Origin of the sequence: Delftia sp. SD018, assembly GCF_017355445.1 — a bacterium.
Lineage (GTDB): Bacteria > Pseudomonadota > Gammaproteobacteria > Burkholderiales > Burkholderiaceae_C > Comamonas > Comamonas acidovorans.
Genome location: NZ_JADDRN010000007.1, coordinates 108130 through 201629, shown reverse-complemented (window position 1 = coordinate 201629; position 93500 = coordinate 108130). Strand labels below are relative to the sequence as shown.

89 protein-coding genes (1 of these 89 running past the window's edge) are annotated in these 93500 nt (G+C 68.0%); 48 read left to right on the top strand and 41 right to left on the bottom strand.

What is annotated here, in order from left to right:
- The coding region (locus INR38_RS10105) for a helix-turn-helix domain-containing protein (protein WP_207475936.1) at positions 1-678 on the top strand (678 nt) is incomplete at its 5' end.
- Positions 679-762: 84 nt separating this feature from the next.
- Positions 763-1125: a VOC family protein gene (locus INR38_RS10100; RefSeq protein ID WP_043825497.1), complete on the top strand. Its 363-nt coding sequence runs from the start codon at positions 763-765 to the stop codon at positions 1123-1125.
- A 52-nt stretch (positions 1126-1177) separates the two neighbouring features.
- Here the strand turns inward: INR38_RS10100 and INR38_RS10095 are convergent, their stop codons facing one another.
- Together INR38_RS10095 and INR38_RS10090 are read right to left on the bottom strand one after the other, a co-directional pair.
- Positions 1178-2659, bottom strand: coding sequence for an amino acid permease (locus INR38_RS10095; protein ID WP_013801947.1), 1482 nt, complete (start codon positions 2657-2659; stop codon positions 1178-1180).
- A gap of 255 nt (positions 2660-2914) precedes the next feature.
- On the bottom strand, positions 2915-3805 hold the full coding sequence (locus tag INR38_RS10090) for a LysR family transcriptional regulator (RefSeq protein ID WP_012206120.1): 891 nt from the start codon (positions 3803-3805) through the stop codon (positions 2915-2917).
- A gap of 93 nt (positions 3806-3898) precedes the next feature.
- On the opposite strand from INR38_RS10090, the gene INR38_RS10085 reads away from it, so the two are divergent.
- The 3 genes from INR38_RS10085 (at position 3899) to INR38_RS10075 (ending at position 6695) form a co-directional block, all read left to right on the top strand.
- Positions 3899-5359, top strand: a complete 1461-nt coding sequence (locus tag INR38_RS10085) for an MFS transporter (protein WP_207444272.1) — start codon at positions 3899-3901, stop codon at positions 5357-5359.
- Between the two features lie 60 nt (positions 5360-5419).
- On the top strand, positions 5420-6232 hold the full coding sequence (locus tag INR38_RS10080) for an AraC family transcriptional regulator (protein ID WP_207444271.1): 813 nt from the start codon (positions 5420-5422) through the stop codon (positions 6230-6232).
- A gap of 76 nt (positions 6233-6308) precedes the next feature.
- Positions 6309-6695, top strand: a complete 387-nt coding sequence (locus INR38_RS10075; protein ID WP_013801950.1) for a cupin domain-containing protein — start codon at positions 6309-6311, stop codon at positions 6693-6695.
- A gap of 67 nt (positions 6696-6762) precedes the next feature.
- Here the strand turns inward: INR38_RS10075 and INR38_RS10070 are convergent, their stop codons facing one another.
- From INR38_RS10070 to INR38_RS10055, 4 genes are all read right to left on the bottom strand, one after another.
- Positions 6763-7557 carry an ABC transporter ATP-binding protein gene (locus INR38_RS10070; RefSeq protein ID WP_016446316.1) on the bottom strand — a complete coding sequence of 265 codons (795 nt, stop codon included), beginning with the start codon at positions 7555-7557 and terminating at the stop codon, positions 6763-6765.
- A gap of 16 nt (positions 7558-7573) precedes the next feature.
- A complete protein-coding gene (locus INR38_RS10065) occupies positions 7574-8461 on the bottom strand; it encodes an ABC transporter permease (protein ID WP_043825488.1) in 888 nt (295 codons plus the stop codon).
- 123 nt (positions 8462-8584) lie between these two features.
- The gene (locus tag INR38_RS10060; protein ID WP_012206114.1) at positions 8585-9556 is read right to left on the bottom strand and encodes an ABC transporter substrate-binding protein; all 972 of its coding nucleotides are present in this window, start codon (positions 9554-9556) and stop codon (positions 8585-8587) included.
- A 404-nt stretch (positions 9557-9960) separates the two neighbouring features.
- Positions 9961-11661, bottom strand: a complete 1701-nt coding sequence (locus INR38_RS10055) for an electron transfer flavoprotein-ubiquinone oxidoreductase (protein ID WP_207444270.1) — start codon at positions 11659-11661, stop codon at positions 9961-9963.
- 218 nt (positions 11662-11879) lie between these two features.
- Here INR38_RS10055 and INR38_RS10050 point away from each other — a divergent pair, with 218 nt between their 5' ends.
- Positions 11880-12299, top strand: coding sequence for a thioesterase family protein (locus INR38_RS10050; RefSeq protein WP_207444269.1), 420 nt, complete (start codon positions 11880-11882; stop codon positions 12297-12299).
- A 148-nt stretch (positions 12300-12447) separates the two neighbouring features.
- Positions 12448-13029: a GDSL-type esterase/lipase family protein gene (locus INR38_RS10045; RefSeq protein ID WP_013801954.1), complete on the top strand. Its 582-nt coding sequence runs from the start codon at positions 12448-12450 to the stop codon at positions 13027-13029.
- Between the two features lie 125 nt (positions 13030-13154).
- Here the strand turns inward: INR38_RS10045 and argC are convergent, their stop codons facing one another.
- A complete protein-coding gene (gene argC / locus INR38_RS10040; protein ID WP_207444268.1) occupies positions 13155-14141 on the bottom strand; it encodes an N-acetyl-gamma-glutamyl-phosphate reductase in 987 nt (328 codons plus the stop codon).
- Between the two features lie 119 nt (positions 14142-14260).
- On the opposite strand from argC, the gene INR38_RS10035 reads away from it, so the two are divergent.
- Positions 14261-15145 carry a LysR family transcriptional regulator gene (locus INR38_RS10035; protein ID WP_017407463.1) on the top strand — a complete coding sequence of 295 codons (885 nt, stop codon included), beginning with the start codon at positions 14261-14263 and terminating at the stop codon, positions 15143-15145.
- A 53-nt stretch (positions 15146-15198) separates the two neighbouring features.
- On the opposite strand, the gene INR38_RS10030 is transcribed toward INR38_RS10035, so the two are convergent.
- A complete protein-coding gene (locus tag INR38_RS10030) occupies positions 15199-16158 on the bottom strand; it encodes a LysR family transcriptional regulator (protein WP_099751607.1) in 960 nt (319 codons plus the stop codon).
- Between the two features lie 125 nt (positions 16159-16283).
- Here INR38_RS10030 and INR38_RS10025 point away from each other — a divergent pair, with 125 nt between their 5' ends.
- From INR38_RS10025 to INR38_RS09995, 7 genes are all read left to right on the top strand, one after another.
- Positions 16284-17135 carry an aldo/keto reductase gene (locus INR38_RS10025; protein ID WP_207442867.1) on the top strand — a complete coding sequence of 284 codons (852 nt, stop codon included), beginning with the start codon at positions 16284-16286 and terminating at the stop codon, positions 17133-17135.
- Positions 17136-17144: 9 nt separating this feature from the next.
- Positions 17145-18575, top strand: a complete 1431-nt coding sequence (locus tag INR38_RS10020) for an MFS transporter (protein WP_207442866.1) — start codon at positions 17145-17147, stop codon at positions 18573-18575.
- Positions 18572-19780, top strand: a complete 1209-nt coding sequence (locus INR38_RS10015; RefSeq protein WP_207442865.1) for a carboxymuconolactone decarboxylase family protein — start codon at positions 18572-18574, stop codon at positions 19778-19780. Before INR38_RS10020 ends, INR38_RS10015 begins: the two co-directional genes overlap by 4 nt.
- Positions 19781-19782: 2 nt before the next feature.
- Positions 19783-20859 carry an alpha/beta fold hydrolase gene (locus INR38_RS10010; RefSeq protein ID WP_207442864.1) on the top strand — a complete coding sequence of 359 codons (1077 nt, stop codon included), beginning with the start codon at positions 19783-19785 and terminating at the stop codon, positions 20857-20859.
- A gap of 55 nt (positions 20860-20914) precedes the next feature.
- Positions 20915-22015, top strand: coding sequence for an alpha/beta hydrolase (locus tag INR38_RS10005; RefSeq protein WP_207442863.1), 1101 nt, complete (start codon positions 20915-20917; stop codon positions 22013-22015).
- Positions 22016-22367: 352 nt separating this feature from the next.
- Positions 22368-23294, top strand: coding sequence for an NAD-dependent epimerase/dehydratase family protein (locus INR38_RS10000; protein ID WP_207442862.1), 927 nt, complete (start codon positions 22368-22370; stop codon positions 23292-23294).
- Complete coding sequence (locus INR38_RS09995; protein ID WP_063325579.1) at positions 23291-23986, top strand: type 1 glutamine amidotransferase domain-containing protein; 696 nt, start codon at positions 23291-23293, stop codon at positions 23984-23986. The genes INR38_RS10000 and INR38_RS09995 overlap by 4 nt, the downstream gene beginning before the upstream one ends.
- Before the next feature lie 25 nt (positions 23987-24011).
- On the opposite strand, the gene INR38_RS09990 is transcribed toward INR38_RS09995, so the two are convergent.
- From INR38_RS09990 to INR38_RS09975, 4 genes are all read right to left on the bottom strand, one after another.
- Positions 24012-24506 (bottom strand): MerR family transcriptional regulator, encoded by a 495-nt coding sequence (locus INR38_RS09990; RefSeq protein ID WP_207442861.1) that lies wholly within the window; start codon positions 24504-24506, stop codon positions 24012-24014.
- Positions 24507-24655: 149 nt separating this feature from the next.
- The gene (locus tag INR38_RS09985; RefSeq protein WP_088164439.1) at positions 24656-24886 is read right to left on the bottom strand and encodes a hypothetical protein; all 231 of its coding nucleotides are present in this window, start codon (positions 24884-24886) and stop codon (positions 24656-24658) included.
- A gap of 11 nt (positions 24887-24897) precedes the next feature.
- Positions 24898-25305: a VOC family protein gene (locus tag INR38_RS09980; RefSeq protein ID WP_013801980.1), complete on the bottom strand. Its 408-nt coding sequence runs from the start codon at positions 25303-25305 to the stop codon at positions 24898-24900.
- The gene (locus INR38_RS09975; RefSeq protein ID WP_088165458.1) at positions 25302-25793 is read right to left on the bottom strand and encodes an AraC family transcriptional regulator; all 492 of its coding nucleotides are present in this window, start codon (positions 25791-25793) and stop codon (positions 25302-25304) included. Before INR38_RS09975 ends, INR38_RS09980 begins: the two co-directional genes overlap by 4 nt.
- A gap of 136 nt (positions 25794-25929) precedes the next feature.
- Here INR38_RS09975 and INR38_RS09970 point away from each other — a divergent pair, with 136 nt between their 5' ends.
- The gene (locus INR38_RS09970; RefSeq protein WP_012206106.1) at positions 25930-26421 is read left to right on the top strand and encodes a hypothetical protein; all 492 of its coding nucleotides are present in this window, start codon (positions 25930-25932) and stop codon (positions 26419-26421) included.
- An 86-nt stretch (positions 26422-26507) separates the two neighbouring features.
- Here INR38_RS09970 and INR38_RS09965 read toward each other — a convergent pair whose 3' ends face one another.
- The 5 genes from INR38_RS09965 to INR38_RS09945 all read right to left on the bottom strand — a co-directional run bounded on the left by INR38_RS09965 (position 26508) and on the right by INR38_RS09945 (position 30060).
- The gene (locus INR38_RS09965) at positions 26508-27116 is read right to left on the bottom strand and encodes a DUF4337 domain-containing protein (RefSeq protein WP_012206105.1); all 609 of its coding nucleotides are present in this window, start codon (positions 27114-27116) and stop codon (positions 26508-26510) included.
- A gap of 100 nt (positions 27117-27216) precedes the next feature.
- Positions 27217-27396 (bottom strand): DUF2256 domain-containing protein, encoded by a 180-nt coding sequence (locus tag INR38_RS09960; RefSeq protein WP_013801983.1) that lies wholly within the window; start codon positions 27394-27396, stop codon positions 27217-27219.
- Between the two features lie 20 nt (positions 27397-27416).
- Positions 27417-28487 carry an FAD-dependent oxidoreductase gene (locus tag INR38_RS09955; RefSeq protein WP_207442860.1) on the bottom strand — a complete coding sequence of 357 codons (1071 nt, stop codon included), beginning with the start codon at positions 28485-28487 and terminating at the stop codon, positions 27417-27419.
- On the bottom strand, positions 28484-29116 hold the full coding sequence (locus tag INR38_RS09950) for a lipocalin family protein (protein ID WP_207442859.1): 633 nt from the start codon (positions 29114-29116) through the stop codon (positions 28484-28486). Before INR38_RS09950 ends, INR38_RS09955 begins: the two co-directional genes overlap by 4 nt.
- Positions 29077-30060, bottom strand: a complete 984-nt coding sequence (locus INR38_RS09945; RefSeq protein WP_242699023.1) for a MerR family transcriptional regulator — start codon at positions 30058-30060, stop codon at positions 29077-29079. The genes INR38_RS09950 and INR38_RS09945 overlap by 40 nt, the downstream gene beginning before the upstream one ends.
- A 259-nt stretch (positions 30061-30319) precedes the next feature.
- Between INR38_RS09945 and INR38_RS09940 the strand changes: the two genes are divergently transcribed.
- Positions 30320-31894 carry a methyl-accepting chemotaxis protein gene (locus tag INR38_RS09940; protein WP_207442857.1) on the top strand — a complete coding sequence of 525 codons (1575 nt, stop codon included), beginning with the start codon at positions 30320-30322 and terminating at the stop codon, positions 31892-31894.
- Positions 31895-31979: 85 nt separating this feature from the next.
- Here INR38_RS09940 and INR38_RS09935 read toward each other — a convergent pair whose 3' ends face one another.
- Entirely contained in the window at positions 31980-32357 is a 378-nt protein-coding gene (locus INR38_RS09935) for a hypothetical protein (protein WP_207442856.1), read from the bottom strand.
- 549 nt (positions 32358-32906) lie between these two features.
- On the opposite strand from INR38_RS09935, the gene INR38_RS09930 reads away from it, so the two are divergent.
- The 3 genes from INR38_RS09930 to INR38_RS09920 are packed head-to-tail and all read left to right on the top strand — an operon-like array spanning position 32907 to position 37484.
- Positions 32907-34214, top strand: a complete 1308-nt coding sequence (locus INR38_RS09930) for a dicarboxylate/amino acid:cation symporter (RefSeq protein ID WP_043821572.1) — start codon at positions 32907-32909, stop codon at positions 34212-34214.
- A gap of 46 nt (positions 34215-34260) precedes the next feature.
- Positions 34261-36141 carry an ATP-binding protein gene (locus tag INR38_RS09925; protein ID WP_207442855.1) on the top strand — a complete coding sequence of 627 codons (1881 nt, stop codon included), beginning with the start codon at positions 34261-34263 and terminating at the stop codon, positions 36139-36141.
- Positions 36138-37484 carry a sigma-54 dependent transcriptional regulator gene (locus tag INR38_RS09920; protein WP_013801992.1) on the top strand — a complete coding sequence of 449 codons (1347 nt, stop codon included), beginning with the start codon at positions 36138-36140 and terminating at the stop codon, positions 37482-37484. Before INR38_RS09925 ends, INR38_RS09920 begins: the two co-directional genes overlap by 4 nt.
- A gap of 6 nt (positions 37485-37490) precedes the next feature.
- On the opposite strand, the gene INR38_RS09915 is transcribed toward INR38_RS09920, so the two are convergent.
- Entirely contained in the window at positions 37491-38648 is a 1158-nt protein-coding gene (locus INR38_RS09915; RefSeq protein ID WP_207442854.1) for a mandelate racemase/muconate lactonizing enzyme family protein, read from the bottom strand.
- A 42-nt stretch (positions 38649-38690) separates the two neighbouring features.
- Positions 38691-39659 carry a tripartite tricarboxylate transporter substrate binding protein gene (locus INR38_RS09910; RefSeq protein ID WP_047216940.1) on the bottom strand — a complete coding sequence of 323 codons (969 nt, stop codon included), beginning with the start codon at positions 39657-39659 and terminating at the stop codon, positions 38691-38693.
- A gap of 229 nt (positions 39660-39888) precedes the next feature.
- On the opposite strand from INR38_RS09910, the gene INR38_RS09905 reads away from it, so the two are divergent.
- Positions 39889-40893, top strand: coding sequence for a LacI family DNA-binding transcriptional regulator (locus tag INR38_RS09905; protein ID WP_012206091.1), 1005 nt, complete (start codon positions 39889-39891; stop codon positions 40891-40893).
- Positions 40894-40897: 4 nt separating this feature from the next.
- On the opposite strand, the gene INR38_RS09900 is transcribed toward INR38_RS09905, so the two are convergent.
- On the bottom strand, positions 40898-41692 hold the full coding sequence (locus tag INR38_RS09900) for an arylamine N-acetyltransferase (protein WP_207442853.1): 795 nt from the start codon (positions 41690-41692) through the stop codon (positions 40898-40900).
- A gap of 96 nt (positions 41693-41788) precedes the next feature.
- Between INR38_RS09900 and INR38_RS09895 the strand changes: the two genes are divergently transcribed.
- The gene (locus tag INR38_RS09895; protein ID WP_207442852.1) at positions 41789-43282 is read left to right on the top strand and encodes a PLP-dependent aminotransferase family protein; all 1494 of its coding nucleotides are present in this window, start codon (positions 41789-41791) and stop codon (positions 43280-43282) included.
- Here INR38_RS09895 and INR38_RS09890 read toward each other — a convergent pair.
- Positions 43251-43832 carry a peroxidase-related enzyme gene (locus INR38_RS09890; RefSeq protein WP_063325939.1) on the bottom strand — a complete coding sequence of 194 codons (582 nt, stop codon included), beginning with the start codon at positions 43830-43832 and terminating at the stop codon, positions 43251-43253. The two genes, INR38_RS09895 and INR38_RS09890, sit on opposite strands and share 32 nt — an antisense overlap.
- Positions 43833-43952: 120 nt before the next feature.
- Positions 43953-44879, bottom strand: coding sequence for a LysR family transcriptional regulator (locus tag INR38_RS09885; protein ID WP_123693728.1), 927 nt, complete (start codon positions 44877-44879; stop codon positions 43953-43955).
- A 133-nt stretch (positions 44880-45012) separates the two neighbouring features.
- On the opposite strand from INR38_RS09885, the gene INR38_RS09880 reads away from it, so the two are divergent.
- Complete coding sequence (locus INR38_RS09880) at positions 45013-45915, top strand: alpha/beta hydrolase (RefSeq protein ID WP_207442851.1); 903 nt, start codon at positions 45013-45015, stop codon at positions 45913-45915.
- Positions 45916-46307: 392 nt separating this feature from the next.
- A complete protein-coding gene (locus INR38_RS09875) occupies positions 46308-47861 on the top strand; it encodes a YdgA family protein (RefSeq protein ID WP_207442850.1) in 1554 nt (517 codons plus the stop codon).
- Positions 47862-47901: 40 nt separating this feature from the next.
- Here INR38_RS09875 and INR38_RS09870 read toward each other — a convergent pair whose 3' ends face one another.
- Positions 47902-48690 carry an IclR family transcriptional regulator gene (locus INR38_RS09870; RefSeq protein ID WP_207442849.1) on the bottom strand — a complete coding sequence of 263 codons (789 nt, stop codon included), beginning with the start codon at positions 48688-48690 and terminating at the stop codon, positions 47902-47904.
- A gap of 127 nt (positions 48691-48817) precedes the next feature.
- On the opposite strand from INR38_RS09870, the gene INR38_RS09865 reads away from it, so the two are divergent.
- From INR38_RS09865 to INR38_RS09830, 7 genes are all read left to right on the top strand, one after another.
- On the top strand, positions 48818-49819 hold the full coding sequence (locus INR38_RS09865) for a tripartite tricarboxylate transporter substrate binding protein (protein WP_034394746.1): 1002 nt from the start codon (positions 48818-48820) through the stop codon (positions 49817-49819).
- An 83-nt stretch (positions 49820-49902) separates the two neighbouring features.
- Positions 49903-50472, top strand: a complete 570-nt coding sequence (locus tag INR38_RS28695) for a tripartite tricarboxylate transporter substrate-binding protein (protein WP_242699022.1) — start codon at positions 49903-49905, stop codon at positions 50470-50472.
- Between the two features lie 57 nt (positions 50473-50529).
- Entirely contained in the window at positions 50530-51216 is a 687-nt protein-coding gene (locus INR38_RS09850; protein WP_207442848.1) for an RraA family protein, read from the top strand.
- On the top strand, positions 51213-52145 hold the full coding sequence (locus INR38_RS09845; RefSeq protein ID WP_207442847.1) for an NAD(P)-dependent oxidoreductase: 933 nt from the start codon (positions 51213-51215) through the stop codon (positions 52143-52145). The genes INR38_RS09850 and INR38_RS09845 overlap by 4 nt, the downstream gene beginning before the upstream one ends.
- Positions 52146-52244: 99 nt before the next feature.
- Entirely contained in the window at positions 52245-53201 is a 957-nt protein-coding gene (locus INR38_RS09840; protein WP_207442846.1) for a tripartite tricarboxylate transporter substrate binding protein, read from the top strand.
- Between the two features lie 4 nt (positions 53202-53205).
- Complete coding sequence (locus tag INR38_RS09835) at positions 53206-54114, top strand: amidohydrolase family protein (RefSeq protein WP_207442845.1); 909 nt, start codon at positions 53206-53208, stop codon at positions 54112-54114.
- Between the two features lie 22 nt (positions 54115-54136).
- Positions 54137-55060, top strand: coding sequence for an SMP-30/gluconolactonase/LRE family protein (locus INR38_RS09830; RefSeq protein ID WP_207442844.1), 924 nt, complete (start codon positions 54137-54139; stop codon positions 55058-55060).
- A 47-nt stretch (positions 55061-55107) separates the two neighbouring features.
- Here INR38_RS09830 and INR38_RS09825 read toward each other — a convergent pair whose 3' ends face one another.
- Positions 55108-55647, bottom strand: coding sequence for a PadR family transcriptional regulator (locus INR38_RS09825; protein ID WP_016446262.1), 540 nt, complete (start codon positions 55645-55647; stop codon positions 55108-55110).
- Between the two features lie 160 nt (positions 55648-55807).
- On the opposite strand from INR38_RS09825, the gene INR38_RS09820 reads away from it, so the two are divergent.
- Both INR38_RS09820 and INR38_RS09815 read left to right on the top strand, forming a co-directional pair.
- A complete protein-coding gene (locus INR38_RS09820; RefSeq protein ID WP_123693714.1) occupies positions 55808-57829 on the top strand; it encodes an NADPH-dependent 2,4-dienoyl-CoA reductase in 2022 nt (673 codons plus the stop codon).
- 47 nt (positions 57830-57876) lie between these two features.
- Entirely contained in the window at positions 57877-58317 is a 441-nt protein-coding gene (locus INR38_RS09815; protein ID WP_063325552.1) for a nuclear transport factor 2 family protein, read from the top strand.
- A gap of 66 nt (positions 58318-58383) precedes the next feature.
- On the opposite strand, the gene INR38_RS09810 is transcribed toward INR38_RS09815, so the two are convergent.
- A complete protein-coding gene (locus tag INR38_RS09810; protein ID WP_013802010.1) occupies positions 58384-59835 on the bottom strand; it encodes a catalase in 1452 nt (483 codons plus the stop codon).
- Between the two features lie 264 nt (positions 59836-60099).
- On the bottom strand, positions 60100-60642 hold the full coding sequence (locus tag INR38_RS09805; RefSeq protein ID WP_012206070.1) for a PAS and helix-turn-helix domain-containing protein: 543 nt from the start codon (positions 60640-60642) through the stop codon (positions 60100-60102).
- A gap of 73 nt (positions 60643-60715) precedes the next feature.
- Between INR38_RS09805 and INR38_RS09800 the strand changes: the two genes are divergently transcribed.
- The 6 genes from INR38_RS09800 to INR38_RS09775 all read left to right on the top strand — a co-directional run bounded on the left by INR38_RS09800 (position 60716) and on the right by INR38_RS09775 (position 69391).
- Positions 60716-61423, top strand: a complete 708-nt coding sequence (locus INR38_RS09800; RefSeq protein ID WP_013802011.1) for a CoA transferase subunit A — start codon at positions 60716-60718, stop codon at positions 61421-61423.
- 2 nt (positions 61424-61425) lie between these two features.
- Positions 61426-62064, top strand: a complete 639-nt coding sequence (locus INR38_RS09795) for a 3-oxoacid CoA-transferase subunit B (protein WP_012206068.1) — start codon at positions 61426-61428, stop codon at positions 62062-62064.
- 102 nt (positions 62065-62166) lie between these two features.
- Entirely contained in the window at positions 62167-63531 is a 1365-nt protein-coding gene (locus INR38_RS09790; RefSeq protein WP_207442843.1) for an HD domain-containing phosphohydrolase, read from the top strand.
- Between the two features lie 90 nt (positions 63532-63621).
- Entirely contained in the window at positions 63622-64506 is an 885-nt protein-coding gene (gene imuA / locus INR38_RS09785) for a translesion DNA synthesis-associated protein ImuA (protein WP_065346671.1), read from the top strand.
- Positions 64507-64512: 6 nt separating this feature from the next.
- Entirely contained in the window at positions 64513-66012 is a 1500-nt protein-coding gene (locus INR38_RS09780) for a DNA polymerase Y family protein (protein ID WP_207442842.1), read from the top strand.
- Positions 66005-69391: an error-prone DNA polymerase gene (locus INR38_RS09775; RefSeq protein WP_207442841.1), complete on the top strand. Its 3387-nt coding sequence runs from the start codon at positions 66005-66007 to the stop codon at positions 69389-69391. Before INR38_RS09780 ends, INR38_RS09775 begins: the two co-directional genes overlap by 8 nt.
- A 29-nt stretch (positions 69392-69420) precedes the next feature.
- Here INR38_RS09775 and tsaA read toward each other — a convergent pair whose 3' ends face one another.
- The 8 genes from tsaA to INR38_RS09735 form a co-directional block, all read right to left on the bottom strand.
- Complete coding sequence (tsaA, locus tag INR38_RS09770; RefSeq protein ID WP_043821536.1) at positions 69421-69921, bottom strand: tRNA (N6-threonylcarbamoyladenosine(37)-N6)-methyltransferase TrmO; 501 nt, start codon at positions 69919-69921, stop codon at positions 69421-69423.
- Positions 69918-70280, bottom strand: a complete 363-nt coding sequence (locus INR38_RS09765; protein ID WP_013802017.1) for a LysR family transcriptional regulator — start codon at positions 70278-70280, stop codon at positions 69918-69920. The genes tsaA and INR38_RS09765 overlap by 4 nt, the downstream gene beginning before the upstream one ends.
- Before the next feature lie 352 nt (positions 70281-70632).
- Complete coding sequence (locus INR38_RS09760; RefSeq protein ID WP_207442840.1) at positions 70633-72906, bottom strand: AsmA family protein; 2274 nt, start codon at positions 72904-72906, stop codon at positions 70633-70635.
- 147 nt (positions 72907-73053) lie between these two features.
- Positions 73054-74400, bottom strand: coding sequence for an MFS transporter (locus INR38_RS09755; protein ID WP_013802019.1), 1347 nt, complete (start codon positions 74398-74400; stop codon positions 73054-73056).
- A gap of 37 nt (positions 74401-74437) precedes the next feature.
- Positions 74438-75757 (bottom strand): MFS transporter, encoded by a 1320-nt coding sequence (locus tag INR38_RS09750; RefSeq protein WP_207442839.1) that lies wholly within the window; start codon positions 75755-75757, stop codon positions 74438-74440.
- Positions 75758-75878: 121 nt separating this feature from the next.
- Entirely contained in the window at positions 75879-76757 is an 879-nt protein-coding gene (locus tag INR38_RS09745) for an SMP-30/gluconolactonase/LRE family protein (protein ID WP_013802021.1), read from the bottom strand.
- Positions 76758-76803: 46 nt separating this feature from the next.
- A complete protein-coding gene (locus tag INR38_RS09740) occupies positions 76804-77736 on the bottom strand; it encodes a 3-keto-5-aminohexanoate cleavage protein (protein ID WP_207442838.1) in 933 nt (310 codons plus the stop codon).
- A gap of 60 nt (positions 77737-77796) precedes the next feature.
- A complete protein-coding gene (locus INR38_RS09735; protein WP_207442837.1) occupies positions 77797-78591 on the bottom strand; it encodes an SDR family oxidoreductase in 795 nt (264 codons plus the stop codon).
- 138 nt (positions 78592-78729) lie between these two features.
- Here INR38_RS09735 and INR38_RS09730 point away from each other — a divergent pair, with 138 nt between their 5' ends.
- The 8 genes from INR38_RS09730 (at position 78730) to INR38_RS09695 (ending at position 86249) form a co-directional block, all read left to right on the top strand.
- Positions 78730-79485, top strand: coding sequence for a GntR family transcriptional regulator (locus INR38_RS09730; RefSeq protein WP_034394686.1), 756 nt, complete (start codon positions 78730-78732; stop codon positions 79483-79485).
- A gap of 64 nt (positions 79486-79549) precedes the next feature.
- Positions 79550-79777 carry an AbrB/MazE/SpoVT family DNA-binding domain-containing protein gene (locus tag INR38_RS09725; RefSeq protein ID WP_012206056.1) on the top strand — a complete coding sequence of 76 codons (228 nt, stop codon included), beginning with the start codon at positions 79550-79552 and terminating at the stop codon, positions 79775-79777.
- Positions 79774-80190 (top strand): putative toxin-antitoxin system toxin component, PIN family, encoded by a 417-nt coding sequence (locus INR38_RS09720; RefSeq protein ID WP_034394683.1) that lies wholly within the window; start codon positions 79774-79776, stop codon positions 80188-80190. The genes INR38_RS09725 and INR38_RS09720 overlap by 4 nt, the downstream gene beginning before the upstream one ends.
- Positions 80191-80202: 12 nt before the next feature.
- Positions 80203-81120 carry a pseudouridine synthase gene (locus INR38_RS09715; RefSeq protein WP_207442836.1) on the top strand — a complete coding sequence of 306 codons (918 nt, stop codon included), beginning with the start codon at positions 80203-80205 and terminating at the stop codon, positions 81118-81120.
- 105 nt (positions 81121-81225) lie between these two features.
- Entirely contained in the window at positions 81226-81774 is a 549-nt protein-coding gene (locus INR38_RS09710) for a TetR/AcrR family transcriptional regulator (protein WP_013802028.1), read from the top strand.
- Between the two features lies 1 nt (position 81775).
- Entirely contained in the window at positions 81776-83551 is a 1776-nt protein-coding gene (locus tag INR38_RS09705; RefSeq protein WP_012206052.1) for an MFS transporter, read from the top strand.
- A 29-nt stretch (positions 83552-83580) separates the two neighbouring features.
- Positions 83581-84810, top strand: coding sequence for an HlyD family secretion protein (locus INR38_RS09700; protein ID WP_207442835.1), 1230 nt, complete (start codon positions 83581-83583; stop codon positions 84808-84810).
- Positions 84807-86249 (top strand): efflux transporter outer membrane subunit, encoded by a 1443-nt coding sequence (locus tag INR38_RS09695; RefSeq protein ID WP_207442834.1) that lies wholly within the window; start codon positions 84807-84809, stop codon positions 86247-86249. Before INR38_RS09700 ends, INR38_RS09695 begins: the two co-directional genes overlap by 4 nt.
- Here INR38_RS09695 and INR38_RS09690 read toward each other — a convergent pair whose 3' ends face one another.
- The 3 genes from INR38_RS09690 to dsrO all read right to left on the bottom strand — a co-directional run bounded on the left by INR38_RS09690 (position 86250) and on the right by dsrO (position 91437).
- Positions 86250-89450, bottom strand: a complete 3201-nt coding sequence (locus tag INR38_RS09690; protein WP_207442833.1) for a tetrathionate reductase subunit A — start codon at positions 89448-89450, stop codon at positions 86250-86252.
- A gap of 78 nt (positions 89451-89528) precedes the next feature.
- On the bottom strand, positions 89529-90572 hold the full coding sequence (gene nrfD / locus INR38_RS09685) for an NrfD/PsrC family molybdoenzyme membrane anchor subunit (RefSeq protein ID WP_207442832.1): 1044 nt from the start codon (positions 90570-90572) through the stop codon (positions 89529-89531).
- Positions 90573-90588: 16 nt separating this feature from the next.
- Positions 90589-91437: a sulfate reduction electron transfer complex DsrMKJOP subunit DsrO gene (dsrO, locus tag INR38_RS09680; protein ID WP_207442831.1), complete on the bottom strand. Its 849-nt coding sequence runs from the start codon at positions 91435-91437 to the stop codon at positions 90589-90591.
- Between the two features lie 377 nt (positions 91438-91814).
- Between dsrO and INR38_RS09675 the strand changes: the two genes are divergently transcribed.
- Positions 91815-92279, top strand: coding sequence for a hypothetical protein (locus INR38_RS09675; protein ID WP_012206046.1), 465 nt, complete (start codon positions 91815-91817; stop codon positions 92277-92279).
- Here INR38_RS09675 and INR38_RS09670 read toward each other — a convergent pair.
- The 3 genes in view from INR38_RS09670 to INR38_RS09660 are tightly spaced (at most 11 nt apart) and all read right to left on the bottom strand, a layout consistent with a single transcriptional unit that may run on beyond the window.
- Positions 92264-92665 (bottom strand): hypothetical protein, encoded by a 402-nt coding sequence (locus INR38_RS09670; protein ID WP_207442830.1) that lies wholly within the window; start codon positions 92663-92665, stop codon positions 92264-92266. The genes INR38_RS09675 and INR38_RS09670 overlap by 16 nt on opposite strands.
- 11 nt (positions 92666-92676) lie before the next feature.
- Complete coding sequence (dsbG, locus tag INR38_RS09665) at positions 92677-93483, bottom strand: thiol:disulfide interchange protein DsbG (RefSeq protein ID WP_207442829.1); 807 nt, start codon at positions 93481-93483, stop codon at positions 92677-92679.
- Positions 93480-93500, bottom strand: partial view of a TlpA disulfide reductase family protein gene (locus tag INR38_RS09660; protein ID WP_207442828.1) — the 3' portion only. Its footprint extends 978 nt past the window's final position; the window shows 21 of its 999 coding nt (coding positions 979-999); the start codon falls outside the window, past its right edge — the gene reads right to left on this strand; it ends in the stop codon at positions 93480-93482. Before INR38_RS09660 ends, dsbG begins: the two co-directional genes overlap by 4 nt.

Here is a 93500-nt window from a genome sequence, read left to right as displayed (position 1 = left end):
AGCACCGTGGCCCCGGACTATGCCGGCGGTTTTCTCGTGGTGCCCGATGGCTGCGTGGACATCGTCTGCAAAGGCGGGCGGCTGCTGGCCGTGGGGCCTGACAGGGTGGCTGCGCGGCCCGCGCTGGTGCCGGGGTCCGAGGTATGGGGGGCGCGCTTCGGCCCCGGTGCGGCCAGCGCCTGGCTGGGCCTGCCCATGGACGAGATCGTGGGGCAGGCGGTGGAACTGGGCGATCTGCTGGGGCCGCGCGCGCGGGAGTGGGTGCATCGCATCAACGATGCGCAGCCGGGCGCAGGGCAGGCCGTGTTCATCCATGGACTGGTGCAAATGGGCCGCGACGCCCCAGCGCCGGACCGGCAGGCCATGGAGCTGTTCAATGTGGCGGCTGCAGCCGGGCGGGATGAATCCGGTGTGCTGGCTGCCATGCGCGCGCAGCTGGACATGTCCGAGCGCAGCCTGCGCCGCCTGTGCCACGCGCAGTTTGGCTACGGCCCCAAGACCCTGGAGCGCGTGCTGCGCTTTCAGCGCCTGCTGGCCCTGGCACGGTCTGACCGGCAGGCAGGTCTTGCGGCGCTGGCGGCGGACGCCGGCTATGCGGACCAGGCGCATCTGTCGCGCGAAGTGAGGGCGCTGTGCGGCATCACGCCCAGCGCCGCCATGGCGCAGCTGCTGGATTGAGCAGTCCGGCTGGCCGTTTTGTTCAAGACCGCTGCCACGGCGTGGCCGATGATGGCGGCCTACCAGCATTCAACGGAGCATCACATGGGCATCAGGGGCAAGAACCACCAGATCGACAACATCGAGTTCAACGTGGCCGATATTGCGCGCAGCAAGGCGTTCTACGGCGAGGCCTTCGGCTGGACCTTCACCGACTACGGCCCGAGCTACACCGAGTTCAGCGACGGCCGGCTGACGGGCGGCTTCACCACCGGCGAGGAGGTGCGGCCCGGCGGCCCGTTGGTCATCCTCTACGCCGACGATCTGGCCGAGGCACAGCGCCGCGTGGAAGCGGCCGGGGCCGGGGCCGTGATCAGCCGCGCGGTGTTCGCGTTCCCGGGTGGCCGCAGGTTCCACTTCACCGATCCGGACGGCTACGAACTGGCCGTGTGGTCGGCAGAGGCCTGAAAGCCAACAGCCCGCATCTGCGGGCTGTTTTTCATGGGGACTGGGCCGGGCGTCAGTCGACGTTGGAGCCCAGCTGCATGTCCTTGTACTTCACGATGTGCGTGCCCTTGACCAGGCGGTAGCCGCCCCAGATCAGCAGGAACAGCGGCAGGCCGATGTAGGTGGCGACCACGCCAGTCCAGTCGATGCGGTCGGCCATGAAGGCCTCGTAGTTCTGGCCCAGGGTGATCACCATGCACAGCACGAAGGCGAAGATGGGGCCGAACGGGAACCAGGATGCGCGGTAGGGCAGCTGGTTCAGGTCCAGGCCCTGGGCCTCGAAGCCCTTGCGAAAGCGGTAGTGGCTGATGGCAATGCCCAGCCAGGCGATGAAGCCCGTCATGCCCGACAGATTCAGCAGCCAGATATAGACCAGCTGCGGGCTGAAGATGTTGGTCAGGAAGCACAGCGCCGCCACCACGGTGGTGGCCAGCAGGGCCAGCGTGGGCACGCCGCGCTTGTTGACATACGAGAACATGCGCGGCGCCATGCGCTGGCAGGCCAGCGTGTAGAGCATGCGCGTGGAAGCGTACATGCCCGAATTGCCGGCCGACAGCACCGAGGTCAGCACCACGGCGTTCATCACGGCGGCGGCCGACAGCAGGCCAGCGCGCTCGAAGACCAGGGTGAAGGGGCTCACGCTGATGTCGCCCAGATCATTCTTGAGCAGGTGCGGATCGGTGTAGGGGATCAGCAGGCTGATGACCAGAATGGCGAAGACGTAGAACAGCAAAATGCGCCAGAACACCTGGCGCACGGCGCGGGGCACGTTCTTGGCGGGGTTCTCGGATTCGCCGGCAGCAATGCCGATCAGTTCCGTGCCCTGGAAGGAAAATCCCACGATCATGGCCACGCCGATCAGCGCCGAGAAACCGCCCGCAAAGGGCGCGTCGCCCTGGCTCCACAGGGCAAAGTTGCCCCAGACGCCTTCAGGCGCGCCGCCCCGCACGATGCCCAGGATCATGAGCACGCCCACGCCGATGAAGAGGATGACGGTGGTCACCTTGATGGCGGCGAACCAGTACTCGGCCTCGCCGAAGCCTTTGACCGAGATGGCGTTGAGGCCGAACATGATGGCCAGGAACAGGGCGCTCCACAGCATGCCGTTGCCGTCGGGGAACCAGTAGGCCATGACCAGCTGGGCGGCCACCAGGTCCACGGCAATGGTGACGGCCCAGTTGTACCAGTAGTTCCAGCCCAGCGCGAAGCCGAAGCCTTCGTCCACATAGCGCGCGCCGTAGGTGGCGAACGAGCCCGAGACGGGAAGGTTGGCGGCCATTTCGCCGAGGCTGGTCATGAGGAAGTAGACCATCAGGCCCACGATCATGTAGGCCAGCAGGGCGCCGCCGGGGCCGGCCTGCGAGATGGTGGCGCCCGAGGCAACGAAGAGGCCGGTGCCGATGGAGCCGCCGATGGCGATCATGGACAGATGCCGCGCCTTGAGTTCGCGCCTGAGCGCGGTGGGTGCGGCATTCTTGGAGTTGTCTGCTGCCATGGATGTGTCGATTGGTGGATCAGATCCCGCGCGGCCGCTGGCCGGCGCGGGGGCAGGAATGCAAAACAGGAAAAACAAAAGAGCCGCTGTGTCGCGGCCCCATCAAGGTGCATGCACCACGAAAAGGCGTGATTGTCCGAGAACGCTGCCATCGTGGAAAGGCAGGAGTTTAATCCCCCTTCACCCACATAAGCGGAACTGAATCCGAACCCACTGTGTGCATGGCGCCACGCCGTCTGCGGCCCGCCTGCCTGCCTACCACTGTGTCTGCGCCAGCAGCAGCTGGGCCAGTGCCTTGATGCGCGGCGAGGCCTGGCGCGTGCGCGGGTAGACCAGGGACAGTTCGCGGGCGCGGCCCTCGTGCTGGGGCAGCAGCCGCACCAGCCGGCCCGCCTGCAGGTGCTCGCGCACCGCGAACTCCATGACCTGGGCCACGCCCAGACCGCCCAGCGAGCCTTCCACCAGCGGGTCGCCGCTGTCGAAGGTCACGGTCTGCGGCGCAGGCCAGTCCAGCATCTCGCCATTGCCCGCCAGGAACTGCCAGGGCACGCGCCGGCCCAGGTAGTGGTTGTAGACGGCCATGCAGCTGTGCTGCGCCAGCTCCTGCAGCGTCTGCGGCGTGCCGCGCGCCGCGAGGTAGGCGGGCGAGGCCACGGTCACCCAGCGCAGCGGCGGCAGGGCGCGGGCAATCATGCGGCTGTCGGCCAGCGGGCCGATGCGCACGGCCGCGTCAAAGCCTTCCTCCACCATGTCCACCATGCGGTCGGTGAAGCTGGTGTCGATCTGCAGCTGCGGATGCTCGCGCAGCAACTGCCCCAGCAGCGGCACCAGCACGATGCGGCCCAGCATGGACGGCGCCGTCATGCGCAGCACGCCGCTGGGGGCGCAGCGCCGGTCGCTGACCAGCTGGCGCGCCTCTTCCAGCCCGGCGATCAGCGGGGCGCAGCGGTCCACCAGCGCGCAGCCATCAGGCGTGAGCGAGACGCTGCGCGTATTGCGGTGCAGCAGCCGCGTGCCCAGGTCTTTCTCCAGCTGCGCCACGGCGCGCGAGATGCGGGGCTGGCTGGTGCCCAGCAGCGTGGCGGCCTGAGTGAAGCTGCGGCTTTCGGCCACCTTGATGAGCAGGTGCACGGCGTTGAGATCCATGGCATGTCTCCAGATTCGATTAATGCAGTTTTGCATAAGAAAAATGAAAATCTGCTGTTTATCTTCACAGGTGCATTAATTAGGATCGGCGCCATGCCAATGACCGATTCCCCCGGCGCCCTGCGCCACCCGCGCGCCGCGCTGGCGCTGCTGTCCCTGTCCCAGCTGCTGATTGCGCTGGATGCCACCATCGTCTTCGTCGCGCTCGACGCCATGGGCCAGCAGTTGCAGATGGATGCGCACCACCTGCAATGGGTGGTCAGTGCCTACAGCGTGGCCTTTGGCGGCTGCCTGCTGCTGGGCGGGCGCTGCGCGGACCTGCTGGGCAAGCGGCGCATGTATGTGGCGGGCATGGCGCTGTTCGGCCTGGCCTCCCTGGTCGGCGGCTTTGCCTCGCAGCCCTGGCAACTGGTGCTGGGCCGCGCAGGGCAGGGCGTGGCCGGGGCGCTACTGTTTCCGGCCACGCTGTCGCTGATCAACACCTTGTATGCGGCCGGGCCCGAGCGCAACCGCGCCCTGGCCGTGTGGAGCATGGCGTCGGCCGGCGGGCTGGCGGCCGGCGCGCTGCTGGGCGGCGTGCTCACGCAGACGCTGGGCTGGAACTGGGTGCTGTGGGTGCTGGTGCCCGTGGCCTGGCCGTGTGCCATGGCGGCGCTGCGCTTTCTGCCGCCCTCGGCCCAGACCGGGCGCGCCGCGCCGGGCCAGGGCTTTGATCTGGCCGGCTGCCTGAGCGTGACCGTGGGCAGCAGCCTGCTGGTGACGGCTCTGGTGCAAGGCCCTGAATGGGGCTTTGCCAGCGCCGCCACGCTGGGGACGCTGGCCGTGGCCATGGCGGCGCTGGCCCTGTTCTGGCGCATCGAGGCGCGCATCGCCTCGCCACTGATGCCGCTGTCCCTGCTGCGCGTGCCCAGCCTGCGCGCGGCCATGCTGCTGACCATGATCTTCATGAGCAGCTTTGGCGTGCAGTACTACTTTCTGGCGCTGTATTTCCAGCAGATCTTCGGCTGGAGCCCGCTGCAGGCCGGCATGGCCTTTTTGCTGCCCACGGCGGTCTGCACGCTGGGCATCCGCTGGGCCGAACACTGGCTGCACCGCTCCACGCCGCGCGCCGTGCTGATGGGCGGCTGGGCCGCAGGCACCATCGGCCTGGCCTACATGGCCTGGGCGCTGCCGCTGGGTGGCAGCTATGTCTGGCTGGTGCCCGGCTTCGTGGTGCTCAGCCTGGGCCAGGGCGCGTGCTGGACCGCCATGTGGGTGGTGGCCGGCCAGGGCGTGGCGGCTGCGCAGCAGGGCGTGGCCTCGGGCATTGCGGCCACGGCCCAGCAAGTGGGCGCGGCGCTGGGGTTGGCCCTGCTGGTCATGGTGGCCACCGCGTCGCTGGCCGGTATCACAGCGCCCGATGCGCTGCGCGAGGCCACGGCCCGAGGGCTGCAGCAGGCCGAATGGGGTGCTGCACTGATCGCGCTGCTGGGGTGGGTGGTGTCGGCGGGCATGCGCCGCGCACCGGCAATCCAGGCCGTGCCGGGCACGGAGCAGCCAGCCTGCTCGCCTTGAGGTCACTGGCCCGCAGTTACCATCTGCGGCTGCTTTGCACACCCCTCACCCCCAACCCACATGGCAGAAACGAGCATCTCCAGCGACTGGGTCCGGCATTCGCAGCTGGGCGCAGGCCTGGAGCGCATCGAGGCCTATTTCGGCGGGCACGGCTATGCGCCCCACAGGCACGACACCTACGCACTGGGCCTGACGCTGTCCGGCGTGCAAAGCTTTGCCTACCGCCGCAGCCAGCGGCACAGCCTGCCGGGCGGTGCCATGGTGCTGCATCCCGATGAATTGCATGACGGCCACGCGGGCACTGACGCAGGCTTTCGCTACCGCATGGTCTATGTGGAGCCGGCCCTGATCCAGCAGGTGCTGGGCGGCAGGCCCTTGCCCTTTGTCGAGGGCGGGCTGTCTGCCGATCTGCGGCTCAAGGCCGCGCTGCTGCCGCTGCTGCAGGGCCTGGATGAAGACCTGGAGCCGCTGGCGCGCGACGACGCCATCTACGACCTGGCATGGGCGCTGGACGCCGTGGCGGGCCGGCGCAACGTCCGGCGCCTGCCGGACCTGGGGGCCGTGGAGCGCGCCCGTGCCTGCATCCACGACGCGCTTGTGCAGGGCGTGACCCTGGATGCCCTCGCCCAGGCCAGCGGCCTGGACCGCTGGCGGCTGTGCCGTGACTTCCGCGCGCTCTACGGCACCAGCCCCTACCGCTACCTGACCATGCGCCGACTGGACACCGTGCGGCGCCTGCTGCTGGCGGGGCAGGGCGTGGCCGATGCTGCACTGCAGGCCGGCTTCTTCGACCAGAGCCACATGGCGCGCCAGTTCGCCATGGCCTATGGCGTGCCGCCCGCACGCTGGCTCAGGCGCCTGGGCGCGGCCTGAGCTGCACGATCGTGCAAGACCGCAGGGAAGGCGCTTCCTAGCATGGAGGCTTCACACGCTTTCATAAGGTCTGCCCATGACGTTCCCCGTTGAAAACCGCCCCTACGAGGCCATCAACTTCCCCGAGAAATTCAGCCGGTTCACCGGCCAGTGGAGTCCCCGCGTCGTCGCCGAGATGAACGACTACCAGTTCAAGATCGTGCGCGTGCAGGGCGAGTTCATCTGGCATTCGCATGCCGAAACGGATGAAGCCTTCCTGGTGCTGGATGGCGAGCTGCGCATCGACTTCCGTGATGGCCATGTGCTGCTGCGCCAGGGCGAGCTGTACGTGGTCCCCAAAGGCACGGAGCACAAGCCCAGCGCCGAGCGGGAAGCCCGCCTCATGCTGATCGAGCCGCGCGGGGTGCTGAACACCGGGGAGGAAGGCGGCGAGAGGACAGCGATGAACGATGTGTGGGTATAGCCAGCCCGTAGCCATCCCATGAACAAGGGGCGCCGCAGCGCCCCTTGTTCCCGGAAGTGCGGGGCGCTCAGCCCAGCAGCAGCGCGTCGTCGGCCAGCTTTTCGCCGCGCACCTTCTCGAACATTTGCAGCAGGTCGGGCACGTCCATGCGGGCGCGTTCCTCGCCGCTGACGTCGAGCACGACCTGGCCTTGGTGCAGCATCACCGTGCGCTCGCCCACGTCCAGCGCCTGGCGCATGCTGTGGGTGACCATCATGGTGGTGAGCTTGGCCTCGGAGACGATGCGCGCCGTCAGCTGCAGCACGAAGTCGGCCGTGCGCGGGTCGAGCGCGGCGGTGTGCTCGTCCAGCAGCAGGATGCGCGAAGGCTGCAGCGCCGCCATCAGCAGGCTCACGGCCTGGCGCTGGCCGCCAGAGAGCAGGCCGATGCGGTCGGTCAGGCGGTTTTCCAGGCCCAGGCCCAGGATGGACAGGCGCTCGCGGAAGTTGTCGCGCATCTCGGCCTTGACGGCGCGGCTCAGGCGGCGGAAGGTGCCGCGGCGCTGGGCCAGGGCCATGTTTTCCTCGATGGTCAGGTCCTCGCAGGTGCCCGCCATGGGGTCCTGGAAGACGCGGGCCACGCGTTCGGAGCGGGCCCACACGGGCAGGCGCGTCATGTCCTGGCCGGCGATCTCGATGCGGCCCTTGTCCACGGACAGGTCGCCCGAGACGGCGTTCAGGAAGGTGGACTTGCCGGCGCCGTTGGAGCCGATGACGGTGACGAACTGGCCGTCGGGAATGTCCAGCGACATGCCGCGCAGCGCCCGCGTTTCGATGGGCGTGCCGGGGTTGAAGGTGATTTCGAGTTGTTGTGCGCTCAGCATGAGGGTTCTCCGGCGATCAGGACTTGCGCTGTGCAAACTTGCGCTTCAGTTGGGGGATCACCAGGGCGACGGTCACCAGCAGGGCGGTGACAAGGTTCAGATCCTGGGCCTTGAGGCCGATGAAATCGCTGTTGAGGGCCGCTGCGATGAAGAAGCGGTAGACGATGGCGCCCACCACCACGGCCAGCGTGGCCCAGACGATGCGGCGCGAAGGCAGGATGGATTCGCCCACGATCACGGCAGCCAGGCCGATGACGATGGTGCCGATGCCCATGGAAATGTCCGAGCCACCCTGGGTCTGCACGAACAGCGCGCCGGCCAGGCCGACCAGGCCGTTGGAGATCGCCATGCCCAGCAGGATCATGGCGCCGGTGTTCACGCCCTGCGAGCGTGCCATGCGGGCGTTGGAGCCCGTGGCGCGGATGGCCAGGCCCCGCTCGGTGGCGAAGAACCAGTCCAGGCCCAACTTGGCGATCACGACGATCACGAACAGGATCACCGGGCGCATCACATAGTCAGCCACGCTGTCGGGCTGCAGCAGGGTGAACAGCGTGGTCTCGTTGATCAGCGGCACGTTGGGGCCGCCCATGATGCGAAGGTTGACCGAATACAGGCCGATCATCATCAGGATGGAGGCCAGCAGGTCCATGATCTTCAGGCGCACATTGAGCCAGCCCGTGATCAGGCCTGCCACCGCGCCTGCGGCCGTGCCGGCCAGCGTGGCCAGCCAGGGATTGGTGCCCGTGGAAATCAGGATGGCGCAGACGGCGCCGCCCAGCGGGAAGCTGCCGTCCACCGTGAGGTCGGGAAAGCGCAGCAATCTGAACGAGATGAAGACGCCCAGCGCCACCAGGCTGAAGATCAGGCCGATCTCGACGGCACCGAGCAATGAGAAAAGAGACATAGGAGGAGCGACAGGCGCGTGGGACAGAAAACGACTTAAAAAAAGGGCAGGGCCATGTTGCCATGGCGCCTGCCACCGTGGGCGCACTGCCCGGGTTGGTCCCGGGCAGGCAAACCCCGGGTATTACTTGATCACCTGGGCGGCCGACTTGACCAGCGCGTCGGACAGCTTGACGCCTTGCTTCTCGGCGGCGCCGGGATTCACGAACAGCTCCATCTTGGTGCTGACTTCGGTCTTCATGTCGCCGGGCTTTTCGCCCTTGAGGATGCGCACGACCATGCGGCCGGTCTGCTCGCCCAGATCGCGGTAGTTGATGCCCAGGGCAGCCACGGCGCCGCGCTTGACGGAGTCGGTGTCCGAGGCCACCAGCGGGATCTTGGCGTCCTGGCCGACCTTGACCAGCGACTCGTAGGCCGAGACCACGTTGTTGTCGGTGTTGGTATAGATCACATCGACCTTGCCGACCAGGCTGCGCGCGGCGCTGCTGACGTCCACGGAACGGGGTGCGGCGGCTTCCACCAGGGTCATGCCCAGCTTGGGCAGCAGGGCCTTGAGTTCCTTGACCACCACGGCGGAGTTGGCCTCGCCGGGGTTGTAGACCATGCCCACGCGCTTGGCGTTGGGCACGACCTGCTTGACCAGATCCATCTGCTTGTCCAGGGCCAGCAGGTCGGACACGCCGGTCACGTTGTTCTTGGACGGCTCCCAGCTGGGCACCAGCTTGGCGGCCACGGGGTCGGTCACGGCGGAGAACACCACGGGCACGGTCTTGGTCGATGCGACCACGGCCTGGGCCGAGGGCGTGGCGATGGCCACGATGGCGTCAGGCTTGTCGCCCACGAACTTACGTGCGATCTGCGCGGCCGTGCCGGTGTTGCCCTGGGCACTTTGGTACTGCCACTTGAGGTTCTTGCCGGCTTCGTAGCCAGCTTCCTTGAGCGCGGCCTGCACGCCGTCGCGCACGGCGTCGAGTGCAGGGTGCTCGACGATGGCGGTCACTGCGACCGACTTCTCGTCAGCGGCGTGGGCGCCGCCCGCGATGGCGGAAATTGCCAGGGCCAGCGCGCCCAGGGGCGCCCAAGACAAGTGCTTCATACGTGTATCTCCAACGTGCTTGTGTTTGTTCCTGTTTGCTCAGCAGAAGGCCGCACAGGACGGTCGCGGCGCTTCGCGGCAAAGTCTACTGCAGCCGCCCTGTACGCCTTGGCGTTTGGACGACCCGGTTTTCACCTATAGGTTTGTATCTAAAAATTGGCATGAAATCTGCGGGGAATGCCCTAGGTGCAACTTTTTCATGCGTGTTGGACAGGTTTGGCGGTGCAGGTTTGCGTCTTCAGGGGCTTGTTTTTGGCTTTGTCGTGCATTTTTATTGCGTGCAAGCGCCTTTCGGATGGCCTTCTATGCTTTCTGGGCCTGCATGGCTTTGACGGCGCTCAAAGAAAAAGCCTGCACAAGCAGGCTTGGGCAGGCTTCAGAGGAGGGCCGGTGTGGCGTGCGGATCACATGCCCGCGTAGTTCGGCCCGCCGCCGCCTTCGGGTGTGACCCAGACGATGTTCTGCGTGGGGTCCTTGATGTCGCAGGTCTTGCAGTGCACGCAGTTCTGGGCGTTGATCTGCAGGCGCTTGCCGCCCTGGGCCGTGTCGTCCACGAACTCGTAGACGCCGGCCGGGCAGTAGCGCTGCTCGGGGCCTGCGTACTTGGCCAGGTTGATGGCCACGGGCACCGAGGCGTCCTTGAGCGTCAGGTGGGCGGGCTGATCTTCGGCGTGGTTGGTGTTGCTGATGAAGACGCTGGACAGGCGGTCGAAGGTCAGCTTGCCATCGGGCTTGGGGTAGTCGATGGGCTTGCACTCGGCCGCAGGCTTCAGGTAGGCGTGGTCGGGCTTGTCGCGGTGCAGCGTCCAGGGGATGTTGCCCTTGAGCACGAACTGCTCGATGCCGTTCATCAGCGTGGCCGTGGTCAGGCCCTTCTTGAACCAGGCCTTGAAGTTGCGCGACTTGTTCAGCTCTTCGTACAGCCAGCTGTTCTCGAAGGCCTCTACATAGGCGCCCAGCTCGTCGCCCTGGCGGCCTGCGACGATGGCGTCATAGGCGGCCTCGGCGGCCAGCATGCCGGTCTTGATGGCGGCATGGCTGCCCTTGATGCGGCTGACGTTCAGGAAACCTGCGTCGCAGCCCACGAGCGCGCCGCCCGGGAACACGAACTTGGGCAGGGACAGCAGGCCGCCGGCCGTGATGGCGCGCGCGCCGTAGCCCAGGCGCTTGGCCGGCTTGATGCCCTTGGACTCGTCGCCTTCCAGGTAGTAGCGGATGTTGGGATGGGTCTTCCAGCGCTGGAATTCCTCGAAGGGGCTCAGGTAGGGGTTGGCATAGTCCAGGCCCGTGATGAAGCCCAGCGTGACCTTGTTGTCGTCCAGGTGGTAGAGGAAGGCGCCGCCGTAGGTCTTGTTGTCCATGGGCCAGCCGGCCGTGTGCATCACGAAGCCGGGCTTGTGGCGTGCAGGGTCGATTTCCCACAGCTCCTTGATGCCCAGGCCGTAGCTTTGCGGGTCCTTGCCGGCGTCCAGCTGGTACTTGGCAATGATCTGCTTGCCCAGGTGGCCGCGGGAGCCTTCGGCAAAGATCGTGTACTTTGCGTGCAGCTCCATGCCCAGCTGGAACTCGCCCGTGGGCTCGCCGTCCTTGCCGATGCCCATGTTGCCGGTGGCCACGCCCTTGACCGAGCCGTCCTCGTTGTAGAGCACCTCGGCGGCAGCAAAGCCCGGGAAGATTTCAACGCCCAGTGCCTCGGCCTGCTCGCCCAGCCACTTGACCACGTAGCCCAGGCGAACGATGTAGTTGCCATGGTTCTGGAAGCAGGCCGGCAGCAGGAAGTTGGGCGTGCGCAGGGCGGATTTCTCGCCCAGGAAGACCATGGCGTCATCGGTGACGGGCTGGGTCAGGGGCGCGCCCTTTTCCTTCCAGTCAGGGATCAGCTCGGTCAGCGCACGCGGGTCCATGATCGCGCCCGAGAGGATGTGGGCACCGGGCTCCGAGCCCTTTTCCAGCACGACGACGGAGACATCCTGGCCTTTTTCGGCCGCCAGCTGCTTGAGGCGGATGGCCGTGGCCAGGCCGCCGGGGCCGCCGCCAACCACCACCACGTCGTATTCCATGGCTTCGCGCGGCCCGTACTGGGCCAGGATTTCTTCGTTCGTCATCGGGGTGTCTCGCTTGGATATTGAAAAAACAGGATGTTCGGCAGACCGAACGTTCGTTCGGCTGCAGCGCAAATGCCGCAATGCGGTGGATTCTATGACGTGCGTGGACCCCGTCGTTGCTGATAGGTGACAGCGCGGGAATCCGCCCTGCTGCACAGTGACCGGGGGCTGCGGGGCATGGTGCCTTGCGGTGGCGCTACAACAAGGAGACTGCAGGCATGCGCATAGAGATTCCAGAATATAAAAAATGCGTTCACGAGATGCGATTCAAAGTGCGCTGGGGCGACATGGACGCCATGGGCCATGTCAACAACGCCATGTACTTCCGCTATCTGGAGACTGCCCGCATCGACTGGATGGTTGAAGCGGGCATGGCGCCTACGCCGGGCGGGCAGGGGCCGGTCATCGTCAATGCGTTCTGCAACTTCCACCAGCAGCTGGCCTATCCCGACGAAGTGCTGCTCAAGATGTACGTCAGCGACCCCGGCCGCACCACCTTCGAGACCTGGGGAACCATGGAACGCATCTCCGAGCCCGGCGTCATCTGCGCCGCCGGCGGCGGCACCGTGATCTGGGTGGACTTTCCCAGGCAGAAGGCCATCGAGTTGCCGGGCTGGGTGCGGGAGATGATGGGATAGCGGCCCTGGCGCCCTTCAGATGATGTGCCTGGGCACGGCACGCCAGGCCGTGGCGCCCGGAGTGCCTGCGGGCGAGGGAGCCTCGCGGATCATCGGATGAACGACACATGCCGTGTCGTCCATGCCCGCATTCCCCAGGAGGTTCGATATGGATTGGTTGCAAAAGCTGCTGTGCCGGCTGTTTGGCTATCGCTGCCCGTTGAGCATCGAGCTCAACGGCGACAGCATTCTCAACGGCTACGGCGTGGACATCACGCCGGTGCAGCGCATCCAGGCGGCACGCCCCTGGTGGACGCTGGATGACAGGTGCATCAACGGCCTGCGGCTGCAAAAACTCATGCTGACGTTTGCCGACGTGCCGCACAACAGCCGCGTCACGGTCATCGCCCTGGGCGCCAATGACGGCTTCGGCCTGGTCCCGCCAGACGAGTACCGGGCCGACCTGCTGGAGGCCGTGCGCATCAGCCGTGAATGCGGCTCCACTCCCGTGTTCACGGGCCTGCCCGGCATGCCGCTGGGGCGCTTTCCCGTGGAATGGACGGACAACCTGGACGCCCTGAACGCGGTGATGCACGACATCGCCACGCAACAGGGCATACCGCACGCCGGCTGGGATGCGGACTTTCGGGGTGACGAAGACCTGAACCCGGATGGCGTGCACCGCACGCAGGCGGCCAGCGACCGATTGGCGCAACTGCTGATCCAGACGATTGACGGGCTACCGCGCTGAGCCTGCAGAGCCGGGCCGCCGAGCAGCACAGTTCAGGCCGACTGGCGCAGGACCCGCTTCGGTCTGGCTGGCAGCAAGGCGGCGGCCAGCTCGCCGCGCTCGGCAGGGTGCGCATGCCCCTTTGCTCAGAGGGGGAGGGGAATTCGCGACGGATTCGTTGAGCCGTGGAGCAGTGGCTGCAGCATCGGCTGCAGCCCGAGCATCAGATCAAGGTTCTGCACCGCCGCGCCGGCGGCGCCCTTGCCCAGGTTGTCGAACACGGCGGTCAGCAGCACCTGCTGCTCCTGCGGCTGTCCGAACACCGCGAGCCGCATCCGGTTGCTGCCATTGAGCGCACGCGGATCGAGCCGCTGCGCATCGGCGTCCGCCACCAGGGGTTGCAGCTCGATGCAGGGCTGGCCCTGGTACCGCGCCTGCAGCGCAGCGTGCAGGCTGCGGGCGGTCACACCGGCGGGCAGCAGCCGCAGATGCAGGGCGATGGTCAGCACGATGCCTTGCCGGTAGTGGCCATAGGCCGGCACGAACACCGGCGCATGGGCCAGGCCGGCATGCTGCTGGATCTCGGGCACGTGCTTGTGGTGCAGTCCCAGGCCATAGACCTGCAGGGGCACGGCAGTCGCGGCGGCAGCGCCCTCATGGTCCAGCAGTCCTGCGCGGCCCCGTCCCGAGTAGCCCGATACCGCGTGAATGGCCAGCGGGTAGTCGGGGGGCAGCAGGCCCGCGTCGATCAAGGGCCTGAGCAGTGCCAGCGCACCTGTCGGATAGCAGCCGGGATTGCTGACGCGCCGGGCATGGGCGATGCGTTCAGCCTGGCCTGCCTCCAGTTCCGGCAGGCCATAGACCCAGCCCGGCGCGGTGCGATGCGCAGAACTCGCATCGATCACGCGCACGCCGGGCCGGCGCACCAGCGCCACGGCCTCGCGCGCAGCCTCGTCCGGCAGGCACAGCAAGGCGATGTCGCAGTCGTTGAGCGCCTCGGCCCGGTGCGCCGTGCTTTTGCGCAGGTCGGCCGGCAGTTGCAGCAGGCGCAGGTCGGTCCGATCCGCCAGCCATTCGCGCACCTGCAGGCCGGTGGTGCCTTGGTCGCCATCGATGAAAACAAGAGAGGTCATGGGTTGCTCCGATTGGGTGTGGAGCGCATGTTGCAGCGCCTGCCGCATGCAGGCCAGTTGAATCTGACAAACTACGGATTCATGATTCCTGAATTGCTGGCAACCTGGGACACCGCACCATGCGCGAAATCAATCTGGACCGTCTGCGCACCCTGCTGACGGTGGCCGACCTGGGCTCGTTCGCCGCCGCCGCCAAGGTGCTGCACCTGGCGCCGCCCACGGTGACGCTGCATGTGGCGCAGCTCGAAGAGCGTCTGGGAACACGTCTATTGCACCGCGCACCGGCCGGCGTCACCGCCACATCGGCCGGCAGCCTGCTGATAGACAAGGCGCGCCAGCTCCTGGCCGAGGCCGATGATCTCCTGCAGACCGTGCAGCGCCAGATCGCCACGCGCGGGGGCCGCGTGCGCCTGGGCGCCTCCACCGGCGCACTCGCGCACCTGTTGCCCCAGGCGCTGGAAACCCTGGCCGCCCGGCATCCCGAGATCGATGTGCAAGTGGCGGTGATGACCAGCGAGGAAGCCCTGGCGCGCCTGGCTGCCGGCAGCCTGGACATCGGCATCGTCGCGCTGCCACAGCCCGTGCTGCGCGGGCTGCAGGTGCAGGCCTGGCGCCAGGACCCGGTGCTGGCCTTCATCCCGGCCGCCTGGAAGCCTCCGCGGCACATCACGCCCGCCTGGCTTGCGGCCCGCCCCCTGATCGCCAACGACCGTGGCACCCGGCTGTCGCGCCAGACTGCCGAATGGTTTGCCGCAGGCGGCGCCCGGCCGCAGGCACGGATCGAGCTGAACTACAACGACGCAATGAAGAGCCTGGTGGCAGCAGGCTACGGCGCCGCGCTGCTGCCCCATGAGGCCGGCGCACCGCAGCCTGACCCACGCATCACCACGCGGCCCCTGCGGCCAGCACTGTCAAGGGCGTTGGGCATCGCGCATCGCAAAAGGCCGGATGACGACGCGACGACGGTGACGATTGAGGTTTTGATGGGGATGCGGGGGCGTTGAAGGGGGAGGGGCGCCGTGAGTTCGGGGCCATGGCTGATGTTGCTTGCGCCGCATCAAGCGCGGCCTGGTCGCCCGACTTTGCCCCGGAGCTCGCTCGGGTTGAGTACGTACTCCGGGCTGTCCACCAGACGTTGAACGGCCAAATCGATGAATGCACGGGCTCGTACTGGCTGGGACGACCTGCTTCCGAAGTAGACGAAGTAGCTGGCGTAGTCCGGCATGTGGTCCACGAGGATCGGGATCAGCTTGCCGGAGCGGATAAACGGTGCCGCGGTGACGCCCGCGAGCTGGGCCAGCACCTTGCCGGCCAGGACGGCTTGCAGCTCAAACAGCTCGTCGTTGCTGCAGATCGTCGGGGCGACTGGCTGGTCGGCGGCCTGGCCGTCGATCTTCACCCGCCACGGCAGCACTTTCCCCGTGCTCGGATGCCGATAGGCGCTGCAGCGGTGTGTGGCCAGGTCAGCCAACGACTCGGGCACACCGTGCTTCGCGAAGTAAGAAGGTGCACCGCAGATGGGCAACTGAACCGGGAACAGCCGTCGTGCAATCACGCCCTCATGGGGCGACGGGCCGAGGCGAAAGCCCACGTCCACGCGATCCTCCACCCAGTTGCCGATACGGTCGTCCAGCAGGACGTCGGGCTGGATCCCTGGATGCAAATCGCAAAACTCGTCGACCAGGCGCCAGAGAATCGGCTGGAACGTGGTGCGAGGTCCCGTGATGCGCAGCGGGCCCGCAAATTCATCCCGTGCCGACTTGGCGGACTGCAGCGCTCTGTGCATTCCCGTCACGGCCGGCCGCACGTCTTCGAACAGCCGCTGTCCTGCATCGGTCAGCGACATCACACGCGTTGTCCGATGGAACAGGCGCACGTCCAGATGGGCTTCCAGCTGGGCCAATGCCTTGCTTGCCGCCTGGGGGCTGATGCCAAGGTCTGCTGCAGCTTTGCGCAGGCTGCCAAGTTCCGCTGCCTTGATAAAGGTCGTGATGGATCGAAGCTCGTTGATCGCCATGAGTGGCCTCCTCGCGGCTTTCATTGTCATTGAATTGATGCTAATTCAACAACTCAAATGCATATATTCAGATGCCAGTCCCTTGCCTAAAGTTCGTGCCATCGAACCTCTACAAGGCAAAGCTCATGCAACACGTCGTTCTGAACAACGGTCTCCACATGCCCATGGTCGGGTATGGCGTCTTCCAGATCGCCGATGCCAATGAGTGCCAGCGCAGCGTCGTCGATGCCATCGAAGCCGGCTACCGGCTGATCGACACCGCCGCCTCCTACATGAACGAAGAAGCGGTCGGCAAGGGATTGCGCTCCAGTGGCGTGCCGCGTGACCAGCTCTTCGTCACCAGCAAGCTCTGGGTGCAGGAGACCGGCTACGAGCGCACGCAGCAAGCCATCGACAAGTCCCTGCGTCGGCTGCAGCTCAGCTACCTCGACCTGTACCTGATTCACCAGCCCTTCGGCGACGTCCACGGTTCTTGGCGCGCGATGGAGGACGCCTACCGCGCGGGCAAGCTGCGCGCCATCGGCGTCAGCAACTTCCAACCGGACCGCCTGATGGACATCAAGGCGTTCAACGAGATTGCACCGGCGGTCAACCAAGTCGAAGTGAATCCCTTCCAGCAGCAACTGGAAGCCGTGCCCTTCATGAGAGAGACGGGTGTGCAGGCCGAGGCCTGGGCTCCATTTGCCGAAGGCCGCAACGGCCTATTCCAGAACGAAGTGCTGCTCGGCATCGCCCGGCACTACGGCAAGTCGGTCGGCCAGGTAGTGCTGCGCTGGCTGGTACAGCGCGGGATCGTCGCGCTCGCCAAGTCCGTCCGCAAGGAGCGTATGGCAGAGAACATCGCCATCTTCGACTTCGCACTCAGCGACGCCCACATGGCAAGCATCGCCACGCTCGACACCAACACGAGCAGCTTCTTCTCTCACCGCGACCCAGCCATCGTCAAGTGGATGTCCGAGCGCAGGCTGGACATCTGAGTGACCGCGATGAACGCCGCGCAATCCTGCCCCATCCGCAACGAGAACAAGGTCCTGGCCATCATCGTTGCCAGCTACCTGATGATCGTCGTGGACATCTCCATCGTCATCACGGGTCTGCCCCGCATCCAGGCAAGCCTGGGCTTCACTTCGGCGCAACTGTCCTGGGTGACCAATGCCTACACGCTGGCTTTCGGTGGCTTGCTGCTCCTGGGTGCCCGCGCTGGCGACATCCTGGGCCGCCGGCGGATGTTCATCCTGGGGCTGGCGCTGTTCACACTCGCCTCCGTCTCCATCGGCCTGGCGCCTGGCGCAAGCTGGTTGCTGGTCTCCCGCGCAATTCAAGGTGTAGGCGCCGCCGTCCTTGCACCGTCCACGCTCGCACTGCTGTCCACGCATTTCGCGGAGGGGCCAGGCCGCACCCGTGCGCTCTCGCTGTACGCGGCGGCGGCCGGTGTCGGCGCAACCCTGGGCCTGGTCCTGGGCGGTCTGTTCGCTGATTTGGTGTCCTGGCGCGCAGGCTTTTTCATCAACCTGCCGATAGGGTTGCTGTTGATCGTCGCTGCGCGTGGCCACATTGCCGAGACCCAGAAGCAGGAAGGCCAGTTCGACGTGGGCGGCGCCCTCAGCTCGACGATAGGGATGACGGCGCTGGTCTACGGCCTGGTTCGAGCAGCCGAAGCTGGCTGGCACGATGGCCTCGCACAGGGGGCCCTGGTCGGGGGCATGCTGATGATCCTGCTCTTCATCGGCATTGAGCGCCGGGTCCGGCAACCCATCCTGCCGATGTGCCTGCTCACCAGCCCGCAGCGAGCCGGTGCGTACATCACGCGCATGCTCTTCCTGGGCGGCGCCGTTGGCTTCTGGTTCTTCTGTACGCAGTTCCTGCAGGGCGTGCTGCATCTGCGGCCCATGCAAGCGGGCATTGCCTTCCTGCCCGTGACGCTGCCCAACTTTGCCTCGGCCATGGCCGTGCCCGGGCTGGCCCGCCGCTTCGGCAACGAGACGCTGCTTCTCGCCGGCCTGCTGCTCGGAATGGTGGGCCTCGCCTGGTTGGGCCAAGCGCATGCGCTATCGAGCTATTGGACGGGCATCGCCCCGCCCATGGTCCTGATCGGACTGGGCCAGGGCTTGTTGCTGGCGCCGCTGACCGCGGCCGGTGTGGCGGGAGTGGCGCGTGAGGACGCCGGTGCTGCCTCCGGCCTGGTCAACGTGGCTCACCAGTTGGGGGGAGCACTGGGGCTTGGGCTGCTGGTTCTTGTCTTCGCCAGCGCTGGTTCGTCCATCGAGCAACAAGACAGTGCTGCCCTCGCGCATCGCATTGCTGCCGTCATGGACGTGGCCGCTCTGCTGCTCGGCCTGGCGCTGATCGTCTCGTGGTTCTTTATCGTCAAGCCGCACCGCCGCCATCAGGCGACACAACAGGAGGCGCTCTCGTGAAATCACTGCTTTCAATGGCCCTGAGCGGTGCGGTGACAGCCGCTGCGGCGCAGTCTTCCGGTCCTGGCGTAATGCCGCCCGTCGTCGAAGTTCGCCCCGCGTCTGCGCAGCAGGTCAGCGTTGGATCGGCCCAGACGTTCACCGGCGACGTCCGCATCAGCTCACCCTTTCAGGCGCTGCTCCCCGGAACGGCCGGTGGAGCGACCGTCACGTTCACGGCACGTGCGCGGACGGCCTGGCATACCCATCCGCTCGGGCAGACGCTGATCGTCACCGAGGGACAGGGCCTTGTGCAACAACAAGGCCAGCCGGCGCTCATCATTCGCCCGGGCGATGTCGTGACCATCCCGCCCAACGTGCGCCACTGGCATGGCGCCGGGCCTCAAGGCTCCATGACCCACATCGCCATTGCCGAGAAAGAAAACGGCAGCGCCGTGGCCTGGCAGGACAAACTCTGCGAGCAGGACTACCAGGCCGCCGTGGTGAGCGCAGGCCTTTCCGCGATGACCGGCCAGAGGGCACAGCAGCCACAGGAGCCACAGAGGGTCGTGCAGCCTGCGTCCGATTCGCTGAGCCCCAGGCAACGCATCATTCCGCTCATCGCCGCCTTCACGGCAATCAGTGACATGCCCCGGCTGGGCATGGCACTGAACCAGGGGCTGGACGCGGGCATGACAGTCAGCGAGGCCAAGGAAGTCCTGGTGCAGCTCTATGCCTACGCGGGCTTCCCCAGAAGTCTCAATGCGCTCGGCGAACTGCTCAAGGTCGTCGAGCTGCGCAAGCAGCGCGGCCTGCAGGACGCTCCGGGTCACGACCCCAGCCGAGCCGTGTCCACCGGCCGTGAGTTGGTGCTGGCCGGCCAGGCCAATCAGACCGAGATTTCAGGTGGACCGGTCCAGGGCCCGGTGTTCGAGTTCGCGCCGATCATCAATCAGTTTCTGCAGGCTCACCTGTTTGGCGACATTTTCGAGCGCGACAACCTCGATTGGCGCAGCCGCGAGCTGGCCACGGTCGGAGCGCTGGCTGCGACACCGGGCGCAGAGAACCAGCTGCGGTCCCACATGCGAGCCAGCCTGCGCGTGGGTCTGACCGCATCGCAACTGCGGCAGCTGAGCCAAGCGCTGGCGCAAGAGGTCGGCCCCGAGGTGGCAGCCCGCGCCAATGACGCACTCGTGCAGGTCCTCGACGCTGCATCCAAAGGCTGATGATGAGCATCACCCGCATCTTCCGCGCAGGAGCACTTGTCTTGGCTGTATCGCTGGCAGGTTGCGCCTCTCGTTCGGACAGTTCGCCGAGGCCCCTGGTCATTCAGCGCCAGGGCAGCTTCGCGGTCGGTGGCGTTGTGAAGACGGTGCCCGGCGTCTACGACAACGACAAGCCGACAAGCGCAGGGCAAAGCTTCCACGGCGATCACCTCTACGCCTTCTATCAGGTCCCGCAGAATCCGAGGCCTTTGCCCATCGTGATGCTGCACGGCGCCTTCCAGTCGGCTCGGAGCTGGGAAACGACGTCGGATGGCCGCGAGGGCTTCCAGAACCTGTTCCTGCGCCGCGGCTTCCCGGTCTACCTTGTCGATCAGCCGCGCCGAGGCAGGGCCGGCAACAGCACCGTCGCCACGACGACCGAGCCGACGCCCTACGACCAGCTGTTCTTCGACCAGTTCCGTTTTGGCAAGTGGCCGAGCTATTTCGACAACGTGCAGTTCGACCGCCAGCCGGAGACACTGAACCAGTTCCTGCGCTCGGTGACGCCGAACACCGGCGCCTATGACGCCAACGTGATCGCTGAGGCGATGGCTGCGCTCTTCACCAAGACAGGCCCGGCCATCCTCTTCACGCACTCACAGGGCGGCGGACCTGGCTGGCTGACAGCCATCAAGAGCGCCAACGTCAAGGGCGTCGTGGCGTTCGAGCCGGGCAGCGGCTTCATCTTTCCGCCGGGGGAATTGCCGGCCGCCATGCCCAGCGCTGCGGGAACCCTGGCGCCGGAGGCTGTCTCGGCACAAGACTTCCAAAAGCTCACCCGCATCCCCATCGTCATTTACTACGGCGACAACTTCCCCACTGAGCCCACCACCGAGCGCGGCCAGGACAACTGGCGCGTCCGGCTCGCCATGGCTCGCCTTTGGGTGGACGCCGTCAACAGGCACGGCGGAGATGCACAGCTCGTGCATCTGCCTGAGATGGGCATACGCGGGAACACCCACTTCATCATGTCCGACCTGAACAACGTCCAGATCGCGGACCTGGTGTCCTCCTTCCTCACCAGGAAGAGGCTCGATTGACCCTTTCGCCTGGTTCGCAAGAACCGCACAGATGTCTCAGTAGATCGGACGACCCATGACCCACGTATCCATTGACACGAAGCGCCGCGAGTTCCTGGGCACTTCGGCCATCGCAATTTCTGCAGCAGCCCTCGGAGCTACAGCCATGGCCTTTCCCTCGCCGTCATCAGCGGCCGATTACAAGAAGAACCCCTTCACGCTCGTCTATGGCGACGCCATCACGCAGAACCTGCCTGGCAAGGTGAACATCCACCCGGTGAAGTACAAACTCGGCGGCTTGGACATCGTGGCCAATGTCTATACGCCGGCGAACTTCGACCCGGCAAGGAAGTACCCCGCTGTCGTCGTTGCACACCCCAACGGTGGTGTGAAAGAACAGGCCGCCGGTCTGTATGCCCAACGCTTGGCCGAGCACGGCTACGTGGCGATCACGGCCGATGCAGCCTATCAAGGCGGCAGCGGTGGCCTGCCGCGTTCAGTGGACACGCCGATGAACCGCATCGAGGACATTCATGGCATGGCGGACTTCATCACCACTTACGCGGGCGTCGATGCGGATCGTCTCGGCCTCCTCGGCATCTGCGGTGGCGGCGGCTATTCGCTGGCAGCGGCGAAGACGGACAAGCGCTTCAAGTCCGTCGCAACGCTGAGCATGTTCAATTCCGGCAGGGTCCGCCGCAACGGTTTCGCAGACTCGCAGCTATCCACGATCCAGCAGCGCCTGAAGCAGGCCTCGGATGCCCGTGCTCAGCAGGTGGCCGGTGGCAAGATCCTCTACTCGGGCGACGCGGACATGACGGACGAGCAGATCGCAGCGCTGCCCTTCGAGATGTACCGACAGGGCTATGAGTACTACTGGCGCACGCATGCCCATCCCGGCTCGACCTTCAAGTACACGACGAGCAGCCTGCTGGACCTGATGCGCTGGGACGCCACTGACCAGATCGAACTGATCGAGCAACCCTTGTTGATGATTGCCGGCAGCAAGGCGGACAGCCTCTACATGACCGAGGAGGCGTTCGCCAAGGCTAGCGGTGCCAAGGACAAGGAGCTGTTCAAGATCCAGGGAGCAACCCACATTGAAACCTATTGGGTCCCTGAATACGTTGAGGCCGTGGTGGCCAAGCTGGTCCCGTTCTACGGGAAGAACATTTGACAGGGCGGGGGGAAACACTCCGATGCAATACGGGCGTGTGAAGGCGGCTGAGTCCAATGACAGTGAACGCCAACGCAGCCTGGCGACTGCTGGAGGTCCGCTATCGCGGCTCATGCACAGGCGCCCGAACCGGACCTTCACCAGGTGCACCAAAGCAGGTCGCAGTGTCCAGGCCCCAGGCCCCAGGCTCCCCGGCATGATGGAGACGCCGGGGTTTTGCAGACAGCCAGCGAGCCGTCGGGTTTGTCTTTGACCTGGTATCAGGGATCTGTAGTTTGCCGCTTGACCTTCAACTCAAGTTGAAGCTTAAGCTCCTTGTCCTCTCATCACACAAGATGCTGCAAGGATCGATATGCAAACCATTTTGGGCGCCAATGGCCAGATCGCGGTGGAGCTGGCGCGCGAGCTCCATCGCAACTACACGCAGAACCTGCGCCTGGTCAGCCGCAAGCCGCGCAAGGTGAACGATACGGACGAGCCGGTGTCCGCCGACCTGATGAATTCCGCGCAAACCCTGGAGGCCGTGCGTGGCAGCGAGGTCGTGTACTTCACCGCTGGCCTGCCACCAGACACCGAGTTATGGGAGGGGCAGTTTCCTGCCATGCTGCGCAATGCGCTCGATGCCACGCGGGCAGCGGGGGCCAAATTTGTCTATTTCGACAACACCTACATGTACCCGCAAACCGCGCAGCGGCAGACCGAGGAAACCGCCTTTGCCCCGGTGGGCCGAAAGGGGCGCGTGCGCGCCTTGATGGCCGAGATGGTGCTGGCCGAGATGCAGCGCGGCGATATCCCCGTCGCCATTGCCCGCGCGCCAGAGTTCTACGGCCCCGGCAAAACCCAAAGCATCACCAATACCCTGGCGATCGGCCCGCTCAAGGCGGGCCAGAAGGCCAAAGTGCCGGTCCGTGACGACAAGCTGCGCACCCTGATCTGGACGCCCGATGCAAGCCGCGCCATGGCAGCCATTGGCAATGCGCAAGATGCGTATGGCCAGACCTGGCATCTGCCTTGCTGGGACGAGCGGCTGACCTATCAGGCCTTTGTGAACCTGGCGGCTGCAACCTTTGGGGTTGAGCCGCGCTACAAGGTACTGAGCCACCTGGCCATGGTGGTTGCTGGTTGGGTCTCCAAGCCCGTGCGCGAACTGCGTGAACTGCTGCCACGCTACGCACACGACAATGTGTTTGATTCGTCCAAGTTCAAGCGCCGCTTTCCCGACTTTGCTGTCACCAGCTACGCACAGGGCCTCAAGCAAATCGCGCAGGAGTCTTCATGAGTACGCCACGTATCTTGCATGCCGTCACCAATGTCGCTCATTACGACGACCCTGCGCACGCCACAGGGCTGTGGCTGTCGGAGCTGACCCATGCATGGGATATGTTTGCTGCGCAAGGGTACCTGCAGCAACTGGTGAGCCCGCTGGGTGGCGCCGTACCGCTGGAGCCGCGCGCACTCCAATGGCCGCACTTCGATGCTTCGGCCAAAGCCTGGCTCGATGATCCCGCGCGCATGGCCCTGCTGGCGAACACTGCGGCACCTGCCGATATCGTCGCGAACGATTTCGATGCCATCTACTTCACTGGAGGGCATGCGGTGATGTGGGATTTTCCCGATAGTGCGGGGCTGCAGCGCATCACACGCAGCATCTGGGAGCAAGGTGGCATCGTTGCATCGGTTTGCCACGGCTACTGCGGCCTGCTCAATACGCAGCTCAGCGACGGCTCTTTGCTGGTCGCGGGCAAACGGGTCACGGGTTTTTCATGGACGGAAGAAATCCTGGCCGGAGTGGCCCGGTCCATGCCCTACAACGCGGAGCAGGAAATGAAGATGCGCGGTGCGCGCTATCAAAAAGCCTTGCTGCCTTTTACCTCGTATGTGGTGGCCGATGGCCGCCTCATCACCGGGCAAAACCCGGGGTCGGCCAAAGCGACTGCAAAGCAGGTGGTGCAGGCTTTGGCAAGGCGCTAGGGCCGCGTTCCAAACTGCCGCAGGCCTATGCCGCGCTTGCCCGCTTCTTGTGTCCGGTGCGCATGAGCTTGCCCATTTTTTCTTCGGCCGCTGCTTCAGAGGCCAGGGATTCGGATTGCTGGGCCAGTACATGTGAGAGCACGCGGCGTGCGTTGTCGTGGCAATCCATGTTGTCTGGCCGCGCTTCAATATCGGACAACAAAGCCTGCAACTGCTTTTTGCTGGTCTGCAGCTTTTTCTCCATGGCCTTGATATCGGCAATTTTTTGGCGCAGCGCGCCCACGACGGCTTCATGGTCCCAGCCTTGCAGGCCGGGCGGCAAGAGTGCACGAATTTCATCGAGGCTGAAGCCCACGCCCTGCGCCATCGCAATCAGCTCCAGCATCTGCACCATCTCAGGCGGATAGCTGCGGTAGCCATTCAAGCCACGCTCAGCCGCTTGCAGCAGACCGCTTTGCTCATAAAAACGAATGCGTGATGTGGACAGGCCTGTGCGTTTGCTCAGTTCACCAATGTTCATGCGCAACCTTCGGCAAGGGGTCCTTGACCTTCAACAAGACTTGAAGCTTATCGCATTCGCAAGCCCTTCGTTGCGGCGGCAATTTGCGGCGAGCGCGACGTGCCCTTGTCGAAGAATGCGTGCTGGCGGCCATTCAAGGGCCAAGACACCTACCTCGCATCGCCTGGCTTCCTTGTTCCACTGCGTCGCATGCAGACGTACGGCAGCACGAAGAGGTACAGACCGCTCAACAGCAAGAGAAAGAGCGGGGGCAGCGGCGAGTAGCTGACCCAGGAGGGAGGTTCCCCCTGCGCCCGGACAATGAAGTTGGCGAGGACGGTGACCGTGAAGGCGACGGACAGCCAGCGGTGGATTTGCCGGATCCGATGGTTCCAGTTCAAGGCGGCCTCCCTTAGCGGCGCGCCTGGATCATCTTCCACCCGTTCCCCGACGGATCGCGGAAGCCTGCGTCCACGGTGCCGTACCGTGCCACGGGTTCCTGCGTGAATTCCACCCCGCTTGCGAGCATTCGGTCGTAGGCTGCGCGGCAGTCGTCCACGGTCAGTACGAGGGGCGGCATGGCGCCTTTGGCCACAATCGCGCGCACTGCCTGCGCCGTTGCTGCGTCGAGCACGGGCGGGCCGGGTGTGAACAGGCCGAGCTGGAACGACGGCTGTTCCGGGTGCTGCACCGTGAGCCAGCGATAGTCGCCGTTTGCCACGTCCGTGTGGACGCGGAACCCGAGCTTGTCGACATAGAACGCGAGTGCTTCGTCTTGATCGCGCACATACAAACCAACCACTTCAACGCCTTGAATCATGGGATCTCCTGTTGTTCGGGTTCGTTTGTATCGCTTGTTGCCCGGCGTCGCTTCTCCGAAACTGCGGTCGTGAGGTCGGGGCGGTGCGCGGCGCTGACGATGCAGGCGGGCACGCGGCCCAGCTCGCGCATCGTCGCCCGGGCGCGCACCCGGACTGCGCTGGGACTGTCGCCTGTGATATCGCGGAAGGTGCGTCCGAAGGTGCCCAGGCTCGCCCAGCCTGTATCAAAGGCGATGTCGGTAATGGCCAGATCGGTTTCGCGCAGCAGCGTCATTGCCCGCTCGATGCGCCGCGTGAGCAAGTACCGGTGCGGCGGACTGCCGAAGGCCTGCTTGAACGACCGGGCGAAGTGCGCTTCGGACACGCCACTGACCTGCGCCAGTCGGCCGACAGGCCAGGCCTCGTGCGATGCGGCGTCAATGCTGTCCTTCGCGCGCAGCAGCCGGCGCAACAGTTCAGGATCCTGGTGTGCAAGGTCGTTGTTCATGCCGTCTCCGGTGCCATCGGGAAGCATTTTCGTCTCTTGGGAGTCCACGGTTTGGGAATAGACCCCTGCGCACGAACTGTATGGATGGACAGTAGAATTTCGGGCTCGATAGTTTCCACAAGGGAAGGGTCTGGACATGTCCGCAGAACTCGAACAAGAAGTCGTCTCAATCTTCGAAGACCGCCTTTGGCATCACAACGGCTGGGAGGCCCGCGTCATCAAGAATGAAGACGACGATGGCTGGGCCGTTGCCATGACCCAGGACGGCCAGGTGGAGCCAAGCCTGGTCGGCCCGTGGACCATGGGCCGCGACAAGAAAAATCCCAAGCCGCTGGACGTTTCCGCCTTCAACACGCTCGTGAAGACGGCGCACGAGGTGATGCGCCGGCATGAACAGCATCTGGCAGCACAGTTGCACAAGGATGTGCAGATCGTGGTGGGCGGGTCACGCGTGACCGTCTCTCTGGATATCGAGCCCGATGAAGACAATCCCAGCGCCACGCTCACCGCCACTGCCGCCGACGGCAGCGAGCTGGCCAAGGTAGGAGTCAGGCCGGACCATCAGCTCACCCGGACGTCTGCGCAAGCCTGGGCAGAGGCAGGCTACCCCCGTCCCAGCGAGGACTGAGCCGCGGGCAAGGCCGGGGAATCAGGGGGCTGTTTCACAGCTGCCTTCCAAGGCGGATATGCGGCTTTGCGGCTTTGCCACACGCTCTAGATGTGCAGCATGGCCAGCCCGCCCACGCCAAGGCCTAGCGCTGCCACGCCGAGCATGGCGTATTCCAGCCATTTCTTCTTGGTCAGCAGCGCGATGGCTGCAAGGGCAATGGCGACCTGCAGCGCGGTGGTGGCCTGCGCCCAGCGGTGATGCAGATGCATCTGCATCTCGGACTTCTCGTCCCATTGCCGGGCCTCGGCTTCCAGGCGGTCGGCATCGCGCTTGATGTCGTCCTTTTCCTTTTCGTAGCGCTCCACCTTGGCCTGGTAGGCGGCCCGCCTGTCCTCCGTGGTCGCCAGATCACGTGCGAACTCGGACAGCGATTGCTTGGTGCTCTTGGCCTGGAAGAAGGCCCATTGGTTGGCCGCTTCGGTCTTCTTGATGGCTGCGTCGTTCTTGTACAGCCCGGCATTGGCCTGGGTGGCGCCGCCCATGTACGCGAAGATGGCGCCCACCGTGGCGATGACTGCCGTGCACATGGCGATCTGGTTGGTCAGGCTGCCGCCGCCGATGCCGTGGTGGGCGGTTTGGCCATGCTCGCCCTGGGCAGCATGTTCGAGTTCGTGATCGTGTGGGCCGTGGACGTGAAAGCCGCCGGAAGACATAGGTGCCAATTCCTTGATGCAATGGGGTGGCGCATTATGGGGCCGGCCTGGCGGCAATCCAGGGCTCCAGGATGTGCGGGGCGCATGGCCCGCTTGGAGGTCAGCGCCTTGGCTGACGGCCTGCAGATGGGGGAGTGGGATCAGGCGGCAGTCGCGCGGTGCGGCAGCGCTGCGAGCAGTATTTGACCTCGTCCCAATCACGTGCCCATTTTTTGCGCCATGTGAACGCAAGACCGCAGCACGCGCACAGCTTGGAGGGCAGGTGGGGCTTCTTGTGCATGGCGCGGGCGTTCCTGTGGTTCAGCGCGTCAGCGTGGCCAGAGCACGTCGAGCCAGCGCCCGTCCGCTGAGCCAGGCGCCTTCGACGCCTGCGCCGCACATCCAGTCGCCGCACAGGCCCAGGCCCGCAGGCGCGTCCCACCAGCAGCGGTTGACCAGGTGCGGCGCCGGCAGCGCATAGCGCCAGCGGTGGACTGTGACGCGCAGGCCGCCTGGCAGAGAGTCGGACAGAGGGCCGGTCAGAGGGCCGGTCAGGGCCTCGAATGCCTGCAGCAGTTGCCGGGCCACGGATTCGGCGTCCGATTCGATGTGATCCTGGCTCCACCGTGCACTGGCATGCAGCACCCAGGTCTGAGGTCCTTGCGGCACTTGCGGCCCCTGCCGCCCTGGCTTGGCGCTGTCGCGTGCCACCCAGCACAGCGGGCCATCCGTGATTTCTGCCGCATCCCAGTCCAGCGGCAGGGGGGCGTCGGTACGCAGCATGGCCACCCAGCAAGGCTGCATGCGCGCGCTGGCAGCCAGTGCCGCCGCATAGGGCGAGACCGGCTCCAGCAAGGCTGCAGCCTGCGGTGCAGGCACTGCCAGCACCAGGGCGCAGTATTCCGATCCGATCTGCCCGTGTTCAGCGCAGTGCACAGTCCAGCAGGCAGATTCGTACTGCAACTGCTGAACCGTGGCTTGCAGGTGCAGCCGTGCGCCATGCCCCTGTTGTGCAAGCCGCTGGACAAGAAACGCTGCGGGAGAGGTCATGCGCGGCACGCCCACCCAGCGGTCGGGGGCTGCCTCTGCTGGCACCACGTGTGTGCCCTGCAGGCGCACTGCGCGCGGACGCCAGGCGGCGACAACGCCGTGCTGCTCCCACTGGCGCACCTCCTGCACAAACTCCGGGTCCTGGGCCGCAAACGATGGAGCGCCGTGATCGCACTGCCACGCACCCTGCGGATCCTGCGCGCGCCGCGTGCTCATGCGCCCGGATGGGCCTCGGCTTTTCTCGAAGATATCCACGCGGCAGCCAGCCTCGGCCAGCAGCTGTGCACATGCCAGACCTGCCATTCCCGCGCCGATCACCGCGACGGGGGGCGCGCCGTTCACAAGGCCTCCTGGCTGTGCGCTTCCTGGTGGCGATCATGGCTGACCCAGATCAGCGCGCCGGTATCGACGCCCAGTTCCGCGGCCTTGGCGACGACGGATTGCAGCGTCTGCGGGGGCAGTTTCGGCTCCCTGGCCAGTATCCAGCAGTACTGCGTGTCCGGCCCGAGGACCAGCGCCCAGCGGTAGTCAGGGTCCAGGGCGGCCACATGGTAGCCGCCGTAGAACGGACCGAAGAAGGAGACCTTGAGCGAAGCCGTGTCCTGCTTGCCCGTGAACAAGGCCTTGCCGACGGCGCGCTGCCACTGGCCCCGGGGCACGGAAAACCCCCGGTTCACCACCTTCACGCTGCCGTCTGCCTGCGGCGTGTACTCGGCGGTCACATCGGTCATGCCCCGCTCGAAACCATGGTCCAGCCGTGCCAGTTCGTACCACAGGCCCTGGTAGCGCTGCAGGTCGAACGGTGAGACGGGCGTGACCGAGCCTGGCGGGCGCATGCTGGCGCAACCGCTGGCCAGCAGGCCGGCGCCAAAGGCCGCTGCCAGCAGGGTGCGCCGCCTGGCGGTGAAGACAGGGCGGGGGGCGGGAAAGTTCATGCGTATGTCCTTGGTGTTCTTGTCGTCTGCCGCCATCGGGCGACCAGCGGTTGCAGATCCGTGAGATGGCGCACCGGCGTCATGCCCGCGACCGGGCTGGAATAAAGCGCCGGGCATGCTCCACCGGCCCACAACTCGATGGACGGCGGCAGGTGGCTGCGCAGCTCGCCCAGGCAAGCCTGCGCCATCGCTCCGTTGTGTGCGCTGCTGAAGCTCAGCCCCACGATGTCGGCGCGATGCGCCCGCGCGGCTTGTGCCACGTCGCCGATGGGCGTCTGGGTGCCCAGCGATACGCAGTTGCAGCCTTCCAGGGCCAGCAGGGCTTCGACCATGAGCAGCCCCAGTCCATGCATCTCCTGCGGCAGCGTGGTCAGCAACACCTTGGGCGCGGACGGCGGGGAAGGAGGGGCGAGCGAGGCGATCGCCTGTCTCAAGACTCCGGTGAGCACCTCGGTGTACAGGTGCTCTTCGAACACTTCAAAACGCCCCTGTGCCCAGAAATCGCCGACCGCCGTGGTCAGCGGGGCCACGAGCGTGGTCACGAAACCGGCCAGGCCCATGCGCGACTGGGCCAGGCTCAGGCAATGCCTGAGCTGGGCGGGATCATGTGCGGCAATGGCGTTGAGCATGGGGGCGAAGCGGTCAGAGTCCGCTGCGTTCTCTGAATTTGTCCTGGACAAATCCTTGCCCGGCGAGGTGTCGGCGCGGGCCAGCAACGCCTGCAGGCCGTCCAGATCCACGCCCATCAGCTTGCTGGGGCGCAGCCCCGTATCCATGAGCCGCCGGATCAGGGTCAGTTGTCGAACCTGGTCTGCCGGGTAGCGGCGATCGCCTGCCGAATCCCGTTCAGGCCTTGGAAAGCCGTAGCGTCTTTCCCAGACACGCAGGGTGTCCTTGGCAAGTCCGGTCTCGCGTTCGACGGCCGAGATGGGCAGCCCGGGGCCAGGCGCCAAAGGCAGGGGGTCAGAAAGTGGCGTCATTGATCTGAAGGGGACAAAACGTCCAGTCATGGCCGGGATGTTTTGAGGGATTTTACGAATTGTCTAGGACAAAAATATGTTTTGTCCAATATATTACATAGAGAAACAAAGCGCAGGCCCGCTGGCCGCCACCCGGCAGCCGCTGGCGCAAGTGCTTTGTAGATCCCGGTCAGGAGATGACGGCTCCAGGCGCAGGCGAGGCTTCACACCATGATCGCCGCGCCCTTGTGCAGTCTTTCCGGCCACGCAGTTCGTACCGATGATCATCATGAATTTGTCCAACTGGCCACTGGCCCGCCGTCTCGCAGCTGCCTTCGCATGCGTCATCGCCATTTTTCTTCTTGTCATCGCGCTGGCCGTGAGCAGCCAGTCCCGGCTCAAGGAGGCCCAGCAATGGAACGAGCACACCTTCAAGGTGATGTCCCAGGGACAGCGCATGCTCACGGGCATGGTCAACATGGAGACGGCCTCGCGGGGCTATCTCCTGTCGGGTGACTCCCGTTTTCTTGCTCCATGGGATGAAGGACTCAAGGAGTTCGAGGCCTCCTGGCAGGAGGCCGTACGCCTGACCGAGGACAACCCCGCCCAGCAGCGCCGGCTCGACGGAATCCGGCTGCGCCACCGTGAATTCGTGCAGGCGGTGCAGCCGCTGCAGGCGCTGCGGCGGCAAGTTCAGGACGGCACGGCGACCGTCGAGGATCTGGTCCGCGAGTTCTCTCTGGGGCGCGAGAAGGCGGCCATGGATGGGCTGCGCGCACTGCAGGCGGACCTGGTGCGAGAGGAGGAGGAGCTCATGGCCGAGCGCTTGACGCGCACCGAGTCGCTGGCGGCAATGACGCTGGCGTTCGAGCTGGGCGGCGCGCTGGTGGCCGTCGTGCTGGCCGCTCTGCTGGGTACCTGGGTCACGCGCTCCATCACCGGCCCCATCGGCCGGGCCATCCAGGTGGCGCGCGCGGTGGCATGCGGGGATCTGACGCAGCGGGTGGAGGCCACCACCCACGATGAAGTGGGGACCCTGCTGCGCAGCCTCGGCGATATGAGTGATGCGCTATCGCAGGTCGTGGCCGTCGTGCGCAGCGGCAGCGAATCCGTGGCAAGTGCAAGCACGCAGATTGCCCAGGGCAACACCGACCTGTCCTCGCGGACCGAGAGCCAGGCCAGCGCGCTTGAACAGACGGCGGCCTCCATGGAGCAGCTCGGAGCCACCGTGACCCAGAACGCGGATGGCGCGGGCAAGGCCAACGCGCTCGCGCAGCGGGCCAGCGGCGTGGCCGGGCAGGCGGGCGAGGTGGTCACCCAGGTCGTGGACACGATGAAGGGCATCAGTGAAAGTTCGCGCCGCATCGCCGACATCATCAACGTCATCGACGGCATCGCGTTCCAGACCAACATCCTGGCGCTGAACGCTGCGGTGGAGGCTGCGCGTGCCGGAGAACAGGGCCGCGGCTTCGCTGTGGTGGCCTCCGAGGTCCGCAGCCTGGCAGGCCGCAGCGCGGCGGCGGCCAAGGAGATCAAGGCCCTGATCTCCGACAGCGTCGAGCGGGTCGAACAGGGCTCTGTGCTGGCCGACCGCGCGGGCGGCACCATGGCTGAAGTGGTGACGAGCATACGCAGCGTCACCGACCTCATGGGGGAGATCAGCGCGGCTTCCGCCGAACAACGCAGCGGCGTTGCGCAGGTGGGCGAGGCGGTCATGCAGATGGACCAAGCGACGCAGCAAAACGCGGCCCTGGTGGAGGAAATGGCGGCGGCAGCCACGAGCCTGCGGCAGCAAGCGCATGACCTTGTGCAGTCCGTGAGTGTTTTTCGCCTGGGGCCTCAGGCGCAGGGTTGAGGCAGGGTTGGCGCAGGGTTGACGCACCGGTGAAGACACGGTGCGGGACCCTGGGAGAGCGGGCCCCTCTACAGACGCCGGAGCATCAGCTGCTGCTGCCGTCCTGCCCGGACATCGGCCGGCGTTCAAACAGTTGTGCCATGGCTTTGGCGGCTGTCTCGGCCGCTTCGGCGCGGCGCATCTCGGCCGCGTCTTCAAACCCGCAGCCCATGGCCTGAGCCTCGGTGCCGGCGTAGTCGGCCAGCGTCTCGGCGCTGTCGCGGATGCTTTGCAGGGCGCGGGCCACCACATCCATGTGGCGATGGCCCTTGGGCGTCTCCAGCCATGCCAGGGCGAGCTGGGCGATGGAGGAGATCTCTGCACAGCCTTGCTGCACGAGATGGTCCACCTGGGTGAGGGCATTGGACAGTTGACGGGTGCTGTGGCTGTCCGTGGCGGGAGTGGGCTGGGTGGTGGGGTTCATGCCTTGGCCCTCCGTGTGGAAGGGGCGGCGCCAGCAGAGGGCGCGCAGGCGAGTGCGAGGAAAACGGCGTTCATGCTTGATGCTCCATTGCAAAGCGAATTCACTGGCCTTTGCGATTGCATTGATCCGTGAATTGCATTGACAGACCTCGCTTTCGAAGAGGTTGTGCCGCTGTGTGATGGAGGTGTTTTGAAGCACCGGCCCCGTGACAGGAGGCCGGTGCGGATGATAGCGCCGGCCGGGAGGGCCGGAGGCGGCATGCCCGGCCATCCGGTTTTCCGAACGACGCAGGCGTTCCATCGTTCGGATTTCCGTGCCACCTTATGCATAAAAGTAAGGTCGATATAGGCGAATCAAGCAGTTAGCGCGGGGTGCGGGGGCCGGATGCGGCTGGCACGGTCTGTGCACTGTCAGGCGCAGGCCACGTGCATCGTGGTTGTGTATGCAGGGAGACAAGCCCGTCTTCGCTGTGGCATCCGGCCCGTGGCCGGCAGCCGTGGTGGCCGGGCTCGCTTGCAAGACCGAAATACGTCCAACGAAAAAATCCGCATGAAATTCAACCGCTTGACCACCATGGTGCTCGTGGCCATGGTCCTCGGCGTGCTGGTGGGCTATGCCTGCAACAGCTACGCACCCACGCCCGAGGCCGCCAAGGAAATCGCCAGCTACTTCGGCATCCTCACCGATGTCTTCCTGCGCATGATCAAGATGATCATCGCGCCCCTGGTGTTCGCCACCCTGGTGTCGGGCCTGGCCAACATGGGCGACGCCAAGGCCGTGGGCCGCATCGGCGGCCGCGCGCTGGGCTGGTTCATCGTGGCCTCGTTCTGCTCGCTGGCCATCGGCCTGATCTATGCGAACGTGCTGCAGCCCGGCCATGGCCTGAGCGTGGCCCTGCCGTCGTCGGCCGAGGGCCTGAACCTCAAGACCTCGGCGCTGAACCTCAAGGACTTCATCGCCCACGTGTTCCCCAAGAACATCTTCGAGGCCATGGCGACCAACGAGGTGCTGCAGATCCTGGTGTTCGCGCTGTTCTTCGGCATTGCGCTGGGCAACCTGCACAACCAGGCCGCGCGCTCCATGGTGGGCCTGATGGACGAAGTGGTCCACATCATGCTCAAGGTCACCGACTACGTGATGCGCTTCGCCCCCGTGGGCGTGTTCGGTGCCGTGGCCGGCACCATCACCATCCATGGCCTGGGCATGCTGTCGGTGTTCGGCAAGTTCATGCTGTGCTTCTACCTGGCCCTGGCCACGCTGTGGGTGCTGCTGATCGTGGCCGGCTACTGCGTGCTGGGCCGTGACATCTTCCGCCTGCTGAACCTGATCCGCGGCCCGCTGCTGGTGGGCTTTTCCACGGCCAGCAGCGAATCGACCTATCCCAAGCTGATGGAGCAGCTGGAGAAGTTCGGCATCAAGCCGCGCATCATCGGCTTCGTGCTGCCGCTGGGCTACTCGTTCAATCTGGACGGCTCGATGGTCTACACCACCTTCCTGGCCATCTTCATCGCCCAGGCCTACGGCATCGACATGACGCTGACGGCCCAGATCACCATGCTGCTGGTGCTGATGGTCTCCAGCAAGGGCATTGCCGGCGTGCCGCGCGCATCGCTGGTGGTGGTGGCCGCCGTGCTGCCCATGTTCGGCCTGCCCGAGGCGGGCATCCTGCTGATCCTGGGCATCGACCACTTCCTGGACATGGGCCGCACGCTGACCAATGTGCTGGGCAATGCGATCGCCACGGCCGTGGTGGCCAAGTGGGAAGGCGCCGTCGATCCGACCGCGGCCACGGATGACGACGAGTCCCTGCTGCCCACGGACCATTCCGAGCAAGGGCGGCCCGCTGTCTCGGCCTGAGGCCCAGGCGGCGCTGGGGGGCACTGATAACATCGGTGCCTTCACCATGCCCGCCCGCCGCCCCCTGCGCCAGCTCATCCTGCTTTTGCTGTGGCTTGCCCTGAGCGGGCTGAGCGGCTGGGGTGCGTACCTGCTGGCGCAGCGGCTGGGCATCGCCGATCTGCGTGCCACGGGCATGCACCGGCTGGAGCTGTACGGCGCCAGCCTGCAGCGCGAGATCGGCAAATATGCCTTCCTGCCCGACGTGCTGGCACTGGAAGGCAATGTGCAAAGGCTGCTGGCCGAGCCCGGCGACGAGCAGCTCACCAACCGCGTCAACGCCTACCTGGAGCAGCTCAACGACCGCGCGGGCACGCTGACCGCCTACCTGGTCGATGCGCGCGGCCACGTCGTGGCCTCCAGCAACTGGCGGCGCTCCGACAGCTACATGGGCGAGGACCTGAGCTTTCGCCCCTACTACCGCACGGCCATGGCCACGGGCAGCGCGCGCTTCTTCGGCATTGGCACCACGCGCGGCGAGCCCGGCTACTACCTGGCCTCCACCCTGGGCGACGACACCCACACGCTGGGCGTGGCCGTGGTCAAGGTCAGCCTGGACCAGCTGGAGCAATCGTGGTCCACGGTGGAGGCGCCCGTGCTGGTGGGCGACGAGAACGGCGTCGTCATCCTGGGCACGGTCTCCGACTGGAAATTCACCACCTTGCGCACGCTGGACGAGGGCACGCGCGCCGCCTTCGACCACACGCGCCAGTACAACCGCCGCGCGCTGGAGCCGCTGGGCCTGCAGGTGCTGCGCGACCTGGGCCAGGGCGCGCGCCTGGTGCGCATTGCCCGCCATGGCGAGGAATCGCCGGGCTCGGTCTACCCGGTCAGCGGCCGCTTCCTCGCCCAGTCGCGCCAGCTGCCTGGCACGCCCTGGACGATCACCGTGCTCTCGCACCTGGAGCAGGTCGACCAGCTGGCCCAGAGCCGCGCGCTGGCCGCGGCCGTGGGCGCGGCCTTTGTGCTGCTGCTGGCCATGATGGTCAACGAGCGCCGCCGCCACCTGCGGGACCGGCTGGCCGCGCGCGAGGCGCTGCAGGCCGCGCACGACGAGCTCGAGCGCAAGGTGGAGCAGCGCACGGCCGACCTGTCGGCCGCCAACGAGGCGCTGCAGGCCGAGGTGGCCGAGCGCACCCACGCCGAGGCCACGCTGCGCGCCGCCCAGGACGAACTGGTGCAGGCCGGCAAGCTGGCCGTGATAGGCCAGCTGTCCACGGGCGTGGCGCATGAACTCAATCAGCCGCTGACGGCGCTGCGCACCCTGGCCGGCAACAGCCAGCGCTTTCTGGAGCGCGGCGATACCGAAACCACGCGCGTGAACCTGGAGCGCATGGCGCAGCTGGCCGACCGCATGGGCCGCATCACCGGCCAGCTGCGCAACTTCGCGCGCAAGTCCAGCGGCGCCAGCCAGGCCGTGCCGCTGGCGCATGCGCTGGACAATGCGCTGGCCGTGCTGGAGTCGCGCGTGGCCGAGACCGGCGCCCGCATCCTGCGCGATGACGGCGTGCCCGAGGCCGTGGCCTGGTGCGACCGCAACCGCATCGAGCAGGTGCTGATCAACCTGATCAACAACTCCCTGGACGCCATGCGCGGCCAGCCCGCGCCCTGCCTGGAGCTGGCCTGCGCCGTGGCCGATGGCCGCGCCCAGGTCACCGTGCGCGACCACGGCCCGGGCCTGAGCGAAGCGGCGCAGGCCCATCTGTTCCAGCCGTTTTTCACCACCAAGGAAGAGGGCGTGGGCCTGGGCCTGGGGCTGGCGCTGTCGGCCGGCATCGTGCGTGAATGCGGCGGCACGCTGACGGGCAGCAACCATCCGGGCGGCGGCGCCGTCTTCACGCTGAGCCTGGCCCTGGCTCCCTCCACACCCTCTGCCCACACACCATGACCGACGCCCTCAAAGTCCTGATCATCGAGGATGACCCCGACATCGTGCTCGGCTGCGAGCAGGCGCTGCAGCTCGAAGGCATCGCCTGCGAAAGCGTGGGCAGCGCCGAGCAGGCGCGCCGGCGCCTGTCGCGCGACTTTGCGGGCATCGTGGTCAGCGACATCCGCCTGCCGCGCATGGACGGCATGGCCTTCCTGCGCGAGCTGGTGGCCATGGATGCCGAGCTGCCCGTGGTGCTGATCACCGGCCACGGCGACATCTCCATGGCCGTACAGGCCATGAAGGACGGCGCCCAGGACTTCATCCAGAAACCCTTCGCCCCCGAAACCCTGGTCGGCGCCGTGCGCCGCGCCCTGGAGCGCCGCCGCCTGGTGCTGGAAGTGCGGGCGCTGCGCCAGCAACTGGACCAGCGCGACAGCCTGGAGCACCGGCTGATAGGCCGGGCGCCCAACATGCGCCAGCTGCGCCAGATGCTCACGGGGCTGGCGCAGAGCGCGGCCGATGTGCTGATCCAGGGCGAGACCGGCACGGGCAAGGAACTGGTGGCGCGCTGTCTGCACGAAGCCAGCGCGCGGCGCGAGGGCAACTTCGTGGCCGTCAACTGCGGCGGCCTGCCCGACACGCTGTTCGACAGCGAAATGTTCGGCAGCGAGGCCGGCGCCTATACCGGCGCGGGCAAGAAGCGCATCGGCAAGCTGGAGCACGCCAGCGGCGGCACGCTGTTCCTGGACGAGATCGAAAGCATGCCCCTGCCCATGCAGATCAAGCTGCTGCGTGTGCTGCAGGAACGCGTGCTGGAGCGCCTGGGCTCCAACACCCTGATCCCCATCGACTGCCGCGTGATCGCGGCCACCAAGGTCGATCTGCTGGAGTTGAGCCGGCAAGGATTGTTCCGCGCCGACCTCTACTACCGCCTGAACGTGGCCACCGTCTCGCTGCCGCCGCTGCGCGAGCGGCGCGAGGACGTGCCGCTGCTGTTCGAGCACTTCGCGCTGCAGGGCGCGGCGCGCCACCAGCGGCCCGTGCCCGAGCTGACCACCGCGCGCGTGCAGCAGTTGCTGGGCTATGACTGGCCAGGCAACGTGCGCGAGCTGCGCAACGTGGCCGAGCGCACGGTGCTGGGCATCGAGACCGGCTCGCCCCCCTTCGGCCAGCCGGCCGGCACCACCGCGCAGGACGCCGCGCCCCGTCCGCTGTCCGCCGCTGTCGAGGCCTTCGAGCGCGCCCTCATCGCCGACGCTCTGCGCCGCCACGCCGGCAGCCTGGCGCGCACGGCCGAAGCCCTGTCCATGCCCAAGACCACACTGCACGACAAGATCCGCAAGTACGGGTTGGATGGGTAGGCACCCTCAACCCCGCTCCCCGAACTCCACGCTTTCGCGCGTCCAGCGCCGCGCCTGCTCGCTCAGGCTCAGTCCCAGGCCGGGGCGCGTGGGCACGAGCATGCGGCCATTGGCGATTTCCAGGCGTTCGTTGAACAGCGGCTCCAGCCAGTCGAAGTGTTCCACCCAGGGCTCGTTGGCGCAGGTGGCGGCCAAATGCACGTGCAGCTCCATGGCGAAGTGGGGCGCCAGGCTCAGGTGGGCCAGTTCGGCCTGGGCCGCGATCTGCAGGAAGGGCGTGATGCCGCCCACGCGCGGCGCGTCGGGCATGAGGAAGTCGGCGCTGCGGTGGCGTATGAGATCGCCGTGCTCGGCGGCGCTGGTCAGCATCTCGCCGGTGGCGATCGGCGTGTCGAAGCGCGCGGCCAGCGCGGCATGGCCTTCGTGGTCGTAGGCGTCCAGCGGCTCCTCGATCCAGACCAGGTTGAATTCCTCGAAGACACGGCACATGCGCTGGGCCGTGGGGCGGTCCCATTGCTGGTTGGCATCGACCATGATGGGCGCGGCATCGCCCAGGTGGGCGCGCATGGCCTCCACGCGCCGTATGTCCAGCGCGCAGTCGGGCTGGCCCACCTTGAGCTTGATGCCGCCAATGCCGCGCTCCAGCGAGGCGCTGGCGTTGCGCTTGAGTTCATCCAGCGGCGTGTGCAGAAAGCCTCCCGAGGTGTTGTAGCAGCGCACGGATTCGCGCTGCGAGCCCAGCAGCTTGGACAGCGGCAGGCCTGCGCGGCGCGCCTTGATGTCGTACAGCGCCACGTCAAAGGCCGCGATGGCCTGGACGGCCAGCCCGCTGCGGCCCACGGAGGCGCCGGCCCAGCACATACGTGTCCACAGCCGTGCGATGTCGCTGGGGTCTTCGCCCAGCAGGGAGGGCGCGATTTCGCGGGCATGGGCGAACTGGCCCGGGCCGCCTGCGCGCTTGGCGTAGCTCAGGCCCAGGCCCCGGTGGCCGTCGCGGGTCTGGATCTCGGCGAACAGCATGGCGACCTCGGTCATGGGCTTTTGGCGGCCCGTGAGTACCTTGGCATCGCTGATGGGCCGGGCCAGGGGGAGGTAGCAGGACGACAGGCGTATCCACTGGATGCGGTCCTGGCTGATGGTTTCGGAGAGCGCGGAAGAGGTCATGGCTGCGGAGTGCGGTGGTTGGAAAAAGGACAGGGGCAGGCATCAGTCGATGCTGATCTTTCCGGCCTCGATGACCGTCTTCCAGCGCGCGTATTCCTGGCGCTGGAACTCGGCGAACTGCTGGGGCGTGCCGGCCACCATCTCGTAGCCGATGGAGACGAACTGCTCGCGCACCCGGGGATCGTTGAGCGCCTCGACAAAGGCCGCATGCGCCTTGTCGCGCAGCGCAGGCGGCAGGCCCTTGGGCGCGACGATGGCCTGCCAGGAGGCGACTTCCACGTTCTTCACCCCGGCCTCGGCCAGCGTGGGCAGGTCCGGCAGCACGGGCGAGCGGCGCGGGCTGGTCACGGCCAGGGCGCGCATCTTGCCGGCCCGGATGTGCTGGATCACGGCATTGATGTTCTGGAACGAGGCATCGACCTGGCCGCCGATCAGGTCGGCATGGGCGGGCGCGCCACCCTTGTAGGGGATGTGCACGCCCTGGGTGCCCGTCTGCTGCCAGAACAGTTCGGCCGTCAGGTGGTCGCTGGAGCCGTGGCCGGCCGAGGCAAAGCTCATCTTGCCCGGATGGGCCTTGAGGTGGGCGACCACGTCGGCCACGCTTTTGTGCGGCGAGGCGGCTGGCACGACCAGCACGTTGGGCGACTGCACGGCCACGGTGATCAGGTCGAAGTCCTTGAGCGCGTCGTAGGGCAGGTTCTTGATCAGGTGGGGCACGATGACCAGCGGGCCCAGCGAGGTGACGAGAAAGGTCTGCCCGTCCGCCGCCGCGCGCTGCACGAAGGCCGCGCCGATGGTGCCCGTGGCGCCGGCCTTGTTCTCCACCACGAAGGACTGCCTCAGCTTCTCGCCCAGCCTGGGCGCCACGGCGCGCGCGACCTGGTCGGTGGAGCCGCCGGCGGGGAAGGGCACGACCAGGGTGACGGGCCTGTCTGGCCAGGCCTGGGCCGATGCAGAAAAGGCAGCGAGCGCGGCCAGGGCCAGCGCCATGGCACGAAGAATGTGATTCATCTTGTCTCCTGATTTGTGAATGACATCGTTGTCATTTCCGGAGAAATGAAAAAGCGCCGATGCCATTTTTTAGGTTAAGAAATTTGCGCTTTCAGTAAAATGATATCGTTGTCATTTTGGCTGTCAATCACGATTTCTGCGATGCAGGGCAGGCCTGGCGCCCGTGCGTGGATGGCGGTCTGCTATCTTCAGGCCCGTCCCCGATACCAGCCCGCGATCGCGCTTGCCCATGAACACACCCACACCACCCAGGCCCGCCACGCTGCACGACGTGGCCGAGGCGGCCGGCGTCTCGCTGATCACGGCCTCGCGCGCACTGGGCAATCCTTCCATCGTTTCGGAGAAGACGCGCGAGCGCGTGCGCCAGGCCGTGGAGGCCACGGGCTATATCCCCAATCTGCTGGCGGGGGGGCTCAAGTCCAGGCGCAGCCGCATGGTGGCCGGCGTGGTGCCTGCGCTGTCGGTGTCGCAATTCCTGCCCACGGTGCAGTCATTGACGGCCACGCTGGCGCAGGAGGGCTATCAACTGCTGCTGGGCCAGACCTTCTACGACGAGCAGCGCGAGGAAGAGGTGCTCAACGCCATGATCGGGCGCCAGCCCGACGGCATTGTGATGATGGGCCTGGTGCAGTCCGACAAGGCGCGAGAGCGGCTGCGCAGGACCGGCATTCCCGTGGTGGAAACCTGGGACTTCAGCGACCGGCCGCTGGACATGGTGGTGGGCTTTTCCCACCTCAAGGTGGGCAGCGCGCTGGCCGGCTATTTCCTCTCGCGCGGCCTGCAGCGCGTGGGCATGGCCACGGGCAGCGACCACCGGGCCCAGCAGCGGCGCGAGGGCTTTCTTGCAGCCTGGGGCCGCGAGGTGCCCACGGTCACCGTGTCCGCGCCCGGCAGCCTGGAGCTGGGCCGGCAGGCGCTGGGCCAGTTGCTGGCGCAGCAGCCCGATCTGCAGGCCGTGGTCTGCAGCTCGGACATGCTGGCCCACGGCATTTTGGTGGAAGCCCAGGCGCGCGGCCTGCGCGTGCCCGTGGACCTGGCCGTCTCGGGCTTCGGCAATGCCGATTTCGCGGCCCACCTGCTGCCGTCGCTGACCACCGTGCATGTGGACGGACCGGGCATAGGCCGCCTGGCCGCCGAACTCGTGCTGGCACGCTGCAAGGGCCACAGTGCCGGGCGCTCGGCGTTCGACCTGGGGTTCGAGCTGATCGAGCGGGATTCGACCCGCCGAGCTTAGAGGGTCAGCACACGGCAGCCGCCTGGCGCTCGGGCGCCAGCCCGAACAGGCTGCCCAGCACGTGCTGGATTTCATCAGGCGCCAGCTGCCTGGTTTCGGTGCCGCTGGCCGTGATGGTCTTGAGCGCGTCGCCCACCAGGATCATGCGGCCGGCCGGCTGGTGCAGCACCACCACCCGCTTTTGCACGAAGATGGCGTCCGGGTGCGTGGAGTTCAGGTAGTTGGCGGGGGCGAAATCCACCCATTCCTGGGGCGACAGGTTGAAGGCGTACTGGTTGGCCCATTCACCGTCCACGCGGGCCTGCAGCAGGTATTCGCCCTGGTCGTCCAGGCTCAGGCGGAAGGTGTCGCCGTCCTGGCGGACCTCGGTATCCAGCACGTCCAGGGCCATGGGGGCGCGTATGCCGTAGCTGCCAAAGCCCAGGTCGCACAGCCAGCGCCGTCCCTCGACCTCGGCCACCAGGGCCATGTGGGTGCGGGGGCGGCGGGCCGGATAGAACATGGGCCGCGCCGCCACAAAGCGGTAGGCAATGCCCAGGGCCTGCAGTGCCATGGCGAACAGGCCGTTCACCTCGTAGCAGTAGCCGCCCCGGGCGCCGCCGAGGATCTTGCCCGCAATGTCTTCGGGCACCAGAGAGACGATCTTGCCGGCCTGCACGTCGAGGTTCTCGAAAGGCACGGAAAACAGCTGCTGGCGCATCAGCGCATGCAGGGTGGCGGCATCTGCCTGGGCGGAGTCCCCGGCACTGAAGCCGATGCGGCGGAAGTAGGCCTGGAGATCGAAATTGCTGGCTTGCATGGGTTTCCTCGGGTTGCTTGATGGCTGCAACGATAAATCGGGGCCACCAATGCCTGTATAAGCAGAATCCAAGAAAACTGACCTGTACAGATTGGCATGCCCACCACCAACGAACCCTTGCCCCAGTACCGCCGCATTGCCCAGGCCCTGCGCCAGACGCTGACCTGCGGCGCACTGCGCCCCGGCGACAGGCTGATCTCCGCCCGCAGCCTGGCCGAGCGCGAACAGGTCAGCCTGCCGACCGCGCTGGAGGCGCTGCGCTGCCTGGAGGCCGAGGGCCTGATCGTGGCGCGCCCGCGCTCGGGCTACTTTGTGCGGCAGGCAACGGGCGGCGCGGCGCTGCAGGCGTCCCGCCCGTCGTCGCGCCCCGTGCCCGTGACCCTGTCGGCCCTGGCGCGCTCGCTGTTCAGCAGTCCCGACACGCGCCTGATCCCGCTGGGTGCGGCATTGCCCGATCCGGCCTGGCTGCCCACGGCCCGGCTGCAGCGCGCGCTGCAGACCGCCGGGCGCCGCCTGGACGCGCACGGGCAGACCTACAGCATGCCGCCGGGCCGCGCCGACCTGCGCGGCCAGATCGCGGCCCGGGCCGCGCAATGGGGTGCGCGCTTCGGCCCCGATGACCTGGTCCTGACGGCCGGCGCCACCCAGGCCGTGCGGCTGGCCCTGCGCGCCGTGTGCAAGCCCGGCGATGTCGTGGCCGTGGAGCGGCCCGCCTATTTCGGCAGCCTGCTGCTGCTGGAGGACCTGGGCCTGAAGGCGCTGGAGATTGCCACCGATCCCCGCGAAGGCCTGCTGCTGGAGCCGCTGGCCGAGGCCATTGCCCGCCACCGGCCGGCTGCCGTGCTGGCATCGCCCACCGTGCAGAACCCGCTGGGCGCCAGCATGCCGGTGGAGCGCAAGCAGGCCCTTGTGGCGCTGCTGGAGCGGGCGGGCATTCCCTTGATCGAAGACGATGTCTATGGCGACCTTGCAGGCGACGGCCAGCGCCCGCCGGCCTGCAAGGCCTTCGACGCCAGCGGCAACGTGCTGTATTGCGGCTCCGTGTCCAAGACCCTGGCGCCGGGCTGGCGCGTGGGCTGGATTGCGGCGGGCCGCTTCCATGCCCAGGTGCTGCAGGTGCGCCTGGCGGGCGACTGGGCCGGTGCGCCGCTGCTGGAGGCTGCCGTGAGCGAGGTGCTGGCCAGCGGCGACTACGACCGGCACCTGCGCCGCCTCAAGTCCCGCGTGCAGGCCGGGGTGCAGGCCGTCACGGCCAGGGTCGAGGCCAGCTTTCCGCCCGGCACCCGTGTCTCGGCCCCGCGCGCGGGCTTTCTGCTGTGGGTGGAACTGCCGCGCCAGGTCAATGCCCTGGAGGTGCACCGCCGCGCGCTGGAGCTGGGCATTGGCGTCAGCCCCGGCCCGCTGTTCTCATCGCGCTCGGACCTGCCCAACCACCTGCGCCTGAACTGCGCCAACGAGCCCACGCCGCGCCTGCTGGGGGCCGTGGGGCAGGTGGGGGAGATATGCCGGGGTTTGGTCGAGGGTGCTGCGGCGCGGCAGGGGGCCCAGGTCGGCCAGCCTACTTCTTCTCGCGCGGCACGCGCCCCATGAGGAAGAACTCGGGATTGGGCTGCATGCCGGCAAAGCTGGCCATGCGGTTGGACAGGCCGAAGAAGGCGGTGATGGCGGCGATGTCCCAGATGTCCTCGTCGTCGAAGCCATGCGGGTACAGCGCCTCGAAGTCGGCATCGCAGATTTCATGGCTGCGTTCGCAGACCTTCATGGCGAAGTCCAGCATGGCGCGCTGGCGGGCGCTGATGTCGGCCTTGCGGTAGTTGACCGCCACCTGGTCGGCCACGTAGGGCTGCTTTTCGTAGATGCGCAGGATGGCGCCGTGGGCCACCACGCAGTACAGGCACTGGTTGGCCGCGCTGGTGGTGGTGACGATCATCTCGCGCTCGCCCTTGGTCAGGCTGCCTTCTTCCTTGAGCATGAGGGCATCGTGGTAGGCGAAAAAGGCGCGCCACTCGGCAGGGCGGCGCGCAAAGGCCAGGAAGACGTTGGGGATAAAGCCTGCCTTTTCCTGCACTTCAAGGATGCGGGTGCGGATGTCCTCGGGCAGGCTGGACAGTTCGGGCTGGGGGTAGCGGGCGGTGGCCATGTGTCTTGTCTCCTGGGTGTGGTGGTTGTCGTTGCGGGCCATGTTCGCATGGCCTGCGCTGCGCGGGGTGAACGCGCATGACAGCCTGTCTGCCGCCGAGGTTGCAGATTGCGCCCGGGCTCAGGCGGGCGCCATGTCCGGCTCAGGCCGTTGTGCAAACCAGTCGCCCAGAAAGCCGGTGAGCGCGCGGATTCTGGCCGACATCTCGCTGCGCGTGGCGTGCACCAGGTAGATGTCGGCCGCAGGCAGCTGCCATTGGGGCAGGACCTCGCGCAGCGCGCCTGCGGCCAGCGGCGCGGCCACGTCCCAGAGCGAGCGCTGCAGGATGCCGTGGCCGTCCAGTGCCCAGGTCAGGGCTGCTGCGCCGTCGTTGGTGCTCATCACGCCGTTGACCTTGATGTTGTGCTCGCTCAGGCCCTGGCGCGTGCGCCGGCTCAGGCGCCAGCTGCCATAGGTTTCGTCGCTCTCGCGGATCACGATGCAGCGGTGGGCCTGCAGGTCGGCGGGCTGGCGCGGCTCGCCGTGGGCGTTGAGGTAGGAGGGCGCGGCGCACAGCACGCGGCGGTTGGGCAGCAGCAGGCGGGCGGTGAGGGCGGAGTCGGGCAGGGCGCCAAAGCGCACGACGGCGTCAAAGCCCTGCTCGACCAGGTTGACGGGCCTGTCCGTCAATTGCAGTTGCACCTGCACCTCGGGATAGGCACGCGCAAAGGCCGACAGCGCGGGCGCCAGCCGCTGGCGGCCAAAGCCCAGTGTGCAGGCAATGGACAGCGGGCCGCGCGCCGTGGCGCGCGTGCCCGAGATGCTGCGCTCCAGCGCCTCCAGGTCGGCCAGGATGCGCGCGCCGTCCAGCAGGTAGGCTTCGCCCTCGGGCGTCAGGTGGATGCGCCGTGTCGTGCGCTGCAGCAGGCGCACGCCCAGGCGCCGCTCCAGCAGGGACAGGCGGCGGCTGACGGCGGGCGGTGTCACCCCCATCTGCTGGGCCGCAGCGGCCAGGCTGCCTTCGCGGATCAGCAGCGAGAAAAAACGCAGGTCGGAAAAGCCGTCCATGGTGGATGCGGTGGATGATTAATTCGTAAATTGAACTGATGGATCAATGCAGTATTTTGCTATTTATGCAGCCTGGTTTACTGATTAGCATGGCAGGCTGACAGTCATGAACAACGTAGAAGGAATCTCCGGGATGCACACAGATCCATGGATGCCGGGCCTGCGCCAGCAGCGCATCACGGTCGATGACGGGGTGGAGATCAACGCCTGGGTGGGCGGCCAGGGGCCGGCCCTGCTGCTGGTGCACGGCCACCCGCAGACCAGCGCGATCTGGCACCGCGTCGCGCCCCGGCTGGCGCAGCAGTTCACCGTGGTGCTGGCCGACCTGCGCGGCTATGGCGACTCCTCACGCCCGGCCGGCGACCCCGAGCATGTCAACTACAGCAAGCGCACCATGGCCCGCGACCTGCTGCGGCTGATGGCCCGGCTGGGCCATGAGCATTTCAGCGTGCTGGCGCATGACCGGGGCGCGCGCGTGGCGCATCGGCTGGCCATGGACTATCCCGCCAGCGTGCAGCGTCTGGTGCTGCTGGACATTGCGCCCACGCTGGCCATGTACGAGCAGACCGGCGAGGCCTTTGCGCGCGCCTACTGGCACTGGTTCTTCCTGATCCAGCCCGCGCCGCTGCCCGAGCGCCTGATCGAGGCCGATCCCGCCGCCTATGTGCGCGAGATCATGGGCCGGCGCAGCGCCGGCCTGGCGCCCTTCGATCCCCGGGCGCTGGCCGAGTACCAGCGCTGCCTGGCGCTGCCGGGCAGCGCGCACGGCATGTGCGAGGACTACCGCGCATCGGCCGGCATCGATCTGGAGCATGACCGCGAAGACCGCCAGCTCGGGCGCAGGCTGCCCATGCCGCTGCTGGTGCTCTGGGGCGAGGAGGGCGTGGTGCACCGCTGCTTCGATCCGCTGCGCGAGTGGCAGCTCGTGGCCGACGATGTGCGGGGCCGGCCGCTGGCCTGCGGGCACTACATCGCCGAGGAGGCGCCCGATGCACTGCTGGACGCGGCCCTGCCATTTCTGCTGCAGGCCGGGTGAGTGCCGTCATTGGAGGCACTCGATACGGCATTCGGGCAAGCCGGCAAAGAGGGAAAGGTGCATTCACGCCATATCCGTGACGCCATATGCATGACGCCATAGCGTTTTCCTCCGAATTCAATTGGCATGCCAATCATGTGCGGCAATGGTAAGCAATTGAAAAATCCGGGTGCCTGTCTTGCGCGGGCAATGCCGGGGGTGCAGATCCTGAAAACCGCTGCAGGCAAGGCCTGGCAAGCCCTGGGCAGGGGCCTGCGTCCATGCGTGCCTGCGACAGGAGGCATGGCTGCGTCAATGCGCAGCCCATTGCCGATCTGTGGTGAAACGCCGAACTGATACAGTCGCGCGGCCCGCCCGAGGGGGAGGGTCTTATTCATCACGGGATATTCACAATGAGCAACAAGAAAACCGTAGTGGCCGCTGCCGTGGCATTGGCCGTCGTGGGCTATGGAGGAACCACCTGGTATACCGGCCAGCGGGCCGAGGCTGGCTACAAGGAGGCCGTGGCCGAATTGCGCAAGGTGCTGGGCGAGAAAGTCGTCGTGACCGACGAGTACCACAAGGGATTCCTCTCCTCCCAGGCCAAGCTGGTGCTGCAGTGGCCTGTGGCGGAAGCTCAGGCCGCCGAAGCGGCTGAAACGGCTGACGCGGCAAAAGCAGCCGACACAGCTGAAGCGCCCGCCGCAGCAGAGCCGGTCGCTGCGTCCAAGCCCGTGCGCCTGGTGGTGGACACCACGGTGCGCCACGGCCCGCTGGCCGGTGGCCGACTGGCGGCAGCGGTTTCCGAGACGCGCTTTGCGCTCGACGGCCTGGACGAAAAGAGCACGCAGATGCTGGCCAAGGCCGCAGCCCCCACGCTGACCAGCGTGCACCACTTCACGGGCGGCCAGGATGTGCGCCTGCTGCTGCCCGCCGGCGAGCTGGGCGACCAAGAAGTCACCATGCGCTGGCAGGAAATGGTGCTGGACACGGCCCTGGGCGGTGGCAGCGTCAAGGGCACCTGGCGCTGGCCCGAGGTGGCCCTGCTGGGCCTGCCCAGCCGCGACAAGTCCATGGGCGTGGAAGAGGAAGAGGGCGAGGAGGAGGAATCCGACAACGACGAGGCCCTCCCCACCCAGCCGGCCGCAGTGCCGGTGGAGCGCACCAGCATCATGCTCACGGGCCTGGAGAGCAGCTTCGAGAACAAGGTCATCGACGGCCTGTGGGGCCTGGGCCCCGGCAAGGCCAGCGTGCGCATCGCCCGTTTCGGCATGAGCAGCACGCCCGCCGAAGGCGGCGAGGCCAAGACGCTGCTGGACCTCAAGAACGTGGACGGCAACTCGGTCATCGAGTCCGACAAGACCACGCTGGGCATGACCACCCAGGTCAAGGGCACGGGCCGCATCGGCCCCATCGATTTCGAGTCCGTGGGCTACGAGGAAAAGATCCAGCGCCTGGACATCGAGGCGCTGCGCGGCTTCCAGCGCGTCATGGTCGAGGGCTACCGCAAGGAGGGCCTGGCCAAGGCGCTGGAATCGCTGGAAGAGCAGGGCATGGGCGTGCTGATGCAGAACGCCCCGCGCCTGGTGGCGGCCCTGCCGGCCTACTCCATGAAGCTGCAGGCCACCTACCAGGGCCAGACCGGCCACCTGGAGTACGGCGCCGAAGTGCAAAGCGCGCCCACGCAGGAGCAGGTCGCCCAGGCCGGCTGGATGCCGGCGCTGCTCAAGACCTCGGCACTGCAGGCCAATGCCAGCCTGCCCAAGGCCTGGCTGGAGCCGCTGATCAAGGCATCGGGCAAGCCCGATGTCTCGGCCGAGGATGTGGAAGGCATGCTGGGCATGGCCCAGGCCACGGGCTATGCCCGCCTGGAAGGCGACAAGCTGGTCAGCGCGCTCAAGATGCAGGCCGGCCAGGTCACGCTCAACGGCAAGCCCATCGCCCTGCCCATGGGCGCGCTGCAGTAAGCGGCCATCCACCTTCCGGGCGTCGCCCCGGAAGGTGTTCTCAGGGATGCCACTGGCTGGCGCGCACCACAGGGGCCTGTGTTCTGGCGCTGCCCGCCAGCGCATAGGACAGCTGGTTGGCCGCCGCCACCACGGTCTGCGCCATGGCTTCCAGCCGGGACTCGGGCAGGCGCGATGCCGGCCCCGAGATGCACACCGATCCCATCAGCCGCCAGTGCATGCCGAACACCGGCGCCGACACCGTGGCCACGCCCTGTTCGCGCTCGCCGATGGACCAGTGGTAGCCGCGCTGGCGGATCTGCTCGTACACCGGCCCCGGCTCGCCTGAAAAGGCCAGGATCACGCGCCCCGGTGAGCCCTGGTCCAGCGGCAGCCCCTCGCCCATGCGCGCATGGTGGCGCAGGGCCTGCGGCCCTTCCACGCGCACGAGGCAGGTGCGCACATTGCCTTCGCGCACATAGAAGGCCGCGCTCTCGCCGCTGGCCTGCGTGAGCGCGCGCAGCGCGGGCTCCAGCACGTTCTGCACATCAAAGCCCGCCTGGTAGCGGGCACCCAGCCAGCCTGCGGCCGGGCCCAGGCGCCAGTCCCCATCGTCCCTTTGCACCATGAAGCCCGACTGCGCCAGCGTGCGCGCCAGCCGCAGCACCGTGGTCTTGTGCAGCGCGCAGCGCCGGCTCAGTTCCGCCAGGGACAGGTGCGACTCCCCGAGGGCGAAGGCGCCAAGCAGCTGCAAGGCACGCGTGACGGCAATCACGCCGCCGTCCTTGGCCGGGCTGGCCTTGTCATCGGGTGGCTGCGCCGGGGAAGGGGTGCTGGGGGGCTTGTTCATGGTGCAAGGCATGCAATTGGTTGCGCTGTATGAAACGGCATTGTATGGGTTGAAACGTTTTCATAAAGTTCGTCCCACGCACCGCAGCCATGCGGGCGTTGAACACAACAAACGGAGACAAACCGCCATGCCGATTCCCTCGCTTTCGCGTTGCCTCAACGCACGCCTTCTTGCCGCCCTGGTCGGCGTTGCCGCCATCGTGCCCATGGGCGCTGCCCAGGCCCAGGACACCTATCCCCGCAAGCCCATCCGCCTGGTGGTGCCGTTTCCGCCCGGTGGCGGCACGGACATGATTGCGCGCACCGTGGCCCAGCGGCTGGCGGACCACAACAAATGGACCGTGGTGGTGGACAACCGGCCCGGCGCCGGCGGCAACCTGGGCGTGGATGCCGTGGCCAAGGCCGCGCCGGACGGCCATACCCTGGTCATGGGCCAGACCAGCAACCTGGCCATCAACCCCTCGCTGTACGCCAAGCTGCCCTATGACCCGCTGAAGGACCTGGTGCCCGTGGCGCTGGTGTCTTCCGCGCCCATCGTCATGGCCGCGCCGGCCAACTCGCCCTACAAGACCTTTGACGACCTGGTCAAGGCCGCAAAGGCCAAGCCCGACGGCCTCACGCTGGGCTACTCGGGCAACGGCACGGTGGCGCACCTGGCCGGCGAACTGGCCGAGAACGCGGCCGGCATCAAGCTGCGCCATGTGCCCTACAAGGGCGCGGCCCAGGCCATGACCGACCTGGTGGGCGGGCAGATCGATTTCTACATGTCGGCCGTGCCCACGCTGCTGGGCCAGGTGCGCAACGGCAAGCTGCGCGCGGTGATGGTGACCTCGCTCAAGCGGTCCGACCAGCTGCCGCAGACGCCCACGCTGGCCGAGTCGGGCTACAAGGACTTCGAGGCCGTCACCTGGTTCGGCGTGCTGGCCCCGGCCGGGACGCCCCAGGCCATCGTGCAGCAGCTGAACAAGGCCATCAACGACGCGCTGCTGGTGCCCGAGGTGGCCGAGAAGCTGCGCTCCGAAGGCGGCGAGGTGCTGGGCGGCTCGTCCGAGAAGTTCGCCGCGCTGCTGCGTGCCGAGGTGCCGCGCTGGGCACGCATCGTCAAGGACTCGGGCGCCAGCCTGGACTGAGCCCGGGGGCAGGGGCGCCAGCCCTTTCGCTTCCTCCGCGCTTCCTCCTCCCTTCCTTTTTCTTCCTCCATCGAGATCTCGCCATGGACTGCGACAGCCTTGCCGTGCCCGTCCGCTTCTCGCAGGGCAGCGCCCGGCCCCGCGCCGTGCTGCCCCCGCAGGCCTGCGACTGCCATGTGCATGTCTATGACGGCCGCTACCCGGCAACCCCGGGCGCGCGGCTGCTGCCGCCCGACGCCTCGGCCGGCGACTACCGCGCGCTGCAGCGGCGCCTGGGCACCTCCCGCTGCGTGCTGGTCACGCCGTCCACCTACGGCAGCGACAACCGCTGCATGTTGGATGGGCTGGCCGCCGCCAAGGCGCAGCTGGGCCAGCTGGCCTTTGCCTCGGGCGGCAGCGGAACCATCTTGCAGATGCAGGGCGAGCTGCTGCAAAGAAAGGGCGGCGTGCGCTTCATCCATGCGCCCAACAAGGGCGACACGCCCGCGCTGGCCGTGACCTCGGCGGCGCGCCTGAAGGCCCTGCCTGACGTGCTCACCATGGCCGAGGCCGGCATGGTCGGCGGCACGCCGCGGCAATTGGGCGAGCTGCAGAAATCCGACTCCGCCAAGTGGGCCCAACTCATCCGCGAGGCCGGCATCAAGGCCGACTGACGCGCGCACATCTTCCTGATCTTCCTGTTTTTCTTCCCCCCATCTCACCGAACCATCATGAGCCAACTCCCAGAAATCATCCGTGACATCGTGCGCGTGGACGCCCAGGTCGTGCAACGCGCAGCCGGCTTTCAGGCCGCCATCCTGGCCGACGTGGCGGGCCGCCGCGGCACCATGCATTCGCGCGTGGCGCCCGTGCACCAGGGCATGAAAGTGGCCGGCCCGGCCTTCACCGTCGAGGTGCGTCCCGGCGACAACCTCATGATCCACGCCGCCATTGCGCTGGCCCGGCCCGGCGACGTGCTGGTCATCGACGGCAAGGGCGACCAGACGGCGGCGCTCATGGGCACGCTGATGCTCAGCGCCTGCAAGAAGCTGGGCCTGGCCGGCGTCATCGTGGACGGCGCCATCCGCGACCGGCTGGAGCTGCTGGAGCTGGACTTCCCCGTGTTCAGCGCAGGCTTCAATCCCGCAGGCCCGACCAAGTTCGTGCCGGGCCGCATCAACCACGCCATCTCCGCTGGTGGCACGACGGTTCACCCGGGCGACCTGGTGGTGGGCGATGCCGATGGCGTGGTCGTCATCGAGCGCGACAAGGCCCCCGCCATGCTGGACCTGGCCGTGAAAAAGGTGGTCGACGAGGCCGCCCGCATCGAGGCCATTGCGCGCGGCGACACGGCATCGAAATGGCTGCCCGCGGCCCTGCGCGCGGCCGGCGTGCTCAAGGAAGGGGAATCGCTGTGAGCACCATCATCGTCACCGGCGCCGATCTGGCGCAACAGGCGCTGGACCTGCTGGCGCAGCACGACATCGTCTATGCGGGCAAGACGCCCACCGAAGAGGACCTGGTCGCGCTGTGCCGCGCCCATGATCCCGTGGCCATCATCGTGCGCTACGGCAAGGTGGGCGCGGCCGTGATGGACGCGGCGCCCTCGCTGCGCGTGATCTCCAAGCACGGCAGCGGCACGGACACCATCGACAAGGCGGCTGCCGCCGAACGCGGCATTGCCGTGGTGGCCGCCGCTGGCGCCAATGCGGCGGCCGTGGCCGAGCAGGCCCTGGCCCTGCTGCTGGCCTGCGCCAAGTCGGTGGTGGCGCTGGATGCCCGCATGCACGCAGGCCACTGGGACAAGGCCACGCACAAGAGCCTGGAGCTGGGCGGGCGTACCGTGGGCCTGGTGGGGCTGGGCGCCATCGGCCTGCGCTTTGCGCGCATGGCCGATGCGCTGGGCATGCGCGTGATCGGCTTCGATCCCTTCGCAAAGAACCTGCCCGCCTACGTGCAGCCCGTGGACCTGGAAACCATCTGGCGCGAGTCCGACGCGATTTCGCTGCACTGCCCGCTGACCGAGGAAAACCGGGGCATGCTCGGCGCCTCCACACTGGCGGCCTGCAGGCGCGGCGTGATCGTGGTCAACACCGCACGCGGCGGCCTGATCGACGAGGCCGCGCTGCTGGCCGCCGTGCGCTCGGGCCAGGTGGCGGCCGCAGGGCTGGACAGCTTTGCGGTGGAGCCCATGGTGGCCGGCCACCCGTTCCAGGGCGAAAGGAACTTCGTGCTCAGCCCCCATATCGGCGGCGTGACCGGCGATGCCTACGTGAACATGGGCGTGGGCGCGGCCCGCAATGTGCTGGAGGTGCTGGCCCGCGTGCCTGCGGCGGCCGGCGCCTGAGCCAGGGCAGGGGCGCCCTATGCGCAGATCGCCCGCGAACTGAACCTGAAGGCGGATTGATTCGGCCGCCGCCCCCTCGAAAAAATCTGGAGACAAGCCATGAAATTCCTTGCCGGAACCCTGATCGCGGTCTGCGCCCTGGCCGCCGCCGTGGCCCAGGCCGCCTTTCCCGAGCGGTCCATCACCCTGGTCGTGCCCTATGCGCCCGGCGGCGGCGCTGACGCGGCCGCGCGCCTGCTGGCCACGCGCATGGGCGCGCGGCTGGGCACCAGCATCATCGTGGACAACCGGCCCGGCGCCAGCGGCACCATTGGCGCCAGCCAGGTGGCCAAGGCGCGCGCCGACGGCTACACGGTGCTCTACGACGCCACGCCGTTTTCCATCAACCCGCATCTCTTCGCCAAGCTGCCCTATGCGCGCAGCGCGCTGCAGCCGCTGTCGCTGGTGCTGCTCATGCCCAATGTGGTCGTGGTCAAGGCCGACTCGCCCGTGCGCAGCGTGGCGGACCTGGCGGCCAGGGCCAAGGCGCAGCCAGGCAAGATCAACTTTGCCTCGGGCGGCAGCGGCACGGTACAGCGCCTGGCGGCCGAGCTGTTCCGCCAGCGGCTGGATCTGGACATGGTCCATGTGCCCTACAAGAGCGGCGGGCCGGCCATTGCCGATGTGATGGGCGGGCAGGTGGACTTCATGTTCGGCACCATGGTGGCCACCTATCCGCTGGTCACGGGCGGCAAGCTGCGCGCCCTGGCCGTGGCCGCGCCCCAGCGCTCGGCGCGCCTGCCCGATGTGCCCACCGTGTCCGAGACCGTGATTCCCGGCTACGAGGCCTATGAGTGGAACGGCATCTTCCTGCCCACGGGCACGCCCGAGCCCGTGGCCGCGCGCCTGCACCAGGCGCTGTCCGAGGTGCTGCAGGAAGCCGAGGTGCGCCAGCGACTGAGCGACCTGGGCGCCCAGCCCATGGCATCGACGCCGGCCGAGTTCGCGGCCTTCCTCCAGAAGGAAGACGCCAAGTGGGGCGAGGTGGTGCGCAAGGGCGCCATCGTGCTGGACTGAGCGCATGGCCATGAACGCATCGACCATTGCCGTTGCGCATTCGGCCGGCACGAACCGGCCTTTGCGCACGCTGCCGCCGCTGGCCTGCGACAGCCACATGCACATCTTCGATGCGCGCTTTGCACCGTCGCCGCACTGGCCGCGCACGCCGCCCCATGCCGAAGTGGCCATGTACCGTCAACTGCAGCAGCGCCTGGGCACCTCGCGCGCCGTGGTGGTCACGCCCTCGACCTATGGCACGGACAACGCCTGCACGCGCGATGCGCTGGAGCGCCTGGGCGATGTGGCGCGCGGCGTGGCAGTCGTCGCCCACGACGTGGCCGATGCCGAGCTGGACCGGCTGGCCGCGCACCGCGTCTGCGGGGTGCGCGTGAACTTTGTCTCGCCGCAGTCCTGGGGCGAGACCACGGCCCACATGCTGGTCACGCTGGCGCACCGGGTTGCACGGCTGGGCTGGCATGTGCAGGTCTTTGTGCAGCCCGAACAGCTGGTGGCGCTGGAGCCTGTGCTGGGTGCGCTGCCCGTCCCCCTGGTCGTGGACCACCTGGGCCGCATCGACCCGGCTGAGGGCGTGGAGGGCGTGGCTGGCGTGGAGGGCGCGGCCCATGCCGCGCTGCGCCGGCTGCTCGATGGCGGCAACACCTGGGTCAAGCTCTCGGGCGCCTATATGCGTTCATCGGTGGGCGGCCCTTCCTATGCCGACACGCTGCCGCTGGGCCGCGACCTGGTGCGCGCCGCGCCCGAGCGCCTGGTCTGGGGCAGCGACTGGCCGCACACCACCGAGGCGCCGGGCTCCGTCAACGATGCCGACCTGGTGGACCTGCTGCAGGCCTGGGCCGGCACGGACGAGGCCATGGACCGCATCCTGGTGGACAACCCCGCAAGGCTGTATGGCTTCGACGGCGCGGCCTGACACTCCAAGAAAGACAGACACCATGTTCCTGCTGCAAGCCCCCCAGGTCTGCGACCTCGAATCGTTCACCACCATGCCCGACGCCCTGCGCCGCCCCGAGCGCAGCGACTGGGCCGATGCCAACCGCAGCGGCGCCGTGACCGATTCCTTCCTCGAAGGCCCGGTGTTCGACGCTGCCGGCCATCTGTACGTGGCCGACATTCCCTGGGGCCGCGTGTTCCGCATCGATCCGCAAGGCGCCTGGACCCTGGTGGCCGAGTACGACGGCGAGCCCAACGGCATGAAGTTCCTTGACGAGCGCACGCTGCTGATCACCGACTACAAGAACGGCCTGATGCGCCTGGAGGTGGCCACGGGGCGCATCAGCCCCTATCTGCAGCGGCGCAACAGCGAGCGCTTCAAGGGCGTGAACGACCTGGTCTTCGATGCCGAGGGCAACCTCTACTTCACCGACCAGGGCCAGAGCGGCCTGCACGACCCCAGCGGCCGCCTGTACCGCCTGCGGCCGGACGGCCGGCTGGACCTGCTGCTGGCCAACGTGCCCAGCCCCAACGGGGTGGCGCTGTCGCCTGACGGCCGCGTTCTCTACCTGGCCGTGACGCGCGGCAACTGCGTCTGGCGCGTGCCCCTGCTGCCCGATGGCAGCGTGGCCAAGGTGGGGCAGTTCTTCACCTCCTACGGCCCCAGCGGCCCCGACGGCTTGGCCGTGGATGACCAGGGCCGGCTGCTGGTGGCCAACCCGGGCCTGGGCCTGGTGTGGGTGCTCAACCACCGTGCCGAGCCCGTGCAGGTGCTGCGTGGCGTGCCGGGAAGCTCGCTCACCAACTTGGCCTTTGGGGGCGTGGACCGCCGCACGCTGTATGTGACGGACTCCACGCACGGGCGCATTCTGCGTGCCCGGCTGGAGGCGCCGGGGCTGGTGCTGCACGGCTTGAACAAGGGCTGAGGCGGCCGTCGCACCGTCTCAGCCGTCTCAGTCGTCGCAACCGTTGCTCAGGGCCTGGCCGGCATGTCCAGGATCTCCCGGGCTTCCTGCAGCAGGCCTATCCACAGCTGCTCCTGCTGTATGCCGGCCTTGAGCACCAGGTGCTGCAGCCGCCGCTCGCGCGTGGGCGGCTTGTCCAGGAAGTCGCGCTGCTCCAGGCGCTGGTAGACGTCCAGCTGCGCCTGGTGCAGTGCCAGCAGCCGCTGCACTTCGTCCTGCAGTCCGCAGGGTCCCACCACCGCCTCGGCACGCAGGCGGACCATCCATTCCTCGCGCAGCGGCTTGGGGTCTTCCTGCTCGGCCACCCAGCGCTTGAGCTCCTTGCGGCCCGTGGGCAGGATGCGGTACTGGCGCTTGCGGCCCCGGCCGGATTCGGCGGGCAGGGCCTCTATCCATTGCGCCTCTTCCAGCCGGGCGAGTTCGCGGTAGATCTGCTGGTGCGTGGCATTCCAGAAATAGCCGATGGAGCGGTCGAAGCGCTCGGCAAGTTCCGAGCCGGAGCAGGGATGCTCGACCAGGGCGGTGAGAAGGGCGTGTGGCAGGGACATCGGCAACAAAGGGACTGGCGCTGGGCGCCATCTTACGGGCCTGCATGGAGGTGCGGCCAAGCGCTGCAGTCATTTCTGCAATTTTTTGCGCAACCAGTTGCATAAATAAAGGAGGCTGACTACATTCATGCAATCAGTTGCATAAAAAAGCGAGACAGGCATGACCCACTACCCCCACCTGAATGCCGAACTGGACCTGGGCTTCACCACGCTCAGAAACCGCGTGCTCATGGGCTCCATGCATGTGGGCCTGGAGGAGGCGCCCAACGGCTTCGAGCGCATGGCCGCCTTCTACGCCGAGCGCGCGCGCGGCGAGGTGGGCTTGATCGTCACGGGCGGCATCGCCCCCAATGAGCGCGGCCGGCCCATGAAGGGCGGCGCCATGATGGTCAATGAGCACGAGGCGGACCAGCACCGCATCGTCACGCAGGCCGTCCATGCCGAGGGCGGCAAGATCGCCATGCAGATCCTGCACTTCGGCCGCTATGCCTACCAGCCCGGGCTGGTGGCGCCCAGCGCGCTGCAGGCGCCCATCAACCCCTTCGTGCCGCATGCGCTGACGGGCGACGAGGTGGAGCAGACCATCGAGGACTTCGTGCGCTGCGCAGCCCTGGCCCGCCATGCGGGCTACGACGGCGTGGAGATCATGGGCTCCGAGGGCTATCTGATCAACGAGTTCATCGCCGCACGCACCAACCACCGCGATGACGAATGGGGCGGCAGCTACGCGGGCCGCATGCGCTTTGCGGTGGAGATCGTGCGGCGCACGCGCCAGCGCGTGGGGCGGGACTTCATCATCATCTACCGCCTGTCCATGCTGGACCTGGTGGAGGGCGGCTCCACGCTGGAGGAAGTGGTCGCGCTGGCCCAGGCCATCGAGGCCGCGGGCGCCACGCTGCTGAACACGGGCATAGGCTGGCACGAGGCGCGCATCCCCACCATCGCCACCAAGGTGCCGCGCGCCGCCTATGCCTGGGTCACGCAGCGCGTGATGGGGCAGGTGGGCATCCCGCTGATCACCTCCAACCGCATCAACACGCCCGAAGTGGCCGAGCGCCTGCTGGCCGAGGGCTATGCCGACATGGTCTCCATGGCCCGGCCGCTGCTGGCCGATGGCGACTTCGTGCGCAAGGCGCGCCAGGGCCGGGCCGACGAGATCAACACCTGCATTGCCTGCAACCAGGCCTGCCTGGACCATACCTTTGGCGGCAAGATCACCTCCTGCCTGGTCAACCCGCGCGCCTGCCATGAGACCGAGCTGGTGATTGCGCCTGCGCCCGCCGCCAAGCGCATCGCCGTGGTGGGCGCCGGCCCGGCGGGCCTGAGCTTTGCCGTCACCGCCGCGCAGCGCGGCCATGCGGTGACGCTGTTCGATGCGGCCAGCGAGATCGGCGGGCAGTTCAACATTGCCAAGAAGGTGCCCGGCAAGGAGGAGTTCCACGAGACGCTGCGCTACTTTCGCCGCCAGCTGGAGCTGGGCGGCGTGGACCTTCGCCTGGGCCACCGCGTGGAGGCCGCCCAGCTCATCGAGGGCGGCTATGACGAGATCGTGCTGGCCACGGGCATACGGCCGCGCGTTCCCGCCATCGACGGCGTGGACCATCCCAAGGTGCTCGGCTATCTGGACGTGCTGCAGGGCGACAGGCCCGTGGGCGAGCGCGTGGCCATCATCGGCGCGGGCGGCATCGGTTTCGATGTGGCCGAGTACCTGACCCATGCCGGCGACAGCGGCGCCGTGGCGCCCCGCAAGTTCTATGCGGAGTGGGGCATAGACACGGACTACGCCCAGGCCGGCGGCCTGGCGCAGCCGCAGGCCGAGCCCTCGCCGCGCCGCGTGCACCTGCTGCAGCGCAAGTCCACCAAGGTGGGCGACCAGCTGGGCAAGACCACGGGCTGGATACACCGCACCTCGCTGAAGGCACGCAGCGTGGCCATGGGCTCGGGCGTGGCCTATGAGCGCATCGACGACACCGGCCTGCACATCACCGTGGACGGCCAGCCGCAACTGCTGGAGGTGGACAACGTCGTGCTCTGCGCGGGCCAGGAGCCGCAGCGCGAGCTGCATGCGGCCCTGAGCGCGGCGGGCTGCAGCGTGCACCTGATCGGCGGCGCCGACGTGGCGGCCGAACTCGACGCCAAGCGCGCCATCCTGCAAGGCACCACGCTGGCGGCCAGCCTTTGAGGGCGCCGCCCGATTCCGTTTTCCACCTCAACCACCAGGAGACAAGCATGTCCCAGCCCCCGAAGAACGCCCATCCCGCAGTCGCCCGCTCCCTGGAGCTGTGGCATCGCATGGTTGCCGCCAGCGACCTGGGCGAGCTGCACACCATCGTCCATCCCGATGCAGTGTTCCGCTCGCCCATGGCGAACACGCCCTATGCCTCGGCACCCGCGCTGATGCTGGCGCTGTCCACCGTGGTCCAGGTGTTCGAGAACTTCACCTACCACCGCCAGATGGCCAGCGATGACGGCCTGGACGTGGTGCTGGAGTTCAGCGCCAGCGTGGGCGGCAAGAACCTCAAGGGCATCGACTTCATCCGCTTCGACGAGCAGGGGCTGATCCGGGAATTCGAGGTCATGGTGCGCCCCATGAGCGGCCTGCAGGCCCTGGGCACGGAGATGGGCAAGCGGCTGGGCGACAAGCTTCCCGCCTTCAAGGCCGTGGCCTGAGGGCAGGGCGCGCCATGAAAAACGCCCCCGGCGATGCGGGGGCGTTTTGCCGTGGGCGTCAGCCGGTCAGAGCGTGCCGGCCTTCTGGCGGGCAATGGCATCGGCCACGCCCTTGCCGTAGGCGGGGTCGGCCTGGGTGCAGTGCGCTATGTGCTTTTGCACGATGTGCTCGGACACACCGGCGATGTTGCGCGCCGTGTTCTCGAACAGGCGCTGCTGCGCATCGGGCGTGAGCAGGCGGAACAGGTCGCCGGGCTGGGTGAAGTAGTCGGCATCGTCCTCGCGGTAGTTCCAGCGGTCGGCCGCGCCGTGCAGGGCCAGCGGCGGCTCGGCGAAGGCGGGCTGCTCCTGCCACTCGCCCTTGGTGTTGGGCTCGTAGGCGATGGTGCCGCCGTAGTTGCCGTCCACGCGCATGGCGCCGTCACGGTGGTAGGCGTGGTAGGGGCAGCGCGGCGCGTTCACGGGGATCTGGTGGTGGTTCACACCCAGGCGGTAGCGCGCGGCATCACCATACGAGAACAGGCGCGACTGCAGCATGCGGTCGGGCGAGGGGCCGATGCCCGGCACCAGGTTGGCCGGCGTGAACGAGGCCTGCTCCACATCGGCGTGGTAGTTGCGCGGGTTGCGGTTGAGCTCCATCACGCCCACTTCGATCAGCGGGTAGTCCTTCTTGCTCCAGACCTTGGTCAGGTCGAAGGGGTGGAAGCGGTAGGTCTCGGCTTCATGCTCGGGCATGATCTGCACGCACAGCTTCCAGCGCGGGAACTCGCCGCGCTCGATGGCTTCGAGCAGGTCGCGCTGGCTGCTTTCACGGTCGGAGGCGACCACGGCGGCGGCCTCGGCATCGCCGAAGTTCTCGATGCCCTGCTGGCAGACCCAGTGGAACTTGACCCAGTGGCGCTCGTTGCTGGCGTTGATGAAGCTGTAGGTGTGCGAGCCGAAGCCGTGCATGTGGCGGTAGCCGCGCGGAATGCCCCGGTCGCTCATGACGATGGTGATCTGGTGCAGCGCCTCGGGCAGGCCGGTCCAGAAGTCCCAGTTGTTCTCGGGCGAGCGCAGGTTGGTGTAGGGATCGCGCTTGACGGCCTTGTTCAGGTCGGGGAACTTGAGCGGGTCGCGGAAGAAGAACACCGGCGTGTTGTTGCCCACCAGGTCCCAGTTGCCTTCCTCGGTATAGAGCTTGACGGCAAAGCCGCGGATGTCGCGCTCTGCGTCTGCCGCGCCGCGTTCGCCGGCCACGGTGGAAAAGCGCGCGAACACTTCGGTCTGCTTGCCGATGTCGGAGAACACCTTGGCGCGGGTATAGCGCGTGATGTCACCCGTCACGGTGAAGGTGCCGAAGGCGCCCGAGCCCTTGGCGTGCATGCGGCGCTCGGGAATCACTTCGCGGTTGAAGTGGGCCATTTTTTCCAGATGCCACAGGTCCTGCAGCAGCATCGGGCCACGCGGGCCGGCCGTGAGCGAGTCCTGGTTGTTGGCAACCGGGGCACCTGCGGCGGTGGTGAGCTTGTGGGTCATGGTCTCTCCTTGATCGAGGGGTGGTAGCGGCGCCGGCTTGCACGCAGGCAGCGCGGCGCTTGGAAAATCAATAGCTGCGTGCTATCGAATTGCTTTTATTGTTGTTTCGTTCTATGGATGCGGCAAGGCTTTGGCGATTGGCAAATCTCAACTGCGCCATAGCCAAAAAATTTCACCGCCCCCCGCATGCGCCGTGCCGGGCATGCTTTTTGCCAAGGCATTGTGTTGCGCGGGCGGATACGGCCCGTGTAGGCCGTCGCCCTGTCAGCCAGAGACCAGCTTGTGGACCAGATCGGCGGCCGTGGAGGCGCCGTACTTGCGCATCAGCCGTGCGCGGTAGATCTCCACCGTGCGGTGGCTGATGGCCAGGGCGCGGCCGATTTCCTTGGAGGTAAGCCCCTCCAGCAGGCGGGCGGCCACCTCGCGCTCGCGCCCCGTGAGCTCGGCCTTGACGGGACGGTGGGCGCTGAGGTCCTCGAAGCTCCAGATGCCCGAGGCGTGCGGGTCGCTGCGGTCCAGCGTGCGGCCCGTGACATGGCACCAGAACGTTTCGCCGTTGGCGCGCTTCATGATGCGGTTGTCCGAGTAGAAACCCCGGGCGTTGAGAATGGGCGCGATGCGCGCGCCCAGCCGCTCGTACTCGTCGGCACTGGGGTAGAGGATCTGGAAGGTCTGGCCGATCAGCACCTCGCGCGAGGCCTCGAACATCTCGCAGACCTGGCGGTTGCAGTCGATCATGGTGCGATTGCGCGAGATCACGAGGCCGACGGGGGCGGCTTCGAACGCCAGCCGGTAATCTATATCCATGGGCAAATCTTTACGAAAAACTACCTATGCAAGTACGTAGTATCGTAGCGCATCCAATCTGAAGGAGACATGTGTGAAAAAGCTCTACCCCTCCGCGGAGCAGGCGCTCCAGGGCGTCGTGGCCGACGGGCAATTGCTGGCTGTGGGCGGCTTCGGCCTGTGCGGCATTCCCGAGGCCCTGATCGACGCGCTGCGGGACAGCGGCGCCAAGGGCCTGACGGTGATTTCCAACAATGCGGGCGTGGACGGCTTTGGCCTCGGCAAGCTGCTGGAGACGCGCCAGATCAAGAAGATGATCTCGTCGTATGTGGGCGAGAACAAGGAGTTCGAGCGCCAGTACCTGGCCGGCGAGCTGGAGCTGGAATTCACGCCCCAGGGCACGCTGGCCGAGAAGCTGCGCGCAGGCGGCGCCGGCATTCCCGCCTTCTTCACCAAGACCGGCGTGGGCACCATGGTGGCCGAGGGCAAGGAGCTGCGCGAATTCGACGGCGAGACCTATGTGATGGAGCGCTCGCTCGTGCCCGATGTCTCCCTGGTCAAGGCCCACCGTGCCGACAAGAGCGGCAACCTGCAGTTCCGCCTGACGGCGCGCAACTTCAATCCTGCCGCCGCCACGGCCGGCAAGGTCTGCATCGTGGAAGTGGAGGAGGTGGTCGAGGTCGGCGAGATCGCACCGGACGACATCCACCTGCCCGGCATCTACGTGCACCGCATCGTGCACAACCCGAATCCCGAAAAGCGCATCGAAAAGCGCACCATCACAGAAAAACAAGGAGCCTGACCATGCCGTGGACCCAAGACCAGATGGCCGCCCGCGCGGCCCAAGAACTCGAAGACGGCTTCTACGTCAACCTGGGCATCGGCATTCCCACCCTGGTGGCCAACCACACAGGTGACAAGGAAGTGTGGCTGCAGTCCGAGAACGGCATGCTGGGCATCGGCCCCTTCCCGACCGAGGATGCCGTGGACGCCGACCTGATCAACGCCGGCAAGCAGACCGTGACGACGATTGCCGGCTCGTCCATCTTCGGCAGCGACCAGTCGTTCGCCATGATCCGTGGCGGCAAGATCAACCTGTCCATCCTGGGCGCCATGCAGGTGTCCGAGAAGGGCGACCTGGCCAACTGGATGATTCCCGGCAAGATGGTCAAGGGCATGGGCGGCGCCATGGACCTGGTGGCGGGCGTCAAGCGCGTCATCGTGCTCATGGAACATGTGGCAAAGAAGAAGGACGGCACGACCGACCTCAAAATTCTTCCCGCCTGCACCCTGCCTTTGACCGGCGTGGGCGTGGTGGACCGTATCATCACCGACCTGGGAGTGATGGACGTGACGCCGCAGGGCCTGAAGCTCGTGGAACTGGCCCCCGAAGTGAGCTTCGAGGACATCCAGTCCAAGACCGGCGTGACGCTGATTCGCTGATGTTGCCGTGCACGGCCTGCCTTGGCAGGCCTGCGCAACGAGAGCCCGCCTTGCGCGGGCTCTTTTGCTTATATTTCAGATTTCGAGCCAATGGGAGCCTCTATGACGGATGTCGCGGCCGTGCGCAATCCACCGACAGCGCAGGGATGGAAGGACGAGGGCGTGCATTTCCTGCGCGCCGTCACCGACATGGCCGAGCATTGCAACGTGGTCACCGGCGAGCCCATCTTCAACGACAAGGGCGTCAAGCTCGTGGACAAGGGTGCGCGCATCGACGGCAACATGTACGAGCGCCTAGTCAAGCACAAGCTGCGCGACCCCATCGACAAGCACCTGGGCGTGGACAACCGCGTGGACGTGCTGGCCATCGAGGCCCAGGCCATGGTGCAGTGCGAAACCGTGGACCTGATGCGCCGCCTGGTGCAGTCGCTGGGCGGCACGGACCGGCTGCTGGCGCCGCTGCGCCTGATGGTGCTGCCGCCGCAGATCGCCTTCAAGCTCACGGTCATGCGCGAGCAGCGGCCCGAGCTGTTCGCCCACAGCCTGCAGATGATGCTGGTGGCCATCTACCTGGCGCTGCAAAGCGAATGGAGTGAGCGTGAATGCGGCCCGCTGGCCACGGCGGCCCTGCTGCACGACGTGGGCATGCTCTACATGGACCCGGCCTGGACCGATCCCAACTACCGGCTCACGGGCGCCGAGCGCAAGCACCTGGTGGCGCACTCGGTCACGGGCATGCTCATCATGCGGGGCGCGGGCGCGTATTCGCAGGACGTGGAAATGGCCGTGCTCGAGCACCACGAGCGCATGGACGGCACGGGCTATCCGCGCGGCGTGCATGGCGAAGCCATCTCCAAAATGGGCCGTATCCTGTTGCTGGCCGAGGTGGTCTCGGCCTTCTTCGACAAATTCCAGGACCTGCCCGGCCAGCGCCTGTCGCTGATGCTGCGCATGAACCACCGCCGCTATCCGGCCGATCTGGTCGGCATCCTGCTGCCGCTGCTGTACGACGAGATCTCGCCGGGCACGCCGCTGCCGCCGCTGCAGGCCGAGGTCACGCACAGCGTGGCAGCGCTGTCGGCCGCCTTCCAGATGTGGGACACGTTCAGCCAGGCCTTCCCCGAGCGCTGGCAGGCCATGCCCGACCACCAGGCGGCCGTCTACATCGACTCCAGCATCGGCGGCCTGCAAAAGCAGCTGGCCGAGGCCGGCCTGCATCCCAGCCAGCAAACCGACCTGCTGGCCTACCTCAAGGACGATGTGCAGGGCATGAGCGAGCTGGCCCTGCTCAGCCGCGAGGCGCTGTGGCAACTGCAGGCCATCGTCAACGCCTGCCTGCGCCGCTGGCCCGCCATCAACGCCCGCACCCACGCCGTGGACACAGCGGTCGCGCAATGGTGCGAAGCCTGCATGCAGATCGACGCCACACCCCCAGCGGGCAGCGCAGCGAGAGCGCCAGCGCACTGAGACAGCCGGGCTTGCCCGGCTTTTTTACATCCGTGGATCTCTCGGAAATCAAGAGTGCTGTATATTCATACAGTATTTGAGATTTTCCCCATGACCACGCCCCACGCCTCCCAACCTGCGCAGCCCGCCCCCATGGCGGGCGCGGCGCGTGTGCTGCCTCAGTTGCAGGGCGTGTGGCGTGGCGATGGCTGGCAGCAGGCGCTGCAGCAGCGGGTCCAGCCTTCGGGCCATGCGCTGCTGGATGCGCAATTGCCGGGCGGGGGCTGGCCGCTGGGCGCCATGGTCGAGCTGCTGCAACCCGCGCATGGCCATGCCGAGTGGCCGCTGCTGCTGCCGGGCCTGGCCGCCCTGATGCAGCGCAGCGCGGGCCAGGTGGTGCTGGTGGCGCCGCCTTGCAGGCCTTTTGCACCGGGACTGGAAGCGGCAGGCGTGGCGGCGCACCGGCTGTGCTGCGTGGAGGCCGATACCCACCCCGGTGCCCACCCCGGCGCCCACCCGGCAGGCGATGGGGCAGGGCTGGCCTGGGTCTGTGAGCAGGCACTGCGCTGCCGCGACGTGCTGGCCGTGCTGGCCTGGCTGCCAGCCGGTCTGCCCATGGCCACGCTGCGCCGGCTGCAATGGGCGGCCGCTGCGCAGGGGCGCATTCTGTGGCTGTGGCGCGAGGCCTCGGCCGCCCTGCAGACGGTGGCCTCGCCCGCGCCGCTGCGGCTGCGCGTGGAGACAGAGTTGGGGGAGCCGGGCGAAGGCGGCACGCCAGCCTGCCTGCGCGTGCAGTTGCTCAAGCGCCGAGGGCCTGCGCTGGAGCATCCCTTGAAGCTGCCGCTGCACCACTGGGCTTGGCAGGACGTGCTGCAGGCCCAGGCCCAGCGGCGCACCCGGCAGGCGGACGAGGCGCAGCGCTGGCTTCATGGACACGGGCAACTGCTGCCCGCCGAGGCGCCCGCCCTGCAGGCGGCAGCGCACACCCTGGGGTGAGATGCCATGGCACAGCCGAATCAAGCACTGCACTGGATTGCCTGGCCGCTGCATGTCGCGCAGGGCGATGGCCAGGGCAACGGCGACAGTGATTGCGAAGGCAGTGCCTGCGCGCAGCAGGCCTGGTGGGCCCTGCGCTGGACGCCGCGCGTGGCCCTCTGGTACGGGGCAGGGCAGGCTGTGGCGTTGATGGAGGTGGGCAGCGTGGAGCGCCTGTGGGGCGGTCGCCAGGCCATGCTGCTGGGCCTGCTGCGCGCGCTGCGCGAACAGCAGCCCGAGGACGGTCAGGCGGGCGGCCCCCGGATGCCGTTCTGGGCCCGGGGCGCCACGGCATGGCAGGCGCTGGCGCGTCTGCGCTGGCGCATGCAGGGCACGGATTCGCGCCAGCCCTGGCCGCCTGCCGACGCACTGCCCATCTGGACACTGCCCGCACTGGAGTCGCATGCGCCGGCCCTGGAGCGCATGGGCTGCCGCCGCTGGGGCGAGCTGCGCGCCCTGCCGCGCGCGGGCCTGGCGCGGCGCATCGGGCTGCCGGCCCTGCTGGCGCTGGACCAGGCCTATGGCAGCAGCCCCCATGCGCTGGACTGGCTGGAGCTGCCCGAGCACTTTGCATTGCGCGCCGACCTGGGCTATCCGGCCAGCGACGCCCAGGCCCTGCTGCAGGCCGCCCGGCCCCTGCTGCGTGCGCTGCAGGCCTGGCTGCAGGCCCGCCACCAGGGCGTGCTGGGCCTGCAGCTGCGCTGGCACCACGATCTGCGGCGCGTGGACGGCACGGAGCTGCCGGCCTGGGAAGCGCTGGACATCCGCACGGCCCGGCCCGCCCAGGCGCTGGAGCACATGGAGCGCCTGCTGCGCGAACGCCTGGCCCACACGCCCTGGCGCGCGCCTGCGGACATGCTGGAGCTGGTGGCGCTGGACACCGCGCCTTTCGCGGCCGATGCCGGCAGTTGCCTGCCACCGGCCGCGCCCGGCCCGGCGCCGCTGGGCGAGGCGGCAGGCGCAACAGACGCGGCCAGCGGCATGGCCTGGCATGAATGGGTGGAGCGTGTCTCGGCCCGCCGTGGTGCGCAGGGCGTGCGGGTGGCGCAGCTGCAATCGGACCACCGGCCCGAGGCCATGCAGCGCTGGACCCCGGCCTGCGAGGCCTTGCAGACCCCGCAGGCGCTGCGGCGGCCCGCGCACGCGCGCAAGGCGGCCAACCCCTGGCAGGGCCTGCTGCCGCCCTGGCTGCTTGATCCGCCCCAGCCCCTGCTCCTGCAGGGCAGCCGCCCCTGCTGGCAGGGGCCGCTGCAATTGCTGGCCGGCCCCTATCGGCTGGAGGCCGGCTGGTGGGGAGAGCCGCAGGCCGATGCGGCGCTGGCCGTGCGCGACTATTTCGTGGCCAGCAACGCGGCTGTCGGCCATGTCTGGATCTACCGCGAGCGCACGCCTGCATCGGAGCGGCTGCCAGGCATGCCGGCCCTGCTGTCGCCCGCCGCCTGGTTTGCGCAAGGCATCTATGGCTGAACAGGACATCCTGCTGGAGCCGCCGCCCCCGCAGCTGCAGCGGCTGCAGCCCCCGCCCCAGGCCACCGGGCCGGTGTCCGGCATGGCATCGGGCCCGGGCCTGCCCGGCTATGCGGAGCTGCACTGCCTGTCGAACTTCAGCTTTCTGCGCGGCGCCTCTTCGCCCGCCCAACTGGTGCAGCGCGCCAAGGCCCTGGGCTACCAGGCGCTGGCCCTGACCGACGAATGCTCGGTGGCCGGCGCCGTGCGCGCCTTCGAGGCCGCGCGCGACTGCGAGATGGCCCTGATCCATGGCAGCGAATTCGCCTGGGGCCCGCTGCGCGTGGTGGCGCTGGCGCGCGATCTGAACGGCTGGGGCAACCTCTGCGAATTCATCAGCGCGGCGCGCGCCCGTGCCGAAAAGGGCCGGTACCTGGTCGATGCCGACAGCCCCTGGCATCTGCTGCGTGAAGGCTGCGAATGCATCGTTGTGCCGCAGCGTGCGCAGCTGTTGCCCGGCGATGTGCCCGCCATGGCCGAGGCCGTGCAGGCCGCCGTGGCGCAGCTGGGGCCGGGCTGCTGGCTGGGCGTGGAGCTGCTGCTGGCGCCCGACGACAGCCTGTGGCTGCAAAGCCTGCAGGACGTGGCAGGGTTGCTGGGCCTGTCCTGCGTGGCCTGCGGTGATGTGCACATGCATGCGCGCTCGCGCAAGCCGCTGCAGGACCTGGTGACGGCGCTGCGCCTGGGCTGCACGGTGGCCGAGTGCGGCTTCGAGCTGCACCCCAATGCCGAGCGGCATCTGCGCTCGCGCTTGCGGCTGGGCGGCATCTATCCGCGCGCCATGCTGGATGCAACCCTGCAGATTGCCGCGCGCTGCGATTTCAAGCTCAGTGAGATCAGCTACCACTATCCGCAGGAAAGCGTGCTGCCCGGCATGGACGCGCGCCAGACATTGGCCTGGCATACCTGGCAGGGAGCGGCGGGGCGCTATCCGCAAGGCATTCCCGAATCGGTCGCCAAGCAGTTGAAGGATGAGCTGGAGCTGATCGCCGAATGCCGCTACGAGATGTACTTTCTCACCGTGCACGACATCGTGCGCTATGCGCGCAGCGAAGGCATCCTGTGCCAGGGGCGCGGTTCGGCCGCGAACTCGGCCGTCTGCTATTGCCTGGGCATCACGGCCGTGGACCCGAACAAGACCACGCTGCTGATGGCGCGCTTCATCAGCCGCGAGCGCAGCGAGCCCCCAGATATCGACGTGGACTTCGAGCACGCGCGGCGCGAGACCGTCATCCAGTACATCTACGAAAAATACGGCCGTGACCGTGCGGCGCTGACGGCCGTGGTCAGCTGCTGGCGCACGCGTGGCGCACTGCGCGACGCGGGCAAGGCCCTGGGCGTGGATGCGGTGCTGATCGATGCCATGGCCCGGCAGCACCACTGGTTCAGCGATGCCGAGGACCAGGCGGCCGAGCCGGAGCCCGAACCCGATGACCCCGCCCTGGGCTGGGTGCGCTCCAAGCTGCTGCGCCTGGCCCGGCTGCGCGAGCGGCTGGGCGACGACTGCCCGCAACTGTCGCCCCAGCGTGCGCGGCTGTGGCTGGAGCTGGCCCTGCAACTGCGCGACAGCCCGCGCCACCTGAGCCAGCACGTGGGCGGCTTTGTGCTGACCGACGGGCCGCTGACGCGGCTGGTGCCCGTGGAGCCGGCCGCCATGGAGGGCCGCTCGGTCATCCAGTGGGACAAGGACGATCTGGACACCATGAATCTGCTCAAGGTCGATGTGCTGGCCCTGGGCATGCTCACCGTGCTGCGCGGCAGCCTGCACGCGCGCGCCGCGCTGCGCGGCCCGCGCTGGGAGCTGGCCGACATTCCCAAGGACGACCCGGCCACCTACGACATGATCTGCCGCGCCGACACCGTGGGCACCTTCCAGATCGAGAGCCGGGCGCAGATGAGCATGCTGCCCCGGCTGCAGCCGCGCGAGTTCTACGACCTGGTGGTCGAGGTCGCCATCGTGCGGCCCGGCCCCATACAGGGCGGCATGGTCCATCCCTATCTGCAGGCGCGCGAGCGTCGGCGGCAGGGCGGCGAGCTGGTCCTGGAAAAGCCCGCGCTCGAGAAGGCGCTCAAGCGCACGCTGGGCGTGCCCATCTTCCAGGAGCAGGTGATGCAGATCGCCATGATCGCGGCGAACTTCTCGGCGGGCGATGCCGACGAGCTGCGCCGCTCCATGGCCGCCTGGCGGCGCAAGGGGGGCGTGCACCGCTTCGAGCGCCCATTGATCGACGGCATGCTGGCCAACGGCTACAGCGCTGATTTTGCCCAGGCCATCTTCCGCCAGATGCTGGGCTTTGGCGAATACGGCTTCCCAGAAAGCCATGCCTACAGCTTTGCCATGCTGGCCTATGCCAGCGCCTGGCTCAAGCGCCATGAGCCGGCCTGTTTCCTGATGGCCTTGCTCAATGCCCAGCCCATGGGCTTCTACACCCCCTCGCAACTGATCCAGGACGCGCGCCGCCACGGCGTGCGCGTGCTGCCCGTCGATGTGCGCCACAGCGACTGGGACTGCACGCTGGAGGCGCCGCACGAGCGCATTGCCGGCGTCGAGCTGCCGCAGCCGGCCGTGCGCCTGGGTCTGTGCATGGTGGCGCAGTTGCCAAAGACTTCGGGCGAGCGCGTGGCGCAGGTCCGCGCGCAGGCGCCGTTCAGGAGCACCGAGGACCTGGCCCTGCGCGCCCGGCTGCAGCGCGCCGAGCTGCAGGCCCTGGCTGCGGCCGATGCGCTGCAGGGCCTGTCAGGCCACCGCCGCCAGCAGATGTGGGATGCGGCGGCCCTGCAGGTGCAGCCGCCGCTGTTCGCGGGCGTGCCCGTGCATGAGGCGCCCGTGCAGCTGGCTGCTGCGCCCGAGGGCGAGGAAATCCTGTTCGACTACGCGGCCACGGGCCTGAGCCTGCGCCGCCATCCGCTGGCCCTGCTGCGTGACCGCCTGCGCTGCCACGGGCTGCGCACGGCGCTGGAGCTGCGCGACACGCTGGCGGGCATGCGCGTGCGGGCCTGCGGCATCGTCACCGTGCGCCAGCGCCCGCCCACGGCCAAGGGCACGGTCTTCATCACGCTGGAGGACGAGACGGGCACGGTCAACCTGGTGGTCTGGCCCGATACCGTCACGCGCTGGGGCGAGCCCTTGCTGGGCGCGCGGCTGCTGGCGGTGGAGGGCATCTGGCAAAGCAGCTCGGATTGGGGCGGCGGCAAGGACTGCGGCGAGCCAGCGCCTGCAGAGCAGGCCAGCCAGGAGGTGCCCGCCGTGCGCCATCTCATCGTGCACCGCGCCCGCGACATGAGCCGCTGGCTGGGCCGCCTGGGCGGCGCCGGCGTGGCAAGCCGCAATTTCCACTGAGGGCTGTTGCCGTTGCTGCCGCTGCAGGCTCAGGCCATGCGGTCGTCCGCGCGGATGTCGGGCATCTGGTCGATACGCTTGCCGAACCAGCCTATGCGCTCGGTCTGGCGCACATCCAGCCTGGGCACGTAGGGCTTGATGTCGAGCACGGGCGTGCCGTCGAGCATGTCGTTGCCCAGGAAATGCAGCAGCAGTCCTTCGCGCCGCACCAGGCGCACGATGGATAGGCCCAGCCGGTTGGGCCGCGCCGGGGCGCGCGTGGCGAACACGCCGTGGCTGCTGTCGTCCATGAAGGGCACGACTTCCAGCTTTTCCACGGCCTGGTGCAGGTGGGTGATGAGGATCAGGTAGTCAAAGCCTTCGATGTCGCGCAGCCCGGCCTCGAACTCGGGCAGCAGCTCCACGCGGCCGGCCTCGTCGGCCGCCCCCGCCGTCTGTATGGGCATGCCCACCGGGTCGGTGAAGCGGCTGCGCACATGGCCGATGGGGCGGCAGGCGACGGCCTGCGCCGTGGAGCCGGTCGCGCTCATGCGCTCGTTCCCTGGGGATTGAGCAGGCGTGTCAGCGCGGCGATATCGGCCGCCGCCGCCATGCGCGCCGTGGTCTCTATGGAGCGGTAATGCCTGACGATGGCTTCGCCCGTGGAGGTGAGCGAGGCGCCGCCGCCGTGGGCGCCGCCGGCGCTGGTGTTGACGGCCGGTGTCTGCAGCGCGCGGTTCATCTCGTCGACCAGCACCCAGGCGCGCCGGTAGGACATGCCCAGCGATCGCGCTGCAGCCGAGATGGAGCCCGCCTCGGCAATGGCTTCGAGCAACTGCACCTTGCCGGGACCGATGGCAATGGTGCTGTCGTTGTATACGCGCAGGCGGAACTGGACTTTGGAGGACATGGGGAAAGGACTTGGCACAGGAGAAAAGCGAACGTCAAGGTTAAGCGAAATCAACGGCTTGCGCCGTCACAGGGGCTAAGGGGAAATACGCAATGCATGGATCGCTACAGCGAAGAGGTGCTCTGGCAGGGCGTTCCTGCACACGGGCCGTCGGGGCCGGCGCGCTGGCGCTGCCGCCAGGGCGCCCGCTGCCTGCGCATCGTCTGCGAGTGCATTGGCGAGGCTCTTTACCTGCCGGCGCCGCGTCTCGATGCCTGTGTGCTGCGGCGCTATTTCGTCACATTGCCACCGGGTTTGCTAGCCTTTTTGCGCCAATGCAGCGCGGCGCTTGCCGCGCATCCGGGCCACGCGTCTACTTCTTGCTGCTTTCTGCCAGCAGGCGCTGGCATTGCGCATCTTCCTCGGCGGCCGGCACCGTCAGCGGCACCAGGGCCAGGGCCGCTGGCGCCACCACGGCGGCGGCCACGGCCGCGCCCGCGCGCAGCAGCAGCGGGCCGGGCTCCACGCCCACCTTGGGGTTGGCGAAGCTGCCGCGCACATACAGGGGCGTGCGCAGAGAGAAGAACTTCCACTTCAGCGACTCGGGCACGATGCGCAGGTCCATGGTCTCCTGCGCCAGGCTGATCTGTCCGGTGGCCTCGATGATGGCCTCGGGCGTGGCCAGCTTGACGTTGCGGGTGCGCGCAATGCCCTGCTTCACGGTCAGGTCGGCAACGGCGCAGTTGAGCTGCACTTCCTTGTCGGCGCCGAACAGCTTGGTGACGATGACGCTGCCCAGGTTCAGCGCGGCCAGGTCCAGGAGCTGCTTGCTGAAGCGGCCATCGCGCACATACAGGCGGATGTCGCCCGAGCTGGTGCCCAGCCATTCGGCAATGGACTGGCCCCGGCCCTCCAGCCCCAGCGCGCCGTCCATGCTGCCCAGGCTTTTCTTCATCAGTTCGATCTCGGGGAACAGGGCCGACAGCTGCAGCCCCTGGACCTTGCCCTGGAGGCTGGCCTTGGGCGGCTTGGCGCCGCTGTCCACCACGGCCTCGATATCCAGCCGGCCCTTGGCCATGCCGAAGCGCAGCGGGGACAGGCGCAGCACGCCGTTGTCCATGACGGCATGCACGCTGAAGTCCTCGATGGGCAGGGCCTGGGGGCGCTCGATGCGGTCGCTCTTGAAGCGCACATCCATGTCCATGGCATTCCACTTGCTGGTGTCAAAGCGTTGCGTGGGCAGTGCCTTGCCGCTGGCTGCCTGCCGGGTCTTCTGGCCCTGCTTGGTGGACGGTGCTCCCACCACCGGCCCCAGGTCGGCCAGGCGCAGCTTGCGCGAGGCCAGATCGCCGCTGAGCTTGGGGCGCGGCTTGCCCGATGCGTAGTGCAGCGTGCCGCGCAGATCGCTCTGGCCCACGCGGCCATCGAATTCCTCGTAATCCCAGACAGCGCGCCCCGGCTCCAGGCTGCCGACCAGATGACCATTGGTGTCGAAAGGCGGTGTGCGCGGCAGCAGCAGACCCGTCAGCGGGAACAGGTCGGCCATGCTGGAGCCGCGCAGGCGCACCTGCAGGTCCATGCCCTTGAGTGCCCTGGGATTGTCGAGAATGCCCTCGGCCCGGGCGCGCAGGCTGCCCGCATGGGCCCACAGCTTCACGGGAAAGCGTGCCTGTTCGCTTTGCAGGTCAAGCACGGGGCCGATGAGGCCCTGGGCCTCGACCGTGGCCTTGGCGATGCGGCCGGTCAGGCCGACGCGCATGCCATACGGAAAGTCTGGAGTGGGCGGCTGCACAAGGCTGTCCAGACGTGCGCGCACCGCCATCTGGCGCACGCCATCGCTCCAGCCCACCAGGCCGCCGCGCAGGCTCAATTGCGCTATCTGAAAGCGCCAGCGCGGCCCTGTGGACTCGGGGCGCTTGAAGGTCCAGTTGTTGCTGCCATCCTTGCGCCGGGCAAAGACCAGGTCAGGGCCTTCCAGTTGCAGATGGTCCAGCAGCACATGCCGGCCCAGCAGCGGCCACAGCCGCAGGCTGGCCGTGGCGCGCGCGGCCGTGGCCATGGTGTCGGCGTCGCGCGGGGGTGGGGCCATTTTCTCGTCGGCCAGGACGATGCTGTCGCTGTCGATCTTGGGCGCGGAAGGGCTGGCCTGCGAGTCCTTGTCCTTGCCTTCGTCCTTGTCCTTCGCCTTTCCCTTGGGCTGTTCCTTGGCTTTCTCCTCGGGCAGGCGGCCCTTGTTCAACTGGTCGGGCGGCGCAGGCAGGGCGGGCAGCTCGGCACTGCCCTTGGCCGGCTCCTGCTCAACCTGCCAGCCTTCGGGCTGGCCCAGGGCCAGTTGCTCGGCCTCGATGGTCACGCCCGGGACCCAATGGCGCCAGCCCTTGTCCAGGGGCTGGGGCCAGGTCCAGCGCAGGCGCAGGTCGCCTTCAATGGCAAAGTGGCGGCCGGTGCTTTCGCTGACGCGCTCGTTGACCCAGGGCTTGGCCCGGTTCCAGTCGAAGGTGGCGATCAGGACCACAACCGCGGCGAGCAGCAGCACCAGGGCCGACACCGTCCACAAAAGGGCGCGCAGCCAGCGGCGGCGGGCTGGGCGGTGGGGTGCTGGTGTGGCAGGGCTGTGGTTCGCTGTGTCGGTCGCTGTATCTGTCATGGCGCAGGGGGCCGCTAAATGGGGTTCAGTCCATCCTATCGCCATGAAACCGCTTGCCAAGGCCCGGGACGCGCTGGCGGGCAGCCGGCAGGCCCGCATACAGGAGATTGACCTACAGCGCGGCCTGCGGCGGGGAAGGGGCCGTCATCACGGCGTCTCCTGGCCCTGGCGCAGCCGGGTGGATGCCAGGGCGGCCACCACCAGCAGGCCCGCCATGATGAACAGGCCGTTGCGCGTGCTGCCCGTGGCCTGTTCGATCATCCCCATCACCGTGGGGCCGATGAAGCCGCCCACCAGGCCGCAGGTATTGACCAGGGCTATGCCGCCCGCCAGCCCCGCGCCCGCCAGCCGCGAGGCGGGAAACAGGAAGACCACGGACTGCACCACGAAGAACATCAGCGCCGTCAGGCTGAAACCCAGCAGGCCCAGGGCTGGCGAGGCCTTGCCCGCCAGCGCGGCCACCAGCAGGCCGGCGGCCATGGTGGCCAGGCCCGCCAGCAGCATGCGCCGGCAGCGCTGCGGGTGGGTGGCAAAGCGCGGCAGCCAGGCCGCACCGATGGCCGCTGCGATCCAGGGCACGGAGTTGAGCGTGCCGATCTGCAGCGGCGAGAGCTGGCCGTAGGTGCCGATGATGCCCGGCAGGAAGAAGATCACCGTGTAGATGCTGATCTGGTGGCAGAAGTAGACAAGGATGGCCAGCCAGATCTGGCGGTCGCGCAGGCAGTCCCGGAGCGAGTGGCCCACCTGGCCGGCGCTGGCCTGCTGGTCCTGCTCGGCCTGCAGGCGTTGCAGTACCTCGCGCGATTCGGCGGCCGTCAGCCAGGGCGCGCTGGCCGGGCCGTCGGGCAGCTTCTTCCAGACCACCCAGGCCAGGGCCACGGCGGGCAGGCCCTCGATCACGAACATCCACTGCCAGCCGTGCCAGCCCAGGAAGCCGTCCATCTGCAGCAGCGCGCCGCCCACGGGGCCGCTGAGGATGTTGGCAATGCACACGCCCAGCAGGAAGTAGCCGATGGCGCGGGCCCGTTCCTCGCGGCCGAACCAGTAGGTCAGGTAGAGCATCACGCCGGGGAACAGCCCCGCCTCGGCCGCGCCCAGCAGCACGCGCATCACGTAGAACGAGGTCTCTCCGGTGATGAAGGCCATGCCGGCCGACAGCAGGCCCCAGGTCACCATGATCCGTGTGATCCAAAAGCGCGCGCCCACCCTGTGCATGATGAGGTTGCTGGGCACTTCCAGCAGGGCGTAGCTCAGGAAGAACAGCCCCGCGCCCAGGCCGTAGGCGGCCGCCGAGATGCCCAGGTCCACCTCGATGTGCGACTTGGCCAGCGCGATATTGGTGCGGTCTATGAAGCTGATCACATAGGACAGCACCAGCAGCGGCATCAGCCTGCGGAAGATGCGGGCGTTGAGCAGCGACTGCCTGTCGCCGGCGGCAGGCTGCGGCCGTGCGGGCGGCGCGTGAACAGGGGAGGGCGATGGGTGATGGACCATGGCAAATCCTTGGAAAGATGGGTGGAGGAAAGCGGAGTCAGGCGGTGGCGGTGGAGGCGGCGTTGCCGCGCGTGCCCAGCTGCAGGGCCACGCCGCCCAGCGCGCAGCCGGCCATGACCAGGAAGCACAGGGCATAGCCGCCGGGGCTGGTCCAGCCGCCGCCCAGGGCGATCAGGCTGCCCATCAGCACGGGCGCGATGCCGCCGCCCACGAACATGGCGGTGGTGATGATTCCGTTGGCCGTGGAGGTGGCCGCAGGCTGGGCGCAGTCCGAGGCCACCGCGTAGTAGATGGGCCAGACCGCATTGGCGACCAGGCCGAACAGCAGCTGCATCACCACGACCAGGGCCATGGTGTCGGCGAAGTAGAAGGCGCCCACGCTGGCGGCCATCCACAGGCCGCAGATCACCAGGGTGACGCGGCGCCCGATCACGTCCGACAGGGCCGGCCAGACCAGTTGGCCCAGGATGCCGGTGAGCGTGAACACCACGCTCATGCCTGCCGATTCGGCCAGCGACAGGCCCATGATGTTGTAGAGGTAGGCGGGCAGCACCACGTTGATGCCCATGTAGACCACCTGCGTGAGCAGGGTGTTGCCAGCCGTCAGGGCGATGCTGCGGTTGGCCAGCGTGCTGCGCAGGGTGCGCCAGGCCTGGCCTTTTTCCACCTGCGCCGCCACGCTGGCCTGCGGCGGGGTCATGCCCCGGGCGGCGATGTCGGCATACAGCAGTTCCATCTTCTGCGGCGTGGAGTAGCGCGCCCAGAACCACATCAGCGGGATGGCGACGACCAGCGCGACAAAGAACACATAGCGCCAGTTCTCCTCGCCGAAGGCGTACAGCACAAAGCCGGCGACCAGGCCGCTGAGCATGGCGCCCACCGGATAGCCTGTGTGGTGGGCGCCCAGCGCGAAGCCGCGCCGCTCCACCGGCCACCACTCGGCGGTGTTGCTCACGCCCACGGGCTCGCCCCAGCCGGCGCCCAGGTTGACGCCGACGCGCAGCGCCACGAAGCCCGTCAGGCTGCCGCTCAGCGCCTTGAAGCCCGAGGCGAACGACAGCGCCGTATAGCCCAGCACCAGGGGCACCTGAAAGCGTGCGCGCTTCCAGCCCGCGCCGTAGCGGTCGCTCCAGATCGCGCCGGGAATGTCCAGCACGGCCAGGGCCAGCATCACGATGGTGGCCACCGTGCCCCATTCGTCGGCCGACAGGCCGAAGTGCCGGGAGATGGTCGGCCCCAGCCGCAGCACGATCTCGCGGTCGTAGGCATTCAGTACCCAGATCAGCCAGCAGACCAGCAGGGATACCCATGAATAGCGGTGGATCTGGCGCAGCGAAGCGCGCGGGGCCTGGGCCATGACAGTCTCCCGGGCACCAGCGGTGGGTGCCGTTTCATTGTTGTGTGGATGAAGGCGCCGCTTCGCGGGGCGGGCGGCGTTGCGGTGCGAAGGCTCCGGGCCTGCATGCCCGGCTCCGTGCTCAGGCGCCGAAGCGCTGCTCGGGCAGGCCACGCACGCCCAGCCCCTTGACGGAGAACAGCGCGCCACGGGACTGGCCGTCGCCCGGGAAACGTGGCAACGGCGGCTTGCCCATGGAGGTGACGTACAGCGTGTCGAGCCCGGGCCCGCCGAACATCACGCTGGTCACCTTGCGCACCGGCATCTCTATCACCCGGTCCACCCGGCCGTCCGGCGTGTAGCGCACCAGCTGGCCCGCGTACACCAGGGCCTGCCACAGGCAGCCTTCGGCATCGACCGTGGCCCCGTCGGCCGCGCCGCCACCGCTGGTGTCGACCGGGGCAAAGGTCCGGCGGCCGCTGGCATGGCCCGTGGCCGTGTCGTAGTCGTAGGCCCGGATCTCGCCGCTCCACGTGTCCGAGAAATAGAGCGTCGTGCCGTCCGGGCTCCAGCACGGGCCGTTCGAGCAGATGATGCCCTCGTCCAGCACATGCAGGCTCAGGTCCGTGTCCAGCCGGTACAGCCGCGCCGAAGGCTGCTCCTCCAGGGTGTCCATGGAGCCGAAGACGAAGCGGCCCTGCCGGTCCACCTTGCCGTCGTTGAGCCGGTTGCCGGGAAGGTGGGACTCGGGGGCGACCACCAGCTCCAGCTCGCCGCTTTCCAGGTCCAGCGTGTGCACGCCGCCGTGCAGCGCCACCAGGGCCGAGCGGCCGTCGCGGCGCAGTGCCATGGAGCCAATCTTCTGGCCGACTTCCCAGGCGCGCAGTTCCCGCCCGTCGGCCGTGCAGCGGAAGATGCGGCCGTCGAAGCTGTCTATCCAGTACAGGCGCTGCTGCCCGACGTCCCACAGCGGGCCTTCGCCCAGCGTGGTCTTGAGGTCGGCGACGATATCGATCTGCATGGGAGTCTCCTGTTCGGTGGCATGGGGGCTGGCCCGGGAAGGCGATTCAGAAGGCCACGTTGGCCGCACCCTTGAGGCCCAGCATCCGGCGCGCCTCGTCAGGCGTGGCGACGTCGACATTCAGGGCCTCGAGCACGGTGCGGATGCGGCGCACCTGCTCGGCGCTGGAGGTGGCCAGCTGCCCCGGGCCTATCCACAGAGAGTCTTCCAGCCCCACGCGCACATGCGAGCCCATGGCCGCGCCCATGGTGGCCAGCGGCAGCTGGTTGCGCCCGGCGCCCAGGATGGACCACTGGTAGTTGCTGCCCAGCAGGCGGTCGGCCGTGCGCCGCATGTGCATCAGGTCCTCCGGGTGGCCGCCGATGCCGCCCAGGATGCCGAACACCGACTGCACGAACACGGGCCCCTGCACCAGCCCCCGGTCCACGAAATGCGCCAGGTTGTGCAGGTGGCTGATGTCGTAGCACTCGAACTCGAAGCGCGTGCCCTGGGCCTGGCCCAGCCGCAGGATGCCTTCGATATCGGCAAAGGTGTTCTTGAAGACCAGGTTGCGGCTGTTTTCCAGGTGCTCGCGTTCCCAGGCGTGTTCCAGGTCCTTGAAGCGCTCCAGCATGGGGAACAGGCCGAAGTTCATCGAGCCCATGTTCAGCGAGGCCAGCTCGGGCTGGAACTCGGTCACGGGCCGCATGCGCTCTGGCACCGTCATGTGCGGGCTGCCGCCCGTGGTGATGTTGACGATGGCATCGCTCTCGGCACGGATCGCCTTGAGAAAGGGGCGGAACAGATCCGGGTCCTGCGAGGGGCGCCCGTCGCGCGGATCGCGGGCATGCAGGTGCACGATGGCGGCGCCGGCCTCGGCGGCATCGATGGCGGCGCGGGCAATCTGCTCGGCCGTCACGGGCAGGTGGGGCGACATGCTGGGCGTGTGGATGGCGCCCGTGGGCGCGCAGGTGATGATGGCTTTGGTGCGGGTGGCCATGGAAGGTCCTTGCGAACGGTGAAAAAGGCGAGAGGAGGGGAGGAGAGGAGGAGAGGGCGCTCAGCTCAGCGCCTGTGTCAGCCCATCGACGGCCAGCTCCTGGCCCGTGACATGGCCGGCCAGCGGGCTGGCGGCAAACACGGCCATGTTGGCAATGTCGCGCGCCGTGGCCATGCGGCCCAGCGCGGCCTGGTGCGTGTAGCTGCGCGTGATGTCCTCCAGCGGCAGGCCGCGTGCCTGCGCCTTGGCGGCAATCACATCGCGGATGCGCGGGCCGTCCACGGCGCCCGGCAGGATGGCGTTCACCCGGATGCCGTCTGCGCCCAGCTCCAGCGCCAGCGACTTGGTCAGGCCGATCACGGCCCACTTGGACGCCGAATAGGCCGTGCGGCCCGGCATGCCCAGGTGGCCTGCCGCCGAAGACAGGTTGACGATGGCCGCCTGCCGGCCCTCGCGTGCCGATTGCCGGAGCCGGGGCACGGCCAGCCGCGTGCACAGGAAGGCGCCGGTGATGTTCACATCCAGCGTGCGCTGCCAGTCGGCCAGGTCCAGCGTCTCCACCGCGCCCGTGGGGCCGGCCACCCCGGCGTTGTTGACGAGGATGTCCAGGCCGCCCAACTCGTTGTCCACGGCCTTGAACAGGGCCTGCACCTGCAAGGCATCCGACACATCGGCAAGACGGCCGCTGGCGCCGGGCAGGGCGGCAGCCAGCGCATCCAGGCTGGCCTGGGCCACGTCACAGACCATGACGCGCGCGCCGGCCTCGGCAAAGGCGCGGCTGATTTCCAGGCCGATTCCGGCGGCGCCCGCCGTCACCAGGACGCGCTGGCCGGCCAGAAGATCGTTTTTCCACATGCGGGGACTCCTTGGGAACTCAAACAAAGGTGAAAGGGATTTGGGTTGGGTTTGGATTTTGTATCTGTGATCACATATCAAATATGGTGAATACCCTATGCGGCATGACAGCGGCGGCGCCGCGCTACCATCGCCGCCATGGCCATCAACGAACTAGTCACCCCACTCAAACGGCAGACCCTCAGCAGCGATGTCTATGCACAGCTCAGGGAGTTGCTTATCACGGGCCAGATGATTCCGGGCGAGCAGATCTCGCTGCGCACCACGGCCAGCGCGCTGGGCGTCAGCGTCATGCCCGTGCGCGAGGCCGTGCACCGGCTGGTGGCCGAGCAGGCGCTGGAACTCACGCCCAACCGCGCGCTGCGCGTGCCCTTGATGACGGAAAGCGCCTTCCGCGAGATCACGCGCATCCGCGTCAACCTCGAAGGCCTGGCCACGGAGCAGGCGGCACGGCAATTGCCGGCCGCCGAGCTGGAACGCATCGCCGCCCTGCAGGACCGCTTTGCGGCCGAGATGGCCAGCGCCTCGCCGGACGGCGCGCGGCTCATCGCCTTCAACAAGGATTTCCACTTCGCCGTCTACAGCGCGGCCGGCATGCCCATGCTGCTGCAGATGATCGAGGCGCTGTGGCTGCGCATAGGCCCCATCCTCAACCACGACATGCGCTCGGGCTCGCGCCGCGTGAGCGAACAGGTGGCGGTCGGCCACCATGCGCGCTTGGTCGAGGCGCTGCGGCGCGGCGATGCGCCAGCCGCCAAGGAGGCGCTGCGCGGCGACATCGAAAGCGCGGCCGACTACATCGTTTCGGCGGGCGTGCTGGTGACGGCGGACAGCGGGTTGAACGGCGTGAGTGGACTGAGCGGGCCCGCCTTGCCAGGTGAAGAAAGCCGGTGAGACGCAGAGGAATGAGGTAAGGAAGTAAGATTTCCGTGTTTTCTCTCATTTGCAGGAGCCGGCCATGCTTGCCAAATTGACGTCGAAGAACCAGATCACCCTGCCCAAGGCCGTGGTGTCCGAGGTGGAGGCCGCAGAGTATTTCGAGGTGGCCGTGGAAAACGGCCGCATCGTGCTCACGCCCGTGCACGTGCAGCGTGTCCAGCGCGCACAGGCCGTCCGCGACAAGCTGCAGCAGATGGGCATCACCGAAGAGGATGTGCAGGAGGCGACCTCCTGGGCGCGCAAATGATGCGTGTCGTCCTGGACACCAACGTCGTGCTCTCGGCATTGCTGTTCACGTCCGGCCGTCTTGCGTGGATACGCCGGGCCTGGCAGCACCAGCAGTTGAAGCCCCTGGTCTGCAGGGAAACGGCCAGCGAATTGCTGCGTGTGCTCGCCTACCCGAAGTTCAAGCTGTCAACGGCCGAGCAACAGGCCTTGCTGGAGGATTTCCTGCCCTGGGCCGATGTCGTCACACTGCCGCAGCCCTGGCCTGCATTGCCGCTGTGCCGGGACGACAAGGACCAGGTGTTCCTGGTGCTGGCGCATGTGGGCCGGGCCCGGGCGCTCATCACCGGCGACGGTGACCTTCTGGCGCTGCGTGACAGCTTTCCCGGCCTGATCGTGACGCCCGATGAGTGGGCAGCGCTGCACAAGCGCTGAGGGCAGGAATCCATGCACAACGCCCACGACCCCAAGGTTCTTCCCATACGCGACGGCGTCAGCCCCAGCTGCGTGGTGCTGCCCAGCCAGGGCGGCGGGTTGCTGATCGATTTTCTGGCCGAGCGCCTGCCGGCCGTGGCGCGCGAAGACTGGCTGCGGCGCCTGGCGCTGCGCGAGGTGGTGGACGAGCATGGCCGCGCCGCCGATGCAGGCACGGCCTTTGCGCCGGGCCTGCGCTACTACTACTACCGCGAGCTGCAGGCCGAGCCGCCCATCCCCTTCGAGGCCGAGGTCATCCACCGCGACGCGCATCTGCTGGTGGCCGACAAGCCGCATTTCCTGCCCGTGGTGCCGGCCGGCAAGTACCTGCAGCAGACGCTGCTGGTGCGGCTCAAGCGCGAGTTCGACCTGCCCGAGCTGTCGCCCATCCACCGCATAGACCGCGACACGGCGGGGCTGGTGGTGTTTTCGGTGCAGCGCGCCACGCGCGGCATCTACCAGGCGTTGTTCCGCGACCGCGCCATCCACAAGACCTACGAGGCCGTGGCCCCCTGGCGCGAGGACGTGGTTTTCCCGCGTACGCATGAAAGCCGCATGGAGGAAAGCGGCCATTTCTTCCGCATGCACGAGGTGGCCGGCACGCCCAACACCCGCACCCGCATGCAGGTGCTGGAGCAGCGCGGCCCCTGGGCACGCTACCGGCTGGAGCCCGAAAGCGGCAAGCGCCACCAGCTGCGCGTGCACATGGCCGCCCTGGGCCTGCCGCTGTGGGGCGACGGCTTCTATCCCGAAGTGCATGACATGCCCGAGGGCGACTACTCGCGCCCGCTGCAGCTGCTGGCGCGCAGCCTGGCCTTCACCGATCCTCTGGACGGCCAGTCGCGGCGCTTTGACAGCCGCCGCCAGCTGCTGCCGCTGACCGACCTGTAGAGGCTTTTCCACTGCCGGAAACCGTTGGTTTTTTGCCCATGGCCCCGCCATGGGATAGGCCGGTTGCGGACATTTAACGGACAACTTTGTCCGATAATTGTCCGCATGACTTCCAAAAGACCCAGTGCCGATATCCGCCGCGCCCAGCTGCTGGACGCGGCCGATGCCGTGTTCTCCGAGCATGGCGTGACCGCGCCGCTGGACCTGGTGGTCGAGCGCGCCGAGGTCGGCCGCGCCACGCTGTACCGGCAGTTTCCTGACCGGCGCGCGCTGATGCTGGCGCTGCTGGAGCGTTCGCTGGACAACATGCGCCTCGCGGCCGAGGCCATGGCCGAGGATGACGATGCCTTCTACAAACTGCTGTCCCGCTTGGCCGAGCGCATTGCGGTCTCGGCCCCCATCACCGATTACTGGCGCACGGTGGAGCGCGGCGACGAGGTCATCGCCCAGGCGCGCGTTGCCATGTGGCAGATCTTTCGGCCGGCCATGGACCGGGCCGTGGCCTGCGGCCATTGCCGCCAGCCGCTGACGCAGGCCGAGCTGTCCCTGGTCTTCGGCATGCTGGGCGCCTCGCTGCGCGGCGAGACGCCGCAGCAGCGGCGCACCCTGGCGCGCAAGGCGCTGCAGATCGTCTGGCAAGGCCTGAAGGCCTGACATGGCCACCACACCCACTCCACCGGGGCCCGTGCTGCCCCCGTCGCCCCCCGTCGTCTACCTCAAGCCCCCGCCGGACTGGGAAGAGCATGAAAAGCCCAGCCTGCCGGGCTCGCCGTCCATGCCGCTGCACCAGCCGGCCGTGCGCGCCGCCTATGGCCTGATCGCCGTGCTGGTGGCGCTGACGGGTGGCCTGGGCAATGCACTGTTCACCGCCAACCTGCCCACCATCCAGGGGCAGATGGGGCTGACGTCTTCCGAGGCCGCCTGGCTGACCGGCGCCTACGTCATGCTCAACATGACGGCCAACCTGCTGGTCTACAAGTTCCGCCAGCAGTTCGGCATGCGGCTGTTCGCCGAGATCGGCCTGGGCCTGTATGCGCTGCTGACGCTGCTGCACCTGGTGCTGGGCAGCTACACCAGCCTGCTCATGCTGCGCGCGGCCAGCGGCCTGGCGGGCGCCACCTGCAGCACGCTGGGAACGCTCTACATGCTGCAGGCCGCGCCGCGCAAGCATGTGCTGAAGATGCTGGTGATCGGCGTGGGGCTGGGGCAGATCGCCACGCCGCTGGCCTGGATCCTGTCGCCGGGCCTGCTGTTCAACAGCGAGTGGCACAACCTCTACCTGTTCGAGGCCGGCCTGGCCCTGATCTCGTTCGCGGGCGTGGTGGTGCTCAAGCTGCCGCCGGGCGTGCACATCCGCAGCTTCGAGCGGCTGGACTTCCTGACCTTCTTCCTGATGGTGCCCGGTGTGGGCCTGCTGATCGCCGTGCTGGTGCAGGGCTACAACCACTGGTGGCTGGACACGCCCTGGCTGGCCTGGATGCTGATCGGCTCCATCGTCCTGCTGAGCGTGGCGCTGTACATCGAGCATCACCGCCGCAATCCCATGCTGCAGACGCGCTGGTTCGTGCTGGCGCCCACGGTGCGCTTCGTGATCGGTGCGCTGCTGCTGCGCTTTCTGACCACCGAGCAGACCTATGGCGTGATCGGCATGCAGCGCATGCTGGGCATGACGGTGGACCAGATGCAGCCGCTGTTCATCGTCATCCTGCTGGGCACCATCGCAGGCATTGCCGTGTCGGCGCTGACCTTCGGGCTGGAGAACATGGGCAAGCAGATCGTGGGCTCCATCGTGCTGTTCGCGCTGGCGGCCTGGCTGGACCACAGCCGCACCAGCCTGGCCCGGCCCGAGGACTTCTTCGGCAGCCAGTTCCTCATGGCCGTGGGCGCGGGCCTGTTCATGGGGCCGCTGATGCTGATCGGCGTGGTGCAGGGCCTGAAGTTCGGCGCGCACTACATGCTGACGGCCATCGTCACCATCTCCATGACGCAGGCCATGGGCGCGCTCATGGGCTCGGCCCTGCTGAGCACCTACCAGATGCACCGCGAGCAGGTGTATTCGGCCGCCATCGTGGCCGACGTCGATCCCACCGACCCCATCGTGGCCGACCGCCTGCGCCTGCAGCAGCAAAGCCTGGCCCGCGTCATTGCCGACCCGGCCCTGCGTGCGGCCCAGGGCACGGCCCAGCTGGCGCAGGCCGCACGCCGCGAGGCCAATGTGCGCGCCTACAACGACGTGTTCGCCCTCACGGCCGGCGTGGCCGTGCTCTACCTGCTGTGGATGCTGGCCCTGGCCGGCCGCGCACGCCAGCGCGCCTTCGTGGAGCGCATGCGCGCCGCCGCTGCCGATGCCTCGGCCATGCGCGGCACCGATGCCGCCGCGCCGCAGGACGCGCCGGGCCAGCCGCCCACCCAACCCGTCGCCCGCGCCTGAAACCGTTCGCCCAGAGAAAAGACAACAACATGAGTGACTCCGAAAATTCCAATGGCGGCACGGCCGCCTCTGCCTCGCCTGCGCCGGCTCCCGCTGCGGCGCCTTCGCCTTCGCCATCGCCATCGCCATCGCCATCGCCATCGCCATCGCCATCGCCCAAGCTCATCAAGCCCTCGCTGCGCAGCGTGCTGGTGATGCTGGTGGTCGCACTGGCCGGCGTGCTGCTGGTGCTGCGTGCCTGGAACCTGTTCCCCTTCGCGGGCACCGTGGTCAGCACCGACAACGCCTATGTGCGCGGCGCCGTCACCGTGCTCGCGCCCCAGGTCAGCGGCTATGTGACCGAGGTGCTGGTGCAGGACTACGAGAACGTCAAGGCCGGCCAGCCCCTGGTGCGCATCGACGCACGCACCTACGAAGCCGCCCAGGCCCAGGCCCAGGCCCAGCTGGCCAATGCCCGCGCACAGCTGGCCAATGCCGACCAGACCCAGGCCCAGAACCGCGCCACGCTGGGCGCCAGCCGCGCCGGCCTGGCGGCGGCGCAGGCCGAATCCGACCGCGCCGCAGCCGAGCTGCAGCGCGTGCAGGCGCTGTCCGAGCGCGGCTCCGTCTCGCTCAACGAGCGCGACAAGGTGCGTGCCACCGCGCGCCTGGCGGCCACCAACGTGGCCAAGGCCCAGGCCGACATCGAGATCAACGCCCAGAAGATCAAGGCCACGACGGTGAACCGCGCCTCGCTCGAAGCCCAGGTCCAGATGGCCGAGGCCCAGCTGCGCCAGGCCCAGATCAACCTGGACAACACCGTGGTGCACGCGCCAGGCGATGGCCAGGTCAGCGAAGTCGGCGTGCGCCGGGGCCAGTACGTCACGGCCGGCTCCCAGCTCATGTACGTGGTGCCGCACACGCTGTGGGTGGTGGCCAACTTCAAGGAGACCCAGACCGCCCAGGTGCGCATAGGCCAGGCAGTGCGCTTCAGCGTCGATGCGCTGGGCGGCGCCCACCTCACGGGCCGCGTGCTGGAGATCGCGCCGGCCACGGGCTCGGAATTCAGCGTGCTCAAGGCCGACAACGCCACGGGCAACTTCACCAAGGTCGTGCAGCGCCTGCCGGTCAAGATTGCAATCGATCCCGACCAGGAGCTGGCCGCCAGGCTGCGCGCGGGCATGTCGGTGGTGGTGCGGCTGGATACGGCGCAGCCTGAGCCCCAACCCGCACAGCAGCCCGCACAGCAGCCCGCACCCCAACCGGAGGCCCGCCCATGACCGCCCGCGCACTGGCCATGGCCATCGCCTGCGCCACCGCGCTGGCCGGCTGCAGCGTGCCGCCGCTGAGCACCGCGCCTGAAGCGGCCCGGCCCGCCATGCCCGCCCAGTGGAGCGTGGCAGGGCAGGAGCCGGCCGCCGCCGTCCAGGCATCGTGGTGGCAGGCCTTTGGCGATCCGCTGCTCACGCGCTGGGTGGAACTGGCCCAGTCCCGCAACAACGATGTGCTGCTGGCCCTGTCGCGCGTGGATGAGGCGCGGGCCAACCTGGATGTGGCAGGCGCTGCGGGCCTGCCCCAGCTCTCGGCCACGGCCGGCGCCTCCACGGGCCGCAGCCTGGGCGCGCGGGGCCTGGCGCACACGCGCTCGGTTCAGCCCGGCCTGCAGGCCAGCTGGGAGCCTGATCTGTGGGGCCGCATCGCCCACCTGGAAAAGGCCGCCGCCCTGCGCCTGCAGGCCAGCGAGGCCGACCGCGACGCCGTGGCCCTGGCCGTGGCCGCCACCACGGCCCAGGCCTATGTGGGCCTGCGCTCGCTGCAATCGCAGCTGCAAGTGGCCCAGGCCACGGCCCGCTCGCGCGAACAGGCCCTGCGCCTGGCTGACGATCAGGCACGCGTGGGCTACACCTCGCAGCTGCAGCTCACCCAGGCCCAGGCCGAGCTGCAATCCGTGCAGCAGGCCGTGGAGCAGCTGGAGCTGTCGCTGGCGCGCCAGCGCACGGCGCTCCTGCTGCTGGCCGGCGGCGAGGGTGACGAGCAGGCAGCCGCGCTCATGGCAACAACCGACGGCCAGTCCGCTGCGCTGGGCGCACCGCCGCCTGCACCGGCCGCCGGCCTGCCTTCTGCCTTGCTGCAGCGCCGCCCCGACATTGCACGGGCCCAACTGCAGCTGGCGGCCGCCGACGAAAGCCTGGCCGTGCAGCGCACCGCCTTCCTGCCCCAGGTCTCGCTGACGGCCAGCGCCGGCAGCCTGCTGGTCAATGCCCTGCAATACCACCCGGCCACGGTCTGGGCCCTGGGCGGCAGCGTGCTGGCGCCGCTTTTCACGGGCGGCCGGCTGCAAGGGCAGTTCGACGCCGCCGCCGCCCAGCGTGACCAGGCCGCCTATGCCTATCGGGGCGCGGTGATCAAGGCCCTGGCCGATGTGGAAAACGCCCTGGTCGGCACCCAGCGCCTGCAGTCGCAGTGGCAGCACGCCAGCGAGCGCGAGGCGGTGCTGCAGCGCTCCCTGGGCTTTGCCAGGGACCGCTACGAGGCCGGCTACGCCAGCTACCTGGAAGAGCTGGACGCACAGCGCAATCTCTACCAGGCGCAGCAGGAGGTGATACGCCTGCGCCAGAGCCAGCTGGAAAACGCCATTGCGCTGTACCAGGCGCTGGGCGGCGGCTGGCAGGCCGCCACCACACCCGTCGCTGCACCTGTCGCCAGCCCCACCCGCTGATCAGACCTTCTCGATGCGCGCAGGCAGGCCCTGGCGCACCGTGGCGCCGGACACCCAGTCCACCCACACGTTTTTGCAGCCGGGCCGCGTGGGATCGGCAAAGCCCAGGTCATTGAGGTTCACGCCATTGGCATGCTCGGCGTTCACCGGCATGGGCTGGCCGTCGATGCTGTGGCGGCCCGCGCCCAGTTCGCGGTGGCCGTAGCCGTGCTCGATGGCCACGGTGCCCGGCATCACGCCGTCGCGCACCATGGCCACGGCCGTCACCGCGCCGCCCGGCGTGCGGATGCGCACCGTGTCGCCGTTGGCGATGCCCAGCCGCTCGGCGTCATCGCGGTGCAGGGACACCGGGTTGTGCGGATGCACCTGGCGTAGCCGCGAGACGGCAATCGACATGGAACTCATCAGGTTGGACTTGTACGAGGTCAGCAGCAGCGGCCATTGCTGCTCGCCGAAATGCGTGCGCATGGCGCTGCCGTCGGCCAGCCGCGCCGGATACCAGGTGGGGCAGCCGCTGTAGCGCTCGCCCGTCATGGCGTGGCGCATGCGGGCCAGCTCCTCGCTCCACACTTGCAGGGCAGGCGCGTGGGCCTTGCGGGTGTGGCCGTCCTTCCAGGCGTCCTCGATGCGGTCGAAGCGCCCGCCGCGCGTCAGCAGCATGGCCACCTGGCGCCATTCATCATCCTTCAGGCGCTGGCGCAGCGCGGGCACCAGCCTGTCCACGCCGGTGATGGCGATGTCGTCATCGCTGGCCGCCGGCACGGGCTTGCCGCCTGCCCAGGCCACGTTGGCCAGGGCATGGATGAAGAAGTCCTCGGCCGAGCGCAGCGCATGGGGCTGGCCCTGGGCGTCCTTGATGGCGGCCTCGCCAAAGCCCGGCAGGCCCAGCCGTTCTGCCACGGCAAAGAGGAAGCTCTCCACGTTCACGGGCTGGCCGCCGGCCGTGCGCGCCACGGCGGGCTGCACCACGGGCCAGCGCACGGTGGAGCTTTTGGCCACCACGTCGGCCCAGGGCGCCGAGATGCCCCAGCTCTCGTAGGTCACGGTATCGGGCACGATGAAATCGGCCAGCGCGCTGGTCTCGTTGATGAAGGGGTCGATGGAGACGATCAGCGGCAGCTTCTTCGGGTCCTTGAGATCGTCCACCAGCGCATTGCGAAAGCCCGCAATGCCGTAGACGGGGTTGCTCATGTGGTTGATCCAGGCCTTGGCGCGGTAGGGGTAGCCGGCCAGCGCGCTGGCCAGCATCTCGCTGGACAGGCCGCCCACGGCCGGGTACCACGGGGCCTGGGCGGCGGGGTAGTCCTTCGCGCCCTCGGGCTGGCCCTCGCGCTTGCGCTGGAATTCCGCGCTTTTCTCGTAGGGCTGGCGGTGGCGTGACAGCGCCAGGCCGCGCGGCTTGACCTTGCCGTCGAAGTTGGCGAAGTCGTAGCGCGGGCCCGGGCCGAAGGGGCCGAACGGGCCGGCATCCAGCACCAGGCCGCCCTGCACGTTGAGGTTGCCCACCAGGGTGTTGAGCATGCTGATGGCGTAGGCGGTGTAGAAACCCGCGCCGCTCATGGTGCCGCCATGCGCATCGGCCACGGCGCGCTTGCCATGGCTGGTGAACTCGCGCGCCAGCGCCTCGATCTCGCCGCGTGCCACGCCGCACAGCGCCGCGTACTCGTCCAGTGTCTTGAGGCTGGCCTGCTCATGCAGCTTGGCCAGCGAGGAGCAGACCGACAGCTCGGGGGCCTGGTCCGCGCCTTCGGCCTTCAGGCCGGGCACGGCCACGCGGGTGCGCACCATCAGCTGTGCAGGCTCGGCCTGGGTGTGCGGCGCCAAGCTGCCATCGGCACGCTGCACCACGAACACATCCTGGGCCGGCTTGCCGTCTTCGGCCGGCGCGGGCAGGGCCCAGCCCACGTCGGCGCCGCGCAGAAAGCTGCCATGGCGCGGGTGGCCGGGCTCGTTGACCAGCAGGTGCGTGGCATTGCTCCAGGACGCCTCGCCCGCCGCCTGCATGGCGGCCGGGCCGGGCTGGGCGAGAAAGCCCGTGTCATGGCGCGCCTCGTCCAGGATGACGCGGATCAGCGCCATGGCCAGGGCCAGGTCGCTGGCCGGCTTGACGGCCAGCCAGCGGTTGCCGCTGCCCGCAGCCAGGCTGGACGAGGTGGGCAGCACGGGCGAGACCACCACGTAGCGGAAACGGTTGTCCTCGCGCGAGCGGGCCTCGGCCAGCTCGCGGCCCTGGCGCTGGAAGGGGTTGCCGGACTGCGCGGGCGCCGCGCCGATGAACAGGCCGAAGCTGGCATGGCTCCAGTCCGGCTTGCCGTGCGGCATGCCGGGCAGGTCGCCCAGGGCCGCTGCCGCACCCACGCGAAAACTCTGGCCGCAGTAGGCGCCGTGGTTGCTGACGTTCACGGTGCCGAAGGACGGCCCCGCAAAGCGGCGCAGCAGCTGGGCGCGGCCTTCGTTGGAGGCGTCGGTCACCAGCAACTGGTTGGAGCGCGGGCCGAACTCGGGGTTGTCGGCGTCCAGCGGCGTCTTGGTGTCCCAGATGGCGCGCAGGCCCTCGACCTGGCCTTCACCGAACAGGTCGCCGCCCTCGCAGACTTCCTGCACCAGCTGCTCGAAGGAAATGCTCTGCCAGCGGCCGCTGCCGCGCGGGCCCACGCGCTTGAGCGGGGTGAGCACGCGGTGCGGTGCGTTCTGGTGCTCCAGCATGGACGAGCCGCGCGCGCAGGCCGTGGCCCGGCCCTCCAGGCCCAGCTCCTTGCCCAGTTTGGCGTAGACCTCGCGCACGGGTTCTTCCATGGCGGCTGGCCGCGTGGTGGCCAGCGGGTGGTAGGGGTTGCCTGCCACGCGCAGGATGCGGTTGCTGGCGGTATCGACACGCACGCGCACGCCGCACTGCGTCCAGCAGCCCAAGCAGCTGGAGGGGCTGACCACCTGGCCGGGCTGGGTGGCGAGCGCGCCCGTGGCCGGGTCGATGCGGAACTCCGGCGTCAGCGAATTGCCGCGCGTGGCGCTGGCCGTGGGCGTGCCCGAGGTGCCTGTGACCAGGCCCTTGGCACCGCGCGCCAGTGTTTCACCGTAGCCGGCCGCAAAGGCGGCCAGCCCGCCGGCGGTGAGTCCGCCGCGCAGCAGCAGGCGGCGGCGTGTGGCCTCGGCATCCAGGGAATCTTCGGGAGCTTGGGGGAGTTTCTTCTTGTCGGTCATGAAAGGCTTTCTGTGGCGCGGCCGGCCGGTGGCGGGCCGCGCTCCGTGAATGGGTGAGGGGTCGTCAGGGCGGCGGTGTCAGAGGGCGCGGGCCGTGGCCGAACGCGCGGGAAACAGCTCCAGCGCCCAGGTGGCCAGCGTCACCAGCGCGATACACAGGCCGGCCACGCCCAGCATGCCCAGCAGGCCGTCGCCGCCCAGCGACATGTGGTAGATGTACAGGCCCGCGCCGTACTTGGGCACGCCTTGCACGCCCATGAACAGCGCCCAGCGGAAGGCCCAGGCCGCGGCGGCCAGGCCCAGCCCCAGGGCCAGCGTATAGCGCGGGCAGGCCATGCGCTGACCACCCCGCACCAGGGCCCACAGCAGGGCGGCACCGGCCACGGCCGAGCCCAGCATGCTCAGGCGCCAGACCGGAAACTGCTGCCACAGCTGCAGCGCCGCCTGGAAGGAGCGGCCCTGGCCCAGCCAGCCGGCAACGGCCCAGACCGCCACCATGGCCAGCAGGCACAGCGCCAGCGCCAGGCCCAGCATGCGCAGGGCCTGCAGGGCTCCGGCATCGGGGCGGTGGCGGGCGGGCAGAAAGCGCGCCGTCACCAGCATGCAGCCCACCGTGGCCAGCCAGCCCGTGAGCGCCAGGTTCAGCGGCACCCACAGCGTGTTCCACAGCGGGCGCGAGCGCACGGCCATCAGCTCGGCGCCGGTATAGGCGGTGATGGTCAGCGCCGACACGGCCAGCAGCGGCGCCAGCCAGCGCAGCCACTGCGGCCGGCCCAGCCACCAGGCCAGCACGAAGGCCAGCGCCAGCCCCACGAAGACGGGCAGCAGCAGGGCGCCCACCGACATCCACGACCACGGCGTGAAGTGCGCATAGAAATGCCAGAAGCGCGCAGGCTGGTGCAGGTCGGCCAGCAGCGACACGGGTGCGGCGATGGCGCTCACGGCCAGCACCAGCACGGCGGCCGGCAGCAGGCGCGACATGGCGCTGCCGCGCGGCGCCCAGGCGCAGGCGGCGGCCAGCAGGGCGGCGCCCGTGGCAATGCCGGCCAGGAAGAAGTACTGCACGGCCCAGGGCAGCCAGGCCGATTCGTAGGCGGGGGTCAGGAGTTCGACGATGTGCATGGGGTGCTCCTTGCGTTCAGTGGGAAGTGACCAGCCGCACGCTGGCCTGCCCGTCCACGCCGTCGACGAAGGCGTCGGGCAATCCCAGGTAGTACACATGCGGGTCCGTGCCCATGGCGGGCTTGAGCACCTTGAGGTCCTTGGCGTGCTCGCGCATGCGCTGGCGGATCTCGCTGCCCTCGTCGTTGAGATCGCCGATCACGCGGGCGCCGCCCACGCAGCTTTCCACGCAGGCCGGCAGCAGGCCGGCTTCCAGGCGGTGCTCGCAGAAGGTGCACTTGTCGGCGGTCTGCGTCTCGTGGTTGATGAAGCGTGCGTCATAGGGGCAGGCCTGCACGCAGTAGCCGCAGCCCACGCAGCGCTCGTTGTCCACCAGCACGATGCCGTCGCTGCGCTGGAAGGTGGCCTGCACCGGGCAGACCGGCACGCAGGGCGGGTTGTCGCAGTGGTTGCACAGGCGCGGCAGGTTGAGCATGGCCGGCGGCAGGTCCTCGTTGCCCGCGTGCTGCACCTCGTACTGCAGCACCGTGGTGCGGAACTGGCCCAGCGGCGGCAGGTTCTCCATGGAGCAGCTCACCGTGCAGGCCTGGCAGCCTATGCAGCGGCGCAGGTCCACCAGCATGCCGTAGCGCCTGCCGGCCTCGCCGGGACGGCGCGGCGGCTGGAAACCCGGGGTGCCGGGCGCGGCCGCCGCCACGGGCAGGGCCACGGCCGCCATGGCGGCGGCCAGCAGGTCCTGCAGGAAGCCGCGCTTGCCGGCGGCGGGCTGCTGCGCATGGGGGACGGTGCGGGCGGGGATGTCCTGGGAGGAGGGCTGGCAGCTGCAGTCGTTGCAGCCGCTGCCGGCGCGGGATGTTTTTGGCATGGCCTGTCTTTCATCGTCCTGCGGCCACGGAGGGTGGTCGCTCAAACTCAATAAAGCATTAAAAATATGCTTTTTATATTGAATTTAATATATAAAATTCAGGGCCTTGGTGGCTTGATGTGAGTCAAGCAATGGGCTTTCCAAGTGCCTGCCGAGTGCCTGCCGAGTGCCTGCCGAGTGCTTGCAAAGCGCCACCGACTGCCTGCCATGGACAGGCGCCCAAGGCAGTCCATAGCGTGTGGCGCAGGGATTAAGACGGGGTTAACAGGGTGACTGCATTCCTCGGGAATGCGGGGCGCATATCGGAAATCACCCTCTTGTTTCCGCGCGCGGCCCCGGTCTACGCTGCTTGTGTCGCCACTGCCAAGGAGTTCTCCATGAACCATGCCCTGAACAGCCTTGCTTCGGAACTGGACCTTGCCGCCGAAGCCGGCGAGCACCTTAGGCTGCAATTCACACAGGCCTGCGTGGACCGCATCGCGCACCTGCTGGAAGACCCGGACGTCATCCGCTGCGCACAAGGCCTTCGCCGCTACCTGGACGGCCAGATCGACAGGCAGGAACTGGACCGCCTGGCCCGCGAGGCTGCCAGCCTGGCCAACCACCACCAGGGATCACGCTCCCTCGACGGCTGCGGCCATGCCGCCGTGTCCGCCACCTATGCCACGGCCCATGGGCTGGCGGGCCGGGCGCTGCAGGCGGCCGACTATGCGGCCTACGCCATGGTCTATGGCGAGGGCGGCCACGGCGCCGTCACGGACCGTGAATCGTTCGAGCCTGAATACCAATGGCAGGCGCGCTGCCTGGCCTCGCTGGCGCAGGCCGCTCAGCAGCGCACGTAGCACCAGGCCGACTGCTGCAGCAGGGCCAGCGACTCGATGCCGCCCTGCGGCAGCACGCGCATGCCGGCAGGCGCCTCGCGGCCCAGCTTCCTGAGCGTGTTCGGGCAGACCAGCGCATGGGCCAGGGCGGCCGCATCCAGATGCTGCGGCGTGCCCGGCGCGGCGTCCAGCAGCGCCTCGACGGCCGGGCCGTTGATGACGATGCGGACCTCGGCACCGGGCCGGTCCTGGCGCAGGTTGGCCAGATTGCTGCGTGCACGGGCCAGGGCGCCGGGCGTGGGCGCATGCAGCACGATGCGCAGCGGCGGCGCATCCGGCCGGGCGGGGAACAGGTCGCTCCAGTCGCTGGAGGATGTGGAAGCGGCGGGACAACGGCTTGTGCTCATGGTCGTCCTCGTCATTTCCTGCCACGCGGCCCCATGACCTCTTCCAGCAGGCCCGGCGGCAGGCCGGTGCGCACCTGCACCAGCCCCTTGTCATCCTTCCAGACCAGGGCCGGCGTGGCACGCAGCCCCCAGGTGGACATCAGCGAGGCATGGCTGGCCAGCACCTGCCGCGTGGCCTGCGGCACCGGGGCCAGCGGCGTGGCGCCCGCGCCCTCTGCGCTGGCGCGGCCGGCCTTGGCATAGGCGCGTGCGTGCTCGGCCAGGGCCTGCTCGGGCTGGCGCGCGGTCAGCAAGGCGGCGGCCTTGCCCTCGCTGCTGGGCTTGAGGATGCCCACCAGAATGTGGCGCAACTGCACCTGGCCGCTCTCCACCCAGGGCCGGGCATCGTTCCACAGCTGGTTGCAATAGGGGCAGTTGGGGTCGGTGAACACATAGACCGTGCGCGGCGCGTCGGCGCGGCCATCCGGTATGGACTGGGCGCGCTGCACATCGCCCCACAGCTGCTCGCCCATGGGCTTTTGCACGGCGGCCTGCAGGGCCTGGGCGTTCACGTCGCGGCCCTGGGCGTCGATCACCGTGCCCAGCACCCAGTGCTTGCCGTCGGGCATGCGGTAGATGGGCACGGGCTGGCGGTCGCGGTAGGCGGCCCAGGCCTTGAGTCCGCCCACGGCCGGCAGCGGTCCCACCAGGGTCAGTCCCTGCTGGGCCAGAAACTCCTCCGATGGCAGCTCGGACGCCGCAGCCGGCAGGGCCAAGGCTGCCGACAGGGCCAGGGCTCCTGCCAGTGCAGGCAGGGGGAACAGGGGGGAAGCGCTCATGAACATTCCTTCAGATG

Excerpts from the sequence above, each read along its gene's own strand:
- INR38_RS10100 (WP_043825497.1), top strand. The coding sequence starts at position 763 with ATGGGCATCAGGGGCAAGAACCACCAGATCGACAACATCGAGTTCAAC.
- INR38_RS10095 (WP_013801947.1), bottom strand. The coding sequence starts at position 2,659 with ATGGCAGCAGACAACTCCAAGAATGCCGCACCCACCGCGCTCAGGCGC.
- INR38_RS10090 (WP_012206120.1), bottom strand. The coding sequence starts at position 3,805 with ATGGATCTCAACGCCGTGCACCTGCTCATCAAGGTGGCCGAAAGCCGC.
- INR38_RS10085 (WP_207444272.1), top strand. The coding sequence starts at position 3,899 with ATGCCAATGACCGATTCCCCCGGCGCCCTGCGCCACCCGCGCGCCGCG.
- INR38_RS10080 (WP_207444271.1), top strand. The coding sequence starts at position 5,420 with ATGGCAGAAACGAGCATCTCCAGCGACTGGGTCCGGCATTCGCAGCTG.
- INR38_RS10075 (WP_013801950.1), top strand. The coding sequence starts at position 6,309 with ATGACGTTCCCCGTTGAAAACCGCCCCTACGAGGCCATCAACTTCCCC.
- INR38_RS10070 (WP_016446316.1), bottom strand. The coding sequence starts at position 7,557 with ATGCTGAGCGCACAACAACTCGAAATCACCTTCAACCCCGGCACGCCC.
- INR38_RS10065 (WP_043825488.1), bottom strand. The coding sequence starts at position 8,461 with ATGTCTCTTTTCTCATTGCTCGGTGCCGTCGAGATCGGCCTGATCTTC.
- INR38_RS10060 (WP_012206114.1), bottom strand. The coding sequence starts at position 9,556 with ATGAAGCACTTGTCTTGGGCGCCCCTGGGCGCGCTGGCCCTGGCAATT.
- INR38_RS10055 (WP_207444270.1), bottom strand. The coding sequence starts at position 11,661 with ATGACGAACGAAGAAATCCTGGCCCAGTACGGGCCGCGCGAAGCCATG.
- INR38_RS10050 (WP_207444269.1), top strand. The coding sequence starts at position 11,880 with ATGCGCATAGAGATTCCAGAATATAAAAAATGCGTTCACGAGATGCGA.
- INR38_RS10045 (WP_013801954.1), top strand. The coding sequence starts at position 12,448 with ATGGATTGGTTGCAAAAGCTGCTGTGCCGGCTGTTTGGCTATCGCTGC.
- argC (WP_207444268.1), bottom strand. The coding sequence starts at position 14,141 with ATGACCTCTCTTGTTTTCATCGATGGCGACCAAGGCACCACCGGCCTG.
- INR38_RS10035 (WP_017407463.1), top strand. The coding sequence starts at position 14,261 with ATGCGCGAAATCAATCTGGACCGTCTGCGCACCCTGCTGACGGTGGCC.
- INR38_RS10030 (WP_099751607.1), bottom strand. The coding sequence starts at position 16,158 with ATGGCGATCAACGAGCTTCGATCCATCACGACCTTTATCAAGGCAGCG.
- INR38_RS10025 (WP_207442867.1), top strand. The coding sequence starts at position 16,284 with ATGCAACACGTCGTTCTGAACAACGGTCTCCACATGCCCATGGTCGGG.
- INR38_RS10020 (WP_207442866.1), top strand. The coding sequence starts at position 17,145 with ATGAACGCCGCGCAATCCTGCCCCATCCGCAACGAGAACAAGGTCCTG.
- INR38_RS10010 (WP_207442864.1), top strand. The coding sequence starts at position 19,783 with ATGAGCATCACCCGCATCTTCCGCGCAGGAGCACTTGTCTTGGCTGTA.
- INR38_RS10005 (WP_207442863.1), top strand. The coding sequence starts at position 20,915 with ATGACCCACGTATCCATTGACACGAAGCGCCGCGAGTTCCTGGGCACT.
- INR38_RS10000 (WP_207442862.1), top strand. The coding sequence starts at position 22,368 with ATGCAAACCATTTTGGGCGCCAATGGCCAGATCGCGGTGGAGCTGGCG.
- INR38_RS09995 (WP_063325579.1), top strand. The coding sequence starts at position 23,291 with ATGAGTACGCCACGTATCTTGCATGCCGTCACCAATGTCGCTCATTAC.
- INR38_RS09990 (WP_207442861.1), bottom strand. The coding sequence starts at position 24,506 with ATGAACATTGGTGAACTGAGCAAACGCACAGGCCTGTCCACATCACGC.
- INR38_RS09980 (WP_013801980.1), bottom strand. The coding sequence starts at position 25,305 with ATGATTCAAGGCGTTGAAGTGGTTGGTTTGTATGTGCGCGATCAAGAC.
- INR38_RS09975 (WP_088165458.1), bottom strand. The coding sequence starts at position 25,793 with ATGAACAACGACCTTGCACACCAGGATCCTGAACTGTTGCGCCGGCTG.
- INR38_RS09970 (WP_012206106.1), top strand. The coding sequence starts at position 25,930 with ATGTCCGCAGAACTCGAACAAGAAGTCGTCTCAATCTTCGAAGACCGC.
- INR38_RS09965 (WP_012206105.1), bottom strand. The coding sequence starts at position 27,116 with ATGTCTTCCGGCGGCTTTCACGTCCACGGCCCACACGATCACGAACTC.
- INR38_RS09960 (WP_013801983.1), bottom strand. The coding sequence starts at position 27,396 with ATGCACAAGAAGCCCCACCTGCCCTCCAAGCTGTGCGCGTGCTGCGGT.
- INR38_RS09950 (WP_207442859.1), bottom strand. The coding sequence starts at position 29,116 with ATGGCGGCAGACGACAAGAACACCAAGGACATACGCATGAACTTTCCC.
- INR38_RS09945 (WP_242699023.1), bottom strand. The coding sequence starts at position 30,060 with ATGACGCCACTTTCTGACCCCCTGCCTTTGGCGCCTGGCCCCGGGCTG.
- INR38_RS09940 (WP_207442857.1), top strand. The coding sequence starts at position 30,320 with ATGATCATCATGAATTTGTCCAACTGGCCACTGGCCCGCCGTCTCGCA.
- INR38_RS09935 (WP_207442856.1), bottom strand. The coding sequence starts at position 32,357 with ATGAACCCCACCACCCAGCCCACTCCCGCCACGGACAGCCACAGCACC.
- INR38_RS09930 (WP_043821572.1), top strand. The coding sequence starts at position 32,907 with ATGAAATTCAACCGCTTGACCACCATGGTGCTCGTGGCCATGGTCCTC.
- INR38_RS09925 (WP_207442855.1), top strand. The coding sequence starts at position 34,261 with ATGCCCGCCCGCCGCCCCCTGCGCCAGCTCATCCTGCTTTTGCTGTGG.
- INR38_RS09920 (WP_013801992.1), top strand. The coding sequence starts at position 36,138 with ATGACCGACGCCCTCAAAGTCCTGATCATCGAGGATGACCCCGACATC.
- INR38_RS09915 (WP_207442854.1), bottom strand. The coding sequence starts at position 38,648 with ATGACCTCTTCCGCGCTCTCCGAAACCATCAGCCAGGACCGCATCCAG.
- INR38_RS09910 (WP_047216940.1), bottom strand. The coding sequence starts at position 39,659 with ATGAATCACATTCTTCGTGCCATGGCGCTGGCCCTGGCCGCGCTCGCT.
- INR38_RS09905 (WP_012206091.1), top strand. The coding sequence starts at position 39,889 with ATGAACACACCCACACCACCCAGGCCCGCCACGCTGCACGACGTGGCC.
- INR38_RS09900 (WP_207442853.1), bottom strand. The coding sequence starts at position 41,692 with ATGCAAGCCAGCAATTTCGATCTCCAGGCCTACTTCCGCCGCATCGGC.
- INR38_RS09895 (WP_207442852.1), top strand. The coding sequence starts at position 41,789 with ATGCCCACCACCAACGAACCCTTGCCCCAGTACCGCCGCATTGCCCAG.
- INR38_RS09890 (WP_063325939.1), bottom strand. The coding sequence starts at position 43,832 with ATGGCCACCGCCCGCTACCCCCAGCCCGAACTGTCCAGCCTGCCCGAG.
- INR38_RS09885 (WP_123693728.1), bottom strand. The coding sequence starts at position 44,879 with ATGGACGGCTTTTCCGACCTGCGTTTTTTCTCGCTGCTGATCCGCGAA.
- INR38_RS09880 (WP_207442851.1), top strand. The coding sequence starts at position 45,013 with ATGCACACAGATCCATGGATGCCGGGCCTGCGCCAGCAGCGCATCACG.
- INR38_RS09875 (WP_207442850.1), top strand. The coding sequence starts at position 46,308 with ATGAGCAACAAGAAAACCGTAGTGGCCGCTGCCGTGGCATTGGCCGTC.
- INR38_RS09870 (WP_207442849.1), bottom strand. The coding sequence starts at position 48,690 with ATGAACAAGCCCCCCAGCACCCCTTCCCCGGCGCAGCCACCCGATGAC.
- INR38_RS09865 (WP_034394746.1), top strand. The coding sequence starts at position 48,818 with ATGCCGATTCCCTCGCTTTCGCGTTGCCTCAACGCACGCCTTCTTGCC.
- INR38_RS28695 (WP_242699022.1), top strand. The coding sequence starts at position 49,903 with ATGGACTGCGACAGCCTTGCCGTGCCCGTCCGCTTCTCGCAGGGCAGC.
- INR38_RS09850 (WP_207442848.1), top strand. The coding sequence starts at position 50,530 with ATGAGCCAACTCCCAGAAATCATCCGTGACATCGTGCGCGTGGACGCC.
- INR38_RS09840 (WP_207442846.1), top strand. The coding sequence starts at position 52,245 with ATGAAATTCCTTGCCGGAACCCTGATCGCGGTCTGCGCCCTGGCCGCC.
- INR38_RS09835 (WP_207442845.1), top strand. The coding sequence starts at position 53,206 with ATGGCCATGAACGCATCGACCATTGCCGTTGCGCATTCGGCCGGCACG.
- INR38_RS09830 (WP_207442844.1), top strand. The coding sequence starts at position 54,137 with ATGTTCCTGCTGCAAGCCCCCCAGGTCTGCGACCTCGAATCGTTCACC.
- INR38_RS09825 (WP_016446262.1), bottom strand. The coding sequence starts at position 55,647 with ATGTCCCTGCCACACGCCCTTCTCACCGCCCTGGTCGAGCATCCCTGC.
- INR38_RS09820 (WP_123693714.1), top strand. The coding sequence starts at position 55,808 with ATGACCCACTACCCCCACCTGAATGCCGAACTGGACCTGGGCTTCACC.
- INR38_RS09815 (WP_063325552.1), top strand. The coding sequence starts at position 57,877 with ATGTCCCAGCCCCCGAAGAACGCCCATCCCGCAGTCGCCCGCTCCCTG.
- INR38_RS09810 (WP_013802010.1), bottom strand. The coding sequence starts at position 59,835 with ATGACCCACAAGCTCACCACCGCCGCAGGTGCCCCGGTTGCCAACAAC.
- INR38_RS09805 (WP_012206070.1), bottom strand. The coding sequence starts at position 60,642 with ATGGATATAGATTACCGGCTGGCGTTCGAAGCCGCCCCCGTCGGCCTC.
- INR38_RS09795 (WP_012206068.1), top strand. The coding sequence starts at position 61,426 with ATGCCGTGGACCCAAGACCAGATGGCCGCCCGCGCGGCCCAAGAACTC.
- INR38_RS09790 (WP_207442843.1), top strand. The coding sequence starts at position 62,167 with ATGACGGATGTCGCGGCCGTGCGCAATCCACCGACAGCGCAGGGATGG.
- imuA (WP_065346671.1), top strand. The coding sequence starts at position 63,622 with ATGACCACGCCCCACGCCTCCCAACCTGCGCAGCCCGCCCCCATGGCG.
- INR38_RS09780 (WP_207442842.1), top strand. The coding sequence starts at position 64,513 with ATGGCACAGCCGAATCAAGCACTGCACTGGATTGCCTGGCCGCTGCAT.
- INR38_RS09775 (WP_207442841.1), top strand. The coding sequence starts at position 66,005 with ATGGCTGAACAGGACATCCTGCTGGAGCCGCCGCCCCCGCAGCTGCAG.
- tsaA (WP_043821536.1), bottom strand. The coding sequence starts at position 69,921 with ATGAGCGCGACCGGCTCCACGGCGCAGGCCGTCGCCTGCCGCCCCATC.
- INR38_RS09765 (WP_013802017.1), bottom strand. The coding sequence starts at position 70,280 with ATGTCCTCCAAAGTCCAGTTCCGCCTGCGCGTATACAACGACAGCACC.
- INR38_RS09760 (WP_207442840.1), bottom strand. The coding sequence starts at position 72,906 with ATGACAGATACAGCGACCGACACAGCGAACCACAGCCCTGCCACACCA.
- INR38_RS09755 (WP_013802019.1), bottom strand. The coding sequence starts at position 74,400 with ATGGTCCATCACCCATCGCCCTCCCCTGTTCACGCGCCGCCCGCACGG.
- INR38_RS09750 (WP_207442839.1), bottom strand. The coding sequence starts at position 75,757 with ATGGCCCAGGCCCCGCGCGCTTCGCTGCGCCAGATCCACCGCTATTCA.
- INR38_RS09745 (WP_013802021.1), bottom strand. The coding sequence starts at position 76,757 with ATGCAGATCGATATCGTCGCCGACCTCAAGACCACGCTGGGCGAAGGC.
- INR38_RS09740 (WP_207442838.1), bottom strand. The coding sequence starts at position 77,736 with ATGGCCACCCGCACCAAAGCCATCATCACCTGCGCGCCCACGGGCGCC.
- INR38_RS09735 (WP_207442837.1), bottom strand. The coding sequence starts at position 78,591 with ATGTGGAAAAACGATCTTCTGGCCGGCCAGCGCGTCCTGGTGACGGCG.
- INR38_RS09730 (WP_034394686.1), top strand. The coding sequence starts at position 78,730 with ATGGCCATCAACGAACTAGTCACCCCACTCAAACGGCAGACCCTCAGC.
- INR38_RS09725 (WP_012206056.1), top strand. The coding sequence starts at position 79,550 with ATGCTTGCCAAATTGACGTCGAAGAACCAGATCACCCTGCCCAAGGCC.
- INR38_RS09720 (WP_034394683.1), top strand. The coding sequence starts at position 79,774 with ATGATGCGTGTCGTCCTGGACACCAACGTCGTGCTCTCGGCATTGCTG.
- INR38_RS09715 (WP_207442836.1), top strand. The coding sequence starts at position 80,203 with ATGCACAACGCCCACGACCCCAAGGTTCTTCCCATACGCGACGGCGTC.
- INR38_RS09710 (WP_013802028.1), top strand. The coding sequence starts at position 81,226 with ATGACTTCCAAAAGACCCAGTGCCGATATCCGCCGCGCCCAGCTGCTG.
- INR38_RS09705 (WP_012206052.1), top strand. The coding sequence starts at position 81,776 with ATGGCCACCACACCCACTCCACCGGGGCCCGTGCTGCCCCCGTCGCCC.
- INR38_RS09700 (WP_207442835.1), top strand. The coding sequence starts at position 83,581 with ATGAGTGACTCCGAAAATTCCAATGGCGGCACGGCCGCCTCTGCCTCG.
- INR38_RS09695 (WP_207442834.1), top strand. The coding sequence starts at position 84,807 with ATGACCGCCCGCGCACTGGCCATGGCCATCGCCTGCGCCACCGCGCTG.
- INR38_RS09690 (WP_207442833.1), bottom strand. The coding sequence starts at position 89,450 with ATGACCGACAAGAAGAAACTCCCCCAAGCTCCCGAAGATTCCCTGGAT.
- nrfD (WP_207442832.1), bottom strand. The coding sequence starts at position 90,572 with ATGCACATCGTCGAACTCCTGACCCCCGCCTACGAATCGGCCTGGCTG.
- dsrO (WP_207442831.1), bottom strand. The coding sequence starts at position 91,437 with ATGCCAAAAACATCCCGCGCCGGCAGCGGCTGCAACGACTGCAGCTGC.
- INR38_RS09675 (WP_012206046.1), top strand. The coding sequence starts at position 91,815 with ATGAACCATGCCCTGAACAGCCTTGCTTCGGAACTGGACCTTGCCGCC.
- INR38_RS09670 (WP_207442830.1), bottom strand. The coding sequence starts at position 92,665 with ATGAGCACAAGCCGTTGTCCCGCCGCTTCCACATCCTCCAGCGACTGG.
- dsbG (WP_207442829.1), bottom strand. The coding sequence starts at position 93,483 with ATGAGCGCTTCCCCCCTGTTCCCCCTGCCTGCACTGGCAGGAGCCCTG.